Annotated in this window: 120 protein-coding genes and 2 pseudogenes (1 of these 122 only partly in view); 49 read left to right on the top strand and 73 right to left on the bottom strand. The window is 41.2% G+C overall.

Annotated elements, in window-relative coordinates:
• Positions 1-289: 289 nt before the first annotated feature.
• Positions 290-1861 carry an ATP-binding cassette domain-containing protein gene (locus tag ACNQO6_RS06985; protein WP_440208476.1) on the top strand — a complete coding sequence of 524 codons (1572 nt, stop codon included), beginning with the start codon at positions 290-292 and terminating at the stop codon, positions 1859-1861.
• Positions 1862-1913: 52 nt separating this feature from the next.
• Here ACNQO6_RS06985 and ACNQO6_RS06980 read toward each other — a convergent pair whose 3' ends face one another.
• From ACNQO6_RS06980 to argC, 5 genes are all read right to left on the bottom strand, one after another.
• Entirely contained in the window at positions 1914-2276 is a 363-nt protein-coding gene (locus ACNQO6_RS06980; protein ID WP_440208475.1) for a YnfA family protein, read from the bottom strand.
• On the bottom strand, positions 2276-4561 hold the full coding sequence (gene clpA / locus ACNQO6_RS06975) for an ATP-dependent Clp protease ATP-binding subunit ClpA (protein ID WP_004772396.1): 2286 nt from the start codon (positions 4559-4561) through the stop codon (positions 2276-2278). The genes ACNQO6_RS06980 and clpA overlap by 1 nt, the downstream gene beginning before the upstream one ends.
• A gap of 576 nt (positions 4562-5137) precedes the next feature.
• On the bottom strand, positions 5138-5551 hold the full coding sequence (clpS, locus tag ACNQO6_RS06970) for an ATP-dependent Clp protease adapter ClpS (protein WP_171067701.1): 414 nt from the start codon (positions 5549-5551) through the stop codon (positions 5138-5140).
• A 22-nt stretch (positions 5552-5573) separates the two neighbouring features.
• A complete protein-coding gene (locus tag ACNQO6_RS06965) occupies positions 5574-6323 on the bottom strand; it encodes a DUF6776 family protein (RefSeq protein WP_005230716.1) in 750 nt (249 codons plus the stop codon).
• Between the two features lie 81 nt (positions 6324-6404).
• A complete protein-coding gene (argC, locus tag ACNQO6_RS06960) occupies positions 6405-7454 on the bottom strand; it encodes an N-acetyl-gamma-glutamyl-phosphate reductase (RefSeq protein ID WP_440208719.1) in 1050 nt (349 codons plus the stop codon).
• Positions 7455-7750: 296 nt separating this feature from the next.
• On the opposite strand from argC, the gene ACNQO6_RS06955 reads away from it, so the two are divergent.
• The 3 genes from ACNQO6_RS06955 (at position 7751) to ACNQO6_RS06945 (ending at position 11624) form a co-directional block, all read left to right on the top strand.
• Positions 7751-9265, top strand: a complete 1515-nt coding sequence (locus ACNQO6_RS06955) for a hypothetical protein (protein WP_440208474.1) — start codon at positions 7751-7753, stop codon at positions 9263-9265.
• A gap of 146 nt (positions 9266-9411) precedes the next feature.
• Entirely contained in the window at positions 9412-10896 is a 1485-nt protein-coding gene (gene phoA, locus ACNQO6_RS06950; protein WP_440208473.1) for an alkaline phosphatase, read from the top strand.
• Between the two features lie 116 nt (positions 10897-11012).
• Positions 11013-11624, top strand: coding sequence for a CDP-alcohol phosphatidyltransferase family protein (locus ACNQO6_RS06945; protein ID WP_440208472.1), 612 nt, complete (start codon positions 11013-11015; stop codon positions 11622-11624).
• Here ACNQO6_RS06945 and ACNQO6_RS06940 read toward each other — a convergent pair.
• Both ACNQO6_RS06940 and rpiA read right to left on the bottom strand, forming a co-directional pair.
• Positions 11621-12316 carry a YgjP family zinc-dependent metalloprotease gene (locus tag ACNQO6_RS06940; RefSeq protein WP_440208471.1) on the bottom strand — a complete coding sequence of 232 codons (696 nt, stop codon included), beginning with the start codon at positions 12314-12316 and terminating at the stop codon, positions 11621-11623. The genes ACNQO6_RS06945 and ACNQO6_RS06940 overlap by 4 nt on opposite strands.
• A complete protein-coding gene (gene rpiA / locus ACNQO6_RS06935) occupies positions 12316-12987 on the bottom strand; it encodes a ribose-5-phosphate isomerase RpiA (RefSeq protein ID WP_009512766.1) in 672 nt (223 codons plus the stop codon). Before rpiA ends, ACNQO6_RS06940 begins: the two co-directional genes overlap by 1 nt.
• Positions 12988-13091: 104 nt before the next feature.
• Here rpiA and ilvA point away from each other — a divergent pair, with 104 nt between their 5' ends.
• The 3 genes from ilvA (at position 13092) to ACNQO6_RS06920 (ending at position 16775) form a co-directional block, all read left to right on the top strand.
• On the top strand, positions 13092-14630 hold the full coding sequence (ilvA, locus tag ACNQO6_RS06930; protein ID WP_343578606.1) for a threonine ammonia-lyase, biosynthetic: 1539 nt from the start codon (positions 13092-13094) through the stop codon (positions 14628-14630).
• A 155-nt stretch (positions 14631-14785) separates the two neighbouring features.
• Positions 14786-15436, top strand: a complete 651-nt coding sequence (locus ACNQO6_RS06925; protein WP_440208470.1) for a potassium channel family protein — start codon at positions 14786-14788, stop codon at positions 15434-15436.
• A 1-nt stretch (position 15437) separates the two neighbouring features.
• A complete protein-coding gene (locus ACNQO6_RS06920; RefSeq protein WP_440208469.1) occupies positions 15438-16775 on the top strand; it encodes a TrkH family potassium uptake protein in 1338 nt (445 codons plus the stop codon).
• Here the strand turns inward: ACNQO6_RS06920 and ACNQO6_RS06915 are convergent.
• Genes ACNQO6_RS06915 through ACNQO6_RS06905 form a run of 3 tightly spaced genes read right to left on the bottom strand, consistent with a single transcriptional unit; the run spans position 16763 to position 21423 of the window.
• A complete protein-coding gene (locus ACNQO6_RS06915; protein ID WP_343578609.1) occupies positions 16763-17293 on the bottom strand; it encodes a cysteine peptidase family C39 domain-containing protein in 531 nt (176 codons plus the stop codon). The genes ACNQO6_RS06920 and ACNQO6_RS06915 overlap by 13 nt on opposite strands.
• Positions 17294-18463 (bottom strand): phospholipase A, encoded by a 1170-nt coding sequence (locus tag ACNQO6_RS06910; protein WP_343578610.1) that lies wholly within the window; start codon positions 18461-18463, stop codon positions 17294-17296.
• Between the two features lie 20 nt (positions 18464-18483).
• On the bottom strand, positions 18484-21423 hold the full coding sequence (locus tag ACNQO6_RS06905) for an insulinase family protein (protein WP_440208468.1): 2940 nt from the start codon (positions 21421-21423) through the stop codon (positions 18484-18486).
• Between the two features lie 642 nt (positions 21424-22065).
• On the opposite strand from ACNQO6_RS06905, the gene ACNQO6_RS06900 reads away from it, so the two are divergent.
• The 8 genes from ACNQO6_RS06900 to ACNQO6_RS06865 all read left to right on the top strand — a co-directional run bounded on the left by ACNQO6_RS06900 (position 22066) and on the right by ACNQO6_RS06865 (position 27906).
• Positions 22066-23079 carry an adenosine kinase gene (locus tag ACNQO6_RS06900; RefSeq protein ID WP_440208467.1) on the top strand — a complete coding sequence of 338 codons (1014 nt, stop codon included), beginning with the start codon at positions 22066-22068 and terminating at the stop codon, positions 23077-23079.
• Between the two features lie 16 nt (positions 23080-23095).
• Positions 23096-23401, top strand: a complete 306-nt coding sequence (locus ACNQO6_RS06895) for a Rieske (2Fe-2S) protein (RefSeq protein ID WP_440208718.1) — start codon at positions 23096-23098, stop codon at positions 23399-23401.
• Between the two features lie 22 nt (positions 23402-23423).
• Positions 23424-24035 carry an OB-fold-containig protein gene (locus tag ACNQO6_RS06890; protein ID WP_343578613.1) on the top strand — a complete coding sequence of 204 codons (612 nt, stop codon included), beginning with the start codon at positions 23424-23426 and terminating at the stop codon, positions 24033-24035.
• Between the two features lie 543 nt (positions 24036-24578).
• On the top strand, positions 24579-24770 hold the full coding sequence (gene cydP, locus ACNQO6_RS06885; RefSeq protein ID WP_343578614.1) for a cytochrome oxidase putative small subunit CydP: 192 nt from the start codon (positions 24579-24581) through the stop codon (positions 24768-24770).
• A complete protein-coding gene (locus tag ACNQO6_RS06880; RefSeq protein WP_279694479.1) occupies positions 24770-26347 on the top strand; it encodes a cytochrome ubiquinol oxidase subunit I in 1578 nt (525 codons plus the stop codon). The genes cydP and ACNQO6_RS06880 overlap by 1 nt, the downstream gene beginning before the upstream one ends.
• Positions 26344-27489, top strand: coding sequence for a cytochrome d ubiquinol oxidase subunit II (cydB, locus tag ACNQO6_RS06875; protein WP_440208466.1), 1146 nt, complete (start codon positions 26344-26346; stop codon positions 27487-27489). Before ACNQO6_RS06880 ends, cydB begins: the two co-directional genes overlap by 4 nt.
• Before the next feature lie 14 nt (positions 27490-27503).
• Positions 27504-27605: a cytochrome bd-I oxidase subunit CydX gene (gene cydX, locus ACNQO6_RS06870; RefSeq protein WP_000270276.1), complete on the top strand. Its 102-nt coding sequence runs from the start codon at positions 27504-27506 to the stop codon at positions 27603-27605.
• Positions 27606-27609: 4 nt separating this feature from the next.
• Positions 27610-27906 (top strand): cyd operon YbgE family protein, encoded by a 297-nt coding sequence (locus ACNQO6_RS06865; RefSeq protein WP_005257841.1) that lies wholly within the window; start codon positions 27610-27612, stop codon positions 27904-27906.
• Between the two features lie 625 nt (positions 27907-28531).
• Here the strand turns inward: ACNQO6_RS06865 and ACNQO6_RS06860 are convergent.
• Both ACNQO6_RS06860 and ACNQO6_RS06855 read right to left on the bottom strand, forming a co-directional pair.
• Positions 28532-29221, bottom strand: coding sequence for a DUF2057 family protein (locus ACNQO6_RS06860; RefSeq protein WP_440208465.1), 690 nt, complete (start codon positions 29219-29221; stop codon positions 28532-28534).
• Positions 29222-30383: 1162 nt separating this feature from the next.
• The gene (locus ACNQO6_RS06855) at positions 30384-30845 is read right to left on the bottom strand and encodes a hypothetical protein (RefSeq protein ID WP_440208464.1); all 462 of its coding nucleotides are present in this window, start codon (positions 30843-30845) and stop codon (positions 30384-30386) included.
• 424 nt (positions 30846-31269) lie between these two features.
• Here ACNQO6_RS06855 and ACNQO6_RS06850 point away from each other — a divergent pair, with 424 nt between their 5' ends.
• Positions 31270-31758 carry a pyridoxamine 5'-phosphate oxidase family protein gene (locus tag ACNQO6_RS06850; protein WP_343578620.1) on the top strand — a complete coding sequence of 163 codons (489 nt, stop codon included), beginning with the start codon at positions 31270-31272 and terminating at the stop codon, positions 31756-31758.
• Between the two features lie 145 nt (positions 31759-31903).
• Here the strand turns inward: ACNQO6_RS06850 and ACNQO6_RS06845 are convergent, their stop codons facing one another.
• The 5 genes from ACNQO6_RS06845 to ACNQO6_RS06825 all read right to left on the bottom strand — a co-directional run bounded on the left by ACNQO6_RS06845 (position 31904) and on the right by ACNQO6_RS06825 (position 35360).
• The gene (locus ACNQO6_RS06845; protein ID WP_343578621.1) at positions 31904-32500 is read right to left on the bottom strand and encodes a nitroreductase family protein; all 597 of its coding nucleotides are present in this window, start codon (positions 32498-32500) and stop codon (positions 31904-31906) included.
• A gap of 132 nt (positions 32501-32632) precedes the next feature.
• The gene (locus tag ACNQO6_RS06840; RefSeq protein WP_440208463.1) at positions 32633-33223 is read right to left on the bottom strand and encodes a tetratricopeptide repeat protein; all 591 of its coding nucleotides are present in this window, start codon (positions 33221-33223) and stop codon (positions 32633-32635) included.
• A gap of 98 nt (positions 33224-33321) precedes the next feature.
• Positions 33322-34440, bottom strand: coding sequence for a signal recognition particle-docking protein FtsY (gene ftsY / locus ACNQO6_RS06835; RefSeq protein ID WP_440208462.1), 1119 nt, complete (start codon positions 34438-34440; stop codon positions 33322-33324).
• Positions 34441-34557: 117 nt separating this feature from the next.
• Positions 34558-34887: a hypothetical protein gene (locus tag ACNQO6_RS06830; protein ID WP_343578624.1), complete on the bottom strand. Its 330-nt coding sequence runs from the start codon at positions 34885-34887 to the stop codon at positions 34558-34560.
• A 113-nt stretch (positions 34888-35000) separates the two neighbouring features.
• Positions 35001-35360, bottom strand: a complete 360-nt coding sequence (locus ACNQO6_RS06825; RefSeq protein WP_004772454.1) for a hypothetical protein — start codon at positions 35358-35360, stop codon at positions 35001-35003.
• Positions 35361-35586: 226 nt separating this feature from the next.
• On the opposite strand from ACNQO6_RS06825, the gene ACNQO6_RS06820 reads away from it, so the two are divergent.
• From ACNQO6_RS06820 to ACNQO6_RS06810, 3 genes are all read left to right on the top strand, one after another.
• Positions 35587-35820 (top strand): hypothetical protein, encoded by a 234-nt coding sequence (locus tag ACNQO6_RS06820; RefSeq protein WP_004772455.1) that lies wholly within the window; start codon positions 35587-35589, stop codon positions 35818-35820.
• A gap of 332 nt (positions 35821-36152) precedes the next feature.
• The gene (locus ACNQO6_RS06815; RefSeq protein ID WP_343578627.1) at positions 36153-36530 is read left to right on the top strand and encodes a DUF2750 domain-containing protein; all 378 of its coding nucleotides are present in this window, start codon (positions 36153-36155) and stop codon (positions 36528-36530) included.
• Positions 36531-36668: 138 nt separating this feature from the next.
• Positions 36669-37100: a CBS domain-containing protein gene (locus ACNQO6_RS06810; RefSeq protein ID WP_343578628.1), complete on the top strand. Its 432-nt coding sequence runs from the start codon at positions 36669-36671 to the stop codon at positions 37098-37100.
• Between the two features lie 59 nt (positions 37101-37159).
• Here the strand turns inward: ACNQO6_RS06810 and ACNQO6_RS06805 are convergent, their stop codons facing one another.
• Positions 37160-38374, bottom strand: coding sequence for an aspartate aminotransferase family protein (locus ACNQO6_RS06805; protein WP_343578629.1), 1215 nt, complete (start codon positions 38372-38374; stop codon positions 37160-37162).
• A gap of 163 nt (positions 38375-38537) precedes the next feature.
• Between ACNQO6_RS06805 and grxD the strand changes: the two genes are divergently transcribed.
• On the top strand, positions 38538-38879 hold the full coding sequence (gene grxD, locus ACNQO6_RS06800) for a Grx4 family monothiol glutaredoxin (protein WP_004772459.1): 342 nt from the start codon (positions 38538-38540) through the stop codon (positions 38877-38879).
• A gap of 50 nt (positions 38880-38929) precedes the next feature.
• Here the strand turns inward: grxD and ACNQO6_RS06795 are convergent, their stop codons facing one another.
• On the bottom strand, positions 38930-39253 hold the full coding sequence (locus tag ACNQO6_RS06795) for a hypothetical protein (RefSeq protein ID WP_343578631.1): 324 nt from the start codon (positions 39251-39253) through the stop codon (positions 38930-38932).
• An 89-nt stretch (positions 39254-39342) separates the two neighbouring features.
• Here ACNQO6_RS06795 and ACNQO6_RS06790 point away from each other — a divergent pair, with 89 nt between their 5' ends.
• Positions 39343-39771, top strand: a complete 429-nt coding sequence (locus tag ACNQO6_RS06790; protein WP_440208461.1) for a guanosine-3',5'-bis(diphosphate) 3'-pyrophosphohydrolase — start codon at positions 39343-39345, stop codon at positions 39769-39771.
• Positions 39772-39826: 55 nt separating this feature from the next.
• Positions 39827-40747, top strand: coding sequence for a LysR family transcriptional regulator (locus ACNQO6_RS06785; protein WP_440208460.1), 921 nt, complete (start codon positions 39827-39829; stop codon positions 40745-40747).
• A gap of 31 nt (positions 40748-40778) precedes the next feature.
• On the opposite strand, the gene map is transcribed toward ACNQO6_RS06785, so the two are convergent.
• The gene (map, locus tag ACNQO6_RS06780) at positions 40779-41573 is read right to left on the bottom strand and encodes a type I methionyl aminopeptidase (protein WP_440208459.1); all 795 of its coding nucleotides are present in this window, start codon (positions 41571-41573) and stop codon (positions 40779-40781) included.
• Between the two features lie 356 nt (positions 41574-41929).
• On the opposite strand from map, the gene brnQ reads away from it, so the two are divergent.
• Positions 41930-43231, top strand: a complete 1302-nt coding sequence (brnQ, locus tag ACNQO6_RS06775; RefSeq protein WP_440208458.1) for a branched-chain amino acid transport system II carrier protein — start codon at positions 41930-41932, stop codon at positions 43229-43231.
• Positions 43232-43657: 426 nt separating this feature from the next.
• Complete coding sequence (locus ACNQO6_RS06770; RefSeq protein WP_343578635.1) at positions 43658-43918, top strand: hypothetical protein; 261 nt, start codon at positions 43658-43660, stop codon at positions 43916-43918.
• A gap of 13 nt (positions 43919-43931) precedes the next feature.
• On the opposite strand, the gene ACNQO6_RS06765 is transcribed toward ACNQO6_RS06770, so the two are convergent.
• Positions 43932-44384: a hypothetical protein gene (locus tag ACNQO6_RS06765; RefSeq protein WP_343578636.1), complete on the bottom strand. Its 453-nt coding sequence runs from the start codon at positions 44382-44384 to the stop codon at positions 43932-43934.
• 137 nt (positions 44385-44521) lie between these two features.
• Here ACNQO6_RS06765 and ACNQO6_RS06760 point away from each other — a divergent pair, with 137 nt between their 5' ends.
• Both ACNQO6_RS06760 and ACNQO6_RS06755 read left to right on the top strand, forming a co-directional pair.
• Positions 44522-45379: an alpha/beta hydrolase family protein gene (locus ACNQO6_RS06760; protein WP_343578637.1), complete on the top strand. Its 858-nt coding sequence runs from the start codon at positions 44522-44524 to the stop codon at positions 45377-45379.
• Positions 45380-46020: 641 nt separating this feature from the next.
• Positions 46021-46485 carry a MarR family winged helix-turn-helix transcriptional regulator gene (locus ACNQO6_RS06755; RefSeq protein WP_005230779.1) on the top strand — a complete coding sequence of 155 codons (465 nt, stop codon included), beginning with the start codon at positions 46021-46023 and terminating at the stop codon, positions 46483-46485.
• Between the two features lie 56 nt (positions 46486-46541).
• On the opposite strand, the gene ACNQO6_RS06750 is transcribed toward ACNQO6_RS06755, so the two are convergent.
• The 5 genes from ACNQO6_RS06750 to ACNQO6_RS06730 all read right to left on the bottom strand — a co-directional run bounded on the left by ACNQO6_RS06750 (position 46542) and on the right by ACNQO6_RS06730 (position 52825).
• Positions 46542-47207 carry an SOS response-associated peptidase gene (locus ACNQO6_RS06750; protein ID WP_440208457.1) on the bottom strand — a complete coding sequence of 222 codons (666 nt, stop codon included), beginning with the start codon at positions 47205-47207 and terminating at the stop codon, positions 46542-46544.
• Positions 47208-47286: 79 nt separating this feature from the next.
• Entirely contained in the window at positions 47287-47907 is a 621-nt protein-coding gene (locus ACNQO6_RS06745) for a 2OG-Fe(II) oxygenase (RefSeq protein WP_005230781.1), read from the bottom strand.
• A gap of 181 nt (positions 47908-48088) precedes the next feature.
• Positions 48089-50251: a malate synthase G gene (locus ACNQO6_RS06740; protein WP_032872926.1), complete on the bottom strand. Its 2163-nt coding sequence runs from the start codon at positions 50249-50251 to the stop codon at positions 48089-48091.
• A gap of 290 nt (positions 50252-50541) precedes the next feature.
• The gene (gene zapE / locus ACNQO6_RS06735) at positions 50542-51687 is read right to left on the bottom strand and encodes a cell division protein ZapE (RefSeq protein WP_440208456.1); all 1146 of its coding nucleotides are present in this window, start codon (positions 51685-51687) and stop codon (positions 50542-50544) included.
• 118 nt (positions 51688-51805) lie between these two features.
• A complete protein-coding gene (locus tag ACNQO6_RS06730) occupies positions 51806-52825 on the bottom strand; it encodes a helix-turn-helix domain-containing protein (RefSeq protein WP_440208455.1) in 1020 nt (339 codons plus the stop codon).
• Between the two features lie 155 nt (positions 52826-52980).
• Here ACNQO6_RS06730 and ACNQO6_RS06725 point away from each other — a divergent pair, with 155 nt between their 5' ends.
• Together ACNQO6_RS06725 and ACNQO6_RS06720 are read left to right on the top strand one after the other, a co-directional pair.
• On the top strand, positions 52981-54495 hold the full coding sequence (locus ACNQO6_RS06725; protein WP_440208454.1) for a flavin-containing monooxygenase: 1515 nt from the start codon (positions 52981-52983) through the stop codon (positions 54493-54495).
• A 231-nt stretch (positions 54496-54726) separates the two neighbouring features.
• Positions 54727-55953, top strand: a complete 1227-nt coding sequence (locus ACNQO6_RS06720) for a multidrug effflux MFS transporter (protein ID WP_440208453.1) — start codon at positions 54727-54729, stop codon at positions 55951-55953.
• 25 nt (positions 55954-55978) lie between these two features.
• Here the strand turns inward: ACNQO6_RS06720 and ACNQO6_RS06715 are convergent, their stop codons facing one another.
• Positions 55979-56554 (bottom strand): TetR/AcrR family transcriptional regulator, encoded by a 576-nt coding sequence (locus ACNQO6_RS06715; protein WP_440208452.1) that lies wholly within the window; start codon positions 56552-56554, stop codon positions 55979-55981.
• A gap of 208 nt (positions 56555-56762) precedes the next feature.
• On the opposite strand from ACNQO6_RS06715, the gene ACNQO6_RS06710 reads away from it, so the two are divergent.
• The gene (locus tag ACNQO6_RS06710) at positions 56763-57680 is read left to right on the top strand and encodes a lysine exporter LysO family protein (protein ID WP_440208451.1); all 918 of its coding nucleotides are present in this window, start codon (positions 56763-56765) and stop codon (positions 57678-57680) included.
• Positions 57681-57692: 12 nt separating this feature from the next.
• Here the strand turns inward: ACNQO6_RS06710 and pyrF are convergent, their stop codons facing one another.
• A complete protein-coding gene (pyrF, locus tag ACNQO6_RS06705) occupies positions 57693-58373 on the bottom strand; it encodes an orotidine-5'-phosphate decarboxylase (RefSeq protein WP_032869427.1) in 681 nt (226 codons plus the stop codon).
• A gap of 113 nt (positions 58374-58486) precedes the next feature.
• Positions 58487-59035 carry a helix-turn-helix domain-containing protein gene (locus tag ACNQO6_RS06700; RefSeq protein ID WP_005230792.1) on the bottom strand — a complete coding sequence of 183 codons (549 nt, stop codon included), beginning with the start codon at positions 59033-59035 and terminating at the stop codon, positions 58487-58489.
• Positions 59036-59124: 89 nt separating this feature from the next.
• Between ACNQO6_RS06700 and ACNQO6_RS06695 the strand changes: the two genes are divergently transcribed.
• Both ACNQO6_RS06695 and ACNQO6_RS06690 read left to right on the top strand, forming a co-directional pair.
• Positions 59125-59781, top strand: a complete 657-nt coding sequence (locus tag ACNQO6_RS06695) for an AzlC family ABC transporter permease (protein WP_440208450.1) — start codon at positions 59125-59127, stop codon at positions 59779-59781.
• On the top strand, positions 59778-60104 hold the full coding sequence (locus ACNQO6_RS06690) for an AzlD domain-containing protein (RefSeq protein WP_440208449.1): 327 nt from the start codon (positions 59778-59780) through the stop codon (positions 60102-60104). Before ACNQO6_RS06695 ends, ACNQO6_RS06690 begins: the two co-directional genes overlap by 4 nt.
• 87 nt (positions 60105-60191) lie before the next feature.
• Here the strand turns inward: ACNQO6_RS06690 and ACNQO6_RS06685 are convergent, their stop codons facing one another.
• The 28 genes from ACNQO6_RS06685 to ACNQO6_RS06550 form a co-directional block, all read right to left on the bottom strand.
• Positions 60192-60557, bottom strand: a complete 366-nt coding sequence (locus ACNQO6_RS06685) for a lipopolysaccharide assembly protein LapA domain-containing protein (RefSeq protein WP_343578648.1) — start codon at positions 60555-60557, stop codon at positions 60192-60194.
• A 14-nt stretch (positions 60558-60571) separates the two neighbouring features.
• On the bottom strand, positions 60572-60874 hold the full coding sequence (locus ACNQO6_RS06680) for an integration host factor subunit beta (RefSeq protein ID WP_004653854.1): 303 nt from the start codon (positions 60872-60874) through the stop codon (positions 60572-60574).
• A 157-nt stretch (positions 60875-61031) separates the two neighbouring features.
• On the bottom strand, positions 61032-62714 hold the full coding sequence (rpsA, locus tag ACNQO6_RS06675; RefSeq protein WP_004639293.1) for a 30S ribosomal protein S1: 1683 nt from the start codon (positions 62712-62714) through the stop codon (positions 61032-61034).
• Between the two features lie 115 nt (positions 62715-62829).
• Positions 62830-63510 carry a (d)CMP kinase gene (gene cmk / locus ACNQO6_RS06670; RefSeq protein WP_312049159.1) on the bottom strand — a complete coding sequence of 227 codons (681 nt, stop codon included), beginning with the start codon at positions 63508-63510 and terminating at the stop codon, positions 62830-62832.
• 9 nt (positions 63511-63519) lie between these two features.
• On the bottom strand, positions 63520-63960 hold the full coding sequence (locus ACNQO6_RS06665; protein ID WP_343578652.1) for an SRPBCC family protein: 441 nt from the start codon (positions 63958-63960) through the stop codon (positions 63520-63522).
• Between the two features lie 66 nt (positions 63961-64026).
• A complete protein-coding gene (gene tadA, locus ACNQO6_RS06660) occupies positions 64027-64536 on the bottom strand; it encodes a tRNA adenosine(34) deaminase TadA (RefSeq protein ID WP_343578653.1) in 510 nt (169 codons plus the stop codon).
• Between the two features lie 6 nt (positions 64537-64542).
• Positions 64543-65667, bottom strand: coding sequence for an enoyl-CoA hydratase/isomerase family protein (locus ACNQO6_RS06655; RefSeq protein ID WP_343578658.1), 1125 nt, complete (start codon positions 65665-65667; stop codon positions 64543-64545).
• Complete coding sequence (gene ung, locus ACNQO6_RS06650; protein ID WP_343578654.1) at positions 65664-66377, bottom strand: uracil-DNA glycosylase; 714 nt, start codon at positions 66375-66377, stop codon at positions 65664-65666. The genes ACNQO6_RS06655 and ung overlap by 4 nt, the downstream gene beginning before the upstream one ends.
• A gap of 43 nt (positions 66378-66420) precedes the next feature.
• On the bottom strand, positions 66421-67017 hold the full coding sequence (locus ACNQO6_RS06645) for a 6-pyruvoyl trahydropterin synthase family protein (RefSeq protein ID WP_440208448.1): 597 nt from the start codon (positions 67015-67017) through the stop codon (positions 66421-66423).
• A 107-nt stretch (positions 67018-67124) separates the two neighbouring features.
• Positions 67125-68084 carry a type II secretion system minor pseudopilin GspK gene (gene gspK, locus ACNQO6_RS06640; RefSeq protein ID WP_309346646.1) on the bottom strand — a complete coding sequence of 320 codons (960 nt, stop codon included), beginning with the start codon at positions 68082-68084 and terminating at the stop codon, positions 67125-67127.
• Between the two features lie 4 nt (positions 68085-68088).
• Positions 68089-68706, bottom strand: a complete 618-nt coding sequence (gene gspJ, locus ACNQO6_RS06635) for a type II secretion system minor pseudopilin GspJ (RefSeq protein WP_440208447.1) — start codon at positions 68704-68706, stop codon at positions 68089-68091.
• On the bottom strand, positions 68703-69131 hold the full coding sequence (gspI, locus tag ACNQO6_RS06630) for a type II secretion system minor pseudopilin GspI (RefSeq protein WP_228131941.1): 429 nt from the start codon (positions 69129-69131) through the stop codon (positions 68703-68705). The genes gspJ and gspI overlap by 4 nt, the downstream gene beginning before the upstream one ends.
• 157 nt (positions 69132-69288) lie before the next feature.
• A complete protein-coding gene (locus ACNQO6_RS06625; protein WP_005286249.1) occupies positions 69289-69837 on the bottom strand; it encodes a pilus assembly FimT family protein in 549 nt (182 codons plus the stop codon).
• An 11-nt stretch (positions 69838-69848) separates the two neighbouring features.
• Positions 69849-70457, bottom strand: coding sequence for a TetR/AcrR family transcriptional regulator (locus tag ACNQO6_RS06620; RefSeq protein ID WP_005230824.1), 609 nt, complete (start codon positions 70455-70457; stop codon positions 69849-69851).
• Between the two features lie 41 nt (positions 70458-70498).
• Positions 70499-71272 carry a TatD family hydrolase gene (locus tag ACNQO6_RS06615; RefSeq protein WP_440208446.1) on the bottom strand — a complete coding sequence of 258 codons (774 nt, stop codon included), beginning with the start codon at positions 71270-71272 and terminating at the stop codon, positions 70499-70501.
• Between the two features lie 24 nt (positions 71273-71296).
• The gene (locus ACNQO6_RS06610) at positions 71297-71641 is read right to left on the bottom strand and encodes a PilZ domain-containing protein (RefSeq protein WP_009512599.1); all 345 of its coding nucleotides are present in this window, start codon (positions 71639-71641) and stop codon (positions 71297-71299) included.
• 358 nt (positions 71642-71999) lie between these two features.
• Positions 72000-72305 carry a hypothetical protein gene (locus ACNQO6_RS06605; protein WP_343579006.1) on the bottom strand — a complete coding sequence of 102 codons (306 nt, stop codon included), beginning with the start codon at positions 72303-72305 and terminating at the stop codon, positions 72000-72002.
• Between the two features lie 193 nt (positions 72306-72498).
• Positions 72499-73482: a DNA polymerase III subunit delta' gene (locus ACNQO6_RS06600; RefSeq protein ID WP_440208717.1), complete on the bottom strand. Its 984-nt coding sequence runs from the start codon at positions 73480-73482 to the stop codon at positions 72499-72501.
• A 4-nt stretch (positions 73483-73486) separates the two neighbouring features.
• Positions 73487-74248: a 3-deoxy-manno-octulosonate cytidylyltransferase gene (kdsB, locus tag ACNQO6_RS06595; RefSeq protein ID WP_343579007.1), complete on the bottom strand. Its 762-nt coding sequence runs from the start codon at positions 74246-74248 to the stop codon at positions 73487-73489.
• A 9-nt stretch (positions 74249-74257) separates the two neighbouring features.
• Positions 74258-75265: a tetraacyldisaccharide 4'-kinase gene (lpxK, locus tag ACNQO6_RS06590; protein WP_440208445.1), complete on the bottom strand. Its 1008-nt coding sequence runs from the start codon at positions 75263-75265 to the stop codon at positions 74258-74260.
• Positions 75266-75267: 2 nt separating this feature from the next.
• Positions 75268-76995, bottom strand: coding sequence for a lipid A export permease/ATP-binding protein MsbA (gene msbA, locus ACNQO6_RS06585; RefSeq protein WP_440208444.1), 1728 nt, complete (start codon positions 76993-76995; stop codon positions 75268-75270).
• On the bottom strand, positions 76992-77420 hold the full coding sequence (locus ACNQO6_RS06580) for an ExbD/TolR family protein (RefSeq protein WP_005230836.1): 429 nt from the start codon (positions 77418-77420) through the stop codon (positions 76992-76994). Before ACNQO6_RS06580 ends, msbA begins: the two co-directional genes overlap by 4 nt.
• Positions 77421-77434: 14 nt before the next feature.
• Positions 77435-78064 carry a MotA/TolQ/ExbB proton channel family protein gene (locus ACNQO6_RS06575; protein WP_440208443.1) on the bottom strand — a complete coding sequence of 210 codons (630 nt, stop codon included), beginning with the start codon at positions 78062-78064 and terminating at the stop codon, positions 77435-77437.
• Positions 78065-78111: 47 nt separating this feature from the next.
• Positions 78112-78999: a ParB/RepB/Spo0J family partition protein gene (locus ACNQO6_RS06570; protein ID WP_032869404.1), complete on the bottom strand. Its 888-nt coding sequence runs from the start codon at positions 78997-78999 to the stop codon at positions 78112-78114.
• Positions 78996-79778 (bottom strand): ParA family protein, encoded by a 783-nt coding sequence (locus ACNQO6_RS06565; RefSeq protein ID WP_005230839.1) that lies wholly within the window; start codon positions 79776-79778, stop codon positions 78996-78998. Before ACNQO6_RS06565 ends, ACNQO6_RS06570 begins: the two co-directional genes overlap by 4 nt.
• Before the next feature lie 17 nt (positions 79779-79795).
• Positions 79796-80431 carry a 16S rRNA (guanine(527)-N(7))-methyltransferase RsmG gene (rsmG, locus tag ACNQO6_RS06560; protein WP_343579010.1) on the bottom strand — a complete coding sequence of 212 codons (636 nt, stop codon included), beginning with the start codon at positions 80429-80431 and terminating at the stop codon, positions 79796-79798.
• Between the two features lie 174 nt (positions 80432-80605).
• On the bottom strand, positions 80606-81295 hold the full coding sequence (murU, locus tag ACNQO6_RS06555; protein ID WP_440208442.1) for an N-acetylmuramate alpha-1-phosphate uridylyltransferase MurU: 690 nt from the start codon (positions 81293-81295) through the stop codon (positions 80606-80608).
• A complete protein-coding gene (locus ACNQO6_RS06550; RefSeq protein WP_440208441.1) occupies positions 81295-82308 on the bottom strand; it encodes an aminoglycoside phosphotransferase family protein in 1014 nt (337 codons plus the stop codon). Before ACNQO6_RS06550 ends, murU begins: the two co-directional genes overlap by 1 nt.
• A gap of 118 nt (positions 82309-82426) precedes the next feature.
• Between ACNQO6_RS06550 and ACNQO6_RS06545 the strand changes: the two genes are divergently transcribed.
• Positions 82427-84898 (top strand): LPS-assembly protein LptD, encoded by a 2472-nt coding sequence (locus ACNQO6_RS06545; RefSeq protein WP_343579013.1) that lies wholly within the window; start codon positions 82427-82429, stop codon positions 84896-84898.
• Positions 84898-86214 (top strand): peptidylprolyl isomerase, encoded by a 1317-nt coding sequence (locus ACNQO6_RS06540; RefSeq protein WP_343579014.1) that lies wholly within the window; start codon positions 84898-84900, stop codon positions 86212-86214. The genes ACNQO6_RS06545 and ACNQO6_RS06540 overlap by 1 nt, the downstream gene beginning before the upstream one ends.
• 108 nt (positions 86215-86322) lie before the next feature.
• On the opposite strand, the gene fba is transcribed toward ACNQO6_RS06540, so the two are convergent.
• The 3 genes from fba to ACNQO6_RS06525 all read right to left on the bottom strand — a co-directional run bounded on the left by fba (position 86323) and on the right by ACNQO6_RS06525 (position 89029).
• Entirely contained in the window at positions 86323-87360 is a 1038-nt protein-coding gene (fba, locus tag ACNQO6_RS06535; RefSeq protein ID WP_005230849.1) for a class II fructose-bisphosphate aldolase, read from the bottom strand.
• Positions 87361-87563: 203 nt separating this feature from the next.
• Positions 87564-88715 (bottom strand): ATP-dependent RNA helicase RhlB, encoded by a 1152-nt coding sequence (rhlB, locus tag ACNQO6_RS06530; RefSeq protein WP_343579015.1) that lies wholly within the window; start codon positions 88713-88715, stop codon positions 87564-87566.
• Positions 88716-88816: 101 nt separating this feature from the next.
• Positions 88817-89029 (bottom strand): cold-shock protein, encoded by a 213-nt coding sequence (locus ACNQO6_RS06525; protein ID WP_004653893.1) that lies wholly within the window; start codon positions 89027-89029, stop codon positions 88817-88819.
• Between the two features lie 356 nt (positions 89030-89385).
• Here ACNQO6_RS06525 and ACNQO6_RS06520 point away from each other — a divergent pair, with 356 nt between their 5' ends.
• From ACNQO6_RS06520 to ACNQO6_RS06500, 5 genes are all read left to right on the top strand, one after another.
• Positions 89386-89625 carry a sulfurtransferase TusA family protein gene (locus ACNQO6_RS06520; RefSeq protein ID WP_440208716.1) on the top strand — a complete coding sequence of 80 codons (240 nt, stop codon included), beginning with the start codon at positions 89386-89388 and terminating at the stop codon, positions 89623-89625.
• Between the two features lie 131 nt (positions 89626-89756).
• Positions 89757-90626 carry an RNA polymerase sigma factor RpoH gene (gene rpoH, locus ACNQO6_RS06515; RefSeq protein ID WP_343579017.1) on the top strand — a complete coding sequence of 290 codons (870 nt, stop codon included), beginning with the start codon at positions 89757-89759 and terminating at the stop codon, positions 90624-90626.
• Positions 90627-90733: 107 nt separating this feature from the next.
• Positions 90734-91099, top strand: coding sequence for a DUF423 domain-containing protein (locus ACNQO6_RS06510; RefSeq protein ID WP_440208440.1), 366 nt, complete (start codon positions 90734-90736; stop codon positions 91097-91099).
• A 9-nt stretch (positions 91100-91108) separates the two neighbouring features.
• Entirely contained in the window at positions 91109-91306 is a 198-nt protein-coding gene (thiS, locus tag ACNQO6_RS06505; RefSeq protein WP_005286303.1) for a sulfur carrier protein ThiS, read from the top strand.
• A gap of 23 nt (positions 91307-91329) precedes the next feature.
• Positions 91330-92115, top strand: coding sequence for a thiazole synthase (locus ACNQO6_RS06500; protein WP_004639328.1), 786 nt, complete (start codon positions 91330-91332; stop codon positions 92113-92115).
• A gap of 63 nt (positions 92116-92178) precedes the next feature.
• Here ACNQO6_RS06500 and ACNQO6_RS06495 read toward each other — a convergent pair whose 3' ends face one another.
• From ACNQO6_RS06495 to yaaA, 4 genes are read right to left on the bottom strand one after another with little or no spacing between them, the layout of a single operon-like run.
• A complete protein-coding gene (locus ACNQO6_RS06495; RefSeq protein WP_440208439.1) occupies positions 92179-92871 on the bottom strand; it encodes a hypothetical protein in 693 nt (230 codons plus the stop codon).
• 13 nt (positions 92872-92884) lie between these two features.
• Positions 92885-93505: an HD domain-containing protein gene (locus ACNQO6_RS06490; protein WP_440208438.1), complete on the bottom strand. Its 621-nt coding sequence runs from the start codon at positions 93503-93505 to the stop codon at positions 92885-92887.
• 9 nt (positions 93506-93514) lie between these two features.
• The gene (locus ACNQO6_RS06485) at positions 93515-93778 is read right to left on the bottom strand and encodes a hypothetical protein (RefSeq protein WP_440208437.1); all 264 of its coding nucleotides are present in this window, start codon (positions 93776-93778) and stop codon (positions 93515-93517) included.
• A 21-nt stretch (positions 93779-93799) separates the two neighbouring features.
• Positions 93800-94582: a peroxide stress protein YaaA gene (gene yaaA / locus ACNQO6_RS06480; RefSeq protein ID WP_440208436.1), complete on the bottom strand. Its 783-nt coding sequence runs from the start codon at positions 94580-94582 to the stop codon at positions 93800-93802.
• 126 nt (positions 94583-94708) lie between these two features.
• Between yaaA and ACNQO6_RS06475 the strand changes: the two genes are divergently transcribed.
• Complete coding sequence (locus tag ACNQO6_RS06475; RefSeq protein ID WP_440208435.1) at positions 94709-95338, top strand: alpha/beta hydrolase; 630 nt, start codon at positions 94709-94711, stop codon at positions 95336-95338.
• A gap of 92 nt (positions 95339-95430) precedes the next feature.
• On the top strand, positions 95431-96501 hold the full coding sequence (locus tag ACNQO6_RS06470; RefSeq protein ID WP_440208434.1) for a DUF2157 domain-containing protein: 1071 nt from the start codon (positions 95431-95433) through the stop codon (positions 96499-96501).
• Here ACNQO6_RS06470 and rtcR read toward each other — a convergent pair whose 3' ends face one another.
• Positions 96502-98103 (bottom strand): RNA repair transcriptional activator RtcR, encoded by a 1602-nt coding sequence (rtcR, locus tag ACNQO6_RS06465; RefSeq protein ID WP_440208433.1) that lies wholly within the window; start codon positions 98101-98103, stop codon positions 96502-96504.
• A 67-nt stretch (positions 98104-98170) separates the two neighbouring features.
• Between rtcR and ACNQO6_RS06460 the strand changes: the two genes are divergently transcribed.
• The 6 genes and pseudogenes from ACNQO6_RS06460 (at position 98171) to ACNQO6_RS06435 (ending at position 103446) form a co-directional block, all read left to right on the top strand.
• Complete coding sequence (locus ACNQO6_RS06460) at positions 98171-99133, top strand: ribonuclease Z (RefSeq protein WP_440208432.1); 963 nt, start codon at positions 98171-98173, stop codon at positions 99131-99133.
• 297 nt (positions 99134-99430) lie between these two features.
• Positions 99431-100699 (top strand): RtcB family protein, encoded by a 1269-nt coding sequence (locus tag ACNQO6_RS06455; protein WP_440208431.1) that lies wholly within the window; start codon positions 99431-99433, stop codon positions 100697-100699.
• A gap of 2 nt (positions 100700-100701) precedes the next feature.
• The gene (locus tag ACNQO6_RS06450) at positions 100702-101085 is read left to right on the top strand and encodes a DUF7684 family protein (RefSeq protein WP_199948389.1); all 384 of its coding nucleotides are present in this window, start codon (positions 100702-100704) and stop codon (positions 101083-101085) included.
• Between the two features lie 12 nt (positions 101086-101097).
• Positions 101098-101556, top strand: a complete 459-nt coding sequence (locus ACNQO6_RS06445; RefSeq protein WP_343579032.1) for a DIP1984 family protein — start codon at positions 101098-101100, stop codon at positions 101554-101556.
• 258 nt (positions 101557-101814) lie between these two features.
• Positions 101815-102864, top strand: coding sequence for an RNA 3'-terminal phosphate cyclase (rtcA, locus tag ACNQO6_RS06440; RefSeq protein ID WP_440208430.1), 1050 nt, complete (start codon positions 101815-101817; stop codon positions 102862-102864).
• 12 nt (positions 102865-102876) lie between these two features.
• Positions 102877-103446, top strand: a pseudogene (locus ACNQO6_RS06435) (RNA 2'-phosphotransferase).
• 18 nt (positions 103447-103464) lie between these two features.
• Here the strand turns inward: ACNQO6_RS06435 and ACNQO6_RS06430 are convergent.
• The 4 genes from ACNQO6_RS06430 to pheA all read right to left on the bottom strand — a co-directional run bounded on the left by ACNQO6_RS06430 (position 103465) and on the right by pheA (position 109134).
• Positions 103465-104925 (bottom strand): aminoacyl-histidine dipeptidase, encoded by a 1461-nt coding sequence (locus tag ACNQO6_RS06430; protein ID WP_440208429.1) that lies wholly within the window; start codon positions 104923-104925, stop codon positions 103465-103467.
• A gap of 103 nt (positions 104926-105028) precedes the next feature.
• Positions 105029-105412, bottom strand: a complete 384-nt coding sequence (locus ACNQO6_RS06425; protein WP_005286345.1) for a hypothetical protein — start codon at positions 105410-105412, stop codon at positions 105029-105031.
• Positions 105413-105699: 287 nt separating this feature from the next.
• Complete coding sequence (locus ACNQO6_RS06420; RefSeq protein ID WP_440208428.1) at positions 105700-107949, bottom strand: bifunctional prephenate dehydrogenase/3-phosphoshikimate 1-carboxyvinyltransferase; 2250 nt, start codon at positions 107947-107949, stop codon at positions 105700-105702.
• Positions 107950-108024: 75 nt separating this feature from the next.
• Positions 108025-109134 carry a prephenate dehydratase gene (pheA, locus tag ACNQO6_RS06415; protein ID WP_004772565.1) on the bottom strand — a complete coding sequence of 370 codons (1110 nt, stop codon included), beginning with the start codon at positions 109132-109134 and terminating at the stop codon, positions 108025-108027.
• A 195-nt stretch (positions 109135-109329) separates the two neighbouring features.
• Between pheA and ACNQO6_RS06410 the strand changes: the two genes are divergently transcribed.
• The gene (locus tag ACNQO6_RS06410) at positions 109330-110268 is read left to right on the top strand and encodes an alpha/beta hydrolase (protein WP_440208427.1); all 939 of its coding nucleotides are present in this window, start codon (positions 109330-109332) and stop codon (positions 110266-110268) included.
• Between the two features lie 116 nt (positions 110269-110384).
• Positions 110385-111011: pseudogene (locus tag ACNQO6_RS06405) on the top strand (hypothetical protein).
• Between the two features lie 50 nt (positions 111012-111061).
• On the opposite strand, the gene ACNQO6_RS06400 reads toward ACNQO6_RS06405, so the two are convergent.
• Positions 111062-112207, bottom strand: coding sequence for an acyl-CoA dehydrogenase family protein (locus ACNQO6_RS06400; RefSeq protein WP_343579052.1), 1146 nt, complete (start codon positions 112205-112207; stop codon positions 111062-111064).
• A 247-nt stretch (positions 112208-112454) separates the two neighbouring features.
• On the opposite strand from ACNQO6_RS06400, the gene ACNQO6_RS06395 reads away from it, so the two are divergent.
• Complete coding sequence (locus ACNQO6_RS06395) at positions 112455-113453, top strand: glycosyl transferase family protein (RefSeq protein WP_440208426.1); 999 nt, start codon at positions 112455-112457, stop codon at positions 113451-113453.
• A 62-nt stretch (positions 113454-113515) separates the two neighbouring features.
• Here ACNQO6_RS06395 and ACNQO6_RS06390 read toward each other — a convergent pair whose 3' ends face one another.
• The 3 genes from ACNQO6_RS06390 to ACNQO6_RS06380 form a co-directional block, all read right to left on the bottom strand.
• Complete coding sequence (locus tag ACNQO6_RS06390; RefSeq protein WP_440208425.1) at positions 113516-114016, bottom strand: hypothetical protein; 501 nt, start codon at positions 114014-114016, stop codon at positions 113516-113518.
• A gap of 101 nt (positions 114017-114117) precedes the next feature.
• Positions 114118-114390, bottom strand: coding sequence for a YeaC family protein (locus tag ACNQO6_RS06385; protein WP_005230905.1), 273 nt, complete (start codon positions 114388-114390; stop codon positions 114118-114120).
• Positions 114387-114545 carry the end of an NAD(+) kinase gene (locus ACNQO6_RS06380; RefSeq protein ID WP_262753510.1) on the bottom strand. The gene runs 750 nt beyond the window's last position, so the window shows 159 of its 909 coding nt (coding positions 751-909); its start codon lies off the right edge, out of view — the gene reads right to left on this strand; it ends in the stop codon at positions 114387-114389. Before ACNQO6_RS06380 ends, ACNQO6_RS06385 begins: the two co-directional genes overlap by 4 nt.

Genomic DNA, 114545 nt, shown 5'->3' with positions numbered 1-114545 from the left:
AAACTGTGTCTAAGTATTAAATTACGCACTATTTCAGCATTTGACAAGCATTTTTTATGTTTTTTTAATCAGCACTTCAAAATCCTGAAATTTGACCTTTACTCACTTAACTCATAGAATAGATGAAAAATACAGCAACCCGAGATTACGCCAATGAAGTAAGTCCTATTTTTATCATCAAAATCCCTTTTTATTTTTGATGTGCAAAATAGACTTATCTATCATTTAGCAACATTCCTAAAATTATCTATATTTCTCTATTTTGCATATCCTGTTTATGAGGTTTCTTATGACTCAGCAGGCATGTATCGTTTCAAATCTATCGCTTGAATTGGCGCAGCACAAACTCTTCGATCAGCTCTCATTCCAGCTTCCCTTAAATCAGTTTTGCGGATTGATTGGACGTAATGGTCAAGGTAAGTCAGTATTGATGTCCCTGCTTCAGGGATACTCGAATGAACTCGCTTTTTCAGGTCAAATTTCATGGCAATGCCCACATCAGCATCTTGCTCAGCTTCAGCGTGTACAAGCCCATACCATTGCTCAAGCGTTAGATATTGAAGATTTATATCAGTGCTTTGAACGGATTCAGCAAGGTACGGCTTCATTCTCCGATTATGATCAAGTTGAACAGCTCTGGCATTTACCCACCGAATGGCAACAACTGCTAGAAAGTGCAGCATTACCTACTGCACTGGATACACCGACTCAACACTTGAGTGAAGGCCAGAAAACCAAGCTTGCGCTTTGTCGGTTATTTCTTCTTAAAGATCATTATCTTCTTCTAGATGAACCGAGTAATCATTTAGATACTCAGGGACGACAATGGTTGATTGAGCAAATGGCACAACACCCTACTGGCGGTTTAATTATCAGTCATGATCGACAGTTGCTGTCTCATGTGCAGGGTATTTTTGCCTTAAATCAATTAGGGCTACATTACTATGGTGGCAATTATGCACTCTATCAGCAGCAGCATCAGCGACAAGTCGAAGCATTGTCAAATGCAGTGCAGCAAGAAAAACGCGAATTAAAACAGCTAAAAGAGCAACAGCATCAGAGTCAGATGAAAGCACAAAAGCGTAAAAAAACAGGTGAAAAGTTAAGAGCCTCAGGTTCTCAAGCTCCGATCTTATTGGATGCCAAGAAAGAACAGTCGGAGCAATCGCTTTCACACCTGCGCAAACAGCAGAGTAAACAGCTTGCAGATGCTAAAGATGAGCTGCAGCAAAAACAAACGCAACTGGAACACCTTAAATCCCAGTCTTTTGAGTTTACTCAAACGACAGGTAAATCAGGTGAAATCTTACGTTGTCAGCAATTGCAACTGGCTTACGCAAAGACCAAACCTATTGATCTGGCTCTATCAACGGGTGAAAAATTACATCTATGTGGTGCAAACGGTACGGGCAAATCCACTTTACTCAAAACCCTTCAAGGCTTAATCCCGCCACTTGCAGGAGAAATTTATTGCAAAGCAAGTGTTGTCTACCTGGATCAGAATCTTTCTTTACTCAATGAAAATCTATCTGCCGTTGAATATTTATGTGGTATAGATTCAAATCTGACCGAACAACAGGCCCGTACCCTATTAGGCAACCTACAAATCCGTAGAGATAAAGCCCTGAGCCCTTTAACAACATTGAGCGGTGGAGAACGTTTGAAAGTGGCATTACTGGCGCTAAAGCAACAAGCGGTTGAGTTGTTGCTTCTCGATGAACCAGAGAACCATCTCGATATTGAGTCTCGTGAACTACTGGCTCAAGCGATTCACTCTTTTAATGGCGCTGTGATACTGGTGTCGCACGATGAAAGCTTTGTTGCAGAATGCGGAATCCATGCAAACTATGTACTCCGTTAACTCACATAAGACTTAAGATCAGCATGGTGATCATTTACACCATGTTGATCATTTAATGAACCAAACCTTGCGGCTGTAAAATAATCAGGCAGGCGCCACACACAACAACGATCCCACCGAGAACATCCCAACGTGTCAGCATGACCTGGTCAACATAGCGCAACCACATCAAAGCCGTAAAAATGTAGATCCCGCCATAAGCCGCATAAATACGTCCCGATGCAGCCGGATGTAAGGTTAGCAGCCAAACAAATACAGCCAGACTTAAGGCCGTAGGAATCCATAACCAATGTGACTTTCCTTGATTCAAAATCAAAGAAGGAAAATAGCAACCTAAGATTTCAGCAATTGCTGTGACGAAAAATAACCCAAATACTTTAAGTACTTGGGTTATTGAGAATGAAATTTCAAACATTAAGCAGGTTCAGCACTCGGATTGATATGATCTTCAAATACTTCCAGTTTTAAACCGACTTCTTTGCCATTTTCTGTTTTCACAGAAACCGCAACGTTTCCGCCATGCTCAGCAAGCTCACCAAACAGGATCATCTCAGCAAGCGGCTTTTTCAGATGTTCCTGAATCAGACGTTGCATTGGACGAGCACCCATCAGACGGTCATAACCGTTGGTTGATAACCAGTCACGTGCACTTTGATCGACATCCAGCACCACCTGTTTCTCATCCAGTTGCGCTTGCAACTCGGTTAAGAACTTATCGACCACTGAATCAATAATCGTGGTTGGAAGTGCTTTAAATTGAATTACGCCATCTAAACGGTTACGGAATTCAGGTGAGAATGCACGTTTCATCGCATCCTGATTGTCTGAACTATGATCTTGTTCAGTAAAGCCAATGCTGGCACGGACAATACTTTCAGCACCAATATTGGTGGTTAAAACAATAATCACATTTCTGAAATCAGACTTTCGACCATTGTTATCGGTCAAAGCACCATGGTCCATGATTTGCAACAGCAAGTTGAATACATCTGGATGCGCTTTTTCGATCTCATCAAGCAAGAGCACGCAATGCGGATTTTTATGAATCGCATCAGTCAGCAAACCACCTTGATCATAGCCAACATAGCCCGGAGGTGCACCGATCAAACGGGAAACCGCATGACGTTCCATATATTCCGACATATCGAAACGAACCAGTTCGACACCTAACAGCTTGGCAAGCTGTTTGGTAACCTCAGTTTTACCTACCCCTGTTGGGCCAGCAAAAACAAAACTACCCACTGGTTTATCTGGCGCTTTCAAGCCTGCACGAGATAATTTGATCGCAGATGAAAGTGCCGTAATAGCTTCATCCTGCCCAAACACCACACGTTTCAGATCACGTTCCAGATTCTCAAGCACGGACTTATCATCTTTAGAAACCGTTTTCGGTGGAATACGGGCAATCTTGGAGACAATGTCCTCGATATTTTCAACAGAGATGGTAGTACCATCTACTTCCGCTTTTAGACGACGTTGCGCACCTGCTTCGTCAATCACGTCAATCGCCTTGTCTGGCAAGAAACGGTCATTGATAAATTTCGCAGACAACTCAACAGCCGCAACTAACGCTTTATCATCGTATTCCACATGATGGAAATCTTCGAACTTGTTTTTCAAGCCACGTAAAATTTCAATCGTTTCATTAATACTTGGTTCATTCACGTCAATTTTCTGGAAACGACGGGACAATGCATGATCTTTTTCAAATACCTGACGATATTCCTGGAAAGTAGTTGAACCAATACAACGTAAGCTACCATTTGCTAATGCAGGCTTGATCAGATTCGAAGCATCCATGGTACTGCCCATGCTCGAACCAGCACCAATGATCATATGAATTTCATCAATGAATAAAATCGCATTTGGATTCTTTTTCAAAGCATTCAACAATTGTTTTAAACGCTTTTCAAAGTCACCGCGATACTTGGTACCTGCGACCAGTGCACCGATATCCAGACTATAGACTTCCGCATTTGCCAATGGTTTTGGTGCCTTACCATTCACGATTAACCAAGCCAGCCCCTCAGCAATTGAGGTTTTACCGACACCTGGATCACCAACTAAAAGCGGGTTGTTTTTACGACGGCGACATAAAATTTGTGCCGCACGCTCAATCTCTTTTTCACGTCCAATTAAAGGATCTGTTTTACCCTTTTGAGCTTCCACATTTAGGTTAAGGGTATATTGCTCCAATGGGCCTGCATTGGCAGATGCCGCATTTTCACCTTCAATATCTTCAACTTCTTCCTCAACCTGAATCTCATCTTTACGTGTGCCATGAGATAAGTATTGAGTCAGCGTCAGACGGTTAATTTGATGACGTTTAAGTAAATAAACGGCAAAAGAATCTCGTTCCGAATACATTGCAACCAGAACATCCGCGCCTTCAACGGTACGATCGCCGCCGCTTGACTGAACATGGAAAATAGCGCGTTGCAGAATTCGATCAAAACTCTCTGTCGGATGAGGCGCCTGTTCACTATTATCACCAAGTTTCGGGGTATGTTGCTCTACATATTCCTCTAATTCTTTACGCAAAGTAACGATATCAGCACCACAGGCTTTTAACGCATTTACGGCCGAATCATTATCCAGCAAGGCAAGCAACAAGTGTTCAACTGTCAGAAACTCATGTCTCTTTTGACGAGCCATGCTAACAGCCAAACGTAACGATACTTCTAATTGACGACTGAGCATGTAACCCCCTTATATCTTGGGCTCTATCAAAAAAAGAGCTATCTTTTAATGAAAAAGCGAATTATTAACTTGATCCGCTGAGCTTCTGTAAACGTGGTTGAATCTACATCTACAACTCTCTTTGCTTCATAATCTACTGTTAGCATTAGTTGACTATACTGGTCAAGTTTCAAAACAAAGTATTGTTGTAAAAATTCAATTACAAAGTGAATAAAACCCGCCTATTTGTCCAAATATTAATCAAAACAGGTAGGTTTGTTTAATAAATAACAAAAATTAATATTCAAAGAAAATTTTCAGATATTAAATATGGCTCAAAACGATTCAATCTATTTCTTTAACATTTTCGGTAATCAATAATATACAAAGAGTGCAATTAAAAATATTTTGAAAAGCGTTAAAAACACCTCTCAAAATAGTGACATTTTGCTTAATGCTGTTACTCATAACATAGCCATACTATGGCGCAAGGTCTTGCGCATGAGGAATATATCCCTTAAAAAACCTTCGCTTTTCTTAACGTCTGCACTCACAGCGTAGCTCTTCGTCTTGCACTCGGACAAAGCGTTGCTTTGTTTATCCTCGCTCAGGTTCGATCTGGCATAACAATGGATGGCCTTGCGCGCGGGCATAGTTATTCACCTGATTGGCTTTGGTTTCGGCGATATCTCTTGGATAAATGCCTGCTGTTCCCTTACCTTCGTAGTGAACAGTCAGCATGACCTGACTGGCCTGATCAAAGTCCATACCAAAATAACTTTGTAGAACTTCAATGACAAAGTCCATCGGTGTGTAATCATCATTCATTAAAACTACCGCATATAATGGCGGACGTTTTAATTCAGGTGGGGCTGTTTGCACAACCACTTCACCTTCATGATCTTCCTGCGAATCACTTAAACGTGGATTTAAGTGCCAATCGACATAACCTGATTGATGAAAAGAGTTTTTCACTTCACTTAAATTCATTTGACGCTTGTATCTTCGCATATCCAGTTCTTAATCTAAAAAATTATTGAGCATTCGCTTCGGCTTGAGGAATTTCTGACACAAAAGCAGAACTTACATCTACAGGCTTACCACGTTGCCAGCTAAAACGTTTAATGATCGGTGTACCTGATCCGGTTAAGCGCACTTCAATAAATTGAGGTGTAAAGCCTTTTGGCATGGTCCAACGACCAGTTAAACGCTCAAAATCTTCAAAGTTGAAGTTTTTATCTTCTAAAGGTACCACTAGAACTTCAGTGTCCTTAATCAGACGTAATTCGACTGAACCTGAAGCACGGCGTTTGTTCGGGCTAACCTGAACAAGATCAATCTGATACTCATACGCATTTTCAGGTAATGACTTAATTGCCATATTCTGAATCGTTAAACTTACACCACCACGTTGTCTGAGGATTTCACGATAAATCGCATTCATTCCCTCAAACTGGGCTTTATCTGCATTGGCCTGATTCACAGATTTGAATAGGTCATCTGCGTTGCCTACCGCCATATCACGCTCTTGTACAGCTGCATTTAGGCTCTTACTCACAGCATCCAAAGCGGTCTTCTGTTTCTGAACAACATCTACCAATTGTTCCGCATCTGCATCGTAACCAACAACGGTTAAACCCTGACGGTGTCCGACAGTATAACCCAGCATAAAACTACTACCGATCAGAACGGTAGCACCAATAATCAAAGGTAAATTCGTTTTTAAAAACTTATTTTTTTCAACGGAACTGTCTGGTGAAGTAGTCGGTTCAACGTTTTCCATCATCATCTCTATCGTTATGATTTGCATCAAAGCACACATTAAAATCGAAATTTAAATGTGTGTGAAGTAAAAAAGCGTTTTTTATGGTAATAAACCAATACCTTCTAAGCCAGCAGCCTCATCAAAACCGAACATGAGGTTCATATTTTGAATCGCCTGACCCGCTGCACCCTTCACTAAATTATCTTGCGCTACCAACACAATCAGCTTATTCGGTTGCGGGCGATAAAGCGCAATTCTGAGCTCATTCGCACCACGAACGCTACGAGTTTCCGGTGAACTATTCGCAGGCATCATATCGACAAAGCGTTCATCTTTATAGAAATCTTCATAAAGCTTCTGCAAGTCTGTTTGCTGACCCTGTTCATTTAAATCCACATAAATCGTGCTCAACATGCCACGAATCATCGGAACCAGATGAGGCACAAATATTAACTGATCAAACTGACCTTTTTGTCCTGAAATATTTTCCAGTGCTTCAACAATTTCTGGATGATGACGATGTCCAGCAACACCATAAGCCTTGAAATTATCTGCATTTTCACTGTAGATCATACCTAGACTGGCTTTACGACCCGCACCGGATACACCCGATTTTGCATCTACAATGATACTTTGAGTATTGATTAGTTGCGTTGCCGATTTTAACAATGGCGCCAAACCTAATTGTACTGTAGTTGGATAACAGCCAGGATTACCAATCACTTGCGCCTGTTTGATCTTTTCGCGGTTTAATTCAGTTAAACCATAGACAGAGTCTTTTAAAATCGCTGGACAGCTATGTTGCATGCCATACCATTTCTCAAATTGCTCAAGATTTTGCAAGCGAAAATCAGCTGCCAAATCAATTACTTTAGTACCAGCAGCGGTTAAGGCTTCTGCATGCTGCATGGCAACACCATGCGGCGTTGCGAAAAACACCACATCACATTGTTTTAACTGTTCTAAATCCAGATCTGAAAACTCAAGTGTCGTATGACCACGTAAACTTGGGAACATATCAGCAACGCGCTTTCCTGCTTCTGTACGAGAAGTGAGAATACGAACTTGAACCTGTGAATGTCTAAGTAATAGACGTAATAGTTCAACCCCTGTGTATCCAGTTCCACCAACAATACCAACAGAAATCACGTGTGACACCTCTAGCTTTCATTTAGGCCAGTAGTATGGCAGTTTGCCCTGTTTTACACAATCTTCAAGTCTCTAACTTTTAAGAAAATAAATACCTGCTATCTAGGAAATTTATGCAGTTATCTTCTGTTTATATTTTTATGAACCCATAATTAAAGACAAATCAATTTTGTTTTATTAAAAATGATTTCACCATTGGTCAAGAAATACTATTGTTTCCGTGAGGGATTCGAATAGAATAAAAAAACATTGCGGTAATAATAAATTTCATGGATGCAAAATTTTGGAGAGCTGGAATGCCTTCTTTGATACAAAAACAAAGATTAAATCGCTATATTTGCTTGGGACTTAGTACACTACTATTAAGTTCAACATTAGTCGGTTGCGGAAGTGGTGAAAGTGAAGCTCCTCCTCCGACAGAGAATCCAACAACACCAACGCCTAGCCCAAGAACCCTGAATGTTAAAGTTCCTGTTGAGATGCGTAATATAATCATTAAAGTGTATGACAATACAGAGAACACTTTAATTTTAGAGCAGAAAGCCAATACCACCACCAATCTTGCACTTACCTTACCTCAGAATATTCAAAACCGCATTTACAGGATAGAACTATCTACCCAACCTTCTGCGCTTATTTATAATCCCTTATCTGGTCAATACAACAATATTTCTACCACATTAAACGCCTTAATCGAGATTAACCTCAACTCAACAAGCACGCAGACTGCTTTTATTAATCCAAGCTCTGAAGCGATTTATCAAAGAGCACTTGTTCGCTCTGGGTATCTTCCAACCGATGCCGAAATTAATCCCAAAGGAATTAGTAGCCTACACATTAAGCTGGCTTCAAATGATGTAAATACAGCCTTATTAAGTGCCTTTAATAGTATTGACCTGCCTAATTTAAGTCCTGCCTATTCCCTCAGCAGTTTTACAATTCAAGATGTCGCTGATTTTCCTTCACTTTACACCCATGTCTTTTTTAGTTTTGGTTATATCCAGCAATGGGCTAATACTTTTCCAACCAACTTCTTTACGGAGTTTACAAAAAATCTGGCAATTGACTTAAGAGATGGTCAACTTGATGCAAAAAAACTTCGAGGCGATAAAACAGCTTTAAAAACTCTTGTCTCTACTGCACCAGAAAATATCGATCCAGCTCAAAATACGCTGTTAAAGATCGCGGCAAACCAAAAAATAGTTCGGGATGAATATGGTGCATCTCTAAAAGAATCAACCCTACAACTGGCGAAGAACTACCAACAGAATTCAATCAATCCATCAGGCTATAATTTATTAGAACAAAAAGTTTATGCTTTTGATCCTCAAGTAGAGTCTAACGATTCATTCCGCGTTTCTGGTGCTGGAGATTATCGCCGCGCAGTTGGTTTTGTTGATACAACAGCAACCTGTAATGGCTCTGCTTATCCATGTAAGCAAGGCTTAACAGGAATTAATCTGGTGAACGTGAATTTGCCTTCTATCGAATATCTGATTGGTCATTATGAAGATGGTAATGATTGCCAGCTCAATATTCGGGCAAATGGTGTACTTGAACTGATTAAAGGCTCTCAAACTTATCGCTCAACACTTGATGCGGACAGTACCGACAACTTGTTACAGGTCAATAAAACAACTCACGAATATCTTTTAAATAGTAGTTCATCGCAACCCACCAACACCACCTTCCAATATAATTTTATTCAGATCCAAATCAAAGCCAATCAGGTAGTCAGTGCAAGTGCTGGGCTTGACAATCGTAAAGCTCCAGATCAACTGCAAACAACACAATTACAATGTAGTTTTTAAACCACTTAGCGTATAAATCAAGGTACTGGAATTTTGGTTCTAGTGCCTTTTTAAAATAATATAAAGAAAATCAAAATATAATTTTAACCAAACCTTAACATTTTATTATTACTATCCATTTCAACTAATATTTAGGTTGAAATTAAGTGAAACTTAAACCATTACTTTTACCTGCCCTTATTTCATTACTTGTTGGTTGCGGTAGCGACAATGATTCCGCTAATAATAACCAGCCTGCCCCACAACCCAAACCACCAACGACTGAACCTCCTATTTCTTCTCCAAACCCACAGCCTGGAGAGTTATTAGAACCAGGTGCAAACGGTGATATTCGTCAGTTCGGTGGTGCAACCCGCTTAAAACAAGAGCGCACACAAGCATTAAAAAATTCTTTAAGTGACAAGACCGTAAAAAATATTATTCTCTTTATTGGCGATGGAACCAGTGATTCCGAGATTACCTCAGCCAGAAATTATGCCGAAGGCGCTGCGGGTTATTTTAAAGGTTTAGATGTTCTCCCTTTTACAGGAAGTTATACCACGTATGCACTGGATAAGAACGGTGCGATTGATTACGTCACAGACTCTGCAGCTTCTGCAACTGCATGGGCTTCAGGGGTTAAAACCTATAACAATGCACTGAGTGTAGACATCTATCAAAAACAACATGCAACTATTCTGGAACTTGCCAAGAAAGCTGGTTTTGCGACGGGAAATGTCACCACCACAGAGTTACAAGATGCAACGCCTGCTGCCTTGGTTTCCCATATCAGCTCACGTAAATGTTATGGACCAAATGAAACCAGCAAACGCTGTCCTGAAAGTGCGCTTGAGAAAGGTGGATTAGGCTCAATTACCGAACAGCTTTTAACAACTCGAGCAGACGTGACTTTAGGCGGCGGTAAGAAAACATTCTATGAAGTAGCAAAAGCAGGTCCTTTCCAAGGCAAGACCTTATTTGAACGCGCGAAATTAGAAAACTACCGTATCGTCGAAGACCTCAACGCGTTAAAAGCAGTTGATCGTGCCAATCAAAACCAACCTTTACTCGGTTTATTTGCAGATGGAAATCTTCCTGTGATCTGGACAGGTCCAGCAACTCAATTGAATGGACATAAAAAGGAAGCGGAAAGTTGTAGAGATAATGCTGAATTTAGTGCTTCTACACCCCGCTTGGCTCAAATGACTGAAAAAGCCATTGAGTTACTTCAACCCAACCCTAAGGGTTTCTTCTTACAGGTTGAAAGCGGTTCAATTGACAAAAGAAATCACGCTGCTGATCCATGCGGTCAAATTGGTGAAACCGTACAACTCGATGAAGCGATTCAGGTTGCCTTAAAATTTGCAAAACAACATGGCGACACTCTGATTATTGTCACAGGTGACCATGCGCATACCAGCCAGATCATTCCTGTGGATGGTGACAGCCCTGGCCAAACAGCAGCACTTAAAACCAAAGATGGTGTCGCAATGGCAATCAATTATGGCACTGCACCTGAAGGTAAAAGCCAGCATCATACCGGCGCCCAAGTTCGTACAGCCGCTTATGGTCCGCGTGCGGCCAATGTATCAGGCTTACTCGATCAAACTGATTTATTCTTCATTATGAGAGATGCTTTAGGCATTAAATAGTTTTAAGGACAGCAGTCTTTCGAGGCTGCTGTCATTTACATGAAAGCGATCATGTTAAAACTGTTACATTTATCCAGATGCTATACTCAAAATAATCATGTTATTTCACTTTATTCATGTCTTTAAAATATCAAATTCCGACCTTACTGGTTTATTCCAGAGTCATACTCGGTTTTCTCATCGTCGCAGTGACTTTATTTCAACCTGAATTTTATCCGGTCTATACCGTTATTTTTCTTAGCCTTGGTCTGCTTAGCGATATCTTTGACGGCATGCTTGCCCGACATCTCGGGGTTTCAACTGAACGCTTGCGCCGACTTGATTCTAATGTTGATCAAGTCTTTTTTATTTGTGCAATCGTTTCGATTTACCTACAACAGCCGGCTTTTTTCCAACAACAACTCTATCCAATCATTATTTTAGTTGCATCTGAAATGGCGATTTATGTGGTCAGTTTCATTAAATTTCGCAAGGAAGTTGCCACCCATAGTCTGGGCGCCAAAATTTGGACTTTATTTTTATTTGCACTGTTGGTGCAAGTGACGCTAACAGGACAATCCCACATTCTGTTCCTGATCGTGTTCTGGCTAGGAATTCTGACCCGTGCAGAAATCATTGCTATCATTCTTGTGCTGAAACACTGGCAGAATGATGTTCCAAACCTTAAACAGGCTTGGCGTATCCGAAAAGGTTTAGCCGTACAACATAACCGCTTTTTTAACGGTTAGTCCTTTTTATAATACCAACTCGGTAATTGAATTTGCTTCAACTGCTGACGATGCACAAGATAATTTGGATCATATTTGGCAACTTCATTCCAGAACGCCGCGCTATGGTCAAAATGTCTGGTATGTGCCAATTCGTGTACGCACACCGCCCTGACATTATGTTCAGGCATGAGTGCCAATGCGGCACTGAGCATAATGTCATGTTTGGAGCTACAACTACCCCAGCGGGTTTTCGGATTCCGAATATTACAGGATTGATAAGCCAAGCCGATTTCCCGACTGACCTGATCCAGATAATCAGGTAAAAACTCCTTGGCATAGGCCATGACAGCCGCCTGTAACGCTTTCTCCGGCGCCGTAGCTCGTATAAAGATGGTTTGCTGTTCCCAATCAAACTTAAAAATATGTCGTTGTGTTTGTCGAATGATCTGAAACGGTTGAGAATGAGAAAATAATGAAAGTTGCTCGGGAAAATCTACATTCTGACTAAATTGTTTTTGTTGTCTGCCCCAAGTTTCAACCAGCCATTGCTCAGAATGAGTCAAAAACTGCTGGATCTGTTTTTTACTACAAAATAGTGGAACCGTTAAACGAATACCTGTGGGTTCCACACGCAAGCGCAGATTTCTCGCCCTTGCATGTCGAACCACTTTAATTTCAGGTAATAAGGTTTCTAAAGAAACTGCCTGCATTATTGTGCAGTACGCTCTTCGATACCATTATTGGTTGCAACAATCGCAATACTCGCTGCATTGAGTGCAAAGATACCATTCGTGACCACCCCAGGAATATCGTTAATTGTTTTTTCCAGCTCAAGTGCATTAAGAATGTTTAAGTTAAATACATCCAGAATCACATTACCGTTATCCGTCACCACGCCTTCACGGTAAACCGGATCACCGCCTAAAGCGACGATTTTACGTGCTACAGCAGAACGTGCCATTGGAATCACTTCAACAGGAAGTGGAAAATCACGACCTAACTGATCGACCCATTTTGAATCATCAACAATACATACAAATTTCTTTGCGATCGACGCAACGATTTTTTCGCGGGTTAAGGCAGCACCACCACCTTTGATCATATGCATATGGCGATCAATTTCATCAGCACCATCTACGTAGGCATCCAGACCACCTACAGAGTTCATATCAACCACTTCGATGCCGAGCTTCTGCAAACGCTCAGCTGTTGCATTCGAACTGGCAACGGCCGCCTCTAATTGCAATTCAGGCAATAAATCAATTAAAAAATTAACGGTACTTCCTGTTCCTACGCCCAAAATGCCGCCTTTAGGCAAATGTTTCAAAGCTGCTTTTGCCGCAGCTTGTTTTTTTTCATCTTGGGTTGCATATAGACTCATGACTTCACTCAACTATTTTGACATTTGCTGCAAGAAAACAGCGCAAATGCACGGGGGTTTGCTACAATGATCATCTATTTTAAACTGTTATAGGGAAGAAGAACATGCTGTCTCGTGTGGTACGACAAATTTTACAAGCAACGGTTTACGATGTTGCAATTGAAACACCGCTTGAAGCAGCTCCACGAATTAGTCAAAAAATTAATAATAACATTCGATTTAAACGTGAAGACTTACAACCCGTGTTCTCTTTCAAGCTCCGCGGTGCATATAACCGTATTAGCCAGTTACCTAAAGATCAGCTTGACCGTGGTGTGATCTGCGCATCGGCAGGTAACCATGCACAAGGCGTGGCATTGTCTGGAAAAAAATTAGGTATTCCTGCGATTATCGTCATGCCAAGCACCACACCTGATATTAAAGTTCAGGCAGTTAAACGCTTAGGCGGTCAAGTGGTGTTATACGGCGATAGCTTCGATGTTGCCAATAAATATGCAAAACAACGTGCAGAAGATGAAGGACTGGTTTTCATCCCGCCTTATGACGATGAACTAGTGATTGCCGGTCAAGGCACCATTGCCAATGAATTGCTGCGCCAATGGCGTGATGTTGAATATGTTTTCGTTGCTGTTGGCGGCGGTGGTCTGATTGCAGGTGTTGCAGCCTATCTCGGTGAAGTCGCGCCACACGTTAAAGTCATCGGCGTTGAATACGAAGAGTCGGCATGTTTAAAAGCTGCCCTAGAATCCAATGAACGTGTGATATTACCGCATGTGGGTTTATTTGCCGACGGTACGGCAGTTGCTCAAATTGGTGAATTGCCATTTGATGTGATCCGTTTACGAAAGTCGGATAATTCAGGTCCAATCGTTGAACCAGATATCGTAACGGTCGATACAGATGAAATCTGTGCTGCCATTAAAGACACCTATGATGAAAATCGTAGTATCGTCGAACCGTCTGGTGCCATGGCCTTGGCGGGGATCAAGAAATATGTTGCAGAGCATCAATTGACCGGTAAAAACATGGTCTCGATTGTATGCGGCGCCAACATGAACTTTGACCGTTTACGTTATATTGCAGAACGGACCGAGTTAGGTGAACGCCGTGAAGCCATTTATGCCGTGACCATTCCTGAACAAAAAGGTGCATTCCTGCAGTTCTGTCGCGCCCTTCAAGGTCGTAATATTACCGAATTCAACTATCGTGCCAGCTCAAGCAATCTGGCTCAAGTCTTTGTCGGCATCAGCCTCAAAGGTGGTGAAACCGAACGCCATGAAATTCATGAGATGTTGAAACAGCAATATGAAGTCGATGATCTGTCTGATGATGAAGTGGCAAAACTGCATATCCGTTATCTGATTGGCGGTCATGCCAATATTGAAAATGAGCGTCTGTTCCGTGTTGAGTTCCCGGAACGTCCAGGTGCACTACTTACCTTCCTTGAGCGCTTGGGGCCAACCCATAACATTACCCTGTTCCATTACCGAAATCACGGTGCCGCAGAAGGTCGTGTGCTGGTCGGCCTGGAAGCTACGGATGCCAAACAGAATCCCGATGGTCTGATTGAAACACTGGAACAGATCACTTATCCATATGCTGAAATCAGCAACAACATTGGTTATCAGCGTTTCCTTAAATAATCACCTTCAATAGTTAAAGCCGGCTTGATGTCGGCTTTATTTTTTCGTCCCTGTTAATGGGTTGCGAGACGACAACACAAAATCATTACAAACGGAAAATCATTCCATTTTAAAATGAACAAAAAGACATTTTTATCATTTAGTTAAGGACAGTTATGGCACAGTTTGCAGTCATTGGTTTAGGTAGTTTCGGGGCAACTGTTGCATTAGAGCTCACCAAACTAAATCATGATGTCATCGGAATTGATACCATCAAGCGCAATGTGGAAAATCTGGCGGATCGTATTACACATGCAGTGATTGCCGATGCCACAGATGAGCATGTTCTGGAAGAACTGAATATACAAAATTGCGATGCCGTGGTTGTTGCGATTGGTGAAGATATTGAGGCCAGCATTCTTTGCGTACTCAACCTGAAGAATTTAGGTGTTGAAAAGATTCTAGTTAAAGCCAAGACTAAGGCCCATCATACGATTCTTTCCCATTTAAATATCAGTAAGATTATTCATCCAGAAGAAGACATGGGGGTCCGTGTTGCTCAGGCATTAAACTATCCAATGGTGAGCCGCTATATGGCACTGGATGACGATCATTATATTGTCAAAGTTCCAGTCAATGAAAAGCTCAACAATGTCAATTTATCAGGGATTTTGAAGCAAGAGCCCAATATCAAACTGTTATTACTTAAACGCGACCAGCAGATTTTTTATGACACTGATCCAAATTTTACCTTAAAAACGGATGATGTACTGATTTTGGAAGGTTCGCTTAGCCATCTCAGAAAACTTTCAGGATGTTTCGCATAACATGGCATTGAAAATAAACTCCCAAAAAATTTTTAACCTGAGTCCACCTTCTTTGCTGGCGATCGGTTTTTTAAGTTTTATCATCATCGGGACATTATTACTCAAATTACCGATTGCCAATAAAGGCAATTTGAGCTGGATGGATGCCTTATTTACTGCAACATCAGCGGTGACCATTACCGGCTTGTCCGTAGTGAATCTAAATGAGTCATTCAATCATTTTGGGCAGTTTGTTATCCTGTTATTGATCCAATCAGGCGGCTTGGGCTTTATGACCTTCGCCATACTGGCAGCGTTAAGCCTGGCACCCAAGTTAGGTCTTAAACAGCAAATGATGGCACAGGACAGCCTTGGTCAAACCAGCCTGTCTAAAGTCACTTTTGTCGCCAAAGGCGTGGTGTTATATACCCTACTGTTTGAGCTGATTGGTGTTGTGATCTTAACTGCCTCGTTTGCACCGATGTACGGATTTGCCCGTGGCCTTTATTACGCTATCTTTTACAGCGTGTCTGCCTTTAATAATGCTGGCTTTTCCCTATTCGATAACAGCCTGATCAACTTTCAGGGGCACTACCTGATCTGTCTAACCATTAGCCTGCTGTATACCTTAGGTGGAATTGGTTTTCTGGTACTGATCGATGTTAAACAGAACAAACGCTGGAGTAAACTTACACCAAACAGCAAACTCATCCTGAGTACCATTGCGATTCTGAATCTGGTCGCATTTATCCTGATCTGGTTATTAGAATCCAACAATCCGCTGACACTCGGCTCGATGAGTTTAGGTGAGCAAGCCATGAATGCCTGGTTTCAGGCTACTGTTCCCCGATCTTCTGGATTTAACACCATCGATACCGGCGCGATGGAACATAGTACAGCCTTGCTGACCATGTTATTGATGTTTATTGGGGGTGGCTCTCTGAGTACTGCAGGTGGCATTAAAGTCGGTACGTTTGTGATCCTGTTGCTGTGCGTGCTTTCTTTTTTACGGCGTAACGAAGAAATCCGGATCTTTAATCATTCCGTTTCAGCAGAAACAACCTATAAAGCACTTGCTGTGACGGCAATTACAGGCATGCTGGTCTTTGTAGGTTGCTTTATCATTTTTCTGCTTGAACCGAAACTGGATGTACTGGACCTGATGTTTGAAGTGGTTTCTGCCGCCTGTACTGTCGGTTTATCGCGTGGTGCCACAAGCCAGTTACATGACGGCAGTCTGTTTGTACTGAGTCTATTGATGTTTACAGGTCGACTGGGGCCTTTAACCCTTGCCTATTTGATTGCAACACCGAAAAAGAGCCGTTTAAAACACGCCAATGCCAATATTCAGATTGGATAAGAATGAGGAGCAGGCTGCTCAATCACCACCACCTGCTGGCAAATGCCATCAGCCTGGCGTTGTTGTTCAAATACGGCTTTAGACATCACATCAAAATGATCACAGAAACTGACTTCCTGTTCATCAATGGAATAAAGCAAGGACTGATTGCCCACTCCTTGCAAGGTGTCATAAAACGCAACCACAAAATGACCGCGTTCAAAAGCGTGCTGTATCTCAGCATAGGTTAAAGCAGCTTCGACAGGAATGCCAAGACGTTCTGCCTCTGCATAACACTGCTTTTCATTTTCATCGATATTGGGATCAGGTGCACTATAAAAAGAGACGGTATAACCTAATTTTTTCATTGCCACAGCCAGCGCAATCGTGAATGTGCCGTCTTTACGATCGTGACCACACAACTGGATCAGGTCAGCAATATCAATATGAGTTTGATATTGCTTTAAGATGAGCCACAGTGCAAACACACCACAATTCGCTTCAAGCTGTAATAATGGTTCTGGAATGTGCAAACTCATTTAGTACCAGTTCATTAAAGATACCCCCAAGCCTACATAAGTTGCTCGGTGATTATAATCAATCAGACTTTCGCCATAACCATCAAATATTTGAAAATGTCCCCGTAATTTGTCTTTAATCGGGAACGCCCAGTCAAACTGCACCGCACCATGTGAACGATCACCTCCTTTTAAGGAGTGACGCAGCATCAGAGAGAAATCATTATCACCCTTACGGTAAAATGCAGTTAAATCGCCACGACCGATATAATCTTTAATATCCGGATTATTGTCATCTTTGGCATCTTCTTCTACACGATACCAAGGACGCAACATGAGTGCGAAGTTATCTTTTTCAAAACCAAGATTAAAAATCACACGGTTCCAGCTACGCGATAACGGATCAGAACGACCATTGGACTGGTGATTCAAGGTCACCCCAAGCAAACGGGCATTCAGACCTAAAACTTCATAGTTGGTTCTAAACATCAAGCTTGCTTCAGGCTCATAGTTGGTCTCACGGAATGGTCGTGACTCATCCGAGTTATAGACTTGCCAGCGTGATGATTGGGTATAACCTAACCACAGATCACCATTATCGCCAAAGATGTTTTCCCAAGCCTTGGTTTTGAATGAGATCTGAAACTTGGCTTCACTTGAAGTCAACTCCTGCTTGTCTTTGACCGTATTTTGAGGGTTTGGACTGCTCGGAAACTCATTCTTGTCACTGGTCCAGAATACAGGCAACAGATAAACCGGTTGATAGGCACGGATATTCCACACCCCTAACTTACTTTCTTCTGACAGTTCCCAACGACGATCCAGCAAAGAGACATTAGGATCAAATTTTGGTGCGGCACCTAACAGATGCAAGTCACTGACCTTTTGAACCACCTTATCTTTCAAAGACTCAGGTTTGGCTGGCTCATTTGACTCCACCGCAGGCACGGCAGCTGCAACAATTGGCGCGGCATCGGTCTGAACTTGAGTTGGAATAATGGTGGGTGCTTTAAAAAGTCGGTCATAACAAGCCAGACGTTCAGCATTTGCAGCTAAAGCCACACACGCATCTACAGTTGCAGGACTTGTCGGTGCTGTCGATTCAGCATGCGACAACGACGTAGTTAAAGAGCCAAGTATCGCAAGGATACTCAGCTCCAGATAACTACGTTCAAAAGATTTGAACGCCATAAAATTCTCCAATTTTTCTTTTAATTGACTTGCTTGATGCTAAATCCAAGTTTCTGCAATTCTTCACGTTTCGCAAATGGCGCAACTACTGCTTTTACAGGTTTTTGAGCCAATAAGTACTGTTTGGCAACACGTTGCAAATCGTCCAGATTCACGTTTAACAAGCGTTCACGCAAAATCTTACGGAATTTTGGCGTACGTGCATGTAGCAATGCATAGCATGCTGTAATCGCCTCACCCGCCGGAGAACCTGGCTTATCCATACTTGCAACTAAGCCCAGAATTGCTTCTTCAAGTTGATGTGGCTGTTGCTCGGTATTGATTAACCATTGCACACTGGCTTCAAAATCATTAAACGTTTCAGCTAAGCGTGGATCGCGGTAGCTATAGAAACGGAACGAACATGCGTTACCATCATAGCTTGCACCACCGCCATACGCACCGCCTTTTTCACGAATGGCGCTATGCAGGAAACCATTGCGTAAATAAGCAGCCAACACCATCAACGGTGCTGCATCAGGATGCGCCACATCTACCGCCTGATAAGCAGAGGCACAGAATTGGACATTGGCTTGAATCAACCAGGCTTCATCGTCTGAAGAATTGACATGTTCAACTGATGTTAAACTCACAGGTGCCTGATCAACAGCCAGTTTATCCCAGACAGTTTGTACTTCTTCAACCAAACGGTCTGATTGGTGTTCTTCACATACCACTAAGAATTGTTTAGGCGCTTGCAGCAACTTGCGGTGAATCGCCTGTAATTCACGAATCAACGCCTGATAAGCCGTCTCGTCCTGATCAATTTTGGTCACCAAGTCACTGAGCCAGTTTAATGCACCCAATCCTGTATTGTGATAATCACGGCGCGCCAAGGCACTCATTTGTCGAGATGCAGCCTGCATCGCATAGCTATGACCAGAGCCAGACAAACGTGATTGCCAACGGGTTTTACGTTGTTGCAGTAATTCAATAATGCGATCTTTCTCATCGAAACGGAGCTGCTCAAAAGCGAGTTTCAATAATTGAATGGCATCCAGCTTTTGTGTCAGCGATTTCGTGGTTAAGGTGAGCCATGCACTGATCCGGTCTTTGTCATCGACCTTACTGCGCAAAGAAGCGCCCATACCCAAACCGCCACTCACGGCTGTTTGAAGCTGCTGGAATTGAAGATAATCATATTCACCTGCACCTACCTCACCCATCAGAATAGACAGCAAGTTGAAGTAAGGTGATTCAACAATCTCATCCGGAATCTGAATCAGGACTTGTTGATAGTAAATCCCATTGGTGCCCGCATGATATAGGTTTAATGGTGTATCCAGACCATTACAGATAATTTCACGCAACTGACCTTGAACAATCTGCAACTCGGCAGGGACATCTTCCAGACCGACTTTTGGTAGTAGTTCAAGATTATCCGGGGTGTCCTGACGCTGTTTTAATGCTGCGGTTTTTTCTTCAATCTCGATTTTCTGTGCATCGGTTAAAGTTGCAGTAATCTCAGCCAAACGCGCCTGTTCTGCCTGTTGCTCTTTCAACGATTTGGTTGCATCCGGAACCAAGGTCATTTGTACACGGTGCGGATTATCCAACAAGTGCGTTTGAATCAGGTTTGATAACCACATCGGGTCTTTCAACTCTTCTTTCACTTGTTCAATCGCAGAATCGACATCCCAGACATGTACCGGATCACTATGGTGAATGGCACTGCCCAATCCATTTAAAATCAGGCTTAAACCATATGGTGTACCATCGCCATTAATTTCTCGTTGATGTAATTCGATTTGATGCAGAATGGCATCGACAAAATCAGTATCAACTGGCTTGGAAGCCACCTCTTTCAGAATATCCAGAATGCCATTTTTAAAAGTTTCTGCATGTTCAGCATTTGAACCTTGAACACCACAATAGAAGGTCATTTCAAAATTGCTGTCATCAACGCCCATTAAAGGACCTGTTGATTGTGCATAACCACAGGTTTCCAGATAGTGACGTAATGGCGAAGCCGAATTTTCTAATAAAATCCCTTCAACCAGACGCATCCCTAGGCGTAGTTTGGTATCGCTGGTTTCAGGCAACAACCATGACATCACATGGTAGGTTTTATCTTTTAGGTCTTCACTATCAACCGCATAGCTTTCAGTCACTTCGACCGGAGCCGTTAAACGCTTCTCAGGTTTTGAGTATAAAGTTGTACCTTGAGAAAATTTATGTAATGCCAACGTCTCAAACTGTTCTTGCAGGTCATATGCACTTTGGTTACCAAAGGTCATGAATACTGCATTACTTGGGTGATAATGGGTTTTATAGAAATCGACCAACTGTTCATAGCTTAAATCTGGAATGTCTTTTGGATCACCACCAGAGTTATAGTGATAGGTTGTTTCCGGGAACAAATGATGCGCAAGTTGATGATACAGCTGATCTGTTGGAGAGCTCATCGCGCCTTTCATTTCATTAAAAACCACACCTTTGTAAACTGCCTGATCATTTTCAAGCTCAATGCGGATCCCTTCCTGAGCAAAGTCTAAAGGGTTCAGATTGGCAGCAAATGCGGCATCCAGATATACAGACAGTAAGTTTTGAAAGTCTTTTTTGTTTTGAGTCGCGAATGGATAAGCGGTCCAGTCTGCCGCCGTAAAAGCATTCATGAACGTATTGAGTGAACGGCGGATCATCAGGAAAAACGGATCACGTACCGGAAACTTCTCAGAACCACATAACGCAGTGTGTTCTAAAATATGTGCCGTTCCTTTTGAATCCATGGGCTGGGTTCGAAATGCAACTAGGAACACATTTTCATCATGATTGGTAGCCAAGTGATAATGAACAGCACCAGTCACTTTATGCTTATATTCTGAAACTTGAATATCGAGTGCTTCTACATGGTGTTGACGTAATAGCTGAAACGCGGGATGAATAGTTTGAGTAATGCTTTCAGTAACATCTACAGTCATGTGATCTCCAATTTATCTCTATTAAATCATTACAATTGATTATAGAGAGTCTACCGAAGAATACGTATCGATATCCATGTAAATTACTCTATTTTTGTAGAAAAATTCAGCGGCTAAACACAACCCAGTTGATTAAAAAATTTTCCAAAAATGAAGAGGTCCTCAATACATACATTCATAGCCAATACATTGAGAGGAATTAGCTGCATTTTTAGTATCGCCAACAAACCAATCTGCTCAGAATAAATTTGGGCATATCCCCCACACCTTTTCAATAAAAATCAGGATGAATCTAAAAATGGTATAATTCTCCAATTCCCTCAGCTAGATCAAAAGGTGCCTGATTAATGCCACCTACTGCAATCAAAACAATATCTCTAGATCCTAAATAATGCCGTTGCATGTTACTGAAAACCATTTTCATGCATTTCTAAGTCGTGCTGATGCCTTGTTAAAACCCGAATGCTTTGCCTTTGTACAATTCAACTGGCTTATTTAGTTGAATAGTCAGCAATCAAATCCATTTCCTTCTTAAATGCAGGAAAACGTCCATGTCTTTATCCTGAATTTTTTTCAACAAACTATTGTAATCCTGAGCATTGGTGTAAACTTTGCTTTTTGATTTTTACTGTGATGACAAACATGGCAACTGTTGATCTTTTTGCAATTGGTAATGCACTCATTGACCAGGAATTTAAGGTTTCAAATGAGTTTCTAACGCAACAAGGATTGCCAAAAGGCACAATGCATTTGGCCGATGGCGAAACACAGGCAAATTTATATCAAAAATTACAAGCGACCCAAAGCTATAAAGGCCAAGCCAGTGGTGGTTCAGCGGCGAATACCAGCGTTGCTTTTAGTGCTTTAGGCGGTACAGCCTTTTATGGTTGCCGTGTCGGCAACGATGAACTAGGCTCGATCTATTTAACCGGTTTAAACGAAGCAGGTATCCAAACAGCGACCCAATCTATCAGTGAAGGCGTTACAGGCACCTGTATGGTACTGATTAGCCCGGATTCTGAACGTACCATGCAGACTTATCTTGGTATTACTGCTGAACTGACCGCTGAACAAATTGACTTTGAACCGTTAAAAACGGCGAAATGGTTGTATATTGAAGGTTATTTATCTACAAGTGATTCTGCACGCGTCGCAGTAAAGCAGGCACGCGCGCTGGCTAAAGCACACGGTGTTAAAATTGCCCTTTCACTTTCTGATCCGGCTATGGTGCAATATGCTCGCTCAGGGTTAGAAGAACTTTTAGATGATGGTGTGGACTTGTTGTTCTGTAACGAACAGGAAGCATTGATGTTCACCAATACTGAAAATCTTGAAGCTGCAATCGAGATGCTAAAATTAAAAAACCAGCACCTTGTGATCACACAAGGTGCCAAAGGTGCAGTAATTGTAGATGCAGCCCATCAGTTCCATGTCAATGGCCGTGCAGTTGAAGCCGTCGATACCAATGGTGCAGGCGATGCATTCTCCGGTGCTTTCTTGTATGCAATTAATGCCGGTTTAAGCTTGGAAGCAGCTGCTCAACTTGCTATTTTAATCTCTAGCGAAGTTGTTGCACAATTCGGCCCACGTTTGAGTGTCGACCATTACGCAGAACTCTTGGAACAATTTAAAAAAGCTCAACAGGAATGTGCTTAACATGGAAAAGATTTGCATGACTGAAGAAGTCCCTGAGCGTGAGTCTCGTGCATACGATACGATGAAAGGGACAACGATTTTTATTACTCAAAAAGATGGCAGTTTTTATGCCTATCAGAATGTTTGTCCGCATTTGCAAACAGAACTTGAGTTTTTAGAAAACCAGTTTCTGGATCAAGACCGCGAATATATCCAATGCTCTACCCATGGCGCGTTATTCTCTGTTGAGACTGGCGAATGTCTTTCAGGCCCGTGTCTGGGTGAATTCCTTGAAAAAGTAAATCTGGAAGTTCATTCGGATGGTGGTATCTATATTGATTGATGCTTAAATCATGAATTCTGCAATGACTGAGTTTTTTCTCAACTACTACCTGATGCCATTTCATATGAGCGTCGTGGCTTTGATCATACTCAGTATTGCAGAAACCATTGGTATTTTTATTGGTTTGCGTCCAAGCCACCTGGTCAAGAAGCTGGCTCCGGAGTGGCTACTGAACTCACCTTTGCTGGATGTAAAGTTTTCCAAATATCTGATTTTTGTTTTCTTGCTTATCAACTTTAGTTTTGCCGGCTACTTTCTTGAACTGTCGTTTTTTGCTTTGCAGCACTACTTCATTTCACCCTATTATTTATTTGTTCCGGCCTTAATCATCGATATTTTCTTTACCGTCTTTATGATTCACTGCCTGGACCAGGTGATCAAGCCGAAAGTGATTCATACCCATACCAATTTGGTTGGACGTCTAGCAACCATTTCGACAGGCAATGCACGTCCGGGCTTTTCAGCTCAGGCGCGTGTGCGCGATGAGTTTGGACAACTGTACTATGTACAAGTTGAACCTGAATACGGCGAACTCGAATTACAATCACAAGTGCTGCTCATCAGCCAAAAATCAAATTCCCACTACCTTGCCAAGAAGATCTCACTTTCAAATAATTTATTCACTCCAGATTAAATTGCTGTATAAATCAGCTACTTTTTGTTCAAAATCCTAAAATTTACATATTGTTACAAATATATTGGATAAAAGTTTTAGATTTTGCTCTTCCTTTATTGTTGTTTTCATGATCTCACTAACACAAAAAATACATCAGTGACACCCGTCACATTTTTTAGAATAATCTTTACCTATACACTAGGTTTTGTATTGAATTCATTGTGAAAATTATTTAATTATGTAAACAAGATTATAAGTCGCTGTATATATTATAAATTTTATATTCATACCATTTTAGTTGGTTTAATATTTATTTAATTCAGTATAAACCCTATCTTTTTAATCAGATTTAAAAATATAAATACAACCGTTTTGATCAGATTTAAAAATCAATCCATATCATTTTAGTTGGTTAATTAAATTATTTTAAATAAAATAATCTATATATTTGATTTATAACAAATATTTTATATAAAATTATTTAAAAACCTCAAAGGTTTATTTTCAATGAATTTTATTTAATAATGTTTTACATCTTCTTTAAATATGAGGCCAGGTTCTATGAACACGCGTTCTCAAGACCCTAATCGGCGGCTCATCCGAGAAATCACGATTATTCTTATTATTAAAGTTGCTCTTCTCATGGTGATTAAACACATATGGTTTGATGCCCCAACGATTCCAAAAGATTTTAACAATGAAGTTGCCGAGCGTATTGCTGGTGACATGTCCAAAACTCAGGAGACACGTTGATGATTTCTGAAAGCGTGGTCGATCTTTCGCGGTTCCAATTCGCAATGACCGCAATGTATCACTTTCTTTTCGTCCCTCTAACTTTAGGTCTGGCTTTTATTCTTGCCATTATGGAAACCACATATGTGATTTCTGGCAAGGAGATCTATAAGGACATGACCAAATTCTGGGGGAAACTCTTCGGGATTAACTTTGCCCTAGGTGTAACCACTGGTTTAACCATGGAATTCCAGTTTGGAACCAACTGGGCCTATTATTCCCACTATGTAGGCGATATTTTCGGGGCACCACTTGCCATTGAAGGTTTGATGGCCTTCTTCCTTGAATCCACCTTTATCGGTTTGTTCTTCTTCGGCTGGGATCGCCTGTCTAAAGTCCAGCATTTAGGCGTGACGTGGTTAGTTGCAATTGGCTCGAATATGTCTGCCTTGTGGATTCTGATCGCAAACGGTTGGATGCAAAACCCGGTCGGTGCTGCATTTAACTACGAAACCATGCGTATGGAACTGGTTGACTTCGGTGCATTGATCTTCAACCCTGTTGCTCAGGTGAAGTTTGTACACACGGTTTCTGCAGGTTATGTTACAGGTGCGATCTTCGTTCTGGCGATCTCAAGCTATTATCTATTAAAGAAACGTGACTTGCCGTTTGCACGTCGTTCATTCGCGATTGCTGCCATCTTCGGTTTAGCGTCAACACTTTCTGTAATTTTGCTTGGTGATGAGTCTGGTTATGAACTCGGTGATGTTCAAAAAACCAAACTTGCCGCAATCGAAGCAGAATGGCATACCGAACCGGCACCTGCTGCATTTACCTTATTTGGTCTCCCAAATCAGCAGGAAATGCGTACCGACTATGCGATTAAGATTCCTTATGTGATGGGGATTATTGCTACACGTTCTACAGACAAAGAAGTGACTGGTTTACGTGACTTGATGAAAGAACATGAAGTGCGTATCCGTAACGGTATGGTGGCTTATAGCGAGTTAGAAAAACTTCGCGCGGGTGACCGTTCGCCAGACTTATTGGCTTCATTTGAGAAAAATCAAAAAGACTTAGGTTATGGCCTGTTATTGAAAAAATATGCGCCAAATGTAGTTGATGCAACTGAAGAACATATTCAGGCAGCAACTAAAGATACTATTCCAAATGTCGCTGCTCTCTTCTTCTCCTTCCGTGCGATGGTGGCTTCAGGCTTCCTCATGCTGTTGTTATTCCTTTTAGCAACCTGGTCAGTAGCAAAACGCAACGCCGAAGATAAACCTTGGTTACTCAAATTTGCTTTGTTTGCTCTCCCTCTCCCATGGATTGCAGCTCAAACAGGTTGGTATGTGGCTGAAGGCGGTCGTCAACCGTGGTCAATTGGTGAAATCTTGCCAACACATCTGTCTGCTTCAAGTATCAGTACAGGCGATGTATGGGGTTCAATTATTGCGCTGGCTGCGTTCTATACCGTACTGCTGATTATCGAAATGTACTTAATGATCAAATTTGCGCGTTTAGGTCCAAGTTCTTTACATACTGGTAAATATCACTTCGAAAAACTCGAAGCAAAAGCTGGGGAGGCTCAGTCATGATCGAATATGAACTCCTAAAAATTATCTGGTGGGTATTGGTTGGTGTTCTGCTGATTGGCTTTGCCCTCACCGACGGTTTCGATATGGGCTCAATGGCACTCATGCCATTCGTAGGTAAAACTGATTCTGAACGCCGTGCTGCAATCAATACGATTGCCCCACACTGGGACGGCAACCAGGTCTGGTTCATTACCGCTGGTGGTGCATTATTTGCAGCTTGGCCAATGGTTTATGCCGTTGCCTTCTCGGGAATGTATTGGGCCTTGCTACTGGTTCTATTTGCCCTGTTCCTGCGACCCGTCGGATTTGACTATCGCTCTAAATTAGAGAATACCCAATGGCGTACTTCTTGGGACTGGGGCTTGTGTATCGGTGGTGCAGTGCCTGCACTGGTGTTTGGTGTGGCATTCGGCAACTTGTTCCTCGGCGTACCCTTTAGTCTGGATGACACCTTACGTTCACAATATACCGGTAGCTTCTTTGCCCTATTAAATCCCTTTGCACTGATTTGCGGTATTGTCAGCTTAGCAATGCTATGTGCACACGGCGGGGCCTGGTTGATGCTACGTACTGATGGCGATTTACATAACCGTTCTGCCAAAGCAACACAAATTATGGCAATTGCCTTCCTTGTATGCTTCTTGGCTGCGGGTGCATGGTTATACTTCGGCAATATCTCTGGTTATAGCTATGCGACTGCGGTGAATACCAATGCTGCGCTGAATCCGCTTGCCAAAGAAGTGGTGACCAATGCCAATCATGGCTGGTTCAATAACTATGCAACCTATCCAATAACTATGGCTGCACCTATTGTTGCAATTTTAGGTGCCTTATTGGTCATCATTAGTGCAGGCAAACATAAAGCGGCTGCAAGTTTTACAGGGACAAGCTTAATGATTGTCGGCGCAATCCTGACTGCCGGTTTTGCATTATTTCCCTTCTTGTTACCATCAAGCATTGATCCAACATCAAGCTTGACCATGTGGGATGCTGTTTCCAGTCATAAAACCCTCGGGGTAATGACGGTTGCTGCATGTATCTTCGTACCTCTCATTTTGATCTATACCTCTTGGTCGTATTACAAAATGTGGGGCGTCATCACCAACAAACACATTGAAGAAAACTCACATAGTTTGTATTAATCAGGAGATGTGACATGTGGTATTTTGCATGGATTCTAGGCATTTTGATGGCATGTTTCGCAGGTGTACTCAGTGCACTGTACATCGAACATCATCAAAATTTAGATGAGGAATAATAAAATGGCTGAAGCAATGACAACACCGAAGAATCGTAAAGCGCAAGTGCTTGCAATGACCATTTCGTTTTTGTTGGCATTGCCCCTTGCTGCTATTTTACTGGTCCATCCATCACTGATGCTGGATGCTAACGGACACTATAATCATAGCCTGCTGATGCTGGTAATGATTGGAATCTCCGGTGGCTTCGTGCATGGTGTTGGATTTGTGCCAAGATTCTGGTTATGGAAATGGTTATTTAGCCCTTATATCGCTTGGCCCTTGATGGTTCTCGGGTACTTTATCTGGTTAGGCCAGTAAGTTATTTTCCATTCCCATACTTTCAAAAAAGGCTGCCAGATTTGGTGGCCTTTTTTAGTTTACGGATTAGACTGAAAACAAAAAACAATTTCGTCGAACTTAAAGGCTTCAGTCTACTTTATTTGGCAGTGGAGTTAGATCAATATTAGCTGTATGCTGACTATGCGCCTGGCATACGTCATACCAATGCAATTACAAAGTCATAACTATGTGGTGATATAGCACTACTCTTTTATGTTTATTGCTTGTGCTTTATATAACCGTGAATTGGATCAGCCAAAGCTGTAGCTCAATCGTGCTTAGCCATTGCGCTTGTTTTATTGCTGGCAACTATTCTTGCCTATTTGTTTCCAATCCAAGGACTTTGGTATTTAACAGGTCATTTGAATTGATATGATTACAGTCTTCTTTTCTTATGTGTTTTCACATACTTATCAACAAGCAAAAAGATCGAGCATTAAGTACACCTGTAGGTTTAACCTGACCTAGTCAAAAAAAGGATCAGCTAGCTCTGAAAAAAGTCAGGTTTAACGTATTCGCCAGTCTTAAGAAAAAAGCTCTCTAAGTATTTTCACAGGCATAAAAAAAGCCGATGATATCATCGGCCTTTTTATTGATATAAGATTTAGTTGCTTTGACCAGCTAACCAGGCCATGAACTTTTGGCGCTCAGCTTTCGATGCTTTTTGCCATAATTCTGCCATTTGCTGATCTGTAGTCTTGGTGGTACCCACTTGAGCTACTGTAGTGACAGCAACAGGTGCCGTTGCAACAACCGCTGTCTGTGTGGTGGTACCTGAATAAACAGGCGCTGGTTGATTGACCACATTGTTTTTATTCTTTTGGGTTAAATCCAGAGTACGGCTTAAAAAATTATTGCCAGAGAACCATGGCTGCGCTTCATTATTCGCACCCGTTTGTTGGACCACGAGCTTTTTATTTTGATCATATAAAGCAACTGTAGGCTGGTCAGCATATTTTTTGGCTGCTTCAAAATCTTTAGGCGCGTTGATCAGAGCTAAAGTATAAGATTGGTTGTCCTGAAGGTTCGGCGCTTGAATAGTAACCACACCCGACTTAATGATGTCATGCTCACCATTTAAATGCTCAAAATATTCACGATAACGAACATTGACAACCAAATTCCCCGGATCAACCTGATAGTTATTTTTCTTTGAAGGAATTAATCCGTTATTCACTTCTTGACCATTTACTGCAAGAATCACGATTTCTTCAGGTGCAGTGATTGTGACTGCTGAAAAAACTGAACTACTTAATAATAACCCGAAAGCAGCGACACCAACTCTTAAAGACATTAGACTCTTCTCGTTATAAACAATTTATGAAACCGTATGCACTATGCAATGCGATTATGACGATTTTATGACAAAAATTAAAACTGTCTATTGCAACAATTCAGCTTTTTTAAGAAATATATAGCATAAAACCAGCAAAAGGAATTACCCCAACCTAAGACTTTGTTATATAAAAAAATATTTTACAACCTCTGAGCTACAGCAAAACCTTAACTCCACCAAATTTATTCTTTCACTTCGCTCTGCTCTTGTGAAATTTTAAATTCAAAAACTGAATGGTTTCAGAACGTCATCATGTTGTTCAGTTAATTCATCAACTTCTTCGGAAATTTCCACTCTACGTCACAGGTTAACATCATAAAAACATGACTGCCATGCGTTTGATCTAGCCCTTAACCTGTAAAATACTGAACAATAGTTTTTAAACTTAATTCGGGTTCACGAAGTAAAATAGAAATATAAGTACTGCCAGCATGATGCTGGCAACAAGCAAATAAAAATCTACCGTATTAAAGCTTTTCAAAAACTTAAAAATATTCATAATTATCAACCTCTTTTTATTAAAATTTTTATAACAGATTAAATGTAACAATTCATAATCAGGTTGTAATTATAGTGTTTAAATGATTGCTGCATTGTAAACTCGACATCTTGCTTCGTTTATTCACTCAATATTGAAAAAACCACCCGAGGGTGGCTTTATCTTATTAGCAAGCATGTTCAATGGGGATTAATAAAATAAAAATATACAATCAGCGTTAGGAGCAGGATACTTACAAGGATGAGATAGGCACCAATGGTATTAAAACTTTTTAAAAATTTGATAATATTCATAATTTTCAACCCCTTGAAAATAAATTAAAGTACCACAAAAAGTAGAACTTTTAAGCTATTTTTTACCAAATAGTCAAAATTATCAATTTAATTGCTTAGTTTTGCTTTCATTTTTGACTTATGCAGCCGTCACCTCATCTAGGTAAAAATTGACATTCGCCCATGCTGAGCAACTGCTAAATTCAATATCAGCATTAAACTAGCGATCAATTCTGAAATCACCTGCTCATCAAAAGAAAAAAGCGAGACTCCAATAGATTAGAGCTCGCTTTAGGGATCGGGCGAAGGCATCACAGCATCTACCTTAACGCTCAATCAATAGATAGTTTTAATCTCCGATAGGAATTGAGAGTCTCAGCTGGTCACTTCTACGCGCTATAGGTGAAGGACTGTATTTTACAATTTTTTGTTGGTAGTCCCGATTTGAAATTACTCCTCTATTACGCGCTTTTTCTAAGGAGCTGAGTTGTTGGCCCTGACCATACGCATCTAAAGCCCCATAATGTCTATGCTCGAGATAATACTGGGCCCTATCATGCGGACTCATGTTAGCGGTATTTGATTGGAGCTCATATAAACTTTCTAGATCTTGAGTGCGTTGATTGATTTGATCCTGTTCTTGCTGTTTCAATGACTCAAAAAAATCGACCTGCTGTTCGTTTTTGAGCTCCAATTGGGCGTCCTCCTTCTGCAACACCAATATAGACTGAGGTTTAGCCAATAAATCATCAGCACTAAACACCGAACCAGAAGCAACCGTACTTATAGAAAGAATTAATATTTTTTTCACCACGTCCACCCAATAAAAAAACACAAATAAAGACAAGTGTATATTTTACACTTTTCACGCAATTTTTCAAATTTAACATTATAAAACAAAAACTTATAATTAATTAAGCAATTCATAACCGTATATTGAAATCACTAAAAATCGATCATTTCAGCGCTTCAGGCTCATCATGTTCACGGGAATTCAGCCATAGATTTATTTTTTAATACCTTAAGCTCAGGACTTGCGGGCGTTATTATCTTAAAAAAATTTAAGCCAAGCATCTAAAAGTGATTGAAATAGCTCGTTTTAAATATTTTTTAATAATTTAATTAACATAAGTTCATCATTACTAGATTGATAAAACAAATAGCTCACAAACCGAAACCCGCAACTTTTTTATTTTCAGGGATATTGAAAAAACAAATGTTAGGAGAGTGTCACGATGAACAACCTGAATAGCGAATACCAAGAGCTTAATCAATTACTTAAAGGCATCAAGTTTGCCATGATCACCTTTATTTCTGATAAAGGTCATTTACACTCTGTTCCAATGACGACACAAGATACTGATTTTAATGGAATCGTATGGTTTTTAGGTTCTAAAAGTTCTGAACTAGTGAAAAATATTCCGCTAAATAACCAAGTCAATTTAGGATATAGCAATATATCAAATAATGATTATGTTTCGATTAATGGTATCGCTGAGTGTGTCGTCGATCCAGCGATTCTTGATCAGATCTGGTCTCCTGCTTATGAAGCATTCTTTGAACATGGCAAATCGGATCCTGATATTCAACTGATTCGTGTCATCTGCAACGGCGCTCAATACTGGAAAGGTTCAGGTACAGTCGCAACCCTATTCAAACTTGCTAAAGCATCTGTAACAGGTGAATCTGAAGAATTGGGTACTACCAAAAATATTTCCCTGTAAATTTAATAAACATTTTTATAAGATGGCACCAGATTTGTCTTTTCTCAATGAAATGCACTTCTAACAGTGCATGAGTTTAAAAAGAAATTTTTACTCCAATAAAAAAGAGCACCTAAGGTGCTCTTTTTTACTACACAATCTTCACTTAGTTAAAAGTTTTAAAGCGTGCTGCATCATCCATATATGTTTTTTCACCCGCAGCAGCTTCGATAGAACCGAATACAAGCTGAGCGCGTAATTTCCAGTTTGCAGGGATCTCGAAAGTTTCTGCAACTTCTGCATCAATAATTGGATTGTAATGCTGTAATGACGCACCAACACCAATTTCAGATAAAGCCGTCCAGGTTGCAAACTGAGCGATTGCACTTGAATGTTCAGACCATACTGGGAAGTTGTCTGCATACAAAGCAAATTGTTCTTGTAAACCTTTTACAACATCTTGGTCTTCATAGAATAATGCTGTACCAAAACCTGCTGCAAAGCTATCAATTTTCGCGCTTGTATTTGCGAAAGCTTCTGCTGGAACCATTTTACGTAAAGTTTCACGTACGATTTCCCAGAATTTTGCATGTGATTCACCATATAAAGTCACAACACGTGAAGTTTGTGAGTTGAATGATGACGGGCTTTGTTTTACAGCTTCACGGATCGTTTCTTCAATTGTTGCCTGGTCTACTGTCAAGTTTTTGCCAATCGCATAAATTGTACGGCGTGATTTAATACTATTTAAGAAGTTGCTCATCTTGTTATTCCTACCTTGTGCCCTGAGGCGTTATCTTGGATTGAATGTAGTGTATAACGACATATTTTTTAGGAATAGTCTAAAAAACATGACAGATCGTTTTATTTTTGAAACAATTAAAATCCTCTTGCATTAATCCGCTTCTGTGCTCGCTTCTTCTGCCTCAACCACAGGAACCACCCAGTCTTTTGACATCATTTTGTATTTCTTCTGTCCTGCTTGATCCAGTTGCTTAAGTAAATAAGACATCCTTAAATAATGCTGTGCATCCAGATCTCCCTGTTCGGCTGCCTTAAAATACCATTGATGGGCTTTATTATTATCTTTCTGCACACCTCGCCCATGCTCATACATCACCCCCAAATTATATTGCGCATTACTATCTCCTTGATTGGCTGCGCGTTGATACCACTCAAAAGCCTTTTTATGATCCTGTGCGATCCCTTTGCCATTTTCATACATCCAGGCTAAATTATTCTGAGCGTTAACATTTCCTTGATCGGCGGCCATAAGATACCAATGTACTGCTTTAGCATTATCTTGTTCAACTCCGTCGCCATCCGCATACATCGTCGCTAAAGAATATTGTGCTTCAACATTGCCCTGTTCAGCATTTTCTGTGAGAACTTTTATTGCTGCAGTATCCGTAGCCGCAAAGACGGAATTGATGCCCCAACTCGCTGTTAAGAGGATAAGAACGATAGGTTTTAATAATATTTTCACGTAAATACCTTTTTTAGATTTAATAATTTTTAAAAATGTCTTTTTCTACACAAAATAAAAGCCGACGAATCGGCTTTTATTACATGTTAATAAACGATTTATTTATCTGTTTCAAATAAAGCAGCAACGAATGATTTCGCCGAGAATGGACGTAAATCATCAATCTTCTCACCTACACCAATATAGCGAATCGGCACATGAGTACGGCTTGCAATATTGAACAGGACGCCACCTTTTGCTGTGCCATCCAGTTTGGTAATGGTGATTCCGGTGAGACCAACAGCCTCATCAAACAGCTGTACCTGATTAATCGCATTTTGTCCTGTGCCGGCATCGACAATCAGCATGATTTCATGCGGTGCGGTTGCATCGATCTTTTGCATGACACGTTTTACTTTTTTCAACTCTTCCATCAGGTTAGCTTTGTTTTGCAAACGCCCGGCAGTATCTGCAATCAATACATCAATACCTTTGGCACGCGCACTTTCAAAAGCATCAAAGATCACTGAAGCACTGTCAGCACCATGGCCTTGCGCGACGACTGGAATGTCATTACGCTCACCCCAGATTTGCAATTGTTCAGTTGCTGCTGCACGGAATGTATCACCCGCAGCCAACATGACTTTCTTGCCTTCACCCTGTAAACGCTTCGCCAGTTTACCAATGGTTGTGGTTTTGCCTACGCCGTTTACACCCACCATTAAAATCACATAGGGTGATTTATTCGGATCAATATGTAGCGGTTTAACACGGGGTGCCAATAAAGCAACCAATTCTTCCTGAAGCGCCTTGTACAAAGCATGTGAATAAATCAAATCGCCACGTGCAGTACGTTCAGTCAAATTCGCAATAATCGTTTTAGTCGCATCAACACCAATATCTGCAACTAAAAGTTGTTCTTCAACTTCTTCCAGTAATTCATCATCGATTTCTTTGCCCCCAATCAGAATGTTGACCATACCATCCGTAAAACTACGACGGGTTTTCGTCAAACCATCTTTCATACGACCAAAGAAACCTGTTGATTTGGCTTCTTCTTCAACAATTGCTACAGGTTGCTCTGCTACGGGTGCTGCTACAGGTAGTTCAACCGTCTGCTGTACAGCTGGCTCTATAATGGGAACATCGACAGCAGGTAAACTTGGTAATGTGACATCGTCATCACCGATGTCAGCATTTATCAAGAATTTATTTTGCATATTCGATTGCTGTTGCATGTCGATTCCTTGAGAGTAAAGCAGCTTTTAAAAATGGGGCCAGTCTAGCATAAATCGCTTTCGTTTTCCCGAATAAGGCAATGCATTCATTTGTAATGGAAGTGAGTCGCTTAAAACTCATTCATCATCTTTCGTCATTGCCGGATATTGTCTAATCCGGTTGGATTCAAATTGATAAGCATTTAATAACTTTAAATAATCTATACGACGAATTGGCGTTTGCTCTAGAACATCATGTGCCATATGTTGGGTTCTTGGATGGCTGGCCTGATGAGCAAACTGAACCACCTGCTGATATTGCAATGAATTGACTGGACGTAATAATGCGTTATACGCAAGTATAAAAATAGACAAAATAATAATACCGACCAAAATATTATAAAACTGGTCGAGTTTAAATCCTAATCTGGATTGCATCACTTTATGTTTAGAAAGTATAGACAACATAACCTACCTCGAATTAGAGGTAGTGTATGTCTCTGATTCGCTTAGGACAAGTACAACGTTCAATAAGTCACAATTCCACAACTTATTGAACGTGCAAACAACTTTAGCCGCAATTAACTGACCAGCGAACGAACAAAAGCAAAGTACAGAATAAATGCAATTATGACGAGGACGATGAAAATCGCAAACATGCCGACTCCACTTTCTGCATCAGCAGGATGCAAATCATCGTCGTCTGCAATATTCTTCAACTCTCCATCATAAATTTTATAAAAACGGTCTTTCTGCTCAGGGCTCAAATGACTAGCAAAGTCATACACCCGCTTACGCTGAGCCAGACAATAATCACCTAGATGAATTTCCTGATGAAAGATCGCCTCATCCAGTAATTTACGGTGATGATGAGCAAGCGCAATGATTTGGCTTTCCAATGGAGGAACATCAACATTCACACCATCAATGACATTTGACATGTTATTCTCCTTTTCTCTTATTCTCACTTTGATTCTACTTAAAATTATTTGTGGTAAATGTTTAATCGTGTAAGCTTTTATTTACGCAAAATTGCTGAATATATTTGACAATTCCATCAATTTGTCATATTACTTTAATAATTCTAAGTTAAAGTAGCTTAAATTCAAAGTAGAGTAACTTTGAATAGAATTTGCGGTAATCATAATTAAAATAAGGAGTTATTATATGATTCAACATTTTACACACCATGAACTAGAGCATCTATATGCAAATGCGGTCAATACAATTCAATCGCAAAAAAACTTCCAAGATGCAGTAAAAGAGCTTGAGGAAGTTGCTAAAGCAGGCCACGGTAAAGCGGCATTATTTTTAGCAGAATTGTATTATCAAGGCTTCCGAGTAGAACGCGATTCCCTGAAAGCCCAGTATTGGCAGAAGATGGCCACCCTTCAAGCTTAAAGAAACGTCCTTGCGCTATATCAAAGCTTTCATCGCTTTGATTTGCTCAGGTGGCGTTTTTTTAATGCCTGATCAACTATAATTCTTATCACGAGCTCCACTTTTTCACTCACATTGCTTAAAAACATAATCTATTCAATAAAGTTTCCGAATAACACATTAAAAAACAATTCTATTCTATACAATATCTTAGATTGAAAATTCCAAGAACATACCACTCAATTTTCTAAGCACCTACAATATTTGCTTACGATTTTAGTCAATTGTTAAACATAAATGACATCTAGATTTCTTATAATGAACCATAAGTTTAAGAATATTAGTTCAATAACATGTATCGCTTTAAGCATTTTCAGCCGGTTTCACGAGAGTTGATGATTAAAATTTCAATTCTAAAAACAATGATGTACTGTGGTGCGCTCTGGGGCCTTTACCATGAAGGTTGGGCAATCAAATCAGATCAGGACGGTCACGTCTTCCCTTTCTGGCTCAATGGTGTACAAGCCCATCGTTATGCCAAGGCCAACTGGAAACACTACACACCACGGAAAATTACCCCCAAGGATTTTCATGAGTCACTGCTTCCCACATTAACCCGCTTACAGGTTGAACCCGCATTATTCAATTCATCACATCGTAAATTTAAGCTGTCAACACAGCAGATGCAGCATTTCTTTTTTATGTCACGTGAAGCAGTTATACCTGCTTAAAACATGATTCTGCCGCAATGATGACTTTTTGAGCATTTATGCGCAAAAGTTATCATTGGAATGAAATTAGCGCTTTGCAATTAAAAAAAATACCGTTAAGTTAAATGAAAATGACAATACAACACAGGTGGATAAATAATGACAATCGTTGCTCAAGTCATCAAGAATAAAGCAGTACAATCAATTTTTACAATTTCACCGAATGCGACTGTACTTGAAGCAATTAAGATCATGGCCGATAAAGGGGTCGGTGCACTGGTGGTTGCTGAAGATGAAAAAGTTGTTGGCATTTTCTCCGAACGTGACTACACACGTAAAATTGCCTTAATGGAACGTTCTTCAAATAACACGCCTGTTGCAGACATTATGACATCAAAAGTCGTCTCTGTAGGTTTGAACCATACGGTAGAAGAATGTCTGAACCTCATGACTGACCGCCATTTACGCCATCTACCTGTACTGGATCAGGAAAAGCTGGTTGGTTTTATTTCGATTGGGGATCTGGTAAAAGCAGCCATGGACGATCAACGTATTCTGATTGAACAACTTCAACAATATATTTCTGGTTGATTTCAATCAAAAATAAAAAAGGGCAAATGATTTGCCCTTTTTTTATGAATATTGCCTAGTTAAGCTTTGAGAAAATTCTGGATGGCAGGCACCAGACGTTTAAGCAATTCATCTGCCTGTGCCTGTGTCATATTCAAAGGAGGTAGTAGACGTACCACAGAACCCGCAGTCACGTTAATAATCAACTGATATTGATCGCGTGCAATGGCAACCAGCTCAGCACAGTCTTTTGGCAATTGAATCCCGATCATCATCCCGAAACCACGCACCTGTACATGATGATCTGCCAATTGTGCGCTTAACTGATCAACAATATACGCCCCTACGGTTGCCGCATTTTCAACAGCATTCTCTTTTTCCAGCGTATCCAGCACTGTGTAAACCACACGTGAACCCAATACCGTACCGCCATAGGTTGAACCATGACTGCCTGCACCAAGCAAGCCTACCGCTTTACCTTGGGTCATCACAGCACCTACAGGAAAGCCATTCCCCAAACCTTTTGCCGTGGTCATGACATCAGGAATAATATTGGTATGCTGATAAGCAAAATATTTACCGGTACGGCCATTCCCTGTCTGGATCTCATCCAGCATCATCAGCCAGTTATGCTGATTACATAAAGCACGTACCTCTTCCAGGTAGCTAAAGCCTTGCGGTGCAGTATTTACCCCACCTTCACCTTGAATAGGTTCGATTAGGATTGCCACAATGTCAGGATGATGAATGGCTGCTTCCTGAATCGCCTCAACATCACCAAATGGTACACGAACAAAACCGTCTACCAAGGGGGCAAAACCTTCCTGTACTTTCTTGTTACCTGTTGCAGATAAGGTTGCCAAGGTACGGCCATGGAAAGATTGTTCAGCAACTAAAATTTTAGGATTGGCAATACCTTGTTGCGATCCGAACTTACGCGCAATTTTAATCGCGCCTTCATTGGATTCCGCCCCACTATTGGAGAAGAAGATTTCCTGCATTCCAGAAACTTCAGCCAGTTTCTGTGCTGCCGCCGTTTGCCAAGGAATTTCAAATAAATTACTGGTATGAACCAGAGTTGCAGCCTGTTCAGCGATCGCCTCAGCGATCACCGGATGGGAATGTCCTAATCCACATACCGCAATCCCGGTTAATGCATCTAAATACTCGGTTCCATCTGCGGTATATAAATGCGCCCCTCGCCCTCGTACAAAGCTGATCGCCTGGCGACCATAGGTCGCCATAAGATGTGTGGGTTGATCAGGTTGCACGGGAGCAAGAGTGATATTAGTCATAACAAACTCAATCTATCAGTAGTTGTAGTGGAAAAAGTTATATAAGCAAAAACTTGCATAGATTGAAAGCTTAAAGTCACTTTTATACAAGAAAAATCTTTTGCAATCCTCCGCCACGCTTTTTTTTAGGTATAATGCAGGTAGATTAGTAGAGGATCTATCTATGACGGAACAAGCGCGTGATACAGTAGCGTTAATTCGTGATCAAATTGCGAAACACCCTGTTTTACTTTACATGAAAGGCACTCCACAATTCCCGCAATGTGGTTTTTCTGCTCGTGCAGTAGAAGCACTTAGCCAAATTGGTCGTCCATTTGCCTATGTAAATATCTTGGAAAATCAAGATATTCGTGCAACTTTGCCGCAAATTGCAAACTGGCCTACTTTCCCACAACTTTGGGTCAATGGCGAGCTGATTGGCGGTAGCGATATTATGCTTGAAATGTTCCAGAATGGTGAGTTAAAGCCATTGGTTGAACAGTACAGCCCAGCGCCTGAAGCATAAGCTATAAAGAAAAAGCCAATCAAATGATTGGCTTTTTTATTGTGAGTTGTTTAGTTTTGACTAAAGCCTACATAGCGAAATAAGCCTTCTACACCTAGATCCGCTTTAAAAATTTTCATCTCAGGATAATTTGCCTGACTCACCGTAGCAAAAATATTCATATTCGGATCTTCATGAATTTCATCAACCGATTGTGACAAAACCTCGTCGAAACGATCCGCGATAAACTCAAAGCCTAAATCCATGGCCATAAATAAGGTATGTTCACAGGGTTGGATATACTGTTCCTGTTCCCAGTCTAAAACAGCATGCTGACAAAACGGGCAAGTAATATTTTGAGTCGCATCGGCAATGTGAATAAGTTGATATGACATAATAATAAAGCATCAAAAATTTCATCCAGTTTAAAAGAATATGATGCCCGAATCTATCTTCTATACTTTTGAATGAGAGGATTTCAATCATGGCAACACTTGAACAGGCAATTTCACTTGCTGCACAGCGGCATGCAGGCCAAGTGGATAAAGCCAATGCCCCCTATATTCTGCATCCATTAAGAGTTATGCTCAACGTGCCAGATATAGAGCACAAAATCGTTGCCGTTTTACACGATATTTTAGAAGACACCACAACCACGACAGATGAGCTATATGCGCTTGGTTTTCCCAAGCATCTGATCGAAGCGATTGTTGCCCTGACAAAACAGCAGGGAGAATCGAGAATACAGGCAGCACAGCGAACCCTACGTAATCCTATCGCACGTGTTGTGAAATTGGCTGATCTCACCGACAATATGGACTTATCACGGATTCAGTCTCCGACAATGAAAGATTTTGAACGATTGAAAGAATATCAACAGGTTCGAGATATCTTATTATCCCAAAATGTTTAATAATTGCATTTATAATGTTTTAACCTGAACACAATAAGCTGGAGTTTATAGCGTAATGCTAACGGATTTAGATGATTTTTATTGCTTTGCGCTGGTGGTTGAACACGGCGGTTTTAGTGCAGCAGAACGTGCAACCGATATTCCTAAATCTAAACTCAGTCGTCGGGTATACAACCTGGAAGAGCAACTTGGGGTACGCCTGATTCAGCGTAGTTCGCGTCATTTTGCAGTGACCGATATCGGGATGGATGTATACCGCCATGCACAAGTCATGATGAATGCTGCACAAGCAGCGCATGATGTGGTCAATCATCTAAGTAGTCAGCCACGCGGTGTGATCAAAGTCAGTGTACCTGTCGATATCGCCCAGAACCAGATGGCAAAAATCCTGCCGGCTTTCTTGAAAAAATATCCTGAAGTACGTGTTCAGATGATGGTGAGCAATCGCCGCGTAGACGTTATTAATGAAGGAATTGATCTGGCCTTACGGGTACGCTCTAAACTGGATGATGATCCTAATCTGGTGCTCAGACAGTTTGAAGCGATTGAACAACGGCTTTTTGCCAGTCAGGCTTATTTAAATGAGTTTGGCAATCTCACCACACCAGAACAGCTCCCTGAACATCGAATTATCAGCATGGCTGAAGATCATCTTGATCAGCAATTTCTGTTAACAGGTCCAGATCAGCAGCAGAAAAAGATTAAGGTCAACCCGGTCATTATGGGGTCAAATCTTTTGATGCTGGCCGAGCTGGCAACACAAAATTGTGGAATTGCGTTATTACCTGACAGCATTGCACAAGACTTTGTCAAAACAGGACAGCTGGTGACCGTACTACCAGAATGGACCGCTCCACATGGTATTTTCCATGCAGTCTATCCATCCCGTCGTGGCCTATTACCCGCTGTACGTGTCTTTATTGACTATCTGGTTGAGCAACTCACCCAATGTTCAACAAAGAAAAGGCTCGGTTGATATCCGGGCCTTTTCGACATCACAACAATAATTAAACGGCTGGATAATGCCCCGTACCTTCCGGCCACGGGGTAAGTAATTCAAAACCATCATCCGTTACGGCAACCATATGTTCCCATTGCGCTGACAGTGATTTGTCTTTGGTGACCACCGTCCAGCCATCATTTAGCTCTTTGACATGGGGCTTACCTGCATTGACCATCGGTTCGATAGTAAAGACCATGCCTTTTTTCAGGATCATACCCTGACCCTTTTGTCCATAATGTAAAATATTGGGCTGTTCATGATAGATACGGCCAATACCATGCCCACAATATTCTCGAACAATGCTGTAGCCTGCATTTTGGGCAACCGTCTGGATCGCATGCCCAATATCACCTAATGTTGCACCCGGTTTGACGGTATGGATACCAGCCAACATGGCTGCATAGGTCGTTTCAACCAGTTTCTTGGCTTCAGGGCTTGGTTCGCCAACAAAATACATGCGACTGGTATCCCCAAAGTAACCATCTTTAATCACCGCTACATCGATATTCAAGATGTCACCGTCCTGCAAAATCTTTTTCGCAGAAGGGATCGCATGACACACTTCTTCATTGACAGAAATACAGGTTGTCTTGGTAAAACCGTGATAGCCAACATTGGCTGGAATCACCTGCAAGGTATTCACGATATAATCATTGCAGATATCATCTAAATATTCAGTTGAAACACCCGGTTTAATATACGCACCGATCATTTCTAACACTTGTGCCGCCAAACGACCTGAGATTCTTAATTTCTCAAGATCTTGTTCAGTTTTAATGGTCACAGTAGAAGCTCTCATTCGAGATTTTCCTTATTCATCTATCAGATTAATTTCACATGCAAGCAAAAAGATTAGGGCTGCATAAAATATTTCAATAGTTGTACGCCCTTGTATGCAAATCTTCAATCTTTTTAAGACTAAAAGACCGCTTTTGTTTTACATTTAATTTCGATTGATGTTATAGAAAAAAGATATCAATACTTTTATTTTCCAAGTTTTAAAAACCTTTTCAATGCATTAGCTTTACCAAGGCTAATTATATGATTTTAATAATTTCTTTTTAGTCAAAAAACAAGCAATTTTCACATAAATTAGTTTCAAAAGAACGCTTTTTTATTCTAGAATTTGCACTTTTATTTTATGCCTCCCTCTTTATGAATCAACTTCGTACAGGAGATATCATTGCTTTAGGGTTTATGACCTTTGCGTTATTTATTGGCGCAGGCAATATTATCTTTCCTCCAATTGTTGCTCAGCAGGCTGGTGAACATGTTTGGCTTGCCGCTTTCGGTTTCTTAATCACCGCAGTTGGTTTACCTGTGATTACGATCATGGCTTTATCTCGCATGAAAGGCTCGATCGAAATCATCAGTTCTCCACTTGGCCGTTTCTTTAGCTTACTGCTCACCATTGCTTGCTACCTGACTGTAGGACCACTATTCGCGACACCTCGTACAGCTACCGTTTCTTATGAAATTGGCTTTGCACCGTATTTTGGTACTTCAAGTAGCAGCCTCTTTATCTATAGTATTGTTTATTTTGCTTTTGTGACTGCGGTTTCCCTATACCCAAACAAATTGCTCGATACTGTAGGCCATGTACTGGCACCTTTAAAAATTATCGCACTCGCAATTTTAGGTATTGCTGCTTTTGCCATTCCTACAGGTCTTATTTCACCTGCAGTGAATAACTATGTCAGCAGCCCAGTCTCTGAAGGTTTCGTCAGTGGCTATCTCACCATGGATACCTTAGGTGCGTTAGTATTCGGTATTGTGATTATTCAAGCGATTCAATCTCGTGGTGTCACAGATAGCAAGCTCATTACCAAATATGCGATTATCGCAAGTTTAATTGCCGGCGTAGGACTGACCCTGGTCTATGTCAGCTTGTTTAAACTTGGTTTAGGTAGTCACGAAGTTGCGCCTGATGCAGCCAATGGTGCCATTATCCTACATGCCTATGTACAGCATGCATTTGGTGATTACGGCTCTTACTTCCTTACCTGCCTGATTTTCCTTGCCTGTATGGTCACTGCGATTGGACTGACCTGTGCTTGTGCAGAATATTTCAATGAATTAACCGGTTTATCTTATAAATTGCTTGTTTTCATTCTCACTGGCTTCTCGTTATTAATTTCCAATCTGGGTTTAACCAAACTGATTGCCTTCTCTGTACCTGTACTTAGTGCCATTTATCCGCCAGCAATTGTTGTGATCATGCTTAGCTTTTTCTGGAAACGCTGGAATAATCCATCTCTGGTCGTTGGGTCAGTAACGGCTATTGCGTTCCTTTTCGGTGTGGTTGAAGCAATTAAGGCTGCCGGCTTTACAGCTCAACTTCCAGCATTTATCCAGCATTTACCTTTAAATGAACAAAACCTTGCATGGTTACTCCCATCCTTGACTGTTCTGGTAATTGCGATTGTGATTGATCGAGCGATAGCTCAGAAGAAGTAAAATGATTTGTCGTTAGAATGATGTTTTACCCAAACATGATTTTAGCTATGCAAAAGATGTTCTTTTACCCAATGTTCATTTTTTGTTTACGACAAATCTTTCTTTTCTGTTCTGATCAAGGATAAGGAAAAGTTACTTATTCTATTGATATTGCGAGAGTAGAGATTTTTCGATAAAGTGATATCACTCACTTTATATACACCCTACAAATATTTCATAATGTAAAAATACTAAGCAATATTTAACTAAAAAATACCATAAATCAATATAAAAAATACTTTAAACCTTTATAAATCAATACATTCAAAAATTTATTTTCAAAATCACCCTTTTTGCTCTTGAAATACTCAGAAAATACCAGTACAACTTAAAAAACAATTCAGACAAAAACGCATGGTTTTGTCGTCACAACAAGGAGGGATGGAGATGTTATCAATACATTTCAACAAGCAAGTCTTCATTAACGCTCTGAAGGCAAATGATACAATAGTATATGCAACCACAACGCTTGCCTTAATGGTCACGTTGTTATTCCAAGGCACAATTAAAGGTAATTTAAAACCCGAATATTTTGCATATGCATTGATTGTCTCTGTTGCCTTTTGTATGTGGGCGATCGTCGATCGAAAGTTTCGACAGTTAAGCGTAGCGCGCCAAAAAAATTCTCTAGGGAGAATGGATGAGTAATCATCCATTTTTTTTAATTTAAAAACTTTGCAATTGTTCCAAATAACAACACTGTTGTAGCGCCTAACTCGACAATAATTAAACTTATCATCATCAACGTCATACACCACGCTGGCAAATTCAACCGCCCCACTTTATGCGGTTGCTTAAATTGATTGGTCGTATCTTTTAATAAACCATGCAAGATATAAATCAGAATCGACATCGCAAAAAAGAATAAATTCGCAACAACACAAAATAAAACAAGCTGATCAGATAAAACCGTGAAATAGCCAAGTGCAGCTAAAATCAGGCTTGCAGAAGCATATAACAGACTACTGCGATGAGCGATATCCACATAATAATGTGCTCTGGCCAGTTCAGACTGTCTGATTTGATAGTATTTCCAGACACCGGTCAACATCCCTACCCACAAAAAAATCCCACTAAATACAATTGCAAGTTGCGTTGCTGGATTTAAAAACATCTTATTTTTCCTGTTCTCTATGATTTCTTTTCTGCGCTTATCTTACATAAAATTTGACTTTTAAGTCATTTTTTAATCAGGTTTCTTTTGGGAACTTATGTACAGTATAGATATAAATACATCAGAGTGTTTTCTCCATGAATAGCGTTGAATCTTTTTGGATCAGTTGTAAAGATGGCTATCAACTTGCTGCCCAGTTCTATGCAACCGAAAGTACTGATAAGCCCTACCCGATTTTGATCTGCCCGGCGACTGGTATCACCAAAAATTTTTATCATGCATTTGCTCAATGGCTGAATCAACAAGGTTATCCAGTATTGAGTTTTGATTTCCGCGGAATTGGGGAATCCTTACACGGTGCGTTAAAAGACTCCACCGCAAGCATTAATGACTGGGGAATTTATGATATTCCTGCTGCAATTGAAGCATTATTGAATCGTACGCAAGCGGAAAAAGTCATTATTGTTGGTCATAGTGCCGGAGGACAACTGCTTGGCATCGCATCAAATTATCATAAGGTTGCCAAAGTATTAGCAATTGCGGGCTCAACAGGCCATGTAAAAGGTCTCAAAGGTAAAACCAAAGTACTTGCACCGCTGATGTTCAATGTCATTTTCCCGGTTTCGAGCTTTGTTAAAGGTTATGGTGCAACTCAATTTATCGGGATGGGAGAAAACCTACCTAAAAATGTTGCTAAGCAATGGGCTGAGTTTTGTAGTAAGCCAGGTTATGTGATGAATGCCATAGGAAAAAGCATCTTCGAGGATTATCATCAGCAAATTCAATGCCCTATCACATCATTCTGGGCAACGGATGATGAAATTGCCACACACAGCAATGTCAAAGATTTACTTCGCTTATATCCGAATGCAGAAACGAAATTAATTGAACTGAATCCGCAACAGCTCGGTTATAAGCAGATTGGACACATGCTCATGTTCAAGAAATCTCATCAGAAAATCTGGCCAATACTAGAAAATGAATTAAGGATTTAACCTAATTCAATAATATCCAAACAGTACAACTTGTTTACCTTTGTGCATCTCAACCTGTAATCCGGTTTAGATGCATTTTTTTATTGCTTTACCAAGTTAAAAGCCTCCCCCAATCGTTAACAAAAATTCATCATTTTATAAATTCACCAGAAAAGTGTGACAAAGAATGTATTTATTCATCTTTTAAAAAGAAATGCATATGCTACTTTTTTAACCGACCGATCAAATCAAACATATGTATTCGCTATTTATTTAAGCTTTATTTATTTTATAAATATATTGATTTTGTATATTTATGACATTTTAGACAGAAATTTTTATAAAAATGTCACGTCAAAATTCGTATTTTTTTTCTACAATACGATTATTCTATAAAGCTGCAGAGATGCATAAATGTAGAACTCCCTTTAGGGTTAGACGACTGGATAGTTCATCTTTAATAGCTGATTTATGTGAATTTTATGATGACTTCTCTATTCAGAACAAAGATAATTTACAGATTATCTTTGGGCAAAGATGTTAAAAATGGAATGTTAAAAAAATCAGGAAAAGGATTTTTATTAACAGGCAAATTGTAGACATTTCATGGAATCTAAGAGCTAAATTGGATTAGCTCCTTGTGCAAGCATAGGAAATAAGTAATGCCAAAAAAATATGCGCGTTTTTTACCTACAGCCGATTCATTTAATCTAGAAGACTTCCCTTTTTACTGGATTTCTCAAGTAAATGCTCAGTATGTCCAAAACATCGACAATGTACTGAAAAAGTACGGTCTAGACAATTCACGTCGCCGCATTTTAATTGCACTGCACGTTAAACCTCATGCCAGCGTATCTGAACTTTCTGAGATGGTCATTTCAAAAATGTCGACCACGACCAAGATCGTATATCGCCTCAAAGATGAAGGTTATATTGATACTTATTCGTGCAAGGAAGATGGGCGCATCACTCGTGTTCATCTAACTGAAAAAGGGCAGGAAATGATTACCAAGATCAATGATCTGACCGCGATAATCCTAGAACAGTCTTTTGACGGTTTAACGCCTTTACAAATCGAGAAGACCATGGAAATCCTGCGTCATATGTTTAAAAATCTTGCACGTTAATACAATGATAAAAGATAAAAAAGGCTTCCATCGTGAAGCCTTTTTTAATTTAAAAATTAAAAATCAAACATGTTTAACTGTGGTGTGACTTTCTCTATTTTTGCCTTTGGTACATGTAAACACTCGAACTCTTCCACAGGGAAACCTTGCATAAAATCATAAAGCAAATGCGGCTGCTTTAAGCTTAACCATTCATCTAAGCGCTCATGCGGAATCACCACGACCGATCGTTTGACATCGCCCGGTTCATGAAAATCCTTCATCATCGGATGGTCTATGGCGTTCATGGTCAGCATGGTGGCCGAACGGATCACCTGGTCATTCAGCTTTCTGATCTCATATAAAGCCGCAATAAAAAAAGTCTTTCCGTCTTTGCGACGGACCGCCCAGCGTTGCGGCTTATTATCAATATACTTGCTTTCATAAAACTCGGTCACTGGAATGACGCCGAACTTACATTTAGAGGCAGCTTCCAGAAAACTTGGTTTTTGAAACAATGTTTCATGTCGGGCATTATAGGTATGCTTGGAAATATTGGTATCTTCCGACCATTTCGGCACCAAACCAAATAACACCTCACGCCATTCATAGCCGTGGTCCGATTTAAATAGCAACGGGGTTTTATAGCTCGGATAGACCTCTTCCACATATTCAAATGGAATCGGAGGCAAGCCCAACTGCAGAGCTTGTTCAATGGTCAAAGGTTTATAATTGGCACACATGACTGTTATATGGGTTTAATTCGCAAAATTTAAAGTTAAAAAAAGGAGGTCTATTCACCTCCCGTTTTTATGAAAGCGTTTATCCAAATAACTTTTTCATTTTTGCACTTAAGCCATGAATAAAGCGATGCTTGGCATTGGCTTTATCGCTGGTTAAAAAATTGATCTGGATTGATTGACGTTGTCCTTCATAAGGCACATAGCCATGCCAGCCATTATCGGTGACTTTAAAGGCAACTAATGTACCAGGGCCCGCATCAATCTCAGCCACATAGTCATCCATGTTCTTTTCATCATTCAAGATACGTAGACGGCCTGTAGGCGCATCCCAAGATTCATTTAAATAAATCAGGATAGTCAACAGTTTGGTTTTTGAATCCGAATGAATCCGGCCATCTTTTTGACGTGAATAACCACGTAACGTGATCATCATCGGATGTTCCATCACATCCACATCAAATTTTTCAGTTAAAATCTGGCGGAATTCTTTGGTATCTAATGATTTTAAGAAACGATCAAAATTAGGCTTAATTTCAACATCTTCAATGTTATAGCTTCCACCTTGTTCAATCTTTGGAAAATCCTGAATCACAGCTTTCACTTCGCTGTCTACAATTGAATTTTCCACTACAAAGTAAGGATATGGCGTAGTTGAAACCTGCGCCTGTTTTAAAGCATCTAATTTTAGAATTTGTGACATCGCTATGATTCGGCTAAATGATCAAACTGCGATAATTATAACAAATATTTCAGTGCTAATCTGTTTAATCCTGTTTTTAACAGTATTTGATCCTTGCCCAAACGAAACAAGTAGAAAGTGCGTTTTTCTAAATTGCAGGTATAAAAAAAGCCTCCGAAGAGGCTTCTTTATTCAGATGAAATTAATCACCGGTATAACCTTTTAATTTTAAACGTGCTGCATGTAGTAATGGCTCTGTATAACCCGATGGCTGCTCTGCACCTTTGAAGATCAGGTCAGACGCTGCCTGGAATGCAATACCATCAAAATTTGGCGCCATTGGTGTATAAAGTGGATCATTGGCATTTTGCTGATCTACAATCACAGCCATGCGCTTAAGCACTTCTTCAACCTGTTCACGCGTTACGATCCCGTGACGCAACCAGTTTGCAACGTGTTGAGATGAAATACGTAATGTTGCACGGTCTTCCATCAAGCCTACATTGTTGATATCTGGCACTTTAGAACAGCCAACACCTAAATCGACCCAGCGAACTACATAACCCAAGATACCTTGACAGTTATTTTCAAGTTCGTTGTTTAACTCTTCTGCAGTCCAGTTGGTTTCTGCTGCAAACGGCGGTGTTAACAAGTCATCTAAAGACAACATGTTTTCAGCAGCCAATTCGTCTTGGCGTGCTTTTACATTGATCTGGTGATAATGCAAGGCATGTAGTACCGCACCTGTTGGAGATGGAACCCATGCACACGATGCACCCGCATTTGGATGCGCAGTTTTGGTTGCCAACATATCTTTCATGCTGTCTGGTTTTGGCCACATGCCTTTACCAATTTGCGCTTTGCCTTGTAAACCACATGCCAAACCTATGGCAACGTTACGGTTTTCATAAGCAGCAATCCATTTTTGTGTTTTAACTGCTTCTTTACGAACAACCGGTGCAGCTTCCATAGAGGTATGGATTTCATCACCCGTCCGGTCCATAAAGCCCGTGTTGATGAAGATGGTGCGGTCTTTTGCAGCAGCAATACAGTTCTTCAGGTTGACAGAAGTACGGCGTTCTTCATCCATAATCCCGATTTTGAGCGATTTTTCTGGTAAACCAATCGCTTGTTCAGCACGTTCAAACAATTCAACGGCAAATGCAACTTCTTCTGGACCATGCATTTTAGGCTTAACGATATACATTGAGCCTTTACGAGAGTTTTTATTCTCGTTTTGACCACGAATATCCGCAACGGTAAGTAACGGCGTGATTAATGCATCCATGATGCCTTCAAACACTTCTTCGCCATCTACAAGGATCGCAGGGTTTGTCATCAAATGTCCAACATTACGGAGCAACATCAATGAACGACCATGTAAAGTGGTTGTACCACCAATCAGGTTTTGAACGGTACGGTCTTTATTTAAGGCACGGGTAATGGTTTTACCATTTTTCTCGATTGACTCTTGCAAGTCACCTTTCATCAAGCCTAACCAGTTACGGTAGCCTTCAACTTTCTCTTCTGCATCAACCGCAGCAACCGAGTCTTCCAAATCCTGAATCGTGGTTACGGCAGCCTCAAGGGTTAAGTCTTTGACACCCGCAGCATCAGTTTTACCCACTGGGCTATTGGCATCAATCTCAATAATTACATGTAAGCCATTATTTAATAAAACGATTTCTGCAGGAGCAGCAGCATCGCCATTAAAGCCAACAAATTGAGATGGATGCGCCAAAGCAGTGGTTGAACCATCTTTTAAAGTCACTGCCAAAGCGTTGTTTACCACTGCATATTGGGTTGCATCTGCATGTGAACCTTGTGCCAATGGGAAAGTCTGGTTTAAGAAGTCCTTAGCAAAAGCGATAACCTTGTCACCACGTACCGGGTTATAGCCCTTACCTTTTTCTGCGCCGCCCTCTTCAGAGATGACATCTGTACCGTAAAGCGCATCATATAAAGAACCCCAACGCGCATTCGCTGCGTTTAGGCAGTAACGTGCATTACGTACAGGTACCACCAATTGTGGGCCTGCAAGTAAAGCAATTTCTTCATCTACATTTTCAGTGCTGACCTTAAAGTCTGCAACTTCAGGTACCAGGTAACCAATTTCGGTCAAGAATGCTTTATAAGCATTAAGTTCAAATTTATTATTACGATGCCATTCATCAATCTTCGCTTGAAGATCATCACGCTTAGCCAGTAATGCCTTGTTCTTTGGGCTAAGGTCGACAACGACTTGCTCGAAGTTTTTCCAGTAAGTTTCACTCTCTAAACCAGTCCCTGGTAAAGCTTCATTTTCGATGAAATCATAAAGTTCTTTAGCAATCGCTAGCTTGCCTTTTTGAATACGTACAGTCATTGTCTTTCCTGATGGTGCTAACTTTTTATAACAAGAATTCTAGTATACTGATTTATACTAGCCTGAATAGTAATATCACATTCCTAAATAGTAAGCATTTTCCCTATTAGACGTATTGACAAATAAGATTTTTTATATTTATCAAAATATCAAATACAGATAATTTTCTTTTTAGTTATGCAACATACTCCCTTTTCAAACTCATCTAGTTATAACAAAATTCAATCAGGAATAAAGCGTTATGCACATAACTTTATAAAAAAAGGCATTCCGAAGAATGCCTTTTTGATTTATGAGGTCTGTGCAACCTGAATCTGCCGATGCTCCGAATGCAGATAATCATCCGATTGCATTTCCAGTAAACGTGAACGCGTCCGTTCAATTTCAAATGCCAGTTTCTCACCTTCATACAAATCAATGATTGAATCTTCAGAAGTAAGAATCAGTTTTACGCCACGGTCATAGAATTCATCGACCAGATAAATAAAACGGCGTGTTCCTTCAGACAGGAAATCGGTCAAATGCGGAACGTTACTCACCAACACGGTGTTGTAAATGTTGGCAATTTCAATAAAGTCGGCCGGACTACGCGGTTTAAAACATAGTTCCGAGAATTCACACCACAATACATCTTCAGTATGGCCTAAAGTCTCTACTACACGATTATTGATCATGATTGGAGAATTTGATTGCGCCTGGGTTTGGGTCAATGCTTTAAAACGCCCTGCTAACCATGCTTGAGCATCATCGGTTAATGGATACTTGAACAGTTGCGCTTGTTTCAAGACGCGTAAACGATAATCCACACCGGCATCAACGTTTAAGACTACGCAGTTTTTCTTGACCAGCTCAATGGTTGGCAAGAATCGGTCACGATGAATCCCGTTCTTATACAAGCCATCCGGCGCAATATTTGAAGTTGCAACCAGCGTAATGCCACGTTCAAATAGCTTCTGGAACAAATCGCTCAGGATCATTGCATCAGTAACGTTCGATACGAAAAATTCGTCAAAGCAAATTACAACAGCATCTTTATAAATCTGATCCGCAACCAAATCTAAAGGATTTCGTTGACCTGAAAGCTTATTCAACTCTTTGTGGACATGTTGCATAAAGTGATGGAAGTGCATACGCATTTTACGGCGGAATGGAACAGATTCATAAAACTGATCCATCAACCACGTTTTGCCACGACCTACACCACCCCACATATAAACGCCTTTCGGATAGGTTTGACGACGGAAACGTCGAAACGCTTTCTTGGAAGCCTTATAACGGGTGAGTAACTCTTTCCATACTCGGTCTAACTCTCGCACAGCCTGAGCTTGTGCTTCATCTGGCATGAATTGTCCTGACTCAAGTGCTTGAGTATAACGCTCAGCAGGTGACGTTGGGATAAATGCAGTGCTATGTGAGTCTGGTTTAGAATTTGACATAAGGTGTTATTGCAATTTTAATTGGTGAAAATTATATCGAACATTCTGTTCAATGACATTAGATTTTAGGCTTAATTATCATGGAGTTTAAACATCATAATGTACCATTTTTAATCATTTAATGATTCCGGTTGTATTGTCTTGGACTCAGTCCAAACCATCTTTTAAAGGCATGATTGAACGCTGCAGGTTCAGAATAACCCAACATTTCAGCCACCTGTTCAATCGAGTATGAACTGTTTTCGATGAATTTTATTGCCTTCTGTTGAATCAGCTTTTCACGAATTTCCTTATAACTGGTCTGCATTTGCTGCAATTGATGCCTTAACGTGCGCTCAGGAATATGCAAGGCACAGGCCGTTTCCGCCATCGTCGGAATGACGCCGTTTTGCATTTCCAGATAATCCTTCACATACTCCACCACGGTTAATTTCAGACTGGCACTTTTTTCTAGATTTTGAATATCCGCTAGGCATTTTTCTTCATAAATGCGATAGGTCAATACATCAGCAGAGGGAATTTTAATGTTCAGTATTTGGGTATTTTCTAATATGAAAGCAGCCTCTCTGCATCCAAATTTGACATCCTGCCCATAATAATCCTGATACGCTGCAAACAAATTTAAGTCTTTCGGACGGGTAAATGGCAATTCGATCCGGATATTCGGGATCTCCAGCCCCATCATTTTAAAAATATCTTGTAAGAACTTATAGGTCCCTGAAATTTCACATTGCGCACGCAATTGCCCTAAATGCGTATTCAGGTCAACCGGCTGATAGAACAGATAAATAAAATCTTCTTTAATTTCGAGATGTAAAGAACCAAACAAATGGGTTAATTGCTGAAACTGCACACCATTCAACAATGCCTTATGTACGGTTTCACTGGTCACCAACAGCATCAGGAATGGTCCATAACCGGCCAGCGCATAATGCTGCCCGATGAACAGACCTTGTTCAGGTGAAATATCCTGACTAATATGTTGCAAGATATCCCATTCGATCTCATCAGGAATAATTGAACCTGGATCTAAGGCATCGGCGTGTATACCCATGTTGGCTAAACGTGCATCCACATCAATGCCGACATGACGCATGCCCTGAATCAAATACATCAATCCGAGGATAGATCTCTTCATAGTTCCTAATGCAGTTCTCAAAACTTTAATGTTTTACTATAAAAACCTGAGCAAATGAATTGCCGAAATGGTCAAGTTTTACGTCGGTACAATCATATTTAATCTCGATAAAACCGTTAAACTGGCACAAAATTTAGCTGTACAGGATATACGCTATGGGTAATGTAACCAAAAATGCGATTCAAAAAACAAAAGTGGCAATTATTGGTGCAGGTTTTGGTGGTTTAGCGATGGCCATTCGCCTGTTGCAAAGTCAAATCCATGATTTTGTAATTTTAGAAAAAACCAATGACGTCGGTGGTACATGGCGTGAAAACCAATATCCGGGGGCAGCATGCGATGTGCAGTCACATATGTATTCCCTGTCTTTTGCGCCAAAAACCGACTGGTCAAAACGTTATGCAGAAGCAGATGAAATTTTTACCTATATTCAGGACATCACAGCACAATATCAATTAAAAGACTATTGCAAATTCGGACATGAAGTGACCAAAGCCGAGTTTGATGAAAACCGCAATATCTGGACCTTGGACTTTAAAGATCAGGCCACCCTCGAAGCGCAATTTGTGATCTTTGCTTCTGGCCCGTTGCATGTTCCGCAAATTCCTCATGTCAAAGGCATTGAAAACTTTAAGGGCAAAGTGTTCCATTCGTCTCAATGGGATCACGATTATGATTTAACAGGTAAATCCGTTGCATCTATTGGCACAGGTGGTAGTGCCATTCAGTACATTCCAGAAATCGCACCCGAAGTTAAGCAGCTCTATGTATTACAACGTACTGCTGCCTGGGTCATTCCGCGTGATGAACGTAAATACTCACAGCTCAGCAAAAGACTTTTTAAAGCGTCGAATATTTATCGTCAGATTCACAGAACCCGCCTGTACTGGACCAATGAATCTCGTGTTGTACCGATTGTGCAGCCACAAATCATGAAATACGGCCAAAAACTGGCAGAAGCTTTTATCCGTTTCCAGGTCAAGGATAAAGAACTGGCGAAAAAACTGACCCCAGATTTTGTCATGGGCTGTAAACGTATTCTGATTTCTAATAAATACTTCCCGACCTTTAACCGTGACAATGTTGAACTGGTGACGGATGCTATTCAGGAAATTACAGCGAACGGCATTATCACTAAAGATGGCAAAGAACGCCAAATTGATTGCCTAATTTATGGTACGGGCTTCATTACCGATCCACGTATTTATTTAAAGCATTTCAACTGTATTGGTCGTAATGGCATTGAACTGAAACAGGCATGGAAAGATGGTGCGGAAAGCTATTATGGTATCAGCACCAAAAATTTCCCGAATTTGTTCCAGTTACTTGGACCCAATACCATTCTTGGTCATAACTCTGTAATTTTCATGATCGAATCACAAGTGAACTATATTCTGCAACTGATTCAGACCGTCGATCAAACCAAGACCCAAGCTGTCGAAATCAAGCATGATGTTCAGGATCAGTTCAATGAACGTGTACAAGAGCAACTGAAAGGTACGGTCTGGCAAGCGGGTGGCTGTAGCAGTTGGTATCAAGCTGCTGATGGCAAAAACTTTTCATTATGGCCTACCTATACCTGGAGATACTGGCTAGAGACACGCAAAGTAAACGTGGCTGATTATAATTTTATCAGCAGCTCAACTGATGCTAAATCCAATGCTGCATAAATAGTAAAGAGTTAAAAAGCCCTTGATTGTCTCATGGGCTTTTTTATTTCCGAATGATACAACGACTTACACCTCCTACTTGTCCTCTTAATTTCTTTATCATTTCCAATTTAAAACTTCATTTCTTTTTATAAGCAAAAGCGGAAAAATCATGCTAAGATTTTAACTACCTACCGTTAGGTAGTTAAATAATGTCTGTTCACTTTCTTTCTGTCCTAGAGTCTACAAGATATGCAATCTGCTCCGCCAATCTCTAAAATCAGTTGGTCTTTGTTACTACTGCTGTCCTTATTTACCGCCTTAGATGCACTGGCAATTGATATTTATTTACCTGCATTTCCACTACTTGCCGAAAGCTTTGCAACCACACCCGGACATATCCAGCTCACTCTATCGGTGTTTCTGATTGGTCTTGCCATCGGTCAAGGGATTTATGGGCCTTTGCTGGACCGTTTTGGTCGACGCAAACCGTTGCTGACTGGTATTGCAATCTTTATTTTGGGATCTTTACTGGCTGCAATTGCGCCGTCGATTGAATGGTTACTGGCTGCCCGATTCCTACAGGCCATAGGCGCATCGGCAGGATTAGTGGTACCCCGAGCAATTATTTCCGATGTATGTGATGCGCAAAGCAGTGCCAAAAACTTTTCGATCCTGATGCAAGTGATGATGATCATTCCCATCATTGCACCTTTATTCGGTAGCTTTATTCTTCGATTCGGATCATGGACGCTTATTTTCTATATATTGGCCGTACTCGGTATGCTCTTATGGCTATGGGGCAATTACGCCATACCCGAAACCTTAAAACCTGAGTATCGTCAGCCACTCCAGCTCGGCACCATCAGAACCAGCTATCAGACATTGAGCTTAAATAGGCGCTTTATGGCTTATACCCTTGCAGGTGGTTCCATTTTGGGTGCTTTCTTTGTTTACCTGAGCCAGTCTCCTTTTATTTTTATTCAACATTATCATATTCATAATGAAACATTTAGTACCTTATTTGCGGCCAATGCCATTGGACTAATCATTCTTGGACAGGTTTCAATCCTGCTCTTAAAACGCTGGTCGGCTCAACGCTTACTGGTTCTCGGTATGTGTATATTCAGTGGAGCTAGCTTGGCGCTCTTATTGAGTGTGTCTTTTTATGAGTTAAGCTTATGGCAATACATTGTACTTCTGGGACTGAGTATCTGGTCTACAGGATTTATCTTTGGTAATGTCACCGCACTGACCATGCAACAAAGCCCGCAGCATTTGACTGGCGCAGCATCATCCTTGATGGGCTTACTTCAATATGCGCTTGCGTCACTGATTGGTTTTATGGTGAGTTTGATCGAGGTTAATATCAGCCTGCTTCCGGCGAGTTTATTCATCTGTAGCAGCATCGCACTAGGCTTATCTATTTTTGCCGCTTCAGGACAACGGGCTAGTTTTCCTGTCGTAGAAGCTGAATAACGATATTCAACGGTATCAGTACCTTTTAAATTCGGGTACTGATCAATACATTCAATGCCTTTAAGATGGCATCCAAACGAAGTCGAAACTTTTCTCGACCGCCATAGATCAATTCACTTTGCAAGGCATCCACAAAACTCATGCATACCCGAGCAAGGGTCTGAGCGTCAAGTTGATGCTGATTTTTAACCACTTCAGAATTCTGAATCGCTTGCCAAAATAGCTGTTCCAAATCAGCCATGAATAGGTGCATCGGCTCAATCACCTGATCATATAAATGCACGGGTGGACTGATCAAGGCATTCATCCAGAACTGAACCGCATAAGACGCGTTAAAGCGCTGTTCGATACTGATAAAATAATCATACAATTGCTGCTGAAGCTGTTCCCCACCTTGCAAGACCGTTTGGGCATAGCCCAGCTCTTCTTCAATCATGATCGGAATCAGGCTAAGATAAAGTTCATCCTTATTCTTGAAATGGGCATAAATTGAAGGTTTCTTGATGCCAACATCGGTTGCAATTTCATTCAATGACGTGGCTGCAAAGCCCTGTTTTGCAAAACGTTGTAATGCATATTTTTGAATCTTGGCTGCTGTCACAAATCATCTACCTCTAGTACTGATAAAAGTATATTTCACCTGATGTGATATGCATAGATGAATCAGCGCATTCAATCTACATATTCCAATAGCATAAGAATTCCGGAAGCTTCACACGCCCAAACTTTCTTGATCAAATGATATATAAAACTACCCAAGTATAAGATTTCCCTGCATAATAAATCAGCACTGTAAACGCTCTGATCGTATGACCTCTTTTGTTCTGATTTTCCAAATTTTTGTTTGTATTAGCTTAGGCTATTTTATAGCACCGCATTTATCTCAATCCCTAAAGAAATTTGTATTTAGAATTCTTCCCTATTTTTCTTATATTTTACTGGTCAGTGTTGCCTTTGAACTCACGCAAGCACTCAACCATATTCCAAATCCAGCCGCAATCTTGCCACCAGCAGTACTCATTGCATTCACTACGTCAATTGGTTCTTTTTTCATTTGTTTAATGACTTATAAGCTGATTGATCGGCAAAGTGTGCAAGGGAAAATCTCACTCCATCTGTTTCTCAATGCACTAAAGAATATTGGCAAAGCCTTTATGGCCTTGGCGGTCGGGATTGGCTTGGGGATGCTCATTCAAAGCTTAGAGCTGCAGATCACCTTTAATAGCTGGTATTTATTACTGATCTTTATTTTCTTGATTGGCGTTGAGCTGGCCTTTACTCAATTCGATCGTAGCTGGTTAAGCTGGAAAATTTTACTGGTGCCCGTGGCTGCATTCATCGGATCTTGTCTGGCAGCAATTGTGAATTATTTTATTTTATCGAATCATTACAGCCTGAATGAAGTCATGGCCCTAGCACAAGGTTATGGCTGGTATTCAATGTCTGGGATTTTATTTACCGAACTGCACTCGGCCAAACTGGGAGGGATTGCCCTGTTAACCGATTTATTTAGGGAAATTTTTGCAATTTTATTGATGTATTGTCTAGGTTGGCGCTTTCCACGCTCGGCGATTTCCAGTGCAGGTGCGACTTCAATGGATGTGACGCTTGCGATGGTAAAACAGTCATGTGGCACACATTATGTCCCACATGCCATGATGAGCGGATTGATTCTATCGCTGCTCGCACCACTCTTGATCAGTTTATTTCTCAGTATAACCTTTTAAACTTCGACTTCATTAAATCGAAGCCAAAATTGATTTCAACATCTCAGTCGGTTTTTCCGCTTTGGTGATTGGACGACCAATCACTAAATGCGTTGAACCATCCAGCATGGCCTGTTTTGGGGTCACAATACGTTTTTGGTCGTCTGCATTTGAACCCTCTGGACGAATACCCGGTGTAACCAAAGCAAACTGCTGACCTAACAGATCACGAAGGATTTTCGCTTCTTGGGCTGAACACACCACACCATCCAGTCCACTTTCCTGCGTAAGTTTGGCTAAACGCTTCACCTGTTCAACCGGCTCGATATCCAGACCGATATCACGTAAATCTTCACGTCCCATTGAGGTTAAAACAGTTACTGCAATCAGTTGAGTCTGATAGTTACCTGCTTTCAATCGCTCAACACAGGTTTCCATCATCTTGCGGCCGCCTGAAGCATGCACATTGACCATCCATACCCCTAAGTCGGCAGCAGCACATACCGCTTGAGCGGTGGTATTTGGAATATCATGGAATTTTAAATCAAGAAAAACGTCAAAACCTTTGTCTTGCAAGTTCTTCACAATTGATGGGCCTTCATGAGTAAAAAGCTCTTTGCCAACTTTTACACGGCAAAGTGACGGATCAAGCTGATCAACAATTGTTAAGGCGTCATATTGGCTTTTTGCGTCTAGGGCAACAATAATACTCACGAATCTAGTTCCATCACATAAAAATCAGTTAATTATAAAGTGATTCCCCCCATGAACAAAGTAACAATCTACGCATAATGCAAAAAAGACTTTCTAGCATAGGGAAATCATCACTATCTTTGCTCAGAGATCAGGATTGCTCTTGTATCCGCTTGTAAAGCTTCAAAGATATGCGGTTGATCGGCAGGATAGCAAATGTAATCCCCTTCATTAAGCAAGATGGGCTCGGAAATTAAGCCGACTCTGGCCTGACCTTTCATAATCACAATATGTTCAATACTGCCAATCGGATGAGGCTGACTACAGCGCGGTTCACCAGGCTGGGTGGTGAGCATATACACATCACGTCGGGCCCCAGTTGGGCAATTGGCCAATAGAATAGCCTGATAATGAGCAATTTCAGATGAAACGGATGGCCCTTCACCAAAACGTATGACCTGCGTTTGGGCAATATTACTTTCCATTAACTTTGCAAATGGAATATCCAAAGCCACACACAAGGCCCATAACGTTTCCAGACTAGGATTGCCTTGTGCGGCTTCCAATTGCGATAAGGTTGATTTGGCTATACCCGCCCGACGTGCGACCTCAGCCAACGACAATCCTGCTTTTTGTCTCTCTCTTTGCAATCCTTTTGCAACAATTTCAATTGGCAACGCCATAATCCACCATAAAAAACGAATGTTCGTTTTGACGAACGATATAAGATTGATCTATTATAACGTACGGTCGTTTGATATAGAAAATAAAGATGCAAGATAAAGAACGCTATAACTTAATCAAAGCCATCATTCTCATCTCAGTCGCAACAGGAATTGTCGGGATTTCTCTTGGATCAGTTGCAGCCAGTTTTGACTTGCCCATGTGGATTCCTCTCGCGCTTTCCTTAACGGTACTGGCTGGCGCAGCGGAATTTACTTTTATTGGCATGATTGCAACAGGAGCCAATCCCGTATTTGCCGCATTCACAGGCATACTCATCAATTTGCGTCATTTACCTTTTGGATTATCTGTCGCAACCTTTATTGAGAAGAATGTCTATCACTTTATTGCCTGCCATATCATGAATGATGAAAGTGTCATGTTCGGGCTAAGTCAGCAGGAACCACATTTAAAGAAATGGGCTTACTGGATGTGTGGCGTAGGTATCAGCATACTTTGGCCCCTCGGCGTGTTCACCGGTTATCTACTGAGCAAAAACATCCCGGATATTTATGTATTTGGTATTGATGCAGCATTCCCGGCCATTCTTTTTGCCTTGATCCTGCCCATGCTCAAGAATAAGACCACACGAAATCGGGTATTTCTGGGCACCTCCCTTTCCCTAGCTGCTATTCCCTTACTTCCCACAGGCCTTCCTGTTTTAGTGTCTATGCTTGGTTTAATGTTAGGTCGGAAAACAAAATGAAATACAGTGAGAATTATATATTTATCGGCGTTGTTGTACTTGCTCTAGGGACCTATCTGATCCGTTATTCAGGCTTTTATCTGGCAAATCGCATCGAAATTAAAGAACATCATAAGCAATTACTGGCAGATTCTGCCTGTGTTTTGCTGTTCACCTTAGCGGTATTCAATACCCTTTTTACTGAAACCCATTTTAGCGGAATCAGCAAAATAATCGGTGTTTCGGTTGCGATCATTTTTGCATGGAAAAAATATTCACTTATTGTCGTTATTTTAGTGGCGATGCTCATTACAGCTATGCTGAGATATTTCGGATTTCCATAAAACAAAAAAAAAGCTCTTTAATCCAATAAAGAGCTTTTTAATACCTTACACAATCATGAAGATTTTATAAGGCTTGCAATATAAAAATTATAACGGAGTACGAGTTTGACTTTCCGGATTAATATCCAGAACTGTTTTCTCATGTCTTACACTTGCAGCAGCTTCTGCGGCAGCTTGCTGTGCAAGTTGAATTTGCTCTTTACGCAGATGGTCAATATCTTTGCGTAAACGCTTAATTTCCCAACTGGTTTGGAAAACGCGGAAAACCTGTACGCCAAGAAGCAGACCGACAACAACACCTAAGACTAACGTCAATAAAAGTAATAACCCCAAACGCATTGCTGGAACTTGAGTAAATAATAAGTCTACTTGTAACTCAGCCGGGTTTTGAAGTACCAAAGCAAGTGAATAACCAAAAATGGCAACGAGTAATGCAATTAAGATATAACGCATAAAGACCTCAATACTTATTCAGCAGATTCGTTTACTGCATCACGAAGTGCCTTACCAGGTTTAAAGTGTGGAACTGCTTTTGCTGCAACATCAACCGACTTACCTGTTTTAGGGTTACGACCCAAACGTGGTTCACGGTGATGTAATGCAAAACTACCAAAACCACGAATCTCAATACGATCGCCGCTTGAAAGCGCTTCAATCATTTGATCAATCATGATCTTAACTGCATCTTCAACTAAAGGTTCAGCCAAGTGTGGGTTTTTAAGCGCAATCCGTTCAATTAAATCAGATTTATTAAGTGCTTCAGTAGTCATTGATGACCTCTTTAATTATCGCTACTTTCCAATGTTTTTAATAATAACCTGTTTAAATACAAAACGGTAGCGCAGTACATGATTACTACGCTACCGTTTACAGTATTTTTGTATAAAAAAGTACGTCTCTGTTACAAGAAACGTACTTTTTAACAAATTACTTCATTTGAGCTTTAATTAAGTCACCAATAGTCTTAGGACCATTGCTTTCTGCAGCTTGAGTTGCAGCAGCTTGGCGAGCATTGTTCACAGCTTCTTTCTCTTCAGCTTCGTCTTTCGCTTTGATAGACAAGTTGATAGAGCGAGATTTGCGATCAACGTTGATGATCTTCGCTTCAACTTCTTGACCAACTTCTAGGAATTTAGTCGCATCTTCAACGCGGTCACGGTTGATTTCAGAAGCTTTAAGTGTTGCTTCGATGTCATCAGCTAATTTAACTGTAGCACCTTTAGCATCAACAGCAGTTACAGTACCTTTAACTAAAGCACCGCGCTCATTCGCAGCCAAGAAGTCATTGAATGGATCGCTGTTTAATTGCTTGATACCAAGGCTGATACGGTTACCTTCAGCGTCTACAGACAAGATAACTGCTTCAACTGTGTCGCCTTTCTTGTAACGACGAATCGCTTCTTCGCCTTGTTCGTTCCAAGAAATATCAGACAAGTGAACTAAACCGTCGATACCACCGTTTAAGCCGATGAAGATACCGAAGTCAGTGATTGACTTGATTGTACCAGAAACTTTTTCGCCTTTTTCATGCGCTTTAGCAAACTCTTCCCATGGGTTAGCACGAGTTTGTTTGATACCCAATGAAATACGACGACGTTCTTCGTCAACTTCAAGAACCATAACATCAACTTCGTCACCGATCTGAACAACTTTAGATGGGTGGATGTTTTTGTTCGTGTGGTCCATTTCTGAAACGTGTACTAAGCCTTCAACGCCTTCAGCGATTTCAGCGAAGCAACCGTAGTCAGTTAAGTTAGTTACACGTGCTTTAACGATAGAACCTTTAGGGTAACGGCTCATGATCGCTAACCATGGATCTTCACCTAATTGCTTAAGGCCTAAAGATACGCGGTTACGCTCGCGGTCAAACTTAAGTACTTTAACTGTAACTTCTTGACCAACTTCAACAACTTCTGAAGGGTGCTTGATACGCTTCCAAGCCATATCTGTGATATGTAGAAGACCATCAATACCACCAAGATCAACGAACGCGCCGTAATCAGTAAGGTTCTTGATCGTACCTGTAACTGTTTGACCTTCTTCAAGTTGAGCAAGTAATGCTTCACGGTCAGCTGAAGATTCAGCTTCCATAACTGCACGACGAGATACAACAACGTTGTTACGTTTAGCATCAAGTTTGATTACTTTGAACTCTAACTCTTTACCTTCAAGGTGAGTAGTGTCACGGATAGGACGAGTGTCAACTAAAGAACCCGGTAAGAACGCACGTACAGGACCGATGTCAACAGTGAAACCGCCTTTAACCTTACCAGAGATAACACCAGTAACGATTTCGCCGTCTTCAAAGATTTTCTCAAGTTTAGTCCAAGTTTCAGCACGTTTCGCTTTTTCACGTGATAAAACTGTTTGACCCATACCGTTGTCAAGCGCTTCAACAACTACGTCAACAGTATCGCCAACTTGAACTTCAAGTTCACGTTGTTCATTTAAAAATTCAGCACGGTCAACAACGCCTTCAGATTTAAGGCCAGTGTCAACAGTAACCCAGTCAGAATCGATACTAACAACAGTACCTTGGATGACTGCACCCTTTTCAACGTTGAGGTTTAATTCACTTTCTTCAAAGAGGGCTGCAAAAGATTCGGTCATGATATACCTGATAAAGTCCGCGGTCTTGGATCAGACAAGGCCGGTTTAGTTAAGTTGTTACATTGTCCAAAAAATCTGATCAAGCAATGCTTCAACTGAAAATAAAATGGTCTATCTATTGAATACGGCTATCGATATAGTCCACCATTAACTGAAACACTTCATCGATGCCTATTGTAGAACTATCAATGACATACGCGCCTTCAGCTGGCTTGAGCGGAGCAACTGTTCGCTCCATATCTCTTTTATCTCTAGCCTGTATGTTAGATAAAATGTCGCTTATTTTAGCATCAAGACCCATACCCTGCAACTGTTTTACACGGCGCGCTGCACGAGATTCAGCCGATGCGGTCAAATAAATCTTGGCTTGGGCTTCTGGAAAAATCGAAGTCGCCATATCACGACCATCAGCCACCAGACCAGGTGGCTGGATAAATGCACGCTGACGTTCGAATAAAGCTTTTCTCAACTCCGGAACAGCCGCAACTCTAGAAGCATATTCACCAACCTGCTCTGTACGAATGGTATTGGTGACATCAACCCCTTCCAGAAGGACAAGTGTTGCTGCTGGTGTAGACTTAAATTCAATATCGAGCTGGGTGGCATATTTAACACACTGCTCCAGCTGGGTATCCAGTTGATCGAGTAAGCCATGTTGAAACAAAGACAGCCCAAGTAAACGATATAACGCACCAGAGTCTAATAAGCTAAAACCATAATGTGCGGCAATTTTTGCAGCCAATGTGCCTTTACCAGAACCACTTGGACCATCAATCGTAATAATATGAACTGTCATTCCCATCTCTTATGAAGCAACTGATTTGGCTAATTTTGAAAAACCTAGTGTAATCGCTGCTTTGAGTTGTGCAAGAACTAATTTACTTACAAAAGGTGCTTTTGCTGTAAATTCAATCTTATAAGTGACTAAAGTCACAAAAGGTGTGATTTCTTTAAAGTCAATTTGCCCTAAATGGTGTTTTACCAGCGGATTGTTGATCAATTTGTATTCAATGCGTTTATTCTCTTCCAATAACGTGATTTCTTCTTGTAGCGGTTTAATCGGCCCAAATCCCATGCGGCGAATTGAACCAATCCCGTCAGGACGTTCTGGATCAGCCGAATCTTTCACACGAACCACCTGTAATGGCGCAAATGCCTTGTTATAGGTGGCATGTTTTGACAACAAGTCAAAAACCTCAGAGATCGGTGCATTGAATTCTTTTTTTATCGTGATTGCATTACGCATAACTTCGCCTTTTGATTTTACCCAAAAACATTGGAGGCTTAGTGTGCCACAACTCATGAGACATTTTTAATCATTTAAGGACGTTTTTGACGAACGGATTTTCTTCTTTTCACTTCGTCTTTGTTTGAAAAAATCACTCAGCTGCAAGGAACATTGCGCTTGCAAACATCCTTGTTCAAAAACAAATTTATGATTGTAATAACCACTTTCAAGCAATTGCCGCGCACTCACCAGAGAACCTGCTTTGGGTTCAGTTGTAGCAAAAACGACCCGCTTCACCCGTGCATGCACCAATGCTCCCACACACATTGTGCATGGTTCAAGTGTGACGTAAAGGGTTGTATCTTCCGGTAGCCGATAGTTATTCAATGCCTGACAAGCTGCACGCAACGCCTGTATTTCCGCATGTGCAGTGGGATCTGAAAGTTTAATCGGTGCATTATAGCCCGCACCAATGACCTGATCATCACTGACAAGAACGGCACCAACAGGAATTTCTCCCTGTGATGCCGCTAATGCAGCCTGCTCATAGGCAAGCTGCATCCAGTATTCATCATTATGATTTTCTACAGTCATAGCAACTTAAGCAATCACGCCATAGTGCTTTAATAACGCATTCCAGCTCTCAATATTGGTTACAGGTGCGCAATCGCCCAAGATTCCCTTAAGCGTTAACTGTTCTGTTGCTTTCCATTCAGGAGACAAGTCTTTGTCTACCAGACGGGCACGCACACCTTCAACAAAATCAGGGTGACGGATTTTCCACTCAGAAATTTGCGCTTCCAATGCAAACACTTCATCCCATGCATGACCCTGTTTACCCCATTGCCATAATAACCAGGTAATCGCCGCCGTACTTGGTGAACCTTTTTGCAGGTTTTCACTGGCCTGACGTAACCAGTCACTACTTGCATCACTGAGGCCAATAATTGATTGATAGTCATATTCAAAGCTCTGACCACGACAAACGCTATGAATCACATCAATGGAATTTTGCAACGGCCCCGCAGCCACAGGACGATGTAAACTGTTCAAGGTATCATCAATGGCACGGAAAGCACCCGCTGGATAATGGTTCCAGTCGACATTTAATACTTTTTGCAGCACATTATCACGTTGTGCTTCGCAGATATGCGTCGCCCAACCCACACTGAACGCACCTGCTGCAGTCATGATAGAACCGGTTAGACCTGTAAACAAACCGATTTGACCACGGTCAGCCAGGAAACGGCTTGCACCGACATCTGGATATAAACCAATATTGATTTCAGGCATTGCCAGACGCGAATATGGCGTCACCAAACGGAATGGCGCTGCCATAAACAAGCCCAGCCCACCACCCATCACATAACCTTCGCCCCAAACCACGATGGGTTTCGCATAATTATGTAACAGTAAGTCCAGTGCATATTCTTGCTGGAAAAACTGGTTTGCTGTTTCCACTTCCTTATTAATAACGAGCTGACGTAATTTACGCACATCCCCGCCTGCACAGAATGCTTTTGGCGTGGTCGAATCGAACCAGATCGCTTTAACACTTTCATCTTCATGAAAATGCTCAAATACTTTCAGCAGAGCACTTACAATCGGCTCATCTAAAGCATGCAGTGATTTAGGGCGATTAAGACGAATGATTCGCCAACCATTTTTTGCATGCTCAATAACTAAATCAGGATGATAGCTATTTAAATCGGGAGAAGTCATTATGCGTCCAATTGCCAGTCTATAGGCTCAATGCCATGTTGTTTCAAATATTGATTGGTTTTAGAAAATACTTTGCAGCCAAAGAAACCACCACGGTTTGCAGCAAGTGGTGATGGGTGAGCTGCACTGAGCACAAGATGCTTGTTACGATCAATACGTTGTCCTTTACGCTGTGCATAAGCGCCCCATAAAATAAACACGATATGTTCACGCTGCTCGTTCAATACATCAATGACTGCATCGGTAAAGTCTTCCCATCCCTGTTTTTGATGTGAAGTTGGCTGTCCTGCCGCGACCGTAAGTACACTGTTGAGCAATAACACACCTTGTGCTGCCCATTTACTCAAGTCACCATGACGAGAAACAGGCACACCCAGATCGGTATTTAATTCGTGAAAAATATTACGCAAAGATGGAGGTAATGCAACCCCTCTTTGCACGGAAAAACTTAAACCATTGGCCTGATTCGGTCCATGATAAGGATCTTGTCCCAGAATCACGACCTTCACTGCATTTAATGGTGTGGTATTTAATGCATTAAAGATCTGTTTGCTTGGTGGATAGATGACTCTTTCTGCAAGCTTTTCTTGCTGTAAAAACTCACGCAAATTATCCATTTTAGGACTCAGAAGAAACTCTGACAATGAGATTTTCCAAGACTCGTCCAACTGAACCTTATTAAGTTTGTCCTGTTGCTGTTCAGTAAAATGCATCAACATTCCTTGAAATAAATTCTTTTATTTAAGTGAAAGATACTTAAATATTAACTTGTAATTCTACATTCGGATTCTGGAATTTTGTTCCTTTTTTCAGGTTTTCATACATCTGAATATCACTCCATTCAGCCTGTATCTGCTCTGAAAACACAATCTGTTCCAGACTCAATTCACCCATTTGTGCATTTTCAATATCTTCCTGAAAACTCTGTGCATAGCCCGTATCAGTTTCATGAACAATCACTGAATACACTTCAACATCCCCTTCACCATTCTGGGTCACAGTTGAATTGAGCACTTGCTGGGCGAGATAGAAAAAGATACGCGAAAACTGTTCTGCTGAAGGTGAAACAGGTAAGGAAATCCAGCGCGCACTGAATGTCTTACATGCATCAATATAAGCAGGATCATCTTTCTGCCAGAAACAGATGGCATGATCGAAGCTATCATATAGCTCCTTGATAACGCCTTTAAGTAAGCCGAAATCATAGACCATCTGCCCATGATCCAGCTTTGACGCTTTTAATAATAATTCAACTTTATAACTATGCCCATGAATCGAACGCTTACAACGATCCGATGTACAGTTACGTACAATATGAGCATTCTCAAATTTAAACAATTTACGAATTAACATGCACCAAGCTAATCTTTATCTGCAAACGGATTTTATTATAAAGCAAAAAAACATGGATTGGGATTGATTTTAAACCTTGTCACCATTTGACAAATCAATCTACACATTTATTGGAAAGGTGAAAGACTTCTTGAATAAACAGTCACTTGCTTATCTTTACGTGCCAAAGCACTGGTAAACTGACGTTTCCGTTCGCTTAAAACCACTTCAATCTGTGCCGTAAAAAAGTTGGATTTACTGTCTAGTAAAGCTGTTGCATCGGCTTTGTTTGCTTCATCTATTCCAGAAAAAACACTTAATTGCCATAAATCATCCACATTATTGAAATAGGTCAGGTTGGCCTGTTTGGTTTTTAATGCTTGTTCAAGTGCTTTGACATCAATCTTTGGATCAATACTGGCCAATAACAGTGCTGGTGCTGTATTCATATTGACCTTGGTGTACTCCGGTAATGCCGTGACATAAGCTTTAATCAAATCATAATTTTTACCTTCAAAGCCTCTGACCAGTTTCAACTCTTCCACACTATGAAACTTGGTATTTGGTGTCAGATAAGCGGGATCCAAGCCCTGATAATAATTACTTTCCGCACCCATCGCACCTGTGGTTTCATCATCAACATCTTGCCAGTCAATCACGGCCTGGCTGAGCTCTGCGGGCAGACCAACCCGTTGTAGCAGCTTTTCAAACCAGCGTCTCGAAGCCTCGTCTACTTGGGTTCCATCTGCCTTGACCAGATTATTCAGGTTAAATTTGCCCGACTCATCGACTAAACGCCCCGCAACATAGCCATCATCCACAGGAAATGGCGGCATCGGCTTGGCCCAGTTTTCCTGTAAATGATCAATACTTTCACCATTATCACTGTCCTGAATCAGCAATTCCGAAAAAAATGCTTCTGCACTTTTAGCATACAGTAAGGACTGGTTCTGACGCATCAAATAGCCGGTATTCTCGGCAGTATTGGTCTGTCGTTTGGCAATAGTTGCCGCCAGAATCGTGGCCAAGGCCACCATCACCAGAATGGTTAACAATGCGATACCATGTTGAGATGAGTGATTTTTCATGGCATTACTGACCGCCCACATCTGAAGTATTATTTAACAGACTATATATCCACTCATAATCGGTCCCTGCAACCGTCAACTGAATTTTGATACCGCGAGGTAATCTCTTCAATTCAGCAATATTACTTGGATCACTATTTTCAGGCCATTGCGTCAATTCTTGCGGGTTCAATACCGTCAGCTTAAATTGGTCGACATTTTCCAGCAAAGTACTTGAAACAGGTTGTACACGATTGGGAATATTCAGATTCGAATATTTCAGGCGATAGACTTTCTTTTGGGCAGCATCATAGCGGTATTCAATACGCTCGTAAGGAGACAAACCCTGTTTCAATGGATCAGAAACACCTGCCTTGCTAAATGCAAAGTGCTGATCATTCAACACCAGCGCTGCCTGCAACTGTCGATCATCATTAGCAGTTAAAGGAATCATCTGCAGACTATCTCTTAGCACCTGCTGATAGGCGTCCTGCAAGGCAAATAAATGCATTTCATGTTCGGCATTGCGATCTTTGACTTTTAATAGATAGTCAAAAACTTTCCAGCCCAGCATCGAAAGTACTGCAAAGATTGCAATGGCAACCAATAATTCGACCAGGGTAAATGCACGTGTGTATTTCATTGTGTTCTGGCCTTCGCAGGATAGTTAAAGAACACAAGATTGGTAATGCCCGCTTCGACCTTGCCTTGTTCATTATTAAATAAGCTGACTTGCAACTCGATCCGCTGGATCTTCGGGCTAATCGTCGATTGTGCTTTTTTATCAATTTGCCACGTTTCACCTTGAGATGTGACTTGCTTGGATTGCGTACCCTCCAGCCACTCCTGGTTCATTTCCATCATCGCCACTTCATTCATCGCTACAAATTGTGCTTTGGTTCTTAAAATGGCATTCGATGTTGACTGGGTGTATTGCATTGCAACCTTGGTTAACGCAATTGCTGCAACTGCGAAGATCGCCAGCGCCACCATCACTTCAAGTAAGGTAAATCCTGAAGCAGGTCTCCGCCGAGCAACGCTCGGCCCTGCTGCAAGACCGAAAGCTATGCTTGAGGTGCGAGGTTTCTGCCCTGCTGCAAGACCGAAAACTATGCTTGAGGTGCGAGATTTGTGTTCTGTTGAAAACCGAAAAGCTATGCTTGAGTTGTAAGCTTTCTGTGCTTTCACAAGACAACAAGCATTTTCTGGAAGACCTGTTACAGACTTAATTTTCATTGACCTTACCCAAATGATCCAGCTCTAACTCATGTCCAATCGGCTGTTGCTCATAATAAAACTGGATTCGAACAGGTTTCGCTTCACCGTTTCCAAACCAGATGAGTTGAGGAGCCTTACCCCCCAGTAAATCTTCATTTTTGGCTTTGTTATAACTTGCTGTATCTAAACTTTGAATCGTTAAAGAAACATTATTGGGCAATTGACGGGTCTTAAATTCTTTATAGAGTTGCCAGGTGCGATCAGCCTGCTGAATCTGTTCACGGCTCTGGTCATGATATTCAAACAAGTTATAACTAAAAGGTGCGACATCTGTTGCATTTTGAGTATTTAAGGCAAAGACTTTGGCCTGATCAGTCGCTTCCTTATTGATTTTCTTCAGATCAAGAATAAACATCTCTCGGGCTTGCATGGCCCTGCGCTGATCAACGCCGCCGATATTCAAAACCACGAGAGATGCCATAATCGTCATAATCACAATCACCACCATCACCTCAATCAAGGTAAAGGCTTTTTGCGAATGCTGTGGTGATCTCATACGCTTTTCAACTATGCAAGAACAGGTTCAACCAGCTTCGGCAATGCCAAAGCCTGTTCAATATAAGCAACACGTAAAGTGTCTCGAGAACCTAAATAGCGCTGATAAAAACTCGAATTCAGAATCACCGCTGCACCATAGGTCAAAGACCAGATTGAAGCCAGATAATCACGTGTCGTCATGGTACTGTTTATATCCAGTAAATAACTTTCGGTCATACGGATAATGATACGCAGACGCTGTCTACGCACTTTATATAATTCACTGAATAATAATTGAATGCCTTGTCCAGTAGTAGAAAGCCGCTCTTCGATCTGATGGAAGAGCGCAGTACGCTCCGGATGATGTAAATGGTGCAACATAAAGAAAGCCAGATGTTCAGGAAATGCTTTTTCGGTATCCTGAATCATTTCCAGCAACATGCGCTCATTACGAATAATCAGCAACATATAGAGTTCATCTTTACTTTGAAAGTGCTTATATAACGTGCCCTTTGCAAGATCCAGCTCGGCAGCCAACGCATCCAGCGTCATGCCTGCCTCACCATTTTCTAATAGGAGTTGCTCCGCGATTTGAAAAATTAATACTTCTCGTGCTCTAAACTGAGCTTGACGATCCATTTTCACGTAATAACTCTCTTTCCTAGTACAACAAAAACCGTTTATTTCAAATTTAAGAGATTTTCAAAATTTTGTGTTGTAATCATGCCAATCTCTTCAACCGATTTATCATATACATCGCTTAATGCTTTTGCTACAAAAGGAACATATTTCGGTTCATTGCTTTTACCGCGATAAGGCACTGGCGCTAAGTAAGGACTATCCGTTTCAATCAAAAGACGATCAAGCGGCACTTGCTTTGCCACATCACGCAAGTCCTGCGCATTTTTAAAAGAAACAATCCCGGAGAAAGAAATATAATAACCACAATCCAGAACAGCTTTTGCTGTTTCCCAATCCTCGGTAAAACAATGCAAAATACCATGTGTAGACTGCTCTGCACGAATAATATCAATGGTATCGTGCTTGGCTGCACGGGTATGCACAACCACAGGCTTTTTCACGATTTTTGAAGCTTCAATGTGTCGCGCAAAGCAACGTTTCTGTTCTTCAACAAAATCCGTACTGTGATAATAGTCCAGACCGGTTTCACCCAAAGCCCACACTTTATCGGACTGAGCCAGATTGACCAGATAGTCTGTTGTTGCACGCGCCATGATCTGTTCGTCCTCACAAGGATGAACACCCACCGAATAGCCAACGTCTTCATGTCGTGCAGCAATTTCTGCCAGCTTGACATGATCTTCAAGATCAACTGAAATTCCCATGAATTTCGATACACCGGCAAGACGGGCTTGTTCCAGTGCCTGATCCAAGTCGCCTTGATAAGGACTTAAATCCAGCATGGTTAAATGGCAATGCGTATCAACAAACACTCTTCTATCCTATTTACTTCATTACTACATGGTATAACTTGGACGGTCCAAACCTTTGGATCCAGCCAGTAATTTCTCAGCTTCATTTTTATAATACACGCCTTTTTCACCTGCGAGCTGTATGGCAAAACCTTGTGGCTTAAAATGCGTCTGTTTATGCGAAATCCAGATGACTTTTCCGGTTAATGGAATCTTTTGGGCTTGTTCCGGCAGTGTTGCCAGTACAAAAACCTCCTGTCCCATTTTTACTGCCTGCTTGGTCGGCACAAATAAACCGCCACCTTGGACAAAAGGCATATAACTGGCTTGTAAGGTCGCTTTATCTGGAATATTGACCTGTATAATTCCGCCCATCATTTGTGGTTGCATAACTTTCCCCTGTTCAATACTGAATGATCAAAATACAGAACGTGTACTGCGATTTATCTATAAAACTTCAAACGATATTTATCGAATTTATAGCTTCATCTTTCATCTTCGTTCATTTAATATGTATACGTCTTTTATGACTGAATTATAGAAAACAATCCAGTAAACAACAAATGATGTTTAGGAAAATTATGTTTAAATACATAAAATGAAACTTATTTACTGCATTCCGAATCATGCACGCGATTGTTTTAGAATAGATGACAATTGAAAAGAAATGACAAGAAACTTAAGCACCTGATTAAAAAAACCGCTGTGATCAGCGGTTTTCAATTCAATCATGCAAAAATAGATTTGTTTATTTTTCCGTACACTTATAATCAAAGTCTAACTTACTGATCATTTGATCAGTATTTCTGGCAATAACAGAAATATTATTGGCTCCAGCTTCAATATAGAATTTACCACTGAACTGATTTACGCCCGAACCTCGGGCATGATTAAAAGAATAGCTATACACACATTCATAAGCCTGTGATCCCGCATTGGATGCATTAATCTGAAAAGATGTTCCATTCACATTTGAAACGAACTTGGGTTCAGCCATCGCTATGCTGGGTAAAAGCACAAATGACAACGCAATCGCCATAGATTTGATTTTCATCTCTATATTCCTTATTTTTTAATATTATTGTGAAGTATTTCACATTTTATATTCTTTTTTGATCAAGGATTAAAGAGCAATCTACACTTTAGATACAATTTTTACACAAACACAAAAAATCAGGGAACAGCTTATTTTCTATAAGCCCTTTCCCTGTTTTGTAGACTTAAGCATGAGTAAAGCAGGTTAAGAATCAGGCAACATTCATCAATTGGATGAATAATTCATCCATCACCAGCTGTGTTTGAACATTCTGCTCAACCATGCGTTTTTTCTGTTGCAAGTCGGAATAAATTGCAAAGAGCTGCTCAAGGTTATAACACTCACCCAGCTGACTAAAATCCAGATCATCATTCTTAAGTGACTGATTGAGTTTCAAACTCACCAAATCCCCCAGCAGATATTCAAACATGGTCAAAAACTCAGAAAAACTGAGCTCTTTAGACCACTTATTTGAGTAATGCAAAGGCATGTTTTTTTCCGCAACCAACTTCAGCCAGTCGGCAAGAAAGAGGTTACGTTTCTGCAGCCAGTCACTTTTTTCAATTTCAATCGCGGTCAGTGGCATATCATTGGCAAGATTCAATAACAAGGCCACTTGGCTCGATGAAATTTCCGGGATCTGCTGCTTTACGAAAGTCTGGGCCTCTTCAATGCTTAAACGATCCAGCGCAAAGTGTTGTAAACGGCTGCGTATGGTGGCAGGTAATTTCAGATAATGATCTGCCAGCAAAATCAGCACCACACGCTCGCCAGGTTCTTCCAGTGTTTTCAATAAAGCATTTGCCGAAGCCGTGTTTAAGGCTTCAGCTGGTTCAATGACCACAACACGCCAGCCTTCCCCTGTTTGTTGCACAAAAGGAAGTAAGTCGCGTATTTTCTCAATCTTGATTTTTGCGTTTTGTTTTTTATTTTCTTCGTCTGTGGTGATATGTACATAATTCGGATGTGTATCCGATTTCAGCCACTGACAACTGCTACATTCACCACAAGCCGCTTGTGGCTGCTTATTTAAACAAAGCACCCAAGCGACAAAACGTTCTGCAAACTCTTTTTTGGCGCAGCCTTGTTTGCCATAAAAGAGTAGCCCGTGACCAAGATTAGGAAATCGTGTACTGAGCAATTCCCATGTCTGTGCATGCCAGGGGTAAAGTGTCTGTGTGTGTGTATCGACCATCATCTTATTCAAATGCACTCACAGGTAGAGTATTGAGACGATCTAAATCCGCCTGTGTGTCTACGCCCGGGGGTAAATTCGCTTCTGCGACATCAATGGCAATACGATGGCCATTTTCCAAAACCCGTAATTGCTCAAGACTTTCCAGCTTTTCCAGATTGCCCTGTTCCCACGTCACATATTCTTGTAATAATTTCACACGGTAAGCATATAAACCTAAATGGCGAAATGCCTGAGTATGCAATGTAGATACGGCTTGCTTGGCGCCATCACGATCATAAGGAATGGTCGCGCGACTGAAATAAAGCGCCTCATTACGCTTATTCATCACCACTTTGACGATGCTGTCACGTTGAAATTCATCTAATTGATGAATCGGTTCACACAAAGTAGACATTGAGCATTGCGGATGATCAAGTAAAAGCTGTGTGACCTGTTGTACCAATTGAGCTGGCAATAAAGGTTCATCCCCTTGTACATTGACAATCACATCATCTGCTGCCCACCCCTTAATCCGCGCAACTTCGCTTAAACGATCAGTACCAGAGGGGTGTTCAGGATTGGTTAGAACCACATCTACGCCTTCTGCCTGACAGACTGCTGCAATACGCGGATCGTCTGTTGCAACACATAAATCATCAAAACCAGCAACTTTTTTAGCCTGATCCACCACACGCAAAATCATCGGTCGGCCATGAATCAGGAGTAATGGTTTTCCTGGCAAACGAGAGCTCGCAAAACGAGCAGGAATAACAATATGCTTCATGATAGATCTCTAAAAAAGTTGAATCCCGACCTGTTTTAATTGCTGCTTTAACAGCTCATAACAGTCAGGCGATAATACGGCTTCGACGGGGACCACCCAGATCGGAATATTGAATTCAGGATGTTGCTTTAATAATGCCTTAAACTTTACAGCATCTTTTTCAGTGGTAATGATCGCATCGGGATTATCAAAGCTTAGATCAGCGATTTCATAATCATGATGATCGGGAAATTCATGCGCCTGATACTGATCAACCCCGAGCTTATTCAATGTCTGGTAAAACCGTTGGGGAAAACCAATACCGACCACCGCATTAAAATACTGTTTTGGCTCAAACCAAGGTGTATTCATATGAGGATTTAGCAGATAAGGCTGACCCACTTCCAGATGCATATTCTGCCGAGGTTGTGCCGCTTTGGTATGTTCAATCACCGTACTATGGTTTAGGCGTGATTTAGGTTCTCTTAAATAACCTTCCGGCAACAGTTTCTCATTCCCCAGACCGCGATTCTGATCCAGCACAATCCATTCTATATCGCGGGCTAAAGCCCAATGCTGTAAACCATCATCACTAATAATCAGATCAAGCTGCTCATTTTGCAGTAAGAGTTCAATTGCAGCCTGTCGATTGGGACCAACAGCCATAGGTACCTGAGTCGACTGGACAATCAGACAAGGTTCATCGCCAGCAATATCCGGTTCTGATGTTTGACTGACCAAAAGCGGAAATGGGCCTTCAGCCCCATAGCCCCGACTGATCACGCCGACCCGGACTCCCTGTTGTTGTAAGTGCTTCACCAACTGAATCAGCAAAGGGGTTTTACCACTACCACCAACTGTGATATTGCCAATGACCATGACCGGAACAGGAGCTTTATAGACTTTTTTCAGACCCTTTTGATAAAGCGCCTGATTGGTACAGAAACCCAATCGATATAACCATGACAGTGGGCGCAACACCACCAACCATGAAGCCTGTTCATTCCAAGCATCCTGTATACGTTGCGCCATCGACATGCTTAGTCTTCCTCAAAATTGCGTTGATGTAATTGATAATACATACCATGCTTGGCCAACAGCTCAGCGTGGGTACCTTGCTCAATAATCTGGCCTTTGTCCATCACCACAATCAGATCGGCATTTTCCACGGTGGATAAACGATGGGCAATCACAATCGTGGTACGACCCTGCATTGCCTCATCAAATGCTTGCTGGATAAAATATTCAGATTCATTATCCAGTGCACTGGTTGCCTCATCAAGAATCAAGATTGGCGAATCTTTAAGAATGGCACGGGCAATCGCAATACGTTGACGCTGACCACCAGAAAGGTTTAAGCCCTGCGCACCCAGAATGGTGTCATAGCCTTGTGGCAGATTCATGATGAAGTCATGGGCATAGGCTGCTTTTGCTGCCGCAATCACCTGTTCATCACTTGAATCTTGTAATTGACCATACGCAATATTGTCGCGTACCGAGCGGTTAAATAGTACAACCTGCTGATTCACTGTGGCAATTTGAGAGCGTAAATAAGCCAGCTCAATTTCTTTGACCGCAATGCCATCATAATAAATCTGACCTTCGCTCAACTCTTGAAAACGTGGCAACATATTGACCAGCGAGGTCTTACCTGCGCCTGAACGCCCCACCAGTGCGACTGTTTGTCCCGCCTTGATGGTTAAAGACAAATCTTTAATTGCATGGGTACCATCTTCATAACGTAAGTTGGCATGATCAAATTGAATATTGCCTTTTAAAACTGGCTTCAACTGACCATTATTCACTTCTTCAGGTAAATCCAATAACTCAAATACCGAGTGTGCTGCAGCCAGACCACGTTGCAATTTTTCATTGATATCGGTCAAATTCTTGACAGGTTTAGAGATCAAACCCGCAGCGGTAATGAATGAAATGAACTCACCCGCAGAGGTATCGCCAAACACCTGTGGACGGAGTGCCAACCAGAGAATGATTGCCATCGCCATCGACAACAACAGCTGAATGATTGGACTGTTAATATTTTGTACCACGACCATTTTCAGGCCGCGACGTAAGTTTTCTTCAGATGACTTATAAAAGCGCTTCTGCTCAAACGCTTCACCAGTAAAGCTCTTCACTACCGAGTTTGCAGTAATGGTTTCTTGTACCACATGGTTGACATCACCCATGGTATTTTGCACCTGAATCGAGAGCTTACGCATCTTTTTCGATGCGATTCTGACCAAAATACCAATAAACGGCATGAAAACCACGATACATAGGGTTAAACGCCAGTTGGTATAGAGTAGATAACTCAATAGGCCAATCACAATCAAACCGTCTTTAATCAAAGTCTGCAAAGACTCAGAAGATGCTGCGGTAAGCTGCTCAACGTTATACATCAGCTTTGCGCTGATATGACCGGCACTGTTATCGAGATAATACTGAGCTGGCAGTCTTAAAAGCTTTGCATAAACTTCCTGACGAATGCTGAATACCAGACTACGGGAAATCACCGCCGAGAAATATCCACCGAGGAACAAACCTACGCCACGGAAGAACATGAGCAAGACAATCAGCGCAGGAAACCAGTCCAGATTCTCTCGACTACCATTTTGAATTGCATCGATAATGTATTTCAGCAACTTTGCCACAGAGACTTCTGTGGCAGCATTGATACCAAAACCAAGCAAGACAAATAAGGCAACGCCCCAATAAGATTTTAAATATGATATTAAGCGGACATAAACCTTAAAATCTTGATTCACTCAGTAAAACCTCTAGTTGGAACTTTAGTGCTGATATTGACGTTGACGAAGCCGAGCTGACCAGCCACATCCATCACCCGAATCACGTCTTGATGAGTGGCTTTTGCATCAGCAGCAATAATAAACATCAAATCGCGACGATCTTGTGCCACCTGCTTGATGGCCGTACTTAAATCAGCAATATCTTTACTGGATAATGCCTGACCATTCACAGAATAATGCCCTGTGGAGTCTACCATGATTTCAATTTTATGATCGAACTGTTTAGGCGGAACCCCTTGCGCATCAGGCAGTGTCAGATTTATACGACTTTGCTGACTAAAAGTCGTGGATAATAATAAAAACACCAAAATAAATAACAAACAGTCAATCATTGGTGTCAAATTAATATGAATATCTTCAACTTGAGAACGTTTAAATTTCATGATGCCACCTCGGCTCAGCTTGCGCGACGGTGTTCTTGTAAAGGAGACGCTTTTTTATAGAAAAGCGCAGCATGAAACAAAGTCGATTGCTGTTCCAGCTCTGCAATATATTCATGCACGACACGTTGAAAATAACGATAGGCAATCATGGCAGGAATCGCAATCAGCATCCCCACTGCGGTCGTAATCAAGGCTTTTGAAATGCCGGGCATCATCATGCTGGCATTGCCCGCAGAGCCCACATCAATCACAAGGAAAGATTCGATAATTCCCAGCACCGTACCCAGCAAACCCAGCAAAGGTGCAATTGCACTTAAAGTCCCAAGAAAATTAATATTTTTTTCGAGTGCGCCGATTTCTTGTGAAGCAGTTGCTTCCATTTGCGCACGTGCAAATTGTTCACCTTGTGCCTGATGATCATAACCTGCTTTTAAAATGCGTCCGAGTGGACTTTTTAAAGCTCCATCTTGCTCAAGCTGGGCAATTACCGTGTCAGCATCTGTTGCATTAACCAGTAAGGCCTGAGGTAAAACTTGTGATCGCTTTAAACGAATATATCGTTCAATCGTAATCGCAACCGTAAAAATTGATGACAGAATAAGGGGCAGCATTAACCAGCCACCCGCTTTCACAAGTTCCCACATATTATTCCCCAATAATATTTAAAATATAAAAGGACGTATCCTAAATATTAGTTAGGCAAACAAATATTGAGGATTCCATCCAACTCATCCAATGAGTGATAGTGAATGACCATTTTTCCTTTACCTTTCTGGTTATGGTCAATTTTGACATTTGCTCCGAAACGCTCTGAGAGTTTCTGTGTCAATTGTTCAATGTCAGGAGAAAGCTGCGCCTTTTCCTTTTCAGGTTTTGGTTCACTCCACTCACGTACTAACTGTTCAGTTTGACGTACCGACAAGCCTTTTTCAATCACGATTTGCGCCACTGAAATCTGGTCTTTGGTTTTTAACGCAAGAATGGCACGTGCATGTCCCATATCAATTTGACCCTGTTGCATCAGGTCTTTAATCGGATCTGCGAGGCTTAAAAGACGTAATAAATTACTGACCGTGGTACGCGCCTTGCCGACGGTATCAGCGATTTCCTGATGACTTAAACCAAACTCGTCATGGAAACGCTGTAAGGCCATTGCCTGATCAATCGGATTTAAATCCTGACGCTGAATGTTTTCAATTAACGCTAAAGCAATGGCAACCTGATCATTCAGATCACGGACAATTGCAGGAATTTCAGTCAGTCCTGCCAACTGGGCAGCGCGCCAACGACGCTCACCCGCAATAATTTCGTATGGATGCTGTTCATCCTCAACAGGACGAATCACAATCGGCTGCATGACACCATGTTTTTCAATCGATGCTGCAAGCTCTTGTAAGTCTTGTTCATGAATAAAGCGACGTGGCTGATATTCACCACGCTTTAATAAATTGACATCAATCTGCTTGAGTTGACCATGGTCCAAGGCCTGTGCTTCAAGTTGCAATTTCTCTTTCTGAATTGAACCTAATAGCGCATCTAAACCACGACCTTTAGCCAATCCGCGTTTTTTGATGCTCATACAGCACTTCCTTTTTTCACTTTACTTTTCTTCAATATTTCTGCAGCGAGATTCAAATATGAAACTGCGCCTTTAGAACTTTTCTCAAAATAGATCACAGGTAAACCATGAGCTGGTGCTTCCGCCAAACGGATATTCCGCGGAATCACGGTCTCGTATAGCTTTTTACCAAAATATTGCTCTAACTCGGCAGAGACATCACGTGTCAATGCATTACGAGCGTCATACATGGTACGTAATACCCCTACAATTTCCAAGTTTGGATTCAGGGCTTTTTGTATACGGTCAATGGTTTGTGTCAGGTCAGCCAAGCCTTCCAGTGCATAGTACTCACATTGCATTGGAATAATCACGCCATTCACGGCAGCCAAAGCATTGACCGTAATCAAACTTAAGCTTGGTGCGCAATCAACAATAATATAATCAAAAGCAGAAGCGACTTCTTGCAGTGCATTTTTCAGAATAAATTCACGCCCTTCCTGCTCTGCAATGGCCAGTTCTACCCCAGCAAGTTCACGGTTTGCACCTAAAACCTTATAACCGACTTCTGCTTTTTGAATCGCAGTTTCAATCGGCACTTCACCCAGCAACACATCTGTCACCGAGTACAGTAAATCATTCTTTTGAATGCCAGACCCCATGGTGGCATTCCCTTGTGAGTCCATATCAACCAACAAGACACGTTTTTTTAAGATCGCCAAAGAGGCAGCAAGATTGACTGCTGTCGTGGTTTTCCCTACACCACCTTTTTGGTTTGCAATCGCAATAATTTGAGCCATGATTACCCTTAATATTTTTATTGAATACGTTGAAGTAAAAGTAAATGACGTTGTTCATCTAATCTCGGGACACGAAGTTCAATGATCTTACATGAATACTCATTTTTCATTTGCTCAATTTCATCAGCTGGAATCAAGCCTTTCATTGCAGCAATAATACTCTGCTCATGCATATATGGTTGTGCTGCATCGACAAAGTCAGTCAAAGACGCAAATGCGCGACTTGTAATGACATCGAACTGACCAAGCTCACCAATACTATCTTCATTTTCAACACGTGTCTGAACGGCAATGACATTTTGCAGTTTCAAATCAGCAATAAACTGCTTCAGGAACCGGATCTTTTTCCCGTTCGAATCCAGCAGCACGCAAGAACGTTCTGGCTGACATAATGCAATGATCATGCCCGGCATTCCACCGCCAGTCCCTACATCTAATAAACGACCTTGAGGTAAATCATTCAAGATACTTAAGCTATCTAATAAATGTTTAACCAGCATTTCTTTCGGGTCACGAATCGCCGTTAAATTATAGGCCTTATTCCACAGCACCAGCGCATCTTGATATTTCAATAAGAGTGTTAGGGCGTCCTCACTCAGGTTCAGACCCAGAGCTTGACTACCTTGCTTTAATTCTTGAAAAAAAGGATGCATAACAGTGCAACATCTCGATAAATTTGCTGTGCAGTATACCGATTTCTGATACAAGGCACAGTAGGACTTGTTGAACGATTATGCAGTTAATCATTTACAGACATGATAAACTGCACAATCCATTAAGTTTTTGTCTTTTCTTAGGCAAATCCAAGATAGACAAAGCAATTTTTATTATGCAAACGCACCTTGCTTGATCTGCTGATCAAGCTGCTCTAGACGCTCAGGTGTCCCGACATCGACCCAGATCGCCTGCATCTTTTCTGCTGAAACGTGCTGCTGTTGCATCGCCTGTTTCAACAACGGTGCCAATGGCCGCTTGCCATGCTCTAGCCCAGTAAACATGTGCGGTGCTATAACAGCCACACCACTATAAGTTAAGGCTTCCCCTAACTGCTCTTGCTCAAAAGTATAAGCCAAATCATTGGCCAGGATGAAGTCTCCTTTTGGATGTTGAGGCGGGTTTTCGACCAAGACCAAATGCGCTTGCTTCTCTCCTAACCGAACATTCAGTAATGACGAAAAGTCCATGGTGGTCCAGACATCACCATTCACCAGAATGAACGGCTCATCACCCAATAATGGCAAGGCATTGATGATACCGCCCGCTGTTTCCAGCCCTTCACCTTCGTGTGACCACAAGATTGTCACACCAAATTGAAAACCATCTCCTAGGGCGGCCACCAACTTATCACCTAACCACGCGGTATTAATCACAATTTCGGTGACACCAATCTTCTGCAGTTTTTCAATATGCCAGACAATCAGCGGTTTTCCGCCCACTTCCAGCAAAGGCTTCGGCGTATGCAACGTCAGTGGACGCATGCGATTACCTAAGCCTGCGGCAAGAATCATCGCTTTCATTATGCTGCAACCTCATAATCACCGTATTTGGCAATAAACTTAGGCATCACCACATCACGGATAAATTGCATAAACTCATTCAACTCATCATAGCCTTGGCTTTCTTCAAGCAAGTACCACATTACACGTGGTAAATCTTTTAAATAGCCTGATTTACCATCACGTTCAAACAGACGTACAAAAATGCCTAAAATCTTGATATGACGCTGAATCGCCATCAGGTCGGCATCACGTTTAAACTGCTCAAAACTACGATTTTCTTTGGCAGAAGCTGGCAACAAGTTATAGAACACTTCAAACCATTGATACACACGTTCAGCATTCCACTGTACATAGGCATCACGGGTAATCGAAATCAGATCATACGTATCCGCACCAACCACCGCATCTTGAAAATCAATCACACCCAGTTCCTGTTCACCTTCAATTTTCATCAGATTACGACTGTGAAAATCACGATGTACAATCACTTGTGGCTGTTGAGTCGCTTCAATTGCCAGAAAGTCAAACGCTTGCTCAATGGTTTCTAGCTGCTGCTCTGTTGGTTGAATATTTAATGAAGGCAACATCCATTCTGTCAGCAAACGCATTTCTGTCATGAGCTTTTCATAAGAATAAGCCGGTAAATGAGCCTGCCCATCCACCTGTTGCAGTTCAATCAACTGTTTAAAGCTTTGCGCATAGTACTCATCTACTGTCTTATCATTCAGTAATGTTGATAGCACCACATCACCAAAATCTTCCAGAAGCAATAAACCCAATGTCAGGTCTTTAGCAACGATATGCGGAACACGCACACCATTTTTGTCAAAGAACTCATCGATATTTACAAATGGTGCACAATCTTCTTTTTCAGGCGGCGCGTCCATGAGCATATATGTTTTGTTTTGTAACTTAATTCGCGCATAACGACGAAAGCTTGCATCTCCTGCTAAAAAGTTGATCTCGAACTGATCAGATTGGAGAGTGGCTTGAAGCCAAGTTTGTATCAATTGTTCACGTTGTGTATTCATTTGCAATAAAATCTAAAACTAGCTGAGATTTTGAAAGCTTAAGTGTAGCCACTTATCAACTTTTTCTCTATGATGCGACAATAATTAATTGTGAATTAGCGTACTGGTTAATGAGACAATGAAACATCAGTTTAAATTTAATCCTTTAGCAACAGCTATTTTGACACTCTTGTGCGGCGGCTCGATTCAATCCAGTTTCGCGGCACCAGCTGATGCTGTCTCTACGCTTGACAACAAACAGCTCAAAGCAGCCATTCGAAATCAAGGACAGCAAGATCAGGAAAGTTATCCTGGAGAAAGTTTTTTCCAGCAATATTACGTAGACAAATCTGCACCAGAAGCACAATTGCGCGACAACCGCTATTTAAGCTCCTCTTTTTGCCAAGGCACTTGGGTTACGCCGATTAATCCCGAAACCAAGGCAGGCGATGCAAGTACAACCACCTCCGTGATTACAGCGGATTATGGACATTATAATCCAGCAGGTGACTCTGTTTTGCAGGGTAACGTAGTCATTGATCAAGAAGGTCGCACTATTCGTGCCGACCAAGTTACGATTGACTCGACCCAAACGCATGCCAATGCCGAAGGCCGTGTACAACTTGCGCAATCTGGCCTGCTCACCCAAAGTGATGCGATTGACTATAATTTAAAGACCCAGACTGGGGATTTAAATAACAGTTTCTATATCTCCGAACAACAACATGCACATGGTCATGCCACCCAGATCAAACGTGCCAATGAGAATCTGGTGATCTTTAAAGATGCGAGTTATACCGCATGTCCACCAGAACAAAAACCTGCATGGAAAATTCAGGCCAAAGAAATTGAGTTAAATCAGGATACAGGTCGTGGTGTGACCCGTGGTACAAAATTTTACGTAAAAGATGTACCCGTCCTTGCCGTCCCGTATTTCAACTTTCCAATCGATGACCGCCGCACCACAGGTTTACTCAGCCCAAACTTTGGCTATAGTAATGATGGTGGCGCTCAACTTGCTGCACCGGTTTATCTCAACCTTGCACCGAATTACGACCTTACGCTTACGCCAAGCTTTATGAGTAAACGTGGTGCCAAATTAGATGCCGAATTCCGCTATATGACTGAAAACTTCGGTTCAGGTCGTATTTGGGGTGGTTATATTGCTCAAGATAATCAATATGATGACCAGGACCGTGAAGACCTGCATTTTCTTCACAACTGGAGAATTAACGATCAATGGTCAACCAATCTGGAATATAACTACGCATCAGATAAAGACTATTTCTCAGATTTCAATAACAACCCCAACACTCGTACAGATCTAAATTTACGTCGTGCCTGGGAACTCAATTATGGCAATGGCATCCCAGGTCTTAGAGCGCAATTAAAAGTTGAAGACTTCCAGACACTGGATAAAACCATTAAAGATGCAGATAAACCTTACGCGCGATTGCCACAATTCTTATTAAATTATGTCACTGGTGATCCACAAGGTCTTCAGTATGAATTTAATAACGATACCGCATACTTCAAGAAATCAATTGAAGATGGTTCTGCACTAGAATCCAGTGGTACCCGTATCTATAACCAGTTTGCTGTTCGATACAACTACCTGACCCCATCATGGTTCTATGTGGTACCAGAAGTTTCTGTTCGTAGCATCAATACCTTCTTCGACCAGGATTCAAAAGAAGGTCGCGGATTATCATCTTCAGATGATTTAGAAAAATCAGTTGTTGTTCCTCAGTTCACACTTGCTACAGGGATGACCTTTGAAAAAGACGGCAAGTATCTACAAAGCATTTCACCCCGTGCTTTTTATGCTTATTCACCGTATAAAAAACAGGATGATCATCCAAACTTTGACTCAACTTCTGCGTCAATTAACTATGATCAATTATTTAACCCTTACCGTTTCTATGGTCATGACCGCTTAGATGACAACAACTTCCTGTCACTAGGGGTCACTTATAGCCTTTTAGATACTGAAGGTTTAGAACGCATTAAAGCCAGTGTCGGACAAAGTTATTATTTTAGTGATCGTCGTGTCAGCCTAAATGAAAAACTGGATGAGTTTGATACCCAACGCCGTACCGGCCCTATCGTCAGCCTGTCTAGCCAGCTCAACCAGAACGTTACGATCAGCTCAAATGCCGCCTGGATGTCAAATGGTGACAATGCCCAACGCGATTTCCAAGCTTACTACACAGGTGATAAAGGCAATCTATATAACTTAGGTTATTTCTATCGCAAAGAGATTACCGATCGTCAAGATTCATATGACCAAGTGGTTGCATCCTTTATACAACCTGTAAAAGACAATTGGCGTATTATGGGGCATGCTCAATACGACATCGACAACAACGTGATGCGTGAATATTTACTTGGCGTAAATTATGAATCTTGTTGTTGGGCTGTGTCAGTCTATGGCCGTTCTTACTATAACGATCTGGATGATCCAAATACTCCGGGAGTTCGTAAAAAGAATGCGGTTATGGCTGAATTCACACTAAAAGGTCTTGGTGCTTTAAACAATAAGCTCGCTTCACTTCTGGAGAATAGAGTTTTAGGTTTCAACAAAATTAATCAATCTTGGACACAACGTTAATGAAGATAAAACCTTTTCAACATATCTTTAGAGCCACTGTTCTCGCTGCCCTAATTTCTTCATCAATGCAAAGCTTTGCTCAACCAACGGATGAGGTTGTTGCAATTGTGGATAATAGTGTCATTCTTAAAAGTGATTTAGAACAAGGTGTTGCTGAAACAGAACATCAATTAAAAGCACAAAACAAAACAGTTCCACCGCAACAATACTTGCAAATGCAGGTTTTAGACCAGCTGATTGTCCGTCAAGCCCAGCTTGAACAGGTTAAGCGTTACGGTATTAAAGCGGATGAAAAAACCTTAAATGCTGCAGTGCTGAAAGTTGCAAATCAATCTGGCGCCAACTCACTCGAAGCGTTTCAGCAAAAGTTAGACGCTATCGCGCCTGGGACTTATGAAAACTTGCGTAATCGTGTTGCAGAAGATCTTGCAATTGGCCGCTTACGCCAACAGCAAGTCATGTCACGTATCAAGATTAGTGATCATGATGTTGAAAACTTCCTGAAATCTCCAGAAGGTCAAGCTGCACTCGGTACACAGGTTCACGTGATCCATATGCGTATTTCTGGCGATAATACCAATGAGGTTCAACAAATTGCTCAACAGGTCAAACAATCACTGTCAACCAGTGATGACCCTAAAGCCATCAGCAGCAAACTTTCGACCGGTGCTGTAAAAGTCGATGGTCTTGATATGGGCTTCCGTTCATTATCAGAGATTCCGACAGAACTCGCAGCACGTATCACGCCACTTCAAGTAGGACAAACAACCGAACTGATCAACGTACGTGATGGCATACACGTATTAAAGTTACTTGAACGTAAACAGAATGATCAAAAAGCACTGGTTCCACAATATCAGACGCGTCACATTCTGATTCAGCCTTCTGAAGTAGTGAGTCTGGATCGTGCCAAGCAAATGATTGATAGCCTATACAAACGTGCTAAAGCCGGTGATGATTTCGCAACCTTGGCCGCAACCTATTCAAATGATACAGGTTCAGCACGTGATGGTGGTAGCTTAGGTTGGGTTAGTCCTGGTGTAATGGTGCCTGAATTTGAAAAAGTCATGAAGGAAACTCCTGTTGGTCAAGTCAGCCAACCGTTCCAGAGCCAATTCGGCTGGCATATCCTTCAAGTAACAGACACTCGCCAACAAGACATGACCAAAGAAGTGCAAGAACGTATGGCACGTCAAATTCTGGGTGAACGTCAGTTTGATACTGAAGTCGACAGCTGGATGCGTGAACTTCGCGCCAATGCCTATGTCGAAATCAAAGACGCCAATCTAGACTCTAAAGCTCAGCAAAAAAAGTAAGCTAAGCTCAGGTAGAATGCCAGCCGCGTGCTGGCATTTTATTTTTGCAAAAAAAGGACATAAAAAATAGCGGCACTGGCCGCTATTTTTTTATGCGTTACAAATGAATTATTTGTAACGATCAACCATTTTCTCTAAAGAAATTGGACGAATCTTGTCTGCATGCCCTGCGGTACCAAATGCTTCGTAACGCGCAACACAGATTTCTTTCATTGCTTCAACAGTTTCGCCAAAGAATTTACGTGGATCAAATTCACTTGGTTTTTCTGCCATCATACGACGCATTGCACCCGTAGAAGCCAAACGTAAATCGGTGTCAATATTAATCTTACGCACACCATGTTTAATCGCTTCAACCAGCTGATCTACAGGCACACCATAAGTTTCTTTAATATCACCACCGTACTGGTTAATCACAGCTAACCATTCTTGCGGCACAGAACTTGAACCATGCATTACAAGATGCGTGTTTGGCAATGCAGCATGAATTTCTTTGATACGGTCAATTGCAAGAATATCGCCTGTAGGCGGACGAGTAAACTTATATGCACCGTGTGAAGTACCAACAGCAATTGCTAAAGCATCGACATTGGTATCTGCCACGAACTGGGTCGCTTCTTCAACAGAAGTCAGTAATTGAGAATGATCGAGTACGCCTTCAGCGCCTACACCATCTTCCTCACCTGCCATACCGGTTTCAAGGCTACCCAGGCAACCAATCTCACCTTCAACAGAAACACCACAAGCATGCGCCATTGCAACCACGCGACGGGTTACATCAACGTTATAATCATAGGTTGTTGGTGTCTTACCATCTGCACCCAATGAACCATCCATCATCACTGAGCTGAAGCCCAACTGGATCGAACGTTGGCAAACATCTGGACTTGTACCATGATCTTGATGCATTACCACTGGAATATGTGGCCACTCTTCAATTGCAGCTAAAATAAGGTGACGTAAGAAAGGCGCACCTGCATATTTACGCGCACCAGCCGAAGCTTGCACGATTACAGGTGAATTTGTTGCATCCGCAGCGAGCATGATTGCACGCATTTGTTCTAAGTTGTTTACGTTAAACGCTGGTACGCCGTAGTTATATTCTGCAGCGTGATCCAAGAGCTGGCGCATTGAGATTAGAGCCATAATATCCTCCCAGGTAATGCGCCATATTCTACATGTTGATTTATTTCAATTCAGCAACTAATCACAGGAATTATAAAAAAATCTTTAGTCTTTTGTGTAATTTGGGTAGTAAATCTTACTAAATAATCAAAAAGGCCAAATCACGGAATGATTTGGCCTTTTTTTAGAAGCAATCTTTTGGTCTTAATCAAACATATTAAGACTTAGCAATACCCTTCTAAACGCGTTAAAGGCAATTTCTTACCAATCGCTTTTTCAATTTCAGGCAAATAGAAAGCATCATCTTCCGACAGGAAGCTGATACTCACGCCTTGTGCACCCGCACGACCTGTACGCCCGATACGATGAACATAATCATCCGACTGTTCAGGCAGGGTAAAATTAATCACATGCGAAACACCATCGACATGGATGCCACGACCTGCGACATCGGTCGCGATCATGATATTGTTCTTACCTTGCTTGAATTGATCCAGCATCTTCAGACGCTTATCTTGTGCGATTTCACCCGATAACATACCAACACGATAACCATCACGCTTTAAATGATCATACAAACGACGCACCTGATCACGACGGTTAGCAAAGATCATCACTTTATCAATCGGTTCTTCGCGCAGGATTTCTTGCAAGAGCTTGTATTTATCTTCTTTCGCAACCACATAAACACGTTGCTCAACATCGTTATTGGTCTTTTGCTCAGGCTCGATTTCTACAGTTACAGGCTCAAACAACCATTGACGTGCAAGATTAAGCACATCATAGCTAAATGTCGCAGAGAACATCAGGGTTTGACGCTGCTCTTTAAACGGTGAAAAACGAACAATTCTCTTCACTGACGGGATAAAGCCCATATCGAGCAAACGATCCGCTTCGTCAATCACCAAGAATTCAATTTTGTCTAACCAGACTTCTTTTTGCTCGACAAAATCAATTAAACGACCTGGTGTGGCCACAATAATATCGACAAAATTACGGTCCAACATTTTCTTTTGTTTATCAAAATCCACACCACCCAACAAAGTGACCAGATGCAAATTTGAAAATTTCGTTAATGCTTGTGCATCACTTTCGATCTGTAACGCTAACTCTCGAGTTGGCGCTAAAATTAACGCACGTGGCTCACCACGAAAACGCTGTTCTTGAACCGGATTATTTAACAGATCGTTGATCACGCTAATCAAGAAGGCAGCAGTTTTACCCGTACCCGTTTGCGCCCGACCAATGGCATCATGCCCTGCTAATGTATATTTTAAAACCTTCTGCTGAATTGGGGTCATTTTTGTAAAACCCAAAGCATCAATCGCTTTCTTCAACTGCGGATGTAAATTTAAGGTTTCAAAACCAGATGTCATATATGCTCTCGAACCATCAATGACCAAAAGAAAGTGGCTATTATAAACAAAAACGCCCCAAATTACATTGGAGCGTTTTTATATTGCGTTAAGGCAACAAATTAGTCTAAAGGCTGAACGTTTTCAGCTTGGAAACCTTTTTGTCCTTGAACAACACTGAATTCTACACGTTGGCCGTCACGTAAAGAACGGTGGCCATCGCCCATAATTGCGCGGAAATGAACGAATACGTCATCACCACCATTACGCTGAATAAAACCAAAGCCTTTAGTGTCGTTAAACCACTTTACTACGCCTTGTTCACGAGCTGTCATAAGTCAATCCTCAGATATTGAAAGATAAGGACCTTCCGGTGTTGCAAACAGCAGAGCCAACAAGGTTTTAAAATATTTATAATTTTAAAGCTTGTAATCATTCTGTAAAACTATCAACAATTTCCGGTTACATCCATTTGTTATAGGGTTTATTACATTAATGTTGTATTAAACTCTTCCTAAAACGCATCGAGCTTATCACGGGTTTATGACAATTAATAGGATTATTTTTAGTTATTTCCATTGGTTCTATCTGTTTTTTTCAATAATTTAGCTGTTTTTTTAATGGAATTTTTCTCACAAAAATTACGCGAAAATTTGTTAAGATGCGTTTGAATGAAACAATTTAAATGATTATGACTGGTATACCGAATTCCCCTGAAATTATTGATGCACTGGGACAACCCTGCCCAATGCCGCTACTGATGTTAAAACGTGCTTTAAAAAAATCGGACGGCTCAAAACAATTTTTATTGAAATCATCTGATCCGCATAGTGAAATTGATGTAACACGATATTGCCAAATTCAGCAACTTCAGTGCCAGACACAAAAAATTTCGGATAATGAATTTCACTATTTAATTGAATCTATGTAATTCTTTGCTAAACTCTTGGTAAAGATAAAATAGTTTACTTTACATTTCTATACTCAAATTTCCTTAGTGATGAAGAACATTCGCATTAAGATGAAATTGTTGACTTAAATATCATCCTATAAGGAGACTCCATGACTACTGACAGCAGCAATCAATTGATGCCCCTGTCATTGTCTGCGCCAGGCGTAAATCTTGGTGCATATATCAGTACTGTCAATCAAATTCCAATTCTAACGGCCGAGCAGGAAAAAGAACTTGCTGAGCGTTATTATTATGACCAAGACCTTGATGCTGCCAAACTGCTGGTAATGTCACACCTCCGCTTTGTCGTACATATTGCACGTAGCTATGCAGGTTACGGATTGCCACAAGGCGATCTCATTCAAGAAGGTAACCTTGGACTCATGAAAGCGGTAAAACGCTTCGATCCAAATATGGGTGTTCGCTTAGTTTCTTTTGCCGTGCACTGGATTAAAGCCGAGATTCACGAATATGTGATTCGTAACTGGCGTATCGTCAAAATTGCAACCACCAAGGCGCAACGTAAACTGTTCTTTAACTTACGTAGCCTCAAGAAATCAAGCAAACGATTAACACTGGAAGAGGCTCAATCGATTGCCAACGATTTAAATGTAACACCAGAACAGGTGTTAGAAATGGAAGGTCGCTTAACCGCTTATGATGCTGCATTTGAGGCACAAGGCGACGATGATGACGATACCCCGCATACAGCGCCTGCATTGTATCTTGAAGATAACCGTTATGATCCGGCTCGCCTGGTCGAAGAGGAAGATTACGAAGAGCAAAGCACTTCTGCCTTGCATGAAGCGATGGATCAGCTTGATGATCGCTCTCGTAATATTTTACAGCGCCGCTGGTTAGATGATGACAAATCCACTTTGCATGAGCTGGCTGCAGAATACAACGTTTCAGCAGAACGTATTCGCCAGCTAGAAAAAAATGCCATGGAAAAAATCAAAACCGCCATGTCTGCGAGTTAAGATTAAATCAAACACAAGGGCTTTCATGCCCTTTTGTTTTATCTAGCTTTGTTTAAACACACGAATATGTTAACTTTGTTCATCAAGTTTCTAGTTCCATTCTCATTATGTGGATAGCAGTCTCGGCGCTTAATCTTGCGCTTGCAGTGATGTTAGGCGCTTTCGGTGCCCATGGCCTCAAATCTTTTGCCACACCAGATCAACTGGCTTGGTGGAATACAGCAACCCAGTACTTTTTCTATCATGCGATTGGGTTACTGATTTTAGGTGTCCTACATAAAACCACTGCAACATTCCCGATAAAAATTCCTTATATTTTGATCCAAATTGGCATCATCTTTTTCTGTGGTTCGTTGTACATTATGGCGCTTGGTTTGCCTAGAATCTTAGGTGCCATCACCCCAATTGGCGGTGCATTTATGATCGCGGGCTGGGTCATGCTCGCATGGCAAGCGATCAAGCATGCGAAATAAGGATTTATCATGCATATCTATTTAAACGGCGAGTCAACAGACACGTCTTGTGAAAATCTGCAGCAACTCATTCAAAGCCTGACGCTTGAAGGCAAACGTTTTGCTGTAGAAAAGAACCAACAGATTATTCCGAAAAGTAGACTTGAGCAGACATTGATTGCTCCTGAAGATCGTATTGAAATTATTCAAGCTGTTGGTGGCGGCTAATTGGCTAAAAATGGAGTAAGCCCATGCAAGATTCCCCTTTAATTATCGGTTCTCGTACTTTTCAATCACGTTTATTGGTTGGAACTGGTAAATATAAAGATTTAAATGAAACCGACTTAGCCATTCAAGCAAGTGGTGCAGAAATTGTCACCGTTGCGATTCGTCGTGTGAATATCGGACAACATGCCGATCAGCCGAATCTGCTTTCAGTGATTCCACCAGAGAAATACACCATTCTACCGAATACTGCTGGCTGTTTTGATGCAGATAGTGCAATTCGTACCTGTATGCTGGCTCGTGAGCTACTTGATGGTCACAATCTGGTAAAACTGGAAGTGCTCGGTGATGAAAAAACCTTGTACCCTAATGTGACAGCAACGCTTAAAGCAGCGCAGACCTTGATTGATGATGGTTTTGAAATCATGGTCTATACCTCGGATGATCCGATTGTTGCGCAAGAACTTGAAAGCATGGGTTGTGTTGCAATCATGCCTTTGGGCAGTTTGATTGGTTCAGGTCTCGGTATTTTGAATCCACATACCATTTCTATCATCAAAGAAAACGCTAAAGTTCCTGTGCTGGTGGATGCTGGTGTGGGTACTGCCAGTGATGCTGCCATTGCAATGGAACTTGGCTGTGACGGCGTACTGATGAACACGGCGATTGCTGCGGCTCAAAATCCAATTTTAATGGCTTCTGCCATGAAAAAAGCCGTTGAAGCAGGTCGTGAAGCGTTTTTAGCGGGTCGTATGCCGCGTAAGCGTATGGCCAATGCCAGCTCGCCTGAAACGGGTTATTTCTTTAAGTAAGAAAAGAAAAAGCAAAGGGAGCTATTTGCTCCCTTTTTTAATCGCCAAAAAACTCATTTCTTTCTAGCATTTTAATGCTATCTGTAATGAACTTTTTATATCATTCACAATATATTTTGGTGCAAGGATAAACAAAAGCATTTCAGCCCAATACGGCTCACTCTTAGCATACACTTCCATCGATAATTTTTTCATTAATTGGCAATAATCATGATAAGCAATGCGGTGAGTTTTATAGTTCACAGGACCATCAAACAAATTAAAAATCGTATTAAGTTCATATTGAGTTATATCAGCATTCCTTCCAATCGGCTGAGGATAAAATTCTTTTAATGTGGAATATTTAAATAACAACCAGTTTAAAGAATAAATGACTCTGGAATCATAAACTGCATAAGCCCGATGATCCATAAAGGATGCGACTTTTGATAAAGAAGAGATCACTGAAAAAGTAGTTCTTGTTAAAGCACCTTTTGTAAGTTCACTTTCAAATTTAAGCAATAACAGGTCATTTTTAGGATTTTGCTTAAAAGAACGTATGCCTCCCCACTCTTGAATCAACCAGTACCGACCAGCTAAATCGTCTGAATTCAATAAAGAATTGAAATTATGTTTTAAATAAATATTTTGCTCAAATATGGAGGCAAGATGCACGGGGACTGGTAATGGATTACTTTCTGGCAACTCCCATATAAAATATTTTTCTAACGGATGCTGTTTCGCTAGCTCTTTCAATGTTTGAATTAGCTGGTCCATGATTCTCTCAATTCTAAATGTTTAATATTCGATTTAAATTTTGCTTCGCTTTTTGCTCAAAATTCTGTTGAAAATATTCCGTTTGATACAGCGGTTCAGTCTGATAAAAATGTGCGAGAACTTCTTTTCGTTTAATGGAGTAAACATCTGGATCTACCCAAGCATATTCCTGCTGGATCTGCTGTTCATATTCCGCAAAACGCTGTGGTCCTGCCGCTAAAATTGCTAAATCAATATCCAGTAAAAATTGTAAATCTAGCTCATCCGTTGCTTCATGCTCTTGCGTCGCAATAATCCAGCGCTTTATCTTTTCAACAATCTCAACAGATAGGTCCTGAGCCATATATCGTCCAAACAGCTCCGCACTTTTTAGCTCATTATCTTTTGCTTGCGGATCATAGATCGCATCATGAAACCAGAGTGCTAACTCAACTGAATAAGCATCACTTAAGTCAGGTCGAATTGAATCAAGTAAAACCAGACATTCATACAAGTGCTGAAGCGTATGATAAGCCCGCTGCTTTTCACTATAGGCAGCAATCAACTTGTTAAAAATTTTCTGCGGTTCAGAAAAGTGATAATGCCGATGCAGCTCAAACCATGATTTTTCTAGTGTGGATAAATACTGCTGCATTGCTAAGCCTCATTGGATTTCTTTATTCAGCCACTTTGCCAATGATTCAGCATCTTTACGCTCAAGAAAGAGCTGATACAAAGTACAGGAACCAAACTCATGTTTCAGTTCCTGTTGACGGACAGGATGATTACCAAACCGGAACCGTCGAGTACCATCCGTATCTAAAGGCAATGCATACACCCCATAACTCCGAGGTTCTGTCAGATGCCCTTTGATTCGGACTTGATCAGACGATATCGCGTGTTTTAATAAATGTTGTTTGGTTAACATCCCACCCTGCCCGAGGCAAATCTAAGCTGCGTGCTGTTCATCTCGTTTAAAGACCAATTCTTTATCCGATGAACTTTCAGCATCAAAGTAATACCCTTCACTATCAAATGCTTTTAATTGTTCTACTTGGCTTAATTTATTTTCAATCAAGTATCTCGCCATTAGCCCACGCGCTTTTTTCGCATAGAAACTAATGACTTTGTATTTTCCGTTTTTCTGATCCAAGAATACTGGCTTGATGATTTCTGCCTGAATTTTCTTTTCATTCACAGATTTATAATATTCGTCAGAGGCCAAATTTACCAATACTTTTGCATCAATTTCAGCTAAATCCCGGTTAATTTGATCGGTGATAATACTGCCCCAGAATTCATATAGATTATGACCACGGCTATTTTTTAGTTTAGTTCCCATTTCCAAACGGTACGGCATCATCAAATCCAATGGACGTAATAACCCATAAAGGCCAGACAACATACGCAAATGCTGCTGTGCAAAATCAATATCCTGATCGTTTAAGTGATAAGCATCTAAACCGGTATACACATCGCCTTTAAATGCAAACAAGGCTTGACGTGCATTGGAAAAATCAAAATTTGCATTCCAGTCACGGAAACGTTCTACATTCAAGGTGGCGATTTTCTCGCTCACGGTCATTAACGATGCGATTTCACTCGCAGAAAGCTTGCGACATACATCAATCAACTGCTGTGATTGTTCTAATAAACGTGGCTGAGTATATGTATCTGTAGGTAAAGCCGTTGTGTAATCAAGTGTTTTCGCTGGAGAAATTAAAGCAAGCATAATCAATCAAAAAATAAATTTAACTTGATGAAACTATAACAGTTGATAATTTTTAATGCCAATTCGTGTTTTCATTCTTCATTATCGGTAAAATAGTGGATTCTTCCATTATCCATTGCGTATCTTATGTCTGAGCAATTATTCATCCAGGGTCCTGTTGGTCAAATTGAAATGTTTGTCGATCAACCTCAAGGTGAAGTCACAGGTTTTGCTGTGGTCTGCCATCCACATCCCTTGCAAGGTGGAACACCAAATCATAAAGTCCCTGTACTGCTGGCTCAGATTTTTAATGAAATGGGCTGTGTCGTATATCGCCCTAGCTTCCGTGGTTTAGCTGGCAGTGAAGGCACCCATGATCAGGGACACGGCGAAACGGATGACATTATGACTGTAATTGAATATGCACGTGCAAAACATGCAGGTTTAACCTTCTATGCGGGTGGTTTCAGCTTCGGTTCTCATGTATTGGCAAAATGCCAAGCCCAACTCAGCGAAGAATTACGTCCCAAACAACTGGTGTTATGTGGCTTACCTACGGGTTCAGTCGTCGATTTACGTCATTACAAGACCCCGGCTATCGACGGCGATATCCTGTTTGTTCATGGCGAGCAAGATGATATTACCCTGCTCTCAGATATGATCGCGTGGGCAAAACCACAAAAACATCCGATCACGATTTTGCCAGGCGCCAACCATTTCTTTACCGGTTATCTTAAACAATTGCGTCAAGTGATTGCCCGTTTTTTAAAACTGTAGACTTAACAACAAATTACTAAGAAAAATATACGTGTTTTGAATCCAATGTCTGTTATATCAGTAGAGATGTACAGACATGGGGTTCTTTAATAATGAAATTCAATAAAAAACAGGGACTTTTTTTAAAGCAAACCATTGAACAATGGCAGCAACAAGGCACGATTACGCCCGATGTGGCCAATAAGTTAAAGCATAGCTTTTCGATTCGTCCATTTGACTGGGAACGAATGGCAAAATACTCATTCTGGATTGCAATGATTTGTACCGTGATTGCCATCGCTGCAATGACTGCCGATCAGTTCTTGATGGAGCTGATTGAAAAAATCTTTATCGATTCCAAGATTATCCCATGTCTGATTTTTGCTGTGGTGGCGGCCGGCTTTTATGGCTTTGCCTATCGTCGACGTAGAACCAAACCTCAGCATCAATTTAGCAATGAAGCGATTATTTTCGCAGGCGTACTGTCTACCGCAGCCTCCGTCGCCTATTTCGGACAAGCGATTGATACAGGCAGCGGTCATTTTTCTTTGTTATTTCTGCTCTCCACTCTTATTTATGCAGCACTTGCGTTCTGGTTCCCCTCAAAACTGATCTGGGTATTCTCGCTGCTTGCACTCGGTTCTTGGTTTGGGACGGAAACTGGCTATATGTCAGGTTGGGGTGTCTATTACCTCGGTATGAACTTCCCGTTACGCTTTGTCTTTTTTGGCGGTGCCCTGATTGGTTTAAGCCTGCTATTTAAACGCTATGCATATTTTAGAGACTTCGCCCATTCAACCTATGTCATGGGCCTGCTGTATCTATTTATTGCCCTATGGATTCTCTCAATTTTTGGCAATTATGGTGACTTAGGGAGTTGGTATAGCGTCAAGCAATATGAGTTGTTACATTGGGGCGTGCTATTCGCGTTTATTGCCATCATCGCAATTGTCTATGGTTTAAAACACGATGATGCCACCTCACGCGGTTTTGGTATCACTTTCCTATTTATTAACCTCTACACCAAGTATTTTGAGTTCTTCTGGAATGGCATACACAAAGCTATTTTCTTTATCTTGCTCGCTGCATCTTTCTGGTGGATTGGCCGACATGCCGAAAAACTTTGGAACTTAGAGTTTCTAGCCAACCAATCCAAAATAAAGAAAAATCATCCAGCTGAATGATTACTGAAAGTTACGCCAACTCAAGCCAAACCGAGCCAAATACTTTTTGACCCGGTCGCTGTCATTGGTGGTGTTACGTTGCTGGCGTGAAGCAGCAAACAGTTGGCGTCCAGCATCTGCCATCGATTTGGCATGTTCACAGACTTGTAGCACGCCACGCAGCTGAATCTGATCAAATTCATCAATCTCGCTTAACTGGGTTTGATCTAAATATTTGAGGAGAATATCGATATCTTTAGATTGGTTTTCTGTGGTTTGAATCGACCACAGTTGCTTTAAACGCTGAATCTCTTTTTCCACCGTTTCCGAACGAATCAACTCACCACTGGATAATGTCGCTAATCGGGTCACGCTGGCGGTTAAATCACGGAAATTCCCCTGCCAAGATGCTTCTTTAGACTTGGCAAATTTCAAATACACATCAAGTGCATCACGTTGAAAACGTAATTGTCGTTGATGATTCGCTGCAAAACGCTGCAACTCAAACTCAATATTCGGGGCAATATCTTCAATTCGATCTTTAAGATTCGGTAAAAAGAAAGTCCATGTATTCAATCGTGCCCACAAATCTTCTCGGAAACGACCTGCTTGCACTTCGGCTCTTAGGTCTTTATTTGTCCCTGCAATCAGTTGAAAATCGGCCTGAACCTCTTTATCACTTCCCACAGGAAAGAAGGATTTATCCTCAAGCGCTTTAAGTAACATCGCTTGCTCATCTAGCCCAAGCTCACCAATTTCATCCAGAAATAAAATACCCTGATCAGCACTTTTTAATAAACCTGTTCGTGAAGCCGCTGCACCTGTAAATGCCCCCTTGATATGCCCAAACAAACTCGACATGGCACTATCACCACGAAGCGTCGCACAGTTCACATCAATAAAACGCCCACTCAAATGAAACTTGTCTTTCTTTAACTGAAAGATTTGTTTGGCTAAATGCGATTTACCTACACCTGTGGCACCCATAATCAAAATCGGTGCACTAGAACGTGTCGCCACCAACTCAACCTCGGTGATCAATTGATTAAATTCGTGGTTATAAGTTGAAATATTGGCTTTTAACTGTTGCCAGTTTTGTTGCTGTTCATCTTCAAAACGTTGCTTGAGCACATCATAACGTGACAAGTCCAGATCGATGACGCGGTATTCACCTTCTGGTGTTTTTTGTTGGTTGGGTGCACTTTGAATTAACTTGGCTGGTAGGTAATTGGCATCGACCAATAGATACCAACAGATTTGCGCAACATGAGTACCTGTGGTGATATGCAAAAGATAGTTATTGTTTTCCGTATCAAAAGGATAACTTTTCACAAAGTCATACAGCGCACCATAGACCTCGGCAAAATCCCAAGGATCACGAATACTGACACGCTGGCCTGAGACAGTGGTCGATGGTGATAGCTGCTGGGCATCTTCAGCAATAAATTTAACTAGATTATGGTGTTGCCGATCATGCAACAGTACCAGTTCATCCACCATCAGATCTTCATGCATCAGAAGGCTCAAGGTTGGACGCCAGCGTTGCCAGCGGTCAGGACGCTTTCCCTGATCTAAAGTAGAGCCGACAAAGCCAATCACGACAGTTTTCTTTGCATTCAGCATAATTTCTATAATATTTTATATATGACTATCATATACAATACGCATTTCAATGATAAATTCCAACAATATGCTTCATTTTACTTTTTTAGGCACCTCTTCTGGTGTACCCACACTCACACGCAACGTCTCTGGCCTAGCTATCCGTAACAGCAAGAATAAAGACTGGATACTGGTTGATGCTGGTGAAGGTACACAGCATCGTATTCAACAGGCCAAACTTTCATTGCAAAGCCTAATTGCCATCTGTATTACCCATGTGCACGGCGATCATTGTTATGGATTGGTTGGCTTATTGGCCAGTGCAGGTATGAATGCACGCACTGCAGCTTTAACCATTATCGCGCCCAAAGAAATTCAACAATGGATTGAGGTTACAGCACAATTAACGGATTTACATTTGCCCTATCCACTCAACTTTATCGATGTGAATGAAGCAACTCAGCTTCTACCGTTAACCGATGAACTCTCGATTCAAGCTCATCCACTGAATCACCGCGTACCCAGTTTTGCATTTAGTATTATTGCGCAATACACCCAAAAGAAACTAGATACACAGGCTTTAGTTCAACTCGGCGTACCCAAAGGTAAAGCTTGGGGAGACTTACAACAAGGTCAAGATATTCAGTTTAATCAACAAACGTTGAAAGCAACTGATTTCACTCAAATCCAGACGCAACGCATACATGCCCTCGTGGGTGGAGATAATGATCGTCCTGAGCTATTGGAAAAAGCCTGCCAAGATGCCCAACTCCTTATTCATGAAAGCACCTACACCCAAGCTGTTTTAGATAAAGTGGGCTCAGGCCCCATGCATAGTTCTGCAAAGAGAGTTGCAGAATTTGCTCAACAGCAAGGGCTAAGTAATCTGATCTTGACGCACTTTAGTCCACGCCATCAGGACGATGCCGGGCAACAAGCAATTGCTGAAGAAGTTAGAAAATTCTATCAAGGCAACTTCTACTTAGCTCATGATTTTGATCAATTTAGCTTAGATGATACAGGTCAGCTTACTAAAATTGAAAAAACTTAATAAGTTTGCAGTATGTGAAGAACTAGATAAAACTCATAATAACATATATATCTTTTAGGATACTTTTATATCTTAATAAATATAAAAAATTTACTAAAACCAAGCCTTGATTACAGCTTAAAAGATATTTAAAAATTTTATTTTAATTATTTATCAATAAGTTAATAATTATAAAAATTAAATTTAAAAAAGTTGGCACAGTCACTGCAATAGTATAGACACACAACATCATTGGGATCTTGTGAATATCACCTGCCTGCAAACGCTTGGCAGGCAGGCTTTGAAAGGAAAATGAAAATGTCTGTCGTTGAACAAATCAACCAACAAGCTCAATTTGAACAAGAACAGCAACAACGTGCTTATCAAGTTTTAAAAAATGAAACGAGTATGCCGGTAAAAATGTGGACCAATGGTGTGCTTGTTGATGACAACTCCAAACAACAATTACTACAAACCGCACAAATGCCGTTTATTTATAAATGGATGGCCGTAATGCCTGACGTTCATTTTGGTTTAGGCGCAACCATCGGAAGCGTGATTCCAACTAAAGGTGCGATTATCCCAGCTGCAGTCGGTGTTGATATTGGCTGTGGGATGATGGCGACGCGTACCAGCTTAACCGCGTCAGATTTACCCGATAATTTACATGCATTACGGACTGAACTGGAACGTTTGATTCCGCACGGAATGACCAAACGTGGACGAGATAAAGGTTCTTGGGAAACTCCGCCTGAAATGGTAGATCAGGCCTGGGCTGATTTAGTGGCAGACTTTGAATTGATCTGTGCAAAGCATCCTCGCCTAAAAAATACCAATAACCGTAAGCAGTTGGGAACGTTAGGAACAGGAAATCACTTTGTTGAAGTCTGTTTAGATGAACATGACCATGTCTGGATTATGTTGCACTCAGGTTCTCGCGGTGTTGGTAATGCCATCGGTAATCATTTTATTGAGCTGGCGCGTAAAGATATGCAAAAGCATTTTATTAACTTACCCAACAAAGATTTGGCATATTTAGTCGAAGGTACTGAGCATTTTGATGATTATTGGTTTGCTGTCGGTTGGGCACAACGCTTTGCCATGAAAAACCGTGAAATCATGATGCAGTCTGCGATTAAAGCTTTAGCGACGATTATCTCAAAACCGTTCCAAGCACGCTTGGAAGCCGTGAATTGCCACCATAATTACGTGGAAAAGGAACAGCATTACGGCGAAGAAGTGATGGTTACCCGTAAAGGCGCTGTACGGGCACGTTTGGGAGAATATGGAATTATTCCAGGGTCAATGGGAGCCAAGTCTTTTATTGTTCGTGGGCTTGGAAATCAGGAATCGTTCTGTTCATGTTCGCATGGTGCAGGTCGTGTGATGAGCCGTGCTGAAGCAAAACGACGCTTTACCGTAGAAGATCAGATTGCGCAGACTGAAGGTGTTGAATGTCGCAAAGATGCAGCCGTGATTGATGAGATTCCATCGGCGTATAAACCAATTGAAGATGTGATGAAAGCACAACAGGATTTGGTTGAAGTGGTGTATACATTAAGACAAGTGGTTTGTGTTAAGGGTTAATCATGAAAAAGGATTGTTTAGATATTCGAAGCTATAGAATCAGGGCAAATGCAGAAGAGCATATCGTGCTCCCTGAGCAATCCTATTTCATCATCTTGGTTGTGAATGCTGAACAAATCCTACCTGAATGGCGTAATTGGATTTGCGATCAGATTGTCTATTCAAAACGATGCATTCAAGCAATGGTGATAGGACATGAATGCTCTATTTGGGATGATATCCTAGATGAAACCTATCTAGGTTTTTATAACTATCAACCACCAGTCAATCATTGCTTCATGACAACTTGGCATGAAAATGAAACTTTAGAAGATATTACCGAATTCGCAAAATTTAGTATGCAATTGGAAGATGTTTCAAGCTTAGTTATTGTACATATTGAATAGAAGGTAAATAAAATGAAACTCGCAGAAGCATTGTTACTTCGAAGCGATCAACAAAAAAAGCTCGCTTCATTAAAACAGCGGATCAACGCCAATGTCTTGGTACAAGATGGTGATGAACCGAGCGAAAATCCAAATGAACTGATCAAACAGGTATTTGCTTTAACCCAAGAAAGTAATCAGTTGATTTGTCGTATTCATTTGACCAATGCGCAAGCCAAGTTGGAGGATGGAAAAATATTGCTGTCCCTATTAAGCTTGCGTGATAGTTATGCTGAACAGCATAAGATTCTCGTTGATGCGATTGCCAATACGCATCGTGAGCCTGATCGTTATAGCTCACGTGAGATTAAATGGAAGAAAGTTATCCCTGTTTCCAGCTTGCAAAAACAAGCCGATGATATCAGCGCGAAACTACGTGATTTAAATATCAAGATACAGGCAGCCAATTGGCAGATTGATTTAGTTGAGTAAATAACAAATTTTGTGAATCTAGTTCACAATCACAGTTTGGGCATACTGGGCGAGTACAAGATCCTGCGTTACTCCGATCTGAGGGATTGAAAATAATTCAGGCGGCTATGACAGCATGTGAGCCGTGTATCAATCTTCACTGATTAGGCTCAGCACCATGTACCTAGCAAAGCTTTGCCGAAAGCAAATTCACACGTTACTTCGCATTACCATGTACTGACAGTATGTTCATTAAATTACAAAATAAGGAAAATAGAAGTGAATAAAGCTTTGGCGAATATGCCAGCAGCCATCCAGATTGATGGTTCACAAGGTGAAGGTGGAGGACAGATTTTAAGAACTGCCCTTGCTCTTTCGATGATTACGGGTCAGGCATTTGAATTAATCAACATTCGTGCTGGGCGTAAAAAACCAGGCTTAATGCGTCAGCATCTGGTCTGTGTACAGGCATCTCAACACATCAGCCAAGCCTATGTGGAAGGTGCTGAACTCCATAGCCAGCGTTTGTACTTCGCACCACAGCATGTACAAAGTGGAAAATACCAATTTCAGATTGGTTCGGCAGGAAGTACGACACTGGTTTTACAAACCCTCTTACCGGCTTTGTTATTACAAAATGAAGCCAGTGAATTGACTATTTCTGGTGGCACTCACAACCCGCTTGCGCCAACGGCAGATTTTATCGAGCAGTGCTTTTTGCCTGCATTAGAAAAACTTGGAATAGCGGTCGAGTTTAAGTTAAATAAAGCAGGCTTCTTCCCGATTGGTGCTGGTGAAATTCAAATCAAGATTCAGCCTTGGCAACATCGAAACAAGTTAAATTTATTAGATCGTGGTGCTTTGCAAACAACAAAAGCTTTTGCGGCAGTACTCAACCTTTCCGAAGAGGCGCAAATTGCACAACGGGAACTGGCAACGTTAAATAAAAGACTAAAACTGGATACGCAACAGCAATTTTATTTAAACGGCATTAGCCAAGGTAATACGGTTTATGTCAAAGTTGAACATCAGCATCACATCCAGCTATTTACTGCTTTAGGTGAAATGCGCAAAAGTGCAGAACAGATTGCCAATCATTTGGCGGAAAAGGTGAAGCAATATATCGCTTCTCAAGCGGCGGTGGATGAATATTTAGCAGATCAATTGTTACTACCTTTAGCATTGGGACAAGGGGGTGAATTTACCGCACAATGTATTAGCGAACATACCCGTACACAATCAGCGATGATTGAAAAATTTATTGATTGTGGAATTGAATTTATCGAACTCGATCAAAACCTGTTTCAGGTCAAAGTAAACGTAGAATAGTGAATATTAAATATGAAAGAACATACTCAAATAAGCAAATTTTTAAGCCTGATATTACGACATAAGCCTGAACAAATTGGACTTCAACTTGATCAAGAAGGTTGGGCAAAAATTGCTGAGCTCATTGAAGCTGCACAACAACACAATGTTCCTCTAGATGAAGCATTACTCTAAGTCATCGTAGAACAAAATGATAAAAAACGCTTCCAAATCTCAGAAGATGGTTTGATGATCAGAGCTGTGCAAGGCCACTCAACAAATACGGTACAACGGCAAATGATTGCGCTTGAGCCACCACAATATTTATATCATGGCACAGCGAGTCGATTTATAGATTCAATTCAGACGCAAGGCCTAATCGCTGGACAGCGCCATTATGTGCATCTAAGTGAAAATAAAGAAACGGCTTTGAATGTAGGCGAACGCTATGGTAAGCCTGTGCTATTCTTAATTAACACACTACAAATGTATAAAGATGGCTTTGAGTTTCATCAGGCAGAAAATGGTGTTTGGCTAACAATACATGTACCAACACAATATTTATCATTGATTGATCAGACCAAGACAGGATCATTGGTCTGATCTGATTACAACATTAAATTAAGCTACACTCTCTAAAGCCGTCACCAACAACTTCCAGCATTTCTCTACCGTATCTACTTTAACCCGTTCACCAGGCGCATGCGCCCCTTGAATATCCGGGCCAAAAGACACCATTTGTAAATTAGGATAATGTTCCGCAATAATGCCGCACTCCAAGCCCGCATGAATCACTTTCAAGTTCGGTTCAATTTCAAATGCGCTCTGATAAGCCTGTTGTAGGCATTTCAATGCAGCCGATTCTGGATTCGGTGTCCAACCTGAGACTAATGGCGTTAATTCAGATTGTATCTGGAAATTGGCAAAGTGTTGTTGAATATTCTGTGCAAAGACTAATGCCTGCTGATTTACCATCGAACGAACCATAATCAAGCTTTTTGCTTCGTCTTTAGTCAGTTTGACCACACCAATATTATTCGAGGTTTCAACCACATCGGGTAAAGCACTACTCCACTGTGCAATACCATAAGGACATGTTGCCAATGCCTGCAACCAAGCTTGTTGTTGATGCAGCGCAATCACTTCATTTATCTGGTTGGCATTTTGCTGTACGCTGAGCTGTAGCTGATCATCAATACCCTGTAATTTTTGTTGCCATTCAGCTTGTGTTAATGCAATCGCTTGTTCTAAGTCAGCCAGTTGTTCAGTTTCAATTGCAATCGTCGCCACTGCTTCACGCGGGATAGCATTACGCGCTGTTCCACCGACAAATTCAACCAGTCGACCATTGGATTGTGCCAAATAATCATTGAGGAAATGGGCTAGAATGACATTAGCATTACCACGCCCCAGATGAATATCAACACCAGAGTGTCCACCTTTTAATCCTGATACCAGCACATCTACATAAATTAAATTAGCGGGTGCTGTTTCATATTCAAGTGGCTGTCCTACTTCTAGGTCAATACTCCCAGCACAGCCAAGATAGAGTTCGCCCCATTCCTCTGTATCGATATTAAATAACCATTGTCCAGTTAAAACGCCTGTCTCAAGTAAACGGGCACCGCTCATTCCCGCCTCTTCATCAATAGTGAGTAGGACTTCAATCGGACCATGCGCAATATCATTTGATTCCAGGACTGCTAACGCCAGTGCAACTCCAATGCCATTATCGGCACCCAATGTGGTATTTTCAGCAATCAGCCAGCCATCTTTTAATACAGGTCGAATGGGATCTTTGAAGAAATCATGTTGGGTTCCGCGATTTGCCTGAGTCACCATATCTAAATGGCCTTGCAAAATCACACCAGCCACCTGTTCTTTACCCGCAGTTGCCGCTTTGCGAATAATCAGATTACCAATATCATCGACATAAGTTTGGAGGTTACGCTGTTTCGCCCAATCTTTTAGATGTTGTCTGAGTTGTTGTTCATGTTTGGAAGGTCGAGGAATCGTACATAAGGTCTCGAAATGTTGCCAGACCACTTGCGGAGATAATTTAGAAAAATCGACCTGTATCATGCACCTATACTCTCAAATAAAGCGTTTAAATCAATATACACCATACACCTAAACGGCGATGATGTTAAATCACTTCATTTAAGATTGTATTCGTAAAACTATCTTAGCTTTTCCACACAAACTGGGAAAAGCTATGTTCTGCTTTTAAGCTATTTTCCACGGCTTGGGCTAATTGACGAATAATACTTTGGGTCTCAATACGCTCAAACCAAGCTTGTTCTTGCTGTGGATTGGCTGAGATTTCACAAAGAATATGCCCTTCGGTATCCTGTTGCGAACATAAAATCGAAAGCGGCAATTGGTGATTGTCGATACATACTTCAATTTTTTCATGTTCATGACGAATATGCTGTGCATCGAAGCCATATTGTTCTAATTGTTTATACAACAATGCCGCCACGTATTCTTGCGTGATATAGCATTCATTCGGTGGATGATCGACCACTCCATGTTTTGGGCAATCTGCGATAAATTGCAAGGTTTTCATGCTATTCCCTCTATTTTTATATTTTAGCGCTGTACCACAACCCAAATCCAACGCATATACTCTGAATTATTATATATACAATTGTCTATAAACGATTAGCTGATTGTCTTAGTTGTATTGTTAAATTGATAAAATTCGACCCGATTAGATATGTACATCAGCAAAGTCATCATTTTAAGTATTTAAACGCTGAGTGAAGGTATTTAACAAATTCTTTTTAGCGATAAACACATAAAAAAAGCAGCATTCAACCGTCTTAAGATGAATGCTGCTTTACTCAAATCAGATTACTGATTGACTACACTTAAATCCAATCCTGCCGAATTTGCAAGCTCGGTAAAGGTTGGGAAACTTGTCGCTACTGTTTCGGTCCCATGAATGGTGATTTCACCTGAAGTACGTAGACCCGCCATACTAAAACTCATGGCAATACGATGATCATGATGTGATTCAATTTCACCACCTGTAAAGATCGGTGACCAGTCTCCAGACTTACCTTTACCTTCGATGATAATACCATCTTCGGTTGGGGTACAGTCGATCCCCATGATTTTTAAGCCATCTGCCATCACCTGAATACGGTCAGATTCTTTGACGCGAAGCTCAGCAGCACCCGTCAACACGGTTTGACCTTCTGCACATGCAGCAGCAATGAACAATGCCGGGAATTCATCAATGGCTAAAGGTACTTGATCTTCTGGCATGTGAATGCCTTTCAGGGTTCTTGAACCTTTGATATGAATATCTGCAATCGGCTCACCACCTGCGATACGTTCATTCTCAACCGTCAGGTCAGCACCCATTTTCTTGAGGATTTCGATCACCCCTGTGCGCGTCGGGTTAATCCCAACCGCTTCCAGCACCACATCGGCACCTTCGGTAATCGCAGCACCGACCATAAAGAAAGCAGCTGACGAAATATCCGAAGGCACCTGAATATCAGTACCCACTAATTTGCCACCACCGACAAGCGAGATTTTATTACCTTCAGTTTTTACATCATAACCAAAGGCACGTAACATACGTTCAGTATGATCACGGGTTGGTTCTGGTTCAGTCACCGACGTTTCACCTTCAGCCCATAAACCAGCCAATAAAATACCTGATTTCACCTGAGCTGACGCCATCGGTAAATCGTATTGAATTCCTTTAAGTGCCTGACTGCCGGTAATACTCACAGGTGGCGTACCTTTCTCACCTGTGGTCTGGATGAGTGCACCCATTTCACGAAGTGGCTTGGCAATACGCTCCATTGGACGTTTAGACAATGACGCATCACCCGTCATGACTGAATCAAACTTCTGTGCAGACAGCATGCCAGACAACAAACGCATACTGGTGCCCGAGTTGCCCATATACAAAGCACTTGCTGGCGCTTTTAAACCTTGCATGCCCACACCATGAATAGTGACTTCACCATTCTTCGGCCCTTCGATGCTCACGCCCATATCACGGAAAGCCTGCAAAGTCGCGAGTGCATCTTCACCTTCCAGAAAGCCGGTCACATGGGTAGTGCCTTCCGCAATCGCACCAAACATAATCGAGCGATGTGACACAGATTTGTCACCCGGTACGGTAAATTTACCTGTAAATGTTTTCTTTCCCGGTAAAATGCTAAATTGCTGTGTCACCTTGTTTTTCTCCATCAAAGGTTTTTTGGCTAACATATGATTAAAATGTTGGCGTGCTGCCTGCGCGTGGCCCAATAGCCCCATCAACGCTTGCGAATCTTCCTGTTCAATCAATTTCTTTAAAACGGATAATTGCTGTTCAAAGCCATTAACCGCATTCAAAATTGCGGTTTTATTGGCAAAGAAAATGTCATGCCACATCTGCGGATCACTGGCTGCAATGCGAGAGAAGTCTCGAAAACCACCGGCTGCATAACGGAAAATATCTAGATTATCTTCACGATTTGCCAGTTGTTCCACCAGATTGAATGCCATTAAATGCGGTAAATGACTGGTATGCGCCAACACTTCATCATGTTTAGCAACATCCATGCAAATCACTTCTGCTTTTGCCGCAGACCAGAGTTGAATCAGTTTTTCAACCGCCCACGCTGCACTGGTCTGCAGTGGCGTTAGAATCACTTTGTGATTGACGAATAAATCAACTTTACCTGCATGTACCCCAGTATGCTCAGCACCTGCAATCGGATGCCCTGGTACAAAACCAACCGGTAGCTTTTCACCAAATACAGCTTTTGCCGCTTCAACCACATTGCCTTTGGTACTACCGACATCGGTAATGATGACATTGTCTGCAAGATAAGGCTTGATCTGTTCCAGCACTTTTTGTGTCGCACGAACAGGTAATGCTAAAACAATTAAATCTGCACCCTGAACTGCTTCTTCTGGTGTTGCATAACCGTGTTGAATAAGACCGAGTGCCTTAGCATCTTCTAATGTTTTTTTTGAGCGTGTTGAAGCCACAATTTGAGCTGCAAGTTGTTCTGCCACAATCACACGAGCAAGACTCGACCCAATCAGTCCAAGCCCAATAAATGCAACTTTCTTAAATAATGGTTGAGACATAAAACATATTTGCCTAATGAGACGACTTTGATATGGATAGATACCGAAGTCATCTATCCATACGATAAAACGGGATTATAAAACAGCGATTGGATACGAACCGAGTACGCGTAACTCTTTCACCATTGGACGGATTTCTTCCAATGCCGCTGCAACATTTTCCTGACCGATATGTCCTTCTAAATCAATAAAGAACACATAAGCCCATTTCTCAGGCAATGCTGGACGTGTTTCAATACTGGTCAAGCTGATTTGATGCTTGGCAAATGGCGCAAGAATTTCCAGTAATGCCCCTGCACGATCATGCGCAGAGATCAATAACGAGGTCTTGTCATTACCGCTTTGAGGAATCTTCTCACGCCCAATCACAAGGAAACGTGTGGTATTTTCAGGATTATCTTCAATATTGCTATGTAAAATCTCAAGATTGTACATGCTGGCCGCAATATCAGAGGCAATCGCAGCAGAATGCCATTCGTTACGGATACGGCGTGCCGCTTCTGCATTTGAGTTCAGTGCAACACGCTCAACGCCCGGATAATGTGCATCTAACCATTTACGACATTGAGCCAGGGTTTGCTGATGCGCATAAATCTGTTTAATACTGTCTTTACGGGTATTTTCAGACACCAGGAACTGGTGATGAATACGAAGTTCAACTTCACCAATCACATTGACAGTCGATGCTTTAAAGCAATCCAGGGTATGGTTCACAATCCCTTCAGATGAGTTTTCTACAGGAACAACACCATAGTGCGCGCTGCCTGCTTCAACTTCACGAAACACTTCATCAATGGTCGGTAATGGACGTACAACCGCATCTTTACCAAAATGCTTTAACACCGCAGAATGGGTATATGTCCCTTCTGGCCCTAAGAATGCAATGCTTTGTGGTGCTTCAAGCGCCAAACATGCCGACATGATTTCACGGAATAAACGTGCCATGGTTGCATCAGACAAAGGGCCCTGATTACGCTCCATGACTTTACGCAGCACTTGCGCTTCACGTTCCGGACGATAAAACAGTGGATTTTCTTCGGATGCAAATTTCGCTTTAGCTACCGCTTCTGCCAGTGTCGCACGGCGGTTGAGTAACTCTTGGATTTGTTGATCAACACTATCAATATCGTTACGAATTTGTTCTAAATTAAGTGAATTCGATGTGTTTTGTCCATCGTTTACCATTGAATGCAGCCTCAGCAAAATCATCTATAAGAATGGATTACAATCTATCTATGAATCGATTATCCGAGCTAGAGTATAACAATACTTTTAGGCATTAAACACGCTGAGTTTTAACTCTTTTTCTGATTAAACTTTATTGATAATGATTTTCATTATATATTACTCATCAAAATTTTGATGGGTGTAAATAAAGTGATGTTTAAACATCTTGGGATTTTGACTTTTTCTCTGCTCATGGCAACACCACTGGCTTTTGCTCAACCCAATACCTCCAGTTCGAATAAAGCGCCTCTCAAAGCACAGACCAATATTCAGCAAAGCTTTGTAATAGCATCCAAATATACAAAACATGATTATCTGATCCAGATCTCGGTTCCTGCTGGTGAAGCTCCAAAGGAAGGTTTTCCTGTGCTGTATGTACTGGATGGTAATGCCGCATTTGATAGTGCCGCCAATATCGCTAAATCTGTGGGTGGTGGAGCCAATCGTTTAGGTCTGAGTCCGGTCGCCATTGTTGCGATTGGTTATCCTAAACAAAGCACTTTTGATGTAGAAAAGCGTGCTTTAGACTATACACCTCAGACATTGGCTGAGTTCCAAAAGCAAGCCAAGTACACTTATGGTGGTGCAGACCAATTTATTCAATTTATAGAAAAAGAGCTAAAGCCTGCGATTCAAACCAAAATTAAAGTCAATTCACAGCAACAGAGTTTATTTGGGCACTCCTTTGGTGGACTGTTTGTTTTACACACTTTCTTTAGCCAACCACACATGTTCCAGCGTTATATTGCCGCCAGCCCTTCACTTTGGTTTGATGATTATGCGCTGCTCAACAAACAAAAGAATTGGTTAAACAATAAAGCAAATCGTGCTCAAGAGATCATGCTGATGACCACAGTGGGTACACATGAACATGGACGAAGCCCAACACCAGATGCTGAATCCTTGCAAAAGCAGAACAACTTCTTTCAAAACTTTAATCAGCAACGTTCAAAGCATTTCTTGTTCTGGAATTACCGCCATCCTGCCGAACAGCATCTCACCAATATGTATGCCAGCTTGCCCAAAGCGATTATGTTGGCAGGTTGTCAGCCGCAAAGTTGTTCAAATCTATTTGATGAACCAACGCCATAACATCTTGAATAAACACAGCTGAATTGAAGCGGACGATTCTCTCCGCTTAAATTCAGACCTTTTGATAAGATAGATTGGCTATACTGCGAAAAGATGTCATAACAATAGTTAATAGAATGAATAAGATTTCCATCTTAGGTTTATTGAGTCTAATCACTATCGGTTTAACTGCATGTGGTGGCTGCCCTATGATTGCAGGTTGCAATGGCACCGACCGATCGCCTTACTTTATCACCCCAATAAGCAATCAGGTGCGTGGAATACATGTCCCGTCTCAAACCAAACTGACTTATCAATCACAACACTTTAGACAGACGCATCAGCAAACTCATGCCTTAAAAGAACAGAACTTAACAGGCATCACCTTGCCTAAAAATACTGCAATCCTTTGGTGAGGTATGCCGGTTGATAAGTTTTTTCAATTTTCAAATCCCGAAATGAAAGGTTTTCGCGTCTACCCTGCAATGGGATTTAAATCAGAACAATCGAATGTGTTCTTAAATTTATGGAAAAGTTGTGAAAGTGATTTAAGTATTTACTTAAAAAACCCAAATGATTGGTCATTTAAGCCATCTAATATGGAAATAAGAGGCTGTAGCCGCTTTCAACAACGCAGTGAATATACGGAAGATATTTTTCGGCAAGATGAAGCCGATGAGTTTCTGAGAAAAATTAATCAAGCCTTACAGCAATTGCCTCAACAACAAAATTATCCGGTTCTTCGTCGATCGAAAAAATCGTAAAAACAAAACAGCCCGCTTTCAAGCAGGCTGTTTGACGAGATGAATGCGGATTAAGCTTTACCGATAATGCCACGCGCCACAATTTCTTTCATGATTTCGTTGGTTCCACCATAAATACGCTGGATACGTGCATCAACGAAGAAACGTGAAATCGGGTATTCAGTCATATAACCATAACCACCAAATAACTGAAGCAAGTTATCTGCAACTTTCATTTGCATATCAGTACTGAAGCTCTTCAATGCCGCAGCAGTTTCTACATCCAGTTTACCTTCGTTATATAGCTCAACGTTTTGGTTATAGAAAGCAGCAGTTGCCAACTCATCAATCTTCGCTTGTGCCAAGACGAAACGGGTATTCTGGAATTGTGAAATTGCCTGACCAAAGGCCTGACGCTCTTTGACATACGCCGTTGCCAAGTCAATTGCACCACGAATTGCGCCTAAAGCGGTAGCTGCAATCGCAGTACGTTCACGTGGAAGCTCCTGCATCAAATAAGCAAACCCTTGCCCTGCTTGACCCAGTAATTGATTTTTCGGCACTTTGACATTATCAAAGAACAACTCTGAAGTATCTTGTGAATGTAAACCGATTTTGTCGAGGTTAGTGCCCTTTTTAAAGCCTTCCAGATGTGTATCCACCAACATCAATGACACACCTTTGGCACGTGCTTGGGGATCAGTTTTCACGGCAAGCACCACTAAATCAGCATGTTGACCGTTTGAAATAAAGGTTTTCGAGCCATTTAACACATAGTGATCATCTTGCAAAATGGCACTAGTACGCATCGCCTGTAAATCTGAGCCAGCACCCGGTTCAGTCATACCAATGGCACCAACCACTTCACCTGATACCATTTTTGGCAACCAGTACTGTTTTTGTTCTTCTGTTGCAATGTGCTGGATATAAGGTGCAGCGATTTCAGAGTGGCATGAAATTGCGGTTGATAATGCACAGTAACCCGCACGCGCCGACTCTTCGACCAACATGAGTGAATAATGGGTTGGCACACCATAACCGCCGTATTCTTCCGGGACATCGACACACAAGAATCCATTTTCGCCCAACGCCGTCCATACTGAACGTGGCATGATGCCTTCGCGTTCCCATTGGTCATAATGCGGTGCAATCTGCTCGCTCATAAAGCGCTTAAAGTTATCACGGAAGAGTTCCAAATCTGCATCGTAAGCTAACATCATTATTTCCTTTCGCTTTCTTTGTTCTTAAAAATTCGTTCGCAGTCATGCTAATAACTTTTAGATAGGATGTCATGTCCCGTTTACATCAAATCACTAGACTGATTCGGTCAATAATTTTGTTTGCATCTTGTTTCTTTAAACCACAGTTGCTTATTGATTAAACAGCTTGCTGGTTTTTTTATGCTACCTGACCCGATTTTATGTCATATTGATCTCATTCTCAGTGACAACCCTCAATACAGCCATGAACACAAAACGAAATATCTATAAAACCGCAGAACATCCATTTGCTCAATATGTTCGTATTTTGGGTAAAGGTAAAACTGGTTCACGTTCGCTGAGTTATGAAGAGGCCTATCACGCTTTTAGCATGATCTTGCAAGATGAAGTACTGGATGTGCAGTTGGGTGCATTCTTGATGTTGTTACGTGTTAAAGAAGAATCCGTTGATGAACTGGCAGGTTTTGTTCAAGCCACGCTTGATCAACTGAATTTTCAGCCACTTGAGGTCGATCTGGACTGGTCGTCTTATGCAGGCAAACGTAAACACTATCCTTGGTTCTTATTGGCAGCACTCACTTTAGCGCATCATGGTTATAAAATTGTGATGCACGGTGCATCGGGCCATACCATTAACCGTGTTTATACTGAGCAAGTTTTGCAATACTTAGGCTATTCTATTTGCCAAAATGAACAGGATGTCCGTGAGCAACTTGAACAGCACAACTTTGCCTATCTGCCACTGGAAGCAATTTCACCAATTTTAAGTGACCTGATTTCACTGCGAAATGTGATGGGATTACGCTCTCCGATTCACACACTGGCACGCCTGATTAATCCCTTTAATGCCAAAGCCACTTTACAAGCGATCTTCCACCCTGCTTATCGTACTTCACATCAACAAACGGCTTTTCGATTGGGCTATCAAAATAGTGCGGTGATTAAGGGTGAAGGTGGTGAGTTTGAACGTAATCCTGATGCTAAAACTTTAATTTGCGGGATTAAAAATGGTGAGTTGTACGAATACGAACTTCCAAAGCTAACACCTGACCGTAGTCCGATTGAAGAAGAACTGAATCTGGCTGTATTTAAAGCAGTCTGGCTGGGTGAGCAGACGCATGAATATGGTGAATTGGCAGTCGTTGAAACCATGGGAATTGCGTTGTATACCATGGGTGCTGTGAATAGTTATGATGAAGCGATGGATAAAGCCAAAACACTATGGGAAAAGCGTCTGAACTAAGTCAAAATGGCGATTTCAAGTAAAAGAAATCGCCATTCATTGAATAAAATATACAGACTATTTTATAAATTTTTCGATTCAAGGATTGAATCTCTCGTAATCACAATAGAATCAGCAATAACTTTACTTTTTTTGAAAAGCCCCCCAACAACAAGCCGGCACGAAAGATTATCTGTTAATAACCCCTCAATCTGCGTCTTCCTGAGGCAGGTATTCATGGATTCATCTTCACAGACTTTAAAAGAACCCGATGAAATATACATCCCATGTTCAACATGCTCTTCATCAATCGAAACAGATCCGATGACGACATAATCTTGTATTGGCGTGCATCTAAAATGTGAATATTTATAGTTTCCCTGAACATAAAAATGGCGAAGGCTTCTTTCAGCCCCCATATTAAATGTAAAAAGATCACCACTCATCCCGCTGATTTGAGAAGCAGTTAATTTGTCTAAATGAACATGTTGAACAATTTCATCATCTCCTGCCATATATGGGTCACAGGCTGAAATGAATAAGCAAAAAAATAACGTTAAGTATTTTTTATTATTCTTCGTCATACAATTTGTAAGAACCTTCCAATTAACACTCAGAGTCGATTAATCACTAGTCTTATAAAAAATGCCCCGATCATCGGAGCATTCTAATCATTCAATTCATCTTAAACAAAACGAATCGGCTTAAATTCAGGTTCATTTTTGTGATGGTCATCATCACACTCTTCACCATCTTTTTTGGTACCACGGTCAATATAACCACTGCGCTGTTCTTTTGGTAAATTTTCCATTTCCCAGGCATACACAGCCTGCATACAGGTTTCACGCTGTTCTTTGGTGAGTGCAACGCCATTTGGCCATTTACCAATTTCAACAGCAGTACGAAGACGCTCAACAATTTCAGGATTTAAAATAGCGAGCATTTGTTCAATATTCATGAGTCATCCTGTTGAAAAGATTCAAAATCTTGATTCCACCCTAATTTGGTACGGCATGCCATATAAAAGTCATAACCTGGTGGATGTAATAAGCTTAGTTTAAACGGATGTTTGCGGATATGCACCGTGTCACCTACATTTAATGCAACACTATG

Origin of the sequence: Acinetobacter calcoaceticus (assembly GCF_051947995.1) — a bacterium.
Taxonomy (GTDB): domain Bacteria; phylum Pseudomonadota; class Gammaproteobacteria; order Pseudomonadales; family Moraxellaceae; genus Acinetobacter.
This window is presented reverse-complemented; position numbering and strand designations above follow the sequence as displayed.

What these genes read in the sequence shown, in the direction of transcription:
- ACNQO6_RS06425 (WP_005286345.1), bottom strand. Translation starts at nt 105,412, where the DNA reads ATGAAAACCTTGCAATTTATCGCAGATTGCCCAAAACATGGAGTGGTC.
- ACNQO6_RS06400 (WP_343579052.1), bottom strand. Translation starts at nt 112,207, where the DNA reads ATGTTAGCTTACGATGCAGATTTGGAACTCTTCCGTGATAACTTTAAG.
- rsmG (WP_343579010.1), bottom strand. Translation starts at nt 80,431, where the DNA reads ATGCATCCTTTTTTTCAAGAATTAAAGCAAGGTAGTCAAGCTCTGGGT.
- cydB (WP_440208466.1), top strand. Translation starts at nt 26,344, where the DNA reads ATGATCGAATATGAACTCCTAAAAATTATCTGGTGGGTATTGGTTGGT.
- ACNQO6_RS06545 (WP_343579013.1), top strand. Translation starts at nt 82,427, where the DNA reads ATGAAACATCAGTTTAAATTTAATCCTTTAGCAACAGCTATTTTGACA.
- ACNQO6_RS06460 (WP_440208432.1), top strand. Translation starts at nt 98,171, where the DNA reads ATGCTTCATTTTACTTTTTTAGGCACCTCTTCTGGTGTACCCACACTC.
- ACNQO6_RS06880 (WP_279694479.1), top strand. Translation starts at nt 24,770, where the DNA reads ATGATTTCTGAAAGCGTGGTCGATCTTTCGCGGTTCCAATTCGCAATG.
- ACNQO6_RS06900 (WP_440208467.1), top strand. Translation starts at nt 22,066, where the DNA reads ATGGCAACTGTTGATCTTTTTGCAATTGGTAATGCACTCATTGACCAG.
- ACNQO6_RS06955 (WP_440208474.1), top strand. Translation starts at nt 7,751, where the DNA reads ATGCCTTCTTTGATACAAAAACAAAGATTAAATCGCTATATTTGCTTG.
- ACNQO6_RS06850 (WP_343578620.1), top strand. Translation starts at nt 31,270, where the DNA reads ATGAACAACCTGAATAGCGAATACCAAGAGCTTAATCAATTACTTAAA.
- ACNQO6_RS06865 (WP_005257841.1), top strand. Translation starts at nt 27,610, where the DNA reads ATGGCTGAAGCAATGACAACACCGAAGAATCGTAAAGCGCAAGTGCTT.
- ACNQO6_RS06410 (WP_440208427.1), top strand. Translation starts at nt 109,330, where the DNA reads ATGTTTAAACATCTTGGGATTTTGACTTTTTCTCTGCTCATGGCAACA.
- ACNQO6_RS06510 (WP_440208440.1), top strand. Translation starts at nt 90,734, where the DNA reads ATGTGGATAGCAGTCTCGGCGCTTAATCTTGCGCTTGCAGTGATGTTA.
- ACNQO6_RS06915 (WP_343578609.1), bottom strand. Translation starts at nt 17,293, where the DNA reads ATGAGTTTGCACATTCCAGAACCATTATTACAGCTTGAAGCGAATTGT.
- ACNQO6_RS06695 (WP_440208450.1), top strand. Translation starts at nt 59,125, where the DNA reads ATGCAAGATAAAGAACGCTATAACTTAATCAAAGCCATCATTCTCATC.
- map (WP_440208459.1), bottom strand. Translation starts at nt 41,573, where the DNA reads ATGAGAGCTTCTACTGTGACCATTAAAACTGAACAAGATCTTGAGAAA.
- ACNQO6_RS06830 (WP_343578624.1), bottom strand. Translation starts at nt 34,887, where the DNA reads ATGTTGTCTATACTTTCTAAACATAAAGTGATGCAATCCAGATTAGGA.
- ACNQO6_RS06605 (WP_343579006.1), bottom strand. Translation starts at nt 72,305, where the DNA reads ATGAAAATCAAATCTATGGCGATTGCGTTGTCATTTGTGCTTTTACCC.
- ACNQO6_RS06485 (WP_440208437.1), bottom strand. Translation starts at nt 93,778, where the DNA reads ATGTTAACCAAACAACATTTATTAAAACACGCGATATCGTCTGATCAA.
- ACNQO6_RS06985 (WP_440208476.1), top strand. Translation starts at nt 290, where the DNA reads ATGACTCAGCAGGCATGTATCGTTTCAAATCTATCGCTTGAATTGGCG.
- ACNQO6_RS06470 (WP_440208434.1), top strand. Translation starts at nt 95,431, where the DNA reads ATGAAATTCAATAAAAAACAGGGACTTTTTTTAAAGCAAACCATTGAA.
- ACNQO6_RS06525 (WP_004653893.1), bottom strand. Translation starts at nt 89,029, where the DNA reads ATGACAGCTCGTGAACAAGGCGTAGTAAAGTGGTTTAACGACACTAAA.
- ACNQO6_RS06770 (WP_343578635.1), top strand. Translation starts at nt 43,658, where the DNA reads ATGTTATCAATACATTTCAACAAGCAAGTCTTCATTAACGCTCTGAAG.
- ACNQO6_RS06940 (WP_440208471.1), bottom strand. Translation starts at nt 12,316, where the DNA reads ATGCAGGCAGTTTCTTTAGAAACCTTATTACCTGAAATTAAAGTGGTT.
- ACNQO6_RS06965 (WP_005230716.1), bottom strand. Translation starts at nt 6,323, where the DNA reads ATGGAAAACGTTGAACCGACTACTTCACCAGACAGTTCCGTTGAAAAA.
- cydX (WP_000270276.1), top strand. Translation starts at nt 27,504, where the DNA reads ATGTGGTATTTTGCATGGATTCTAGGCATTTTGATGGCATGTTTCGCA.
- ftsY (WP_440208462.1), bottom strand. Translation starts at nt 34,440, where the DNA reads ATGCAACAGCAATCGAATATGCAAAATAAATTCTTGATAAATGCTGAC.
- ACNQO6_RS06760 (WP_343578637.1), top strand. Translation starts at nt 44,522, where the DNA reads ATGAATAGCGTTGAATCTTTTTGGATCAGTTGTAAAGATGGCTATCAA.
- rtcR (WP_440208433.1), bottom strand. Translation starts at nt 98,103, where the DNA reads ATGCTGAATGCAAAGAAAACTGTCGTGATTGGCTTTGTCGGCTCTACT.
- ACNQO6_RS06910 (WP_343578610.1), bottom strand. Translation starts at nt 18,463, where the DNA reads ATGGCGTTCAAATCTTTTGAACGTAGTTATCTGGAGCTGAGTATCCTT.
- ACNQO6_RS06610 (WP_009512599.1), bottom strand. Translation starts at nt 71,641, where the DNA reads ATGCAACCACAAATGATGGGCGGAATTATACAGGTCAATATTCCAGAT.
- ACNQO6_RS06680 (WP_004653854.1), bottom strand. Translation starts at nt 60,874, where the DNA reads ATGACTACTGAAGCACTTAATAAATCTGATTTAATTGAACGGATTGCG.
- ACNQO6_RS06645 (WP_440208448.1), bottom strand. Translation starts at nt 67,017, where the DNA reads ATGTTAATTCGTAAATTGTTTAAATTTGAGAATGCTCATATTGTACGT.
- tadA (WP_343578653.1), bottom strand. Translation starts at nt 64,536, where the DNA reads ATGACTGTAGAAAATCATAATGATGAATACTGGATGCAGCTTGCCTAT.
- lpxK (WP_440208445.1), bottom strand. Translation starts at nt 75,265, where the DNA reads ATGTCGATGGCGCAACGTATACAGGATGCTTGGAATGAACAGGCTTCA.
- ung (WP_343578654.1), bottom strand. Translation starts at nt 66,377, where the DNA reads ATGCATTTTACTGAACAGCAACAGGACAAACTTAATAAGGTTCAGTTG.
- ACNQO6_RS06665 (WP_343578652.1), bottom strand. Translation starts at nt 63,960, where the DNA reads ATGCGTAATGCAATCACGATAAAAAAAGAATTCAATGCACCGATCTCT.
- ACNQO6_RS06785 (WP_440208460.1), top strand. Translation starts at nt 39,827, where the DNA reads ATGCTAACGGATTTAGATGATTTTTATTGCTTTGCGCTGGTGGTTGAA.
- fba (WP_005230849.1), bottom strand. Translation starts at nt 87,360, where the DNA reads ATGGCTCTAATCTCAATGCGCCAGCTCTTGGATCACGCTGCAGAATAT.
- gspJ (WP_440208447.1), bottom strand. Translation starts at nt 68,706, where the DNA reads ATGAAATACACACGTGCATTTACCCTGGTCGAATTATTGGTTGCCATT.
- rhlB (WP_343579015.1), bottom strand. Translation starts at nt 88,715, where the DNA reads ATGACATCTGGTTTTGAAACCTTAAATTTACATCCGCAGTTGAAGAAA.
- cmk (WP_312049159.1), bottom strand. Translation starts at nt 63,510, where the DNA reads ATGACAGTTCATATTATTACGATTGATGGTCCAAGTGGTTCTGGTAAA.
- ACNQO6_RS06395 (WP_440208426.1), top strand. Translation starts at nt 112,455, where the DNA reads ATGAACACAAAACGAAATATCTATAAAACCGCAGAACATCCATTTGCT.
- ACNQO6_RS06690 (WP_440208449.1), top strand. Translation starts at nt 59,778, where the DNA reads ATGAAATACAGTGAGAATTATATATTTATCGGCGTTGTTGTACTTGCT.
- ACNQO6_RS06565 (WP_005230839.1), bottom strand. Translation starts at nt 79,778, where the DNA reads ATGGCTCAAATTATTGCGATTGCAAACCAAAAAGGTGGTGTAGGGAAA.
- ACNQO6_RS06860 (WP_440208465.1), bottom strand. Translation starts at nt 29,221, where the DNA reads ATGTCTTTAAGAGTTGGTGTCGCTGCTTTCGGGTTATTATTAAGTAGT.
- ACNQO6_RS06385 (WP_005230905.1), bottom strand. Translation starts at nt 114,390, where the DNA reads ATGAATATTGAACAAATGCTCGCTATTTTAAATCCTGAAATTGTTGAG.
- rpsA (WP_004639293.1), bottom strand. Translation starts at nt 62,714, where the DNA reads ATGACCGAATCTTTTGCAGCCCTCTTTGAAGAAAGTGAATTAAACCTC.
- ACNQO6_RS06790 (WP_440208461.1), top strand. Translation starts at nt 39,343, where the DNA reads ATGGCAACACTTGAACAGGCAATTTCACTTGCTGCACAGCGGCATGCA.
- ACNQO6_RS06450 (WP_199948389.1), top strand. Translation starts at nt 100,702, where the DNA reads ATGAAAAAGGATTGTTTAGATATTCGAAGCTATAGAATCAGGGCAAAT.
- ACNQO6_RS06500 (WP_004639328.1), top strand. Translation starts at nt 91,330, where the DNA reads ATGCAAGATTCCCCTTTAATTATCGGTTCTCGTACTTTTCAATCACGT.
- ACNQO6_RS06700 (WP_005230792.1), bottom strand. Translation starts at nt 59,035, where the DNA reads ATGGCGTTGCCAATTGAAATTGTTGCAAAAGGATTGCAAAGAGAGAGA.
- thiS (WP_005286303.1), top strand. Translation starts at nt 91,109, where the DNA reads ATGCATATCTATTTAAACGGCGAGTCAACAGACACGTCTTGTGAAAAT.
- grxD (WP_004772459.1), top strand. Translation starts at nt 38,538, where the DNA reads ATGACGGAACAAGCGCGTGATACAGTAGCGTTAATTCGTGATCAAATT.
- clpA (WP_004772396.1), bottom strand. Translation starts at nt 4,561, where the DNA reads ATGCTCAGTCGTCAATTAGAAGTATCGTTACGTTTGGCTGTTAGCATG.
- ACNQO6_RS06825 (WP_004772454.1), bottom strand. Translation starts at nt 35,360, where the DNA reads ATGTCAAATGTCATTGATGGTGTGAATGTTGATGTTCCTCCATTGGAA.
- ACNQO6_RS06540 (WP_343579014.1), top strand. Translation starts at nt 84,898, where the DNA reads ATGAAGATAAAACCTTTTCAACATATCTTTAGAGCCACTGTTCTCGCT.
- ACNQO6_RS06575 (WP_440208443.1), bottom strand. Translation starts at nt 78,064, where the DNA reads ATGTGGGAACTTGTGAAAGCGGGTGGCTGGTTAATGCTGCCCCTTATT.
- ACNQO6_RS06765 (WP_343578636.1), bottom strand. Translation starts at nt 44,384, where the DNA reads ATGTTTTTAAATCCAGCAACGCAACTTGCAATTGTATTTAGTGGGATT.
- ACNQO6_RS06945 (WP_440208472.1), top strand. Translation starts at nt 11,013, where the DNA reads ATGTCTTTAAAATATCAAATTCCGACCTTACTGGTTTATTCCAGAGTC.
- ACNQO6_RS06600 (WP_440208717.1), bottom strand. Translation starts at nt 73,482, where the DNA reads ATGGTCGATACACACACACAGACACTTTACCCCTGGCATGCACAGACA.
- ACNQO6_RS06810 (WP_343578628.1), top strand. Translation starts at nt 36,669, where the DNA reads ATGACAATCGTTGCTCAAGTCATCAAGAATAAAGCAGTACAATCAATT.
- ACNQO6_RS06720 (WP_440208453.1), top strand. Translation starts at nt 54,727, where the DNA reads ATGCAATCTGCTCCGCCAATCTCTAAAATCAGTTGGTCTTTGTTACTA.
- rpiA (WP_009512766.1), bottom strand. Translation starts at nt 12,987, where the DNA reads ATGAGTCTATATGCAACCCAAGATGAAAAAAAACAAGCTGCGGCAAAA.
- ACNQO6_RS06520 (WP_440208716.1), top strand. Translation starts at nt 89,386, where the DNA reads ATGACTGGTATACCGAATTCCCCTGAAATTATTGATGCACTGGGACAA.
- ACNQO6_RS06845 (WP_343578621.1), bottom strand. Translation starts at nt 32,500, where the DNA reads ATGAGCAACTTCTTAAATAGTATTAAATCACGCCGTACAATTTATGCG.
- ACNQO6_RS06550 (WP_440208441.1), bottom strand. Translation starts at nt 82,308, where the DNA reads ATGAATACACAACGTGAACAATTGATACAAACTTGGCTTCAAGCCACT.
- ACNQO6_RS06755 (WP_005230779.1), top strand. Translation starts at nt 46,021, where the DNA reads ATGCCAAAAAAATATGCGCGTTTTTTACCTACAGCCGATTCATTTAAT.
- ACNQO6_RS06805 (WP_343578629.1), bottom strand. Translation starts at nt 38,374, where the DNA reads ATGACTAATATCACTCTTGCTCCCGTGCAACCTGATCAACCCACACAT.
- ACNQO6_RS06625 (WP_005286249.1), bottom strand. Translation starts at nt 69,837, where the DNA reads ATGAGATCACCACAGCATTCGCAAAAAGCCTTTACCTTGATTGAGGTG.
- ACNQO6_RS06925 (WP_440208470.1), top strand. Translation starts at nt 14,786, where the DNA reads ATGGCACAGTTTGCAGTCATTGGTTTAGGTAGTTTCGGGGCAACTGTT.
- ACNQO6_RS06745 (WP_005230781.1), bottom strand. Translation starts at nt 47,907, where the DNA reads ATGTCACAAATTCTAAAATTAGATGCTTTAAAACAGGCGCAGGTTTCA.
- ACNQO6_RS06895 (WP_440208718.1), top strand. Translation starts at nt 23,096, where the DNA reads ATGACTGAAGAAGTCCCTGAGCGTGAGTCTCGTGCATACGATACGATG.
- ACNQO6_RS06490 (WP_440208438.1), bottom strand. Translation starts at nt 93,505, where the DNA reads ATGCAGCAGTATTTATCCACACTAGAAAAATCATGGTTTGAGCTGCAT.
- ACNQO6_RS06390 (WP_440208425.1), bottom strand. Translation starts at nt 114,016, where the DNA reads ATGACGAAGAATAATAAAAAATACTTAACGTTATTTTTTTGCTTATTC.
- ACNQO6_RS06980 (WP_440208475.1), bottom strand. Translation starts at nt 2,276, where the DNA reads ATGTTTGAAATTTCATTCTCAATAACCCAAGTACTTAAAGTATTTGGG.
- ACNQO6_RS06445 (WP_343579032.1), top strand. Translation starts at nt 101,098, where the DNA reads ATGAAACTCGCAGAAGCATTGTTACTTCGAAGCGATCAACAAAAAAAG.
- murU (WP_440208442.1), bottom strand. Translation starts at nt 81,295, where the DNA reads ATGAAAGCGATGATTCTTGCCGCAGGCTTAGGTAATCGCATGCGTCCA.
- ACNQO6_RS06725 (WP_440208454.1), top strand. Translation starts at nt 52,981, where the DNA reads ATGGGTAATGTAACCAAAAATGCGATTCAAAAAACAAAAGTGGCAATT.
- rpoH (WP_343579017.1), top strand. Translation starts at nt 89,757, where the DNA reads ATGACTACTGACAGCAGCAATCAATTGATGCCCCTGTCATTGTCTGCG.
- ACNQO6_RS06430 (WP_440208429.1), bottom strand. Translation starts at nt 104,925, where the DNA reads ATGATACAGGTCGATTTTTCTAAATTATCTCCGCAAGTGGTCTGGCAA.
- ACNQO6_RS06820 (WP_004772455.1), top strand. Translation starts at nt 35,587, where the DNA reads ATGATTCAACATTTTACACACCATGAACTAGAGCATCTATATGCAAAT.
- ACNQO6_RS06420 (WP_440208428.1), bottom strand. Translation starts at nt 107,949, where the DNA reads ATGTCTCAACCATTATTTAAGAAAGTTGCATTTATTGGGCTTGGACTG.
- kdsB (WP_343579007.1), bottom strand. Translation starts at nt 74,248, where the DNA reads ATGAAGCATATTGTTATTCCTGCTCGTTTTGCGAGCTCTCGTTTGCCA.
- ACNQO6_RS06890 (WP_343578613.1), top strand. Translation starts at nt 23,424, where the DNA reads ATGACTGAGTTTTTTCTCAACTACTACCTGATGCCATTTCATATGAGC.
- gspK (WP_309346646.1), bottom strand. Translation starts at nt 68,084, where the DNA reads ATGAAAAATCACTCATCTCAACATGGTATCGCATTGTTAACCATTCTG.
- ACNQO6_RS06815 (WP_343578627.1), top strand. Translation starts at nt 36,153, where the DNA reads ATGTATCGCTTTAAGCATTTTCAGCCGGTTTCACGAGAGTTGATGATT.
- pheA (WP_004772565.1), bottom strand. Translation starts at nt 109,134, where the DNA reads ATGGTAAACGATGGACAAAACACATCGAATTCACTTAATTTAGAACAA.
- ACNQO6_RS06620 (WP_005230824.1), bottom strand. Translation starts at nt 70,457, where the DNA reads ATGGATCGTCAAGCTCAGTTTAGAGCACGAGAAGTATTAATTTTTCAA.
- ilvA (WP_343578606.1), top strand. Translation starts at nt 13,092, where the DNA reads ATGCTGTCTCGTGTGGTACGACAAATTTTACAAGCAACGGTTTACGAT.
- ACNQO6_RS06795 (WP_343578631.1), bottom strand. Translation starts at nt 39,253, where the DNA reads ATGTCATATCAACTTATTCACATTGCCGATGCGACTCAAAATATTACT.
- ACNQO6_RS06580 (WP_005230836.1), bottom strand. Translation starts at nt 77,420, where the DNA reads ATGAAATTTAAACGTTCTCAAGTTGAAGATATTCATATTAATTTGACA.
- ACNQO6_RS06730 (WP_440208455.1), bottom strand. Translation starts at nt 52,825, where the DNA reads ATGAAGAGATCTATCCTCGGATTGATGTATTTGATTCAGGGCATGCGT.
- ACNQO6_RS06905 (WP_440208468.1), bottom strand. Translation starts at nt 21,423, where the DNA reads ATGACTGTAGATGTTACTGAAAGCATTACTCAAACTATTCATCCCGCG.
- brnQ (WP_440208458.1), top strand. Translation starts at nt 41,930, where the DNA reads ATGAATCAACTTCGTACAGGAGATATCATTGCTTTAGGGTTTATGACC.
- ACNQO6_RS06570 (WP_032869404.1), bottom strand. Translation starts at nt 78,999, where the DNA reads ATGAGCATCAAAAAACGCGGATTGGCTAAAGGTCGTGGTTTAGATGCG.
- ACNQO6_RS06685 (WP_343578648.1), bottom strand. Translation starts at nt 60,557, where the DNA reads ATGCGTTATATCTTAATTGCATTACTCGTTGCCATTTTTGGTTATTCA.
- ACNQO6_RS06455 (WP_440208431.1), top strand. Translation starts at nt 99,431, where the DNA reads ATGTCTGTCGTTGAACAAATCAACCAACAAGCTCAATTTGAACAAGAA.
- ACNQO6_RS06495 (WP_440208439.1), bottom strand. Translation starts at nt 92,871, where the DNA reads ATGGACCAGCTAATTCAAACATTGAAAGAGCTAGCGAAACAGCATCCG.
- ACNQO6_RS06750 (WP_440208457.1), bottom strand. Translation starts at nt 47,207, where the DNA reads ATGTGTGCCAATTATAAACCTTTGACCATTGAACAAGCTCTGCAGTTG.
- clpS (WP_171067701.1), bottom strand. Translation starts at nt 5,551, where the DNA reads ATGCGAAGATACAAGCGTCAAATGAATTTAAGTGAAGTGAAAAACTCT.
- ACNQO6_RS06475 (WP_440208435.1), top strand. Translation starts at nt 94,709, where the DNA reads ATGTCTGAGCAATTATTCATCCAGGGTCCTGTTGGTCAAATTGAAATG.
- cydP (WP_343578614.1), top strand. Translation starts at nt 24,579, where the DNA reads ATGAACACGCGTTCTCAAGACCCTAATCGGCGGCTCATCCGAGAAATC.
- ACNQO6_RS06710 (WP_440208451.1), top strand. Translation starts at nt 56,763, where the DNA reads ATGACCTCTTTTGTTCTGATTTTCCAAATTTTTGTTTGTATTAGCTTA.
- ACNQO6_RS06920 (WP_440208469.1), top strand. Translation starts at nt 15,438, where the DNA reads ATGGCATTGAAAATAAACTCCCAAAAAATTTTTAACCTGAGTCCACCT.
- ACNQO6_RS06740 (WP_032872926.1), bottom strand. Translation starts at nt 50,251, where the DNA reads ATGACTGTACGTATTCAAAAAGGCAAGCTAGCGATTGCTAAAGAACTT.
- yaaA (WP_440208436.1), bottom strand. Translation starts at nt 94,582, where the DNA reads ATGCTTGCTTTAATTTCTCCAGCGAAAACACTTGATTACACAACGGCT.
- zapE (WP_440208456.1), bottom strand. Translation starts at nt 51,687, where the DNA reads ATGTCAAATTCTAAACCAGACTCACATAGCACTGCATTTATCCCAACG.